Source organism: Acinetobacter sp. NIPH 2699 (genome assembly GCF_022549355.1).
GTDB lineage: Bacteria > Pseudomonadota > Gammaproteobacteria > Pseudomonadales > Moraxellaceae > Acinetobacter.
Map to the genome: position 1 here is coordinate 1 of NZ_JAKZGL010000003.1, position 115,343 is coordinate 115,343.

The 115,343-nt window shown below is 41.5% G+C and carries 114 protein-coding genes and 1 rRNA gene (1 of these 115 running past the window's edge); 62 read left to right on the plus strand and 53 right to left on the minus strand.

The genetic code is table 11. The annotated features are described in order from the left end of the window. The 4 genes from rrf to MMP72_RS03540 all read left to right on the plus strand — a co-directional run. Positions 1-88: ribosomal RNA gene (gene rrf / locus MMP72_RS03525) — 5S ribosomal RNA — on the plus strand; the annotation flags it as partial. A 225-nt stretch (positions 89-313) separates the two neighbouring features. Then, entirely contained in the window at positions 314-586 is a 273-nt protein-coding gene (locus MMP72_RS03530; RefSeq protein WP_241314596.1) for a hypothetical protein, read from the plus strand. Next, entirely contained in the window at positions 562-834 is a 273-nt protein-coding gene (locus MMP72_RS03535) for a DUF4375 domain-containing protein (protein ID WP_241314598.1), read from the plus strand. The genes MMP72_RS03530 and MMP72_RS03535 overlap by 25 nt, the downstream gene beginning before the upstream one ends. Before the next feature lie 163 nt (positions 835-997). After that, positions 998-1,309 (plus strand): ankyrin repeat domain-containing protein, encoded by a 312-nt coding sequence (locus MMP72_RS03540; RefSeq protein ID WP_241314600.1) that lies wholly within the window; start codon positions 998-1,000, stop codon positions 1,307-1,309. Between the two features lie 293 nt (positions 1,310-1,602). On the opposite strand, the gene MMP72_RS03545 is transcribed toward MMP72_RS03540, so the two are convergent. Further along, positions 1,603-2,379 (minus strand): TIGR04219 family outer membrane beta-barrel protein, encoded by a 777-nt coding sequence (locus tag MMP72_RS03545; RefSeq protein ID WP_241315139.1) that lies wholly within the window; start codon positions 2,377-2,379, stop codon positions 1,603-1,605. Between the two features lie 130 nt (positions 2,380-2,509). Here MMP72_RS03545 and MMP72_RS03550 point away from each other — a divergent pair, with 130 nt between their 5' ends. The 4 genes from MMP72_RS03550 (at position 2,510) to MMP72_RS03565 (ending at position 6,553) form a co-directional block, all read left to right on the plus strand. Continuing rightward, positions 2,510-3,955 (plus strand): aldehyde dehydrogenase family protein, encoded by a 1,446-nt coding sequence (locus MMP72_RS03550; protein WP_241314602.1) that lies wholly within the window; start codon positions 2,510-2,512, stop codon positions 3,953-3,955. A gap of 55 nt (positions 3,956-4,010) precedes the next feature. Next, positions 4,011-4,583, plus strand: coding sequence for a DUF1287 domain-containing protein (locus MMP72_RS03555; RefSeq protein ID WP_241314604.1), 573 nt, complete (start codon positions 4,011-4,013; stop codon positions 4,581-4,583). Positions 4,584-4,951: 368 nt separating this feature from the next. Next, entirely contained in the window at positions 4,952-6,436 is a 1,485-nt protein-coding gene (locus tag MMP72_RS03560) for a sodium-dependent transporter (RefSeq protein ID WP_241314606.1), read from the plus strand. Between the two features lie 3 nt (positions 6,437-6,439). Then, complete coding sequence (locus MMP72_RS03565; RefSeq protein WP_241314608.1) at positions 6,440-6,553, plus strand: methionine/alanine import family NSS transporter small subunit; 114 nt, start codon at positions 6,440-6,442, stop codon at positions 6,551-6,553. A 59-nt stretch (positions 6,554-6,612) separates the two neighbouring features. Here the strand turns inward: MMP72_RS03565 and rsmB are convergent, their stop codons facing one another. Beyond that, the gene (gene rsmB, locus MMP72_RS03570) at positions 6,613-7,917 is read right to left on the minus strand and encodes a 16S rRNA (cytosine(967)-C(5))-methyltransferase RsmB (RefSeq protein WP_241314610.1); all 1,305 of its coding nucleotides are present in this window, start codon (positions 7,915-7,917) and stop codon (positions 6,613-6,615) included. After that, positions 7,914-8,876 (minus strand): methionyl-tRNA formyltransferase, encoded by a 963-nt coding sequence (gene fmt / locus MMP72_RS03575; protein WP_241314612.1) that lies wholly within the window; start codon positions 8,874-8,876, stop codon positions 7,914-7,916. The genes rsmB and fmt overlap by 4 nt, the downstream gene beginning before the upstream one ends. 211 nt (positions 8,877-9,087) lie before the next feature. On the opposite strand from fmt, the gene ilvD reads away from it, so the two are divergent. From ilvD to MMP72_RS03590, 3 genes are all read left to right on the plus strand, one after another. After that, entirely contained in the window at positions 9,088-10,917 is a 1,830-nt protein-coding gene (gene ilvD / locus MMP72_RS03580) for a dihydroxy-acid dehydratase (protein WP_241314614.1), read from the plus strand. 143 nt (positions 10,918-11,060) lie between these two features. Beyond that, complete coding sequence (locus MMP72_RS03585; RefSeq protein WP_241314616.1) at positions 11,061-12,350, plus strand: hypothetical protein; 1,290 nt, start codon at positions 11,061-11,063, stop codon at positions 12,348-12,350. A gap of 141 nt (positions 12,351-12,491) precedes the next feature. Further along, positions 12,492-13,217, plus strand: coding sequence for a sulfite exporter TauE/SafE family protein (locus tag MMP72_RS03590; RefSeq protein WP_241314618.1), 726 nt, complete (start codon positions 12,492-12,494; stop codon positions 13,215-13,217). Here MMP72_RS03590 and MMP72_RS03595 read toward each other — a convergent pair. The 4 genes from MMP72_RS03595 to MMP72_RS03610 all read right to left on the minus strand — a co-directional run bounded on the left by MMP72_RS03595 (position 13,167) and on the right by MMP72_RS03610 (position 19,306). Further along, positions 13,167-14,123 carry a LysR family transcriptional regulator gene (locus MMP72_RS03595; protein ID WP_241314620.1) on the minus strand — a complete coding sequence of 319 codons (957 nt, stop codon included), beginning with the start codon at positions 14,121-14,123 and terminating at the stop codon, positions 13,167-13,169. The two genes, MMP72_RS03590 and MMP72_RS03595, sit on opposite strands and share 51 nt — an antisense overlap. Before the next feature lie 110 nt (positions 14,124-14,233). Then, on the minus strand, positions 14,234-15,529 hold the full coding sequence (locus tag MMP72_RS03600) for a solute carrier family 23 protein (RefSeq protein WP_241314622.1): 1,296 nt from the start codon (positions 15,527-15,529) through the stop codon (positions 14,234-14,236). Positions 15,530-15,838: 309 nt separating this feature from the next. Beyond that, a complete protein-coding gene (ppc, locus tag MMP72_RS03605; protein ID WP_241314624.1) occupies positions 15,839-18,520 on the minus strand; it encodes a phosphoenolpyruvate carboxylase in 2,682 nt (893 codons plus the stop codon). Positions 18,521-18,688: 168 nt separating this feature from the next. Next, positions 18,689-19,306 (minus strand): TetR/AcrR family transcriptional regulator, encoded by a 618-nt coding sequence (locus MMP72_RS03610; protein WP_241314626.1) that lies wholly within the window; start codon positions 19,304-19,306, stop codon positions 18,689-18,691. 164 nt (positions 19,307-19,470) lie between these two features. On the opposite strand from MMP72_RS03610, the gene MMP72_RS03615 reads away from it, so the two are divergent. The 6 genes from MMP72_RS03615 (at position 19,471) to MMP72_RS03640 (ending at position 27,162) form a co-directional block, all read left to right on the plus strand. Then, positions 19,471-20,571 (plus strand): efflux RND transporter periplasmic adaptor subunit, encoded by a 1,101-nt coding sequence (locus MMP72_RS03615; protein ID WP_241314628.1) that lies wholly within the window; start codon positions 19,471-19,473, stop codon positions 20,569-20,571. Positions 20,572-20,573: 2 nt separating this feature from the next. After that, the gene (locus MMP72_RS03620; RefSeq protein ID WP_241314630.1) at positions 20,574-23,702 is read left to right on the plus strand and encodes an efflux RND transporter permease subunit; all 3,129 of its coding nucleotides are present in this window, start codon (positions 20,574-20,576) and stop codon (positions 23,700-23,702) included. 132 nt (positions 23,703-23,834) lie between these two features. Continuing rightward, the gene (locus tag MMP72_RS03625; protein WP_241314632.1) at positions 23,835-24,212 is read left to right on the plus strand and encodes a hypothetical protein; all 378 of its coding nucleotides are present in this window, start codon (positions 23,835-23,837) and stop codon (positions 24,210-24,212) included. A gap of 143 nt (positions 24,213-24,355) precedes the next feature. Beyond that, positions 24,356-25,474, plus strand: a complete 1,119-nt coding sequence (gene dnaJ, locus MMP72_RS03630) for a molecular chaperone DnaJ (protein ID WP_241314634.1) — start codon at positions 24,356-24,358, stop codon at positions 25,472-25,474. A 115-nt stretch (positions 25,475-25,589) separates the two neighbouring features. Continuing rightward, entirely contained in the window at positions 25,590-26,411 is an 822-nt protein-coding gene (gene dapB / locus MMP72_RS03635) for a 4-hydroxy-tetrahydrodipicolinate reductase (RefSeq protein WP_241314636.1), read from the plus strand. Positions 26,412-26,511: 100 nt separating this feature from the next. Then, complete coding sequence (locus MMP72_RS03640; RefSeq protein WP_241314638.1) at positions 26,512-27,162, plus strand: START domain-containing protein; 651 nt, start codon at positions 26,512-26,514, stop codon at positions 27,160-27,162. A 40-nt stretch (positions 27,163-27,202) separates the two neighbouring features. Here the strand turns inward: MMP72_RS03640 and MMP72_RS03645 are convergent, their stop codons facing one another. Together MMP72_RS03645 and dkgB are read right to left on the minus strand one after the other, a co-directional pair. Continuing rightward, entirely contained in the window at positions 27,203-28,390 is a 1,188-nt protein-coding gene (locus MMP72_RS03645) for an MFS transporter (protein WP_241314640.1), read from the minus strand. 1 nt (position 28,391) lies between these two features. After that, positions 28,392-29,198 (minus strand): 2,5-didehydrogluconate reductase DkgB, encoded by an 807-nt coding sequence (gene dkgB, locus MMP72_RS03650; protein WP_241314642.1) that lies wholly within the window; start codon positions 29,196-29,198, stop codon positions 28,392-28,394. Positions 29,199-29,333: 135 nt separating this feature from the next. On the opposite strand from dkgB, the gene MMP72_RS03655 reads away from it, so the two are divergent. Beyond that, positions 29,334-30,236 (plus strand): LysR substrate-binding domain-containing protein, encoded by a 903-nt coding sequence (locus tag MMP72_RS03655; RefSeq protein ID WP_241314644.1) that lies wholly within the window; start codon positions 29,334-29,336, stop codon positions 30,234-30,236. On the opposite strand, the gene MMP72_RS03660 is transcribed toward MMP72_RS03655, so the two are convergent. Continuing rightward, positions 30,208-30,594: a hypothetical protein gene (locus MMP72_RS03660; protein ID WP_241315141.1), complete on the minus strand. Its 387-nt coding sequence runs from the start codon at positions 30,592-30,594 to the stop codon at positions 30,208-30,210. The two genes, MMP72_RS03655 and MMP72_RS03660, sit on opposite strands and share 29 nt — an antisense overlap. 90 nt (positions 30,595-30,684) lie before the next feature. Between MMP72_RS03660 and MMP72_RS03665 the strand changes: the two genes are divergently transcribed. Beyond that, entirely contained in the window at positions 30,685-32,100 is a 1,416-nt protein-coding gene (locus MMP72_RS03665) for a PLP-dependent aminotransferase family protein (RefSeq protein ID WP_241314646.1), read from the plus strand. A gap of 8 nt (positions 32,101-32,108) precedes the next feature. Here the strand turns inward: MMP72_RS03665 and MMP72_RS03670 are convergent, their stop codons facing one another. The 7 genes from MMP72_RS03670 to MMP72_RS03700 form a co-directional block, all read right to left on the minus strand. Further along, entirely contained in the window at positions 32,109-33,134 is a 1,026-nt protein-coding gene (locus MMP72_RS03670; protein WP_241314648.1) for an NAD(P)-dependent alcohol dehydrogenase, read from the minus strand. A 38-nt stretch (positions 33,135-33,172) separates the two neighbouring features. Further along, complete coding sequence (locus tag MMP72_RS03675) at positions 33,173-33,727, minus strand: DNA-3-methyladenine glycosylase I (RefSeq protein ID WP_241314650.1); 555 nt, start codon at positions 33,725-33,727, stop codon at positions 33,173-33,175. Between the two features lie 36 nt (positions 33,728-33,763). After that, a complete protein-coding gene (locus MMP72_RS03680) occupies positions 33,764-34,009 on the minus strand; it encodes a hypothetical protein (RefSeq protein ID WP_241314652.1) in 246 nt (81 codons plus the stop codon). A 9-nt stretch (positions 34,010-34,018) separates the two neighbouring features. Beyond that, entirely contained in the window at positions 34,019-34,555 is a 537-nt protein-coding gene (locus MMP72_RS03685; RefSeq protein WP_241314654.1) for a M23 family metallopeptidase, read from the minus strand. Between the two features lie 43 nt (positions 34,556-34,598). Then, positions 34,599-35,636 (minus strand): A/G-specific adenine glycosylase, encoded by a 1,038-nt coding sequence (gene mutY, locus MMP72_RS03690; RefSeq protein ID WP_241314656.1) that lies wholly within the window; start codon positions 35,634-35,636, stop codon positions 34,599-34,601. 468 nt (positions 35,637-36,104) lie between these two features. Then, on the minus strand, positions 36,105-36,842 hold the full coding sequence (locus tag MMP72_RS03695) for a dienelactone hydrolase family protein (RefSeq protein ID WP_241314658.1): 738 nt from the start codon (positions 36,840-36,842) through the stop codon (positions 36,105-36,107). A gap of 185 nt (positions 36,843-37,027) precedes the next feature. After that, positions 37,028-37,186 carry a DUF1328 domain-containing protein gene (locus MMP72_RS03700; RefSeq protein ID WP_004656956.1) on the minus strand — a complete coding sequence of 53 codons (159 nt, stop codon included), beginning with the start codon at positions 37,184-37,186 and terminating at the stop codon, positions 37,028-37,030. Positions 37,187-37,371: 185 nt separating this feature from the next. On the opposite strand from MMP72_RS03700, the gene MMP72_RS03705 reads away from it, so the two are divergent. The 5 genes from MMP72_RS03705 to yddG all read left to right on the plus strand — a co-directional run bounded on the left by MMP72_RS03705 (position 37,372) and on the right by yddG (position 42,673). Further along, positions 37,372-37,824, plus strand: a complete 453-nt coding sequence (locus MMP72_RS03705) for a YcgN family cysteine cluster protein (protein WP_241314660.1) — start codon at positions 37,372-37,374, stop codon at positions 37,822-37,824. Between the two features lie 115 nt (positions 37,825-37,939). Beyond that, the gene (locus MMP72_RS03710; RefSeq protein ID WP_241314662.1) at positions 37,940-39,103 is read left to right on the plus strand and encodes a PQQ-dependent sugar dehydrogenase; all 1,164 of its coding nucleotides are present in this window, start codon (positions 37,940-37,942) and stop codon (positions 39,101-39,103) included. A 25-nt stretch (positions 39,104-39,128) separates the two neighbouring features. Then, entirely contained in the window at positions 39,129-40,316 is a 1,188-nt protein-coding gene (gene ampC, locus MMP72_RS03715) for a class C beta-lactamase (RefSeq protein WP_241314664.1), read from the plus strand. Between the two features lie 83 nt (positions 40,317-40,399). Next, positions 40,400-41,680 carry a replication-associated recombination protein A gene (locus tag MMP72_RS03720; protein ID WP_241314666.1) on the plus strand — a complete coding sequence of 427 codons (1,281 nt, stop codon included), beginning with the start codon at positions 40,400-40,402 and terminating at the stop codon, positions 41,678-41,680. Positions 41,681-41,788: 108 nt separating this feature from the next. Beyond that, positions 41,789-42,673, plus strand: coding sequence for an aromatic amino acid DMT transporter YddG (yddG, locus tag MMP72_RS03725; RefSeq protein WP_241314668.1), 885 nt, complete (start codon positions 41,789-41,791; stop codon positions 42,671-42,673). Positions 42,674-42,735: 62 nt separating this feature from the next. Here the strand turns inward: yddG and purC are convergent, their stop codons facing one another. From purC to dapA, 3 genes are read right to left on the minus strand one after another with little or no spacing between them, the layout of a single operon-like run. Then, entirely contained in the window at positions 42,736-43,455 is a 720-nt protein-coding gene (gene purC, locus MMP72_RS03730) for a phosphoribosylaminoimidazolesuccinocarboxamide synthase (protein ID WP_005194140.1), read from the minus strand. A gap of 37 nt (positions 43,456-43,492) precedes the next feature. Continuing rightward, the gene (locus tag MMP72_RS03735; RefSeq protein ID WP_241315143.1) at positions 43,493-44,095 is read right to left on the minus strand and encodes a lipoprotein-34 precursor (NlpB); all 603 of its coding nucleotides are present in this window, start codon (positions 44,093-44,095) and stop codon (positions 43,493-43,495) included. A gap of 15 nt (positions 44,096-44,110) precedes the next feature. Next, entirely contained in the window at positions 44,111-45,004 is an 894-nt protein-coding gene (dapA, locus tag MMP72_RS03740) for a 4-hydroxy-tetrahydrodipicolinate synthase (protein ID WP_241314670.1), read from the minus strand. A 295-nt stretch (positions 45,005-45,299) separates the two neighbouring features. On the opposite strand from dapA, the gene pncA reads away from it, so the two are divergent. The 3 genes from pncA (at position 45,300) to MMP72_RS03755 (ending at position 47,321) form a co-directional block, all read left to right on the plus strand. Beyond that, positions 45,300-45,932, plus strand: a complete 633-nt coding sequence (gene pncA, locus MMP72_RS03745; protein WP_241314672.1) for a bifunctional nicotinamidase/pyrazinamidase — start codon at positions 45,300-45,302, stop codon at positions 45,930-45,932. Positions 45,933-46,024: 92 nt separating this feature from the next. Beyond that, entirely contained in the window at positions 46,025-46,489 is a 465-nt protein-coding gene (locus tag MMP72_RS03750) for an Lrp/AsnC family transcriptional regulator (protein ID WP_241314674.1), read from the plus strand. A 193-nt stretch (positions 46,490-46,682) separates the two neighbouring features. Continuing rightward, positions 46,683-47,321 (plus strand): YitT family protein, encoded by a 639-nt coding sequence (locus tag MMP72_RS03755; protein WP_241314676.1) that lies wholly within the window; start codon positions 46,683-46,685, stop codon positions 47,319-47,321. Positions 47,322-47,385: 64 nt separating this feature from the next. Here MMP72_RS03755 and glmS read toward each other — a convergent pair whose 3' ends face one another. From glmS to MMP72_RS03795, 8 genes are all read right to left on the minus strand, one after another. Beyond that, positions 47,386-49,224 (minus strand): glutamine--fructose-6-phosphate transaminase (isomerizing), encoded by a 1,839-nt coding sequence (gene glmS / locus MMP72_RS03760; protein WP_241314678.1) that lies wholly within the window; start codon positions 49,222-49,224, stop codon positions 47,386-47,388. Between the two features lie 12 nt (positions 49,225-49,236). Beyond that, positions 49,237-50,601 (minus strand): bifunctional UDP-N-acetylglucosamine diphosphorylase/glucosamine-1-phosphate N-acetyltransferase GlmU, encoded by a 1,365-nt coding sequence (glmU, locus tag MMP72_RS03765; RefSeq protein WP_241314680.1) that lies wholly within the window; start codon positions 50,599-50,601, stop codon positions 49,237-49,239. Between the two features lie 22 nt (positions 50,602-50,623). Further along, the gene (locus MMP72_RS03770; RefSeq protein ID WP_241314682.1) at positions 50,624-51,145 is read right to left on the minus strand and encodes a phosphatidylglycerophosphatase A; all 522 of its coding nucleotides are present in this window, start codon (positions 51,143-51,145) and stop codon (positions 50,624-50,626) included. Beyond that, a complete protein-coding gene (gene thiL / locus MMP72_RS03775) occupies positions 51,123-52,040 on the minus strand; it encodes a thiamine-phosphate kinase (protein WP_241314684.1) in 918 nt (305 codons plus the stop codon). Before thiL ends, MMP72_RS03770 begins: the two co-directional genes overlap by 23 nt. 15 nt (positions 52,041-52,055) lie before the next feature. Further along, positions 52,056-52,505, minus strand: a complete 450-nt coding sequence (gene nusB / locus MMP72_RS03780) for a transcription antitermination factor NusB (protein ID WP_130160701.1) — start codon at positions 52,503-52,505, stop codon at positions 52,056-52,058. A 3-nt stretch (positions 52,506-52,508) separates the two neighbouring features. Next, positions 52,509-52,979, minus strand: coding sequence for a 6,7-dimethyl-8-ribityllumazine synthase (ribE, locus tag MMP72_RS03785; RefSeq protein WP_004673571.1), 471 nt, complete (start codon positions 52,977-52,979; stop codon positions 52,509-52,511). Positions 52,980-52,990: 11 nt separating this feature from the next. Further along, on the minus strand, positions 52,991-54,112 hold the full coding sequence (gene ribBA, locus MMP72_RS03790; protein ID WP_241314686.1) for a bifunctional 3,4-dihydroxy-2-butanone-4-phosphate synthase/GTP cyclohydrolase II: 1,122 nt from the start codon (positions 54,110-54,112) through the stop codon (positions 52,991-52,993). Between the two features lie 223 nt (positions 54,113-54,335). Further along, positions 54,336-55,646 (minus strand): hypothetical protein, encoded by a 1,311-nt coding sequence (locus MMP72_RS03795; protein ID WP_241314688.1) that lies wholly within the window; start codon positions 55,644-55,646, stop codon positions 54,336-54,338. A 65-nt stretch (positions 55,647-55,711) separates the two neighbouring features. On the opposite strand from MMP72_RS03795, the gene serB reads away from it, so the two are divergent. The 3 genes from serB to MMP72_RS03810 all read left to right on the plus strand — a co-directional run bounded on the left by serB (position 55,712) and on the right by MMP72_RS03810 (position 58,299). Continuing rightward, the gene (serB, locus tag MMP72_RS03800; RefSeq protein ID WP_241314690.1) at positions 55,712-56,932 is read left to right on the plus strand and encodes a phosphoserine phosphatase SerB; all 1,221 of its coding nucleotides are present in this window, start codon (positions 55,712-55,714) and stop codon (positions 56,930-56,932) included. Positions 56,933-57,340: 408 nt separating this feature from the next. After that, positions 57,341-57,676, plus strand: a complete 336-nt coding sequence (gene aciT / locus MMP72_RS03805; protein ID WP_241314692.1) for a ciprofloxacin tolerance protein AciT — start codon at positions 57,341-57,343, stop codon at positions 57,674-57,676. A gap of 143 nt (positions 57,677-57,819) precedes the next feature. After that, positions 57,820-58,299, plus strand: coding sequence for an SCP-2 sterol transfer family protein (locus tag MMP72_RS03810; RefSeq protein ID WP_241314695.1), 480 nt, complete (start codon positions 57,820-57,822; stop codon positions 58,297-58,299). 51 nt (positions 58,300-58,350) lie between these two features. Here the strand turns inward: MMP72_RS03810 and dtd are convergent, their stop codons facing one another. Next, positions 58,351-58,791: a D-aminoacyl-tRNA deacylase gene (gene dtd, locus MMP72_RS03815; protein WP_241314697.1), complete on the minus strand. Its 441-nt coding sequence runs from the start codon at positions 58,789-58,791 to the stop codon at positions 58,351-58,353. Between the two features lie 151 nt (positions 58,792-58,942). On the opposite strand from dtd, the gene pncB reads away from it, so the two are divergent. The 4 genes from pncB (at position 58,943) to MMP72_RS03835 (ending at position 62,764) form a co-directional block, all read left to right on the plus strand. After that, positions 58,943-60,157, plus strand: coding sequence for a nicotinate phosphoribosyltransferase (gene pncB, locus MMP72_RS03820; RefSeq protein ID WP_241315145.1), 1,215 nt, complete (start codon positions 58,943-58,945; stop codon positions 60,155-60,157). A 325-nt stretch (positions 60,158-60,482) separates the two neighbouring features. Further along, complete coding sequence (locus MMP72_RS03825; RefSeq protein WP_241314699.1) at positions 60,483-61,331, plus strand: rhodanese-like domain-containing protein; 849 nt, start codon at positions 60,483-60,485, stop codon at positions 61,329-61,331. Continuing rightward, a complete protein-coding gene (gene asd / locus MMP72_RS03830) occupies positions 61,328-62,179 on the plus strand; it encodes an archaetidylserine decarboxylase (RefSeq protein ID WP_241314701.1) in 852 nt (283 codons plus the stop codon). The genes MMP72_RS03825 and asd overlap by 4 nt, the downstream gene beginning before the upstream one ends. Before the next feature lie 102 nt (positions 62,180-62,281). Next, a complete protein-coding gene (locus MMP72_RS03835; RefSeq protein WP_241314703.1) occupies positions 62,282-62,764 on the plus strand; it encodes a hypothetical protein in 483 nt (160 codons plus the stop codon). A gap of 355 nt (positions 62,765-63,119) precedes the next feature. Here the strand turns inward: MMP72_RS03835 and MMP72_RS03840 are convergent, their stop codons facing one another. Further along, on the minus strand, positions 63,120-64,013 hold the full coding sequence (locus MMP72_RS03840; RefSeq protein WP_241314704.1) for a LysR family transcriptional regulator: 894 nt from the start codon (positions 64,011-64,013) through the stop codon (positions 63,120-63,122). 94 nt (positions 64,014-64,107) lie between these two features. Here MMP72_RS03840 and MMP72_RS03845 point away from each other — a divergent pair, with 94 nt between their 5' ends. Continuing rightward, on the plus strand, positions 64,108-64,581 hold the full coding sequence (locus MMP72_RS03845) for a PACE efflux transporter (protein ID WP_241314706.1): 474 nt from the start codon (positions 64,108-64,110) through the stop codon (positions 64,579-64,581). 63 nt (positions 64,582-64,644) lie between these two features. Here MMP72_RS03845 and phoR read toward each other — a convergent pair whose 3' ends face one another. From phoR to MMP72_RS03860, 3 genes are all read right to left on the minus strand, one after another. Next, the gene (gene phoR / locus MMP72_RS03850) at positions 64,645-66,003 is read right to left on the minus strand and encodes a phosphate regulon sensor histidine kinase PhoR (protein WP_241314708.1); all 1,359 of its coding nucleotides are present in this window, start codon (positions 66,001-66,003) and stop codon (positions 64,645-64,647) included. An 8-nt stretch (positions 66,004-66,011) separates the two neighbouring features. After that, entirely contained in the window at positions 66,012-66,722 is a 711-nt protein-coding gene (gene phoB / locus MMP72_RS03855; protein ID WP_241314710.1) for a phosphate regulon transcriptional regulator PhoB, read from the minus strand. A gap of 256 nt (positions 66,723-66,978) precedes the next feature. Further along, complete coding sequence (locus MMP72_RS03860) at positions 66,979-67,656, minus strand: TetR/AcrR family transcriptional regulator (protein ID WP_241314713.1); 678 nt, start codon at positions 67,654-67,656, stop codon at positions 66,979-66,981. A 313-nt stretch (positions 67,657-67,969) separates the two neighbouring features. Here MMP72_RS03860 and MMP72_RS03865 point away from each other — a divergent pair, with 313 nt between their 5' ends. Next, positions 67,970-68,797: an SDR family oxidoreductase gene (locus MMP72_RS03865; RefSeq protein ID WP_241314714.1), complete on the plus strand. Its 828-nt coding sequence runs from the start codon at positions 67,970-67,972 to the stop codon at positions 68,795-68,797. A gap of 82 nt (positions 68,798-68,879) precedes the next feature. Here the strand turns inward: MMP72_RS03865 and MMP72_RS03870 are convergent, their stop codons facing one another. Further along, positions 68,880-70,247 (minus strand): MATE family efflux transporter, encoded by a 1,368-nt coding sequence (locus MMP72_RS03870; protein ID WP_241314717.1) that lies wholly within the window; start codon positions 70,245-70,247, stop codon positions 68,880-68,882. A gap of 95 nt (positions 70,248-70,342) precedes the next feature. Beyond that, positions 70,343-71,497: a pyridoxal phosphate-dependent aminotransferase gene (locus MMP72_RS03875; protein ID WP_241314718.1), complete on the minus strand. Its 1,155-nt coding sequence runs from the start codon at positions 71,495-71,497 to the stop codon at positions 70,343-70,345. Between the two features lie 320 nt (positions 71,498-71,817). Here MMP72_RS03875 and MMP72_RS03880 point away from each other — a divergent pair, with 320 nt between their 5' ends. After that, a complete protein-coding gene (locus tag MMP72_RS03880) occupies positions 71,818-72,264 on the plus strand; it encodes a hypothetical protein (protein WP_241314721.1) in 447 nt (148 codons plus the stop codon). Between the two features lie 193 nt (positions 72,265-72,457). On the opposite strand, the gene MMP72_RS03885 is transcribed toward MMP72_RS03880, so the two are convergent. From MMP72_RS03885 to MMP72_RS03895, 3 genes are read right to left on the minus strand one after another with little or no spacing between them, the layout of a single operon-like run. Beyond that, positions 72,458-73,768: a DUF445 domain-containing protein gene (locus MMP72_RS03885; protein ID WP_241314722.1), complete on the minus strand. Its 1,311-nt coding sequence runs from the start codon at positions 73,766-73,768 to the stop codon at positions 72,458-72,460. Between the two features lie 13 nt (positions 73,769-73,781). Beyond that, a complete protein-coding gene (locus MMP72_RS03890; protein ID WP_241314724.1) occupies positions 73,782-74,342 on the minus strand; it encodes a hypothetical protein in 561 nt (186 codons plus the stop codon). Between the two features lie 38 nt (positions 74,343-74,380). After that, complete coding sequence (locus MMP72_RS03895) at positions 74,381-74,920, minus strand: DUF924 family protein (protein ID WP_241314728.1); 540 nt, start codon at positions 74,918-74,920, stop codon at positions 74,381-74,383. Between the two features lie 237 nt (positions 74,921-75,157). Between MMP72_RS03895 and gshA the strand changes: the two genes are divergently transcribed. The 7 genes from gshA (at position 75,158) to MMP72_RS03930 (ending at position 85,201) form a co-directional block, all read left to right on the plus strand. After that, entirely contained in the window at positions 75,158-76,735 is a 1,578-nt protein-coding gene (gene gshA / locus MMP72_RS03900) for a glutamate--cysteine ligase (RefSeq protein WP_241314730.1), read from the plus strand. Between the two features lie 18 nt (positions 76,736-76,753). Next, the gene (locus tag MMP72_RS03905; RefSeq protein WP_241314732.1) at positions 76,754-77,260 is read left to right on the plus strand and encodes a disulfide bond formation protein B; all 507 of its coding nucleotides are present in this window, start codon (positions 76,754-76,756) and stop codon (positions 77,258-77,260) included. 171 nt (positions 77,261-77,431) lie between these two features. Beyond that, the gene (locus MMP72_RS03910) at positions 77,432-80,842 is read left to right on the plus strand and encodes a type VI secretion system Vgr family protein (RefSeq protein ID WP_241314734.1); all 3,411 of its coding nucleotides are present in this window, start codon (positions 77,432-77,434) and stop codon (positions 80,840-80,842) included. A gap of 3 nt (positions 80,843-80,845) precedes the next feature. Beyond that, positions 80,846-81,382 (plus strand): hypothetical protein, encoded by a 537-nt coding sequence (locus MMP72_RS03915; RefSeq protein WP_241314736.1) that lies wholly within the window; start codon positions 80,846-80,848, stop codon positions 81,380-81,382. Next, positions 81,382-83,766 carry a hypothetical protein gene (locus MMP72_RS03920; RefSeq protein ID WP_241314738.1) on the plus strand — a complete coding sequence of 795 codons (2,385 nt, stop codon included), beginning with the start codon at positions 81,382-81,384 and terminating at the stop codon, positions 83,764-83,766. The genes MMP72_RS03915 and MMP72_RS03920 overlap by 1 nt, the downstream gene beginning before the upstream one ends. Positions 83,767-83,775: 9 nt before the next feature. Beyond that, a complete protein-coding gene (locus MMP72_RS03925; protein ID WP_241314740.1) occupies positions 83,776-84,330 on the plus strand; it encodes a hypothetical protein in 555 nt (184 codons plus the stop codon). Between the two features lie 187 nt (positions 84,331-84,517). Beyond that, complete coding sequence (locus tag MMP72_RS03930) at positions 84,518-85,201, plus strand: hypothetical protein (RefSeq protein WP_241314742.1); 684 nt, start codon at positions 84,518-84,520, stop codon at positions 85,199-85,201. A gap of 80 nt (positions 85,202-85,281) precedes the next feature. On the opposite strand, the gene MMP72_RS03935 is transcribed toward MMP72_RS03930, so the two are convergent. Next, the gene (locus tag MMP72_RS03935; RefSeq protein WP_241314744.1) at positions 85,282-86,628 is read right to left on the minus strand and encodes a GPI inositol-deacylase; all 1,347 of its coding nucleotides are present in this window, start codon (positions 86,626-86,628) and stop codon (positions 85,282-85,284) included. A gap of 262 nt (positions 86,629-86,890) precedes the next feature. On the opposite strand from MMP72_RS03935, the gene MMP72_RS03940 reads away from it, so the two are divergent. The 7 genes from MMP72_RS03940 to urtE all read left to right on the plus strand — a co-directional run bounded on the left by MMP72_RS03940 (position 86,891) and on the right by urtE (position 95,244). Further along, positions 86,891-87,481, plus strand: coding sequence for a YqiA/YcfP family alpha/beta fold hydrolase (locus MMP72_RS03940; protein ID WP_241314746.1), 591 nt, complete (start codon positions 86,891-86,893; stop codon positions 87,479-87,481). A 14-nt stretch (positions 87,482-87,495) separates the two neighbouring features. After that, positions 87,496-89,379 carry a DNA topoisomerase IV subunit B gene (gene parE, locus MMP72_RS03945; RefSeq protein WP_241314748.1) on the plus strand — a complete coding sequence of 628 codons (1,884 nt, stop codon included), beginning with the start codon at positions 87,496-87,498 and terminating at the stop codon, positions 89,377-89,379. A gap of 251 nt (positions 89,380-89,630) precedes the next feature. Further along, positions 89,631-90,908, plus strand: a complete 1,278-nt coding sequence (gene urtA, locus MMP72_RS03950; RefSeq protein WP_241314750.1) for an urea ABC transporter substrate-binding protein — start codon at positions 89,631-89,633, stop codon at positions 90,906-90,908. Between the two features lie 89 nt (positions 90,909-90,997). Beyond that, positions 90,998-92,632, plus strand: coding sequence for an urea ABC transporter permease subunit UrtB (urtB, locus tag MMP72_RS03955; protein WP_241314752.1), 1,635 nt, complete (start codon positions 90,998-91,000; stop codon positions 92,630-92,632). Between the two features lie 4 nt (positions 92,633-92,636). After that, positions 92,637-93,707 carry an urea ABC transporter permease subunit UrtC gene (gene urtC, locus MMP72_RS03960; RefSeq protein ID WP_241314754.1) on the plus strand — a complete coding sequence of 357 codons (1,071 nt, stop codon included), beginning with the start codon at positions 92,637-92,639 and terminating at the stop codon, positions 93,705-93,707. Continuing rightward, on the plus strand, positions 93,708-94,535 hold the full coding sequence (urtD, locus tag MMP72_RS03965; protein ID WP_241314756.1) for an urea ABC transporter ATP-binding protein UrtD: 828 nt from the start codon (positions 93,708-93,710) through the stop codon (positions 94,533-94,535). Positions 94,536-94,545: 10 nt separating this feature from the next. Further along, the gene (gene urtE / locus MMP72_RS03970) at positions 94,546-95,244 is read left to right on the plus strand and encodes an urea ABC transporter ATP-binding subunit UrtE (protein WP_241314758.1); all 699 of its coding nucleotides are present in this window, start codon (positions 94,546-94,548) and stop codon (positions 95,242-95,244) included. A gap of 385 nt (positions 95,245-95,629) precedes the next feature. Here the strand turns inward: urtE and MMP72_RS03975 are convergent, their stop codons facing one another. The 3 genes from MMP72_RS03975 to MMP72_RS03985 form a co-directional block, all read right to left on the minus strand. Beyond that, the gene (locus tag MMP72_RS03975) at positions 95,630-96,367 is read right to left on the minus strand and encodes a hypothetical protein (RefSeq protein ID WP_241315147.1); all 738 of its coding nucleotides are present in this window, start codon (positions 96,365-96,367) and stop codon (positions 95,630-95,632) included. A gap of 77 nt (positions 96,368-96,444) precedes the next feature. Then, positions 96,445-96,999: a GNAT family N-acetyltransferase gene (locus MMP72_RS03980; RefSeq protein ID WP_241314760.1), complete on the minus strand. Its 555-nt coding sequence runs from the start codon at positions 96,997-96,999 to the stop codon at positions 96,445-96,447. Positions 97,000-97,129: 130 nt separating this feature from the next. Then, entirely contained in the window at positions 97,130-97,855 is a 726-nt protein-coding gene (locus tag MMP72_RS03985; RefSeq protein WP_241314762.1) for an outer membrane protein OmpK, read from the minus strand. A gap of 502 nt (positions 97,856-98,357) precedes the next feature. Between MMP72_RS03985 and MMP72_RS03990 the strand changes: the two genes are divergently transcribed. The 6 genes from MMP72_RS03990 to MMP72_RS04015 all read left to right on the plus strand — a co-directional run bounded on the left by MMP72_RS03990 (position 98,358) and on the right by MMP72_RS04015 (position 104,603). Beyond that, positions 98,358-98,729 (plus strand): HPF/RaiA family ribosome-associated protein, encoded by a 372-nt coding sequence (locus MMP72_RS03990; RefSeq protein ID WP_241314764.1) that lies wholly within the window; start codon positions 98,358-98,360, stop codon positions 98,727-98,729. A 144-nt stretch (positions 98,730-98,873) separates the two neighbouring features. Continuing rightward, complete coding sequence (locus MMP72_RS03995; RefSeq protein ID WP_241314766.1) at positions 98,874-99,419, plus strand: ankyrin repeat domain-containing protein; 546 nt, start codon at positions 98,874-98,876, stop codon at positions 99,417-99,419. Between the two features lie 30 nt (positions 99,420-99,449). Next, complete coding sequence (locus tag MMP72_RS04000; RefSeq protein ID WP_241314768.1) at positions 99,450-100,217, plus strand: transporter; 768 nt, start codon at positions 99,450-99,452, stop codon at positions 100,215-100,217. Between the two features lie 80 nt (positions 100,218-100,297). After that, positions 100,298-102,151: a protein-disulfide reductase DsbD gene (dsbD, locus tag MMP72_RS04005; protein ID WP_241314770.1), complete on the plus strand. Its 1,854-nt coding sequence runs from the start codon at positions 100,298-100,300 to the stop codon at positions 102,149-102,151. A 2-nt stretch (positions 102,152-102,153) separates the two neighbouring features. After that, positions 102,154-102,849: a glutathione S-transferase family protein gene (locus tag MMP72_RS04010; protein ID WP_241314773.1), complete on the plus strand. Its 696-nt coding sequence runs from the start codon at positions 102,154-102,156 to the stop codon at positions 102,847-102,849. A gap of 89 nt (positions 102,850-102,938) precedes the next feature. Beyond that, the gene (locus MMP72_RS04015; RefSeq protein ID WP_241314775.1) at positions 102,939-104,603 is read left to right on the plus strand and encodes an ABC transporter ATP-binding protein; all 1,665 of its coding nucleotides are present in this window, start codon (positions 102,939-102,941) and stop codon (positions 104,601-104,603) included. A gap of 34 nt (positions 104,604-104,637) precedes the next feature. Here MMP72_RS04015 and MMP72_RS04020 read toward each other — a convergent pair whose 3' ends face one another. Further along, complete coding sequence (locus MMP72_RS04020; RefSeq protein ID WP_241314777.1) at positions 104,638-105,825, minus strand: GGDEF domain-containing protein; 1,188 nt, start codon at positions 105,823-105,825, stop codon at positions 104,638-104,640. 282 nt (positions 105,826-106,107) lie between these two features. Then, positions 106,108-107,019, minus strand: a complete 912-nt coding sequence (locus tag MMP72_RS04025; RefSeq protein ID WP_241314779.1) for an alpha/beta hydrolase — start codon at positions 107,017-107,019, stop codon at positions 106,108-106,110. A 188-nt stretch (positions 107,020-107,207) separates the two neighbouring features. On the opposite strand from MMP72_RS04025, the gene MMP72_RS04030 reads away from it, so the two are divergent. Then, positions 107,208-107,645 carry a DUF2147 domain-containing protein gene (locus tag MMP72_RS04030; RefSeq protein WP_241314781.1) on the plus strand — a complete coding sequence of 146 codons (438 nt, stop codon included), beginning with the start codon at positions 107,208-107,210 and terminating at the stop codon, positions 107,643-107,645. A 61-nt stretch (positions 107,646-107,706) separates the two neighbouring features. On the opposite strand, the gene MMP72_RS04035 is transcribed toward MMP72_RS04030, so the two are convergent. Together MMP72_RS04035 and MMP72_RS04040 are read right to left on the minus strand one after the other, a co-directional pair. Further along, positions 107,707-108,057, minus strand: a complete 351-nt coding sequence (locus MMP72_RS04035) for an arsenate reductase (protein ID WP_241314783.1) — start codon at positions 108,055-108,057, stop codon at positions 107,707-107,709. A 441-nt stretch (positions 108,058-108,498) separates the two neighbouring features. Continuing rightward, positions 108,499-109,323, minus strand: a complete 825-nt coding sequence (locus tag MMP72_RS04040; protein WP_241314786.1) for an exodeoxyribonuclease III — start codon at positions 109,321-109,323, stop codon at positions 108,499-108,501. Positions 109,324-109,364: 41 nt separating this feature from the next. Between MMP72_RS04040 and pyrE the strand changes: the two genes are divergently transcribed. Further along, complete coding sequence (pyrE, locus tag MMP72_RS04045; protein WP_241314788.1) at positions 109,365-110,015, plus strand: orotate phosphoribosyltransferase; 651 nt, start codon at positions 109,365-109,367, stop codon at positions 110,013-110,015. Between the two features lie 57 nt (positions 110,016-110,072). Here pyrE and MMP72_RS04050 read toward each other — a convergent pair whose 3' ends face one another. From MMP72_RS04050 to MMP72_RS04065, 4 genes are all read right to left on the minus strand, one after another. Next, complete coding sequence (locus MMP72_RS04050; RefSeq protein ID WP_241314790.1) at positions 110,073-110,525, minus strand: ABZJ_00895 family protein; 453 nt, start codon at positions 110,523-110,525, stop codon at positions 110,073-110,075. A 125-nt stretch (positions 110,526-110,650) separates the two neighbouring features. After that, positions 110,651-111,046 carry a type II toxin-antitoxin system VapC family toxin gene (locus MMP72_RS04055; protein WP_241314792.1) on the minus strand — a complete coding sequence of 132 codons (396 nt, stop codon included), beginning with the start codon at positions 111,044-111,046 and terminating at the stop codon, positions 110,651-110,653. Further along, complete coding sequence (vapB, locus tag MMP72_RS04060; protein WP_241314793.1) at positions 111,043-111,273, minus strand: type II toxin-antitoxin system VapB family antitoxin; 231 nt, start codon at positions 111,271-111,273, stop codon at positions 111,043-111,045. Before vapB ends, MMP72_RS04055 begins: the two co-directional genes overlap by 4 nt. 173 nt (positions 111,274-111,446) lie before the next feature. After that, a complete protein-coding gene (locus MMP72_RS04065) occupies positions 111,447-112,166 on the minus strand; it encodes an SDR family NAD(P)-dependent oxidoreductase (RefSeq protein ID WP_241314795.1) in 720 nt (239 codons plus the stop codon). A 321-nt stretch (positions 112,167-112,487) separates the two neighbouring features. Between MMP72_RS04065 and MMP72_RS04070 the strand changes: the two genes are divergently transcribed. Beyond that, complete coding sequence (locus MMP72_RS04070; RefSeq protein ID WP_151776224.1) at positions 112,488-112,895, plus strand: GNAT family N-acetyltransferase; 408 nt, start codon at positions 112,488-112,490, stop codon at positions 112,893-112,895. 274 nt (positions 112,896-113,169) lie between these two features. On the opposite strand, the gene MMP72_RS04075 is transcribed toward MMP72_RS04070, so the two are convergent. The 3 genes from MMP72_RS04075 to MMP72_RS04085 are packed head-to-tail and all read right to left on the minus strand — an operon-like array spanning position 113,170 to position 114,358. After that, the gene (locus MMP72_RS04075; protein WP_241314797.1) at positions 113,170-113,667 is read right to left on the minus strand and encodes a GNAT family N-acetyltransferase; all 498 of its coding nucleotides are present in this window, start codon (positions 113,665-113,667) and stop codon (positions 113,170-113,172) included. A gap of 40 nt (positions 113,668-113,707) precedes the next feature. After that, positions 113,708-113,905 (minus strand): DUF3565 domain-containing protein, encoded by a 198-nt coding sequence (locus tag MMP72_RS04080; RefSeq protein ID WP_241314799.1) that lies wholly within the window; start codon positions 113,903-113,905, stop codon positions 113,708-113,710. Next, the gene (locus MMP72_RS04085) at positions 113,906-114,358 is read right to left on the minus strand and encodes a MarR family transcriptional regulator (RefSeq protein WP_241314801.1); all 453 of its coding nucleotides are present in this window, start codon (positions 114,356-114,358) and stop codon (positions 113,906-113,908) included. Positions 114,359-114,535: 177 nt separating this feature from the next. On the opposite strand from MMP72_RS04085, the gene MMP72_RS04090 reads away from it, so the two are divergent. After that, complete coding sequence (locus MMP72_RS04090; RefSeq protein ID WP_241314803.1) at positions 114,536-115,015, plus strand: glutathione peroxidase; 480 nt, start codon at positions 114,536-114,538, stop codon at positions 115,013-115,015. 223 nt (positions 115,016-115,238) lie between these two features. After that, on the plus strand, positions 115,239-115,343 hold the beginning of the coding sequence (gene gshB, locus MMP72_RS04095) for a glutathione synthase (RefSeq protein ID WP_241314805.1). 840 nt of this gene lie beyond the right edge of the window; only the first 105 of its 945 coding nucleotides appear in the window; the start codon lies at positions 115,239-115,241; the stop codon falls past the right edge of the window.

The following is a 115,343-nucleotide window of genomic DNA, read 5'->3' on the forward strand; positions in this document are numbered from 1 at the left end:
CCTGATCCCTTCCCGAACTCAGAAGTGAAACCTCTTCGCGCTGATGGTAGTGTGGCACTTGCCATGTGAGAGTAAGTCATCGCCAGCTTTTAAATTAAAAACACCCCTTAACTAACGTTGAGGGGTGTTTCTTTATTGGGGGAGACCTTCTAGTTTTCGTTAGACAATACGTAACGTATAAAAAATTCTCAGCGTATAATTGAAGTAAAATGGATAATGTGAATTAGAGATTAGAATGGTTGATCGTGTTTCATGTTCAGAATGTGGTGTTTAAATCTTAAAAGAGACATCAGAAAAAAATAATGGTTTATGTATGCCTTGTAAAAATGGCTATAGGAAAAGCATAGAAGTATCAAAAAAATTCTATGAAGAAGAGAGGCGATATAGAGAATCCCCGGAATGGAAGTATTGGCAATGGCTAGTAGATCAAGTTAATAAAACAGAAATGGGATTCAGTGAGCTTTCTTATAAAAGTAAATTATATTTTTCAATAAATTTATTACTTGGAGAGGTTTTTAATGGCGGATTTGATCAATATTTTTTAATAGTTCTGCCAACTATATGTCTTATGCAATCAATGGCTTAATAGAAATAAATGCTTTAGATAGTTTGAACTTATTGTCTGAAGAAAAAAAAGTAGTCTTTAATAATTTAGAGGTCCCAATTGATTGTGAGATACGTCGGGAATTTTTGAGAAATAGAGATAGTTTTCAACAAGAATACCAAGATAAAGAGCTTGATATTCTTGATCAAAAGTTTTGGGCTGAACCAGATCAGCTTAGTGAAAAACTTGTTAATTTTGCGAATAAACATGCTTTATACGAAAATTTTTAATTTCAAAATTAAGAGGTTCCTTATGATATTAAATATAAAGCCTCTAATTTTATTAGAAATCAGAGCTATTATAAGAAGATTCACTTTATAGATATGGGAACGTGAAAGAATCAGCAAAGTAATGTAAAAAAGTTTATCTTAAATAAAAAATTAGGTATCCATTATGCAAATTAACTCTTTCTCTCCACTACCCGAAGATGATGAAGAACTACATCTTCCTGAGCTTGTGTATTGGACATCCCTCGGTGATGTGGAACAAGTTGCACAATTATTAGAGGCTGGCACTGATCCAAACCAGACTGATGATGAAGGCTATAGTGCACTACAAGCAGCGGCTGAGAATGACAATTTAGCTGTAGTGAAGCTACTGGTGAGTAAAGGTGCAAACGTAGCGTATAAAGGCGAATATACAGCATTACAGCTTGCAGAAATGGCTGAGCATACCGAAGTGGTTGAGTACCTCAGAAGTCTTTAAATCACGCAAAGAAATGATAGATGAAAAGAAGCCCCATCATCCTGACGGGGCTTCTTCATATTTAGTTTATTGTCGTTTATTTCCTATAAACAACCACTTCCTGTGTGTCTTGTTATTCTGAATGAGACTTCCTGTCTCTCTATGATTTGTATGATAGGTGAAAAGTTTACGTTGGGATATTCGCTAATCGCTGCGATTGTTGTAGGTTTTAGCGTACATTGATGGGGCAAGCTTAAAGCATTAGGCATCAAAAAGTGGAATCTTGTGACTCCACTTTTTGCTTGATTGGATCTTTAGAAATGAATATCTATACCGATATAAGGACCTTTAAAGTTGAATTTAAGATCATTTTTTTCGTAGTCATCTAGCTTGATATCGAGGATACGGTAACCTGCTTTTAAACCAACATCGACCAAGAGATTATCAATAAAGTTGTATTGTAATTCTGCTTGGGCATCGGTGATCTTGGTGTCGTTAAAGTTGCTATACAACAATTCACCCTTCGCACTTAAGCCCGTGAATGGCAGTTTTACTCCTGCTGACCCATAAATCACAGGAATAGTTTTATCGATATCGACTTTCCCCATTTTATAAAAACTACTTGTTGGATCTGCTAGTAGTGTTTTGACATCACCATTTAAAGAGGTTGCACCGAATCCGACATCTGCATCAACGATATTGTCTAAAATCTCATAATATAAAATGAAGTCGGTATGAGCGATGTCTAGGTCATATATTGGTTGTCCTAGAACCTCATTTTCTGTTTGCGTCTTTAAATTCACGTGGCGAATTTTGGCATTTGGAATGAGAGGAATAGGATGTTCAAAAGCCAGTGAGAGTTGTGCTGAACCTTTACGGTCTAAGTCATATTCTCTCGAATCCATGTATGGATCTAATAAAAGATTGTCTTGACCTGTTTGGTTTGCGAGTGATGTCGATTTAGGTTTAACTTGAGCTTTACCATCATAAAACCAATAACTGACATCTGCTTTGATACCAATTACGTCTGCCTGTGCCAAACCACACAGGCTCGTTCCTAAAGCAAGCATTGATATTTTTAATATTTTCATTGTATTGTCCCAATAAATACCAGAAACAGTAATGAATTGTTGTAAATTCATCACCGATTGGGCGCATGATATAGTGAACAATTCAAATATGCAGTAGTCTAATTTTAAATTTTTGCAAAGAGAATAAATAATGTCAGATACACAAAGTGTTGTGGATTACCCGCTGTATGTGGCAGGCAAGGCAGTCACAACAGGTCAATGGTTAGACGTACAGAATAAATATCAAGGCACAATATTTGCGCGAGTAGCGTTGGCCGATGCAAAGGTATTAGAAAAAGCAATTGCAGCATCGGTTAAAGCAGAAGCTGAAATGGCAGCACTAAAGCCATTTCAAAAACAACACATTCTGCTGCACTGTGTAAAACGTTTTAATGAGTTGCATGATGAGCTGACAGAAATTTTAATCGCAGAAGGTGGCAAACCTCGTGTTGCGGCGAGTGCCGAAGTTGAGCGTTTAATTAATACCTTCCAACTGGCTGCGGATGCCGTGACTCAACTCGATGATGGTCGAATGTTGCCGTTGGCCGTCACGCCAGCCGCAGCGCGTTATCGAGGTATGGTGAAACAGGTACCGATTGGTGCCGTTTCATTGATTAGCCCTTTTAATTTCCCATTAAATTTGGTAGCGCATAAAATCGCCCCTGCGATTGCGGCAGGTTGCCCATTTGTTCTAAAACCTGCAAGTCTGACCCCGATTAGTGCATTAAAAATTGCTGAAGTTTTGGCAGAAACGGATTTGCCTAAAGGCTCGTGGTCGGTGTTGCCATGTGATCGTCAAGCAGCAGATATTTTAGTCACTGATGATCGTTTTAAATTGTTGAGTTTTACTGGTTCTGACCAAGTCGGTTGGGATATGAAAGCACGTGCAGGCCGTAAGAAAGTTACGTTAGAGCTTGGGGGCAATGCAGCGGTCATGATTGAAGCAGATGCAGTCGTCGACGATGCTTTGATTGATCGTTTGATTGCTGCTGCATATAGCCATGCTGGGCAAGTGTGTATTAGCGTACAACGGATTTTAATTCATGCTGATCTTTATGCTGACGTGAAAAAGAAATTGTTGGCAAAGCTGAAAAAAATCAAAGCTGACGACCCAGCATTAAGCACGACATTGGTTGGTCCTATGATAAAGGCAGCAGAAGCGCTTCGTCTGAAAAAGTGGATTGATAAAGCCGAGAAGAAAGGCGCGAAAATACTGATCGGTGGAACCCTACAAGGTGTTTTGCTTGAACCGACATTGCTGGAAAATGTCGATGCTAAGCTGGAAATTTATAAGGATGAGGCCTTTGGCCCAGTTGCAATTTTAGAGAAATATAAGGCTTTTGAGCAGGGCATTGCCACCATTAACCAAAGTCGTTTTGGTTTACAGGCTGGTGTCTATACACAGAGTCTTAATAAAATGCTGTACGCATGGGATCATTTGCATGTGGGTGGTGTGATTATCAATGATGTGCCCACTTTCCGTGTTGACAATATGCCGTATGGTGGCGTGAAGGATTCTGGTTTAGGTCGGGAAGGCATTCATTCTGCTATTCGTGATATGCAGGAAGAACGGTTATTGGTTATTAAGCAAACCTAAGCTTAATCAGCTTGGGGCGTAGTTTGCTCATGTGCAGTTGGAGAAAGGAAAGTTCATGCCTAGATTTTATCAATTAGTCTTGCTGTGCTTGAGCATGATGTGGACCTTGTCAGCATGGGCATTTTCTTCGCAACAGTTAGTTCAAGATGCACGAAAGCAAATTGGTATAACCCGTTATTATGATCCTGCTTATACCCGTCTGGATTATCCGATGGGTGATGTGCCGATGGTGAAGGGCGTGTGTACCGATGTGGTGGTTCGGGCGTTACGACAGCAAGGCATCGATTTACAGCAACGGATGTATGAGGATATGCGCAAGCATTTTAACGTGTATCCAAACAAATGGGGTCTCAAAGCACCTGATAAAAATATTGATCATCGGCGAGTACCTAATATTGCGACCTATTTCCAGCGAAAAGGTTATCAAACTCATGATCAGAACTATCGGGCTGGGGATATTGTGACGTGGGATTTAGGGAGAGGTTTGGTGCATATTGGGATTGTCTCGGATAAGAAAAGTTTCTTTCAGAAAACACCATTGATTTTGCATAATATTGGTCAGGGAGCTGAGGAGTCTGATATTTTATTTAAATATAAGATTACGGGGCATTATCGAATCAAAAATTAAAGGGATGAAAAGGATGTGTGCTAGTCATGATTTTTAATCAAATGATAAATTCAGGGTCGCTTAGTTGATTGAGTTGAAAAATAATCAATCGTGTTCGAAATAGTGATGAATGGCTTAAAATTTTGCATAATTTACAGTAAAAATAAATAAAAAAGAGTATTGTTCAATCATCAACAGGTAAAAATTAGTGAAAATTTTTTAAGGAAGAGTTTTCTAATTTTTGCTGGTTTGAATATAAGAAATGAAAACTCAAAAGGTTTTTTCTGGTTCAAACAATAATAGGATTTGCATTGGTACTTTTCTTGCTAGCAGTACAACAACCAGATAACAGCAGCATTGAAAAGTTGCCTTAGGAATAGGTTATTTTTATGACAGATACTCGTGAGCACTGGTCAGCACGATCAGGTTTTATTATAGCCGCCATTGGTTCGGCTGTTGGATTAGGTAATATTTGGCGGTTCCCTTATGTTGCCTATGAGAATGGTGGTGGTGCGTTTTTAATCCCTTATTTAGTTGCATTATTAACGGCAGGTTTACCTCTGTTATTCTTAGATTATGCGGTAGGACATCGTAGTCAAGGGGCAGCCCCTGCGGCTTATCGTAAATTGATTAAACGAGCGGAAACATTAGGCTGGTGGCAGGTCTGTGTATGTATCATTATTGGTTTGTACTATGCAGGTGTATTGACCTGGGCTGGTAGTTATATTTACTTCTCGTTTGGGCAAGCTTGGGGCAACGATCCCGAAAGTTTTTTCTTTAACAATTATTTGATGACCTCATCTTCTCAGACTTTTGATTTCACTTTTGTTGGGCATTTATTCTGGCCATTGGTTGGGATATGGACGCTAGTACTCATTATTTTATATGGTGGGGTCAAAAAGGGTGTTGAGCTTTCAAATCGTATTTTTATGCCGTTATTGGTGGTGTTATTTACCATTCTTGTGATTCAAGCACTCAGATTACCAGGTGCAGTGGATGGTTTAAATGCCTTCTTCACGCCGAACTGGACTGCCATGATGAACTATAAAGTCTGGTTGGCAGCCTACGGTCATATCTTCTTTTCATTGTCTGTGGGTTTCGGGATTATGGTGACCTATGCGTCTTACCTTAAACCAAAAACCAATTTAACAGGATCGGGATTAGTTGTTGGTTTCGCAAATTCATCTTTTGAAATCTTAGCTGGGATTGGCGTATTTGCGGCGTTAGGTTTTATGGCGCATACAGCTGGCTCATCGGTACAGGATGTGGTGAGTGGCGGAATCGGGCTTGCTTTTATCGCATTTCCTAAGTTGATTTCGAGTTTAGGTGCTGGTGCAGATCTGTTTGGAATCTTATTTTTCACTTCGTTATTTTTTGCAGGGATTACGTCATTAGTCAGCATCTTGGAAGTGCCAATTGCGGCGATGCAAGATAAGTTGCAATGGAGTCGAGTAAAGGCTGTGACGGTTATTGGTGCAGGAACGGGGCTTGTTTCGATTGCGTTGTTCTCAACAACCAATGCCATCAAACTGGTCGATATTATTGATCATTTTATTAATAATATCGGGATTATTTCAGGTGCCCTGATTTCGATTATTATGGTGTCATGGTTTAAGCGTTCTTTGATGAAAACGCTGGAGGAGCACATCAATCGTGTTTCTACTGTTCATCTTGGGCGCTTATGGGAGTTGACTTTAACGGTGGTTACACCTGTTGTATTACTGTCGACTTTAGGCTTGACCCTCAGTGCTTTATTACAAAAAGGTTATGGTGATTATGATCTGAGCCTACAGTTATGGTTTGGCTGGGGCAGTATCTTATTCTGTGTATTCGGTTCAATTTTATTGACTAAATTAAAAGGTCGAGGAGAGTAAGTAATGAATACATCAGCGATCATTATGATGGTGATTTCCATTGTACTTTTATGGGGTGGTCTGACGCTGGCTGTGCTGCATTTAATGCGACATCCAGAACAAGTAGATGACAAGTAAATTAGTTCTAGCCCACGAAGCCATGCAATGTAAATTGCATGGCTTTTTGTTTTATGGGCTTAAATTTTTTGAATCAAGCAATAATAGAAACCATCACCAGAGTGTGCAGAAGGAAGTAACTGACGACCATGGGTCTGTTCAATCCCCCAATCTGCATTGATTTTGATTTCTTCTGCATCAGCATGTTCTGCAAAGAATGCCACCATTTGCTGCTCATTTTCAGCTTTTAGAATTGAGCAGGTGATATACAGTAAAGTGCCGCCGACTTTAAGCTGTTGCCACATCTGCTGCAAAATCTGTTGTTGTAGCGCAGCCGTTTGCGCGATATCGGTCGACTGTCTGAGCAGACGAATATCGGGATGGCGACGAATCACGCCTGTCGCGGAACAGGGTGCGTCCAGCACGATACAATCGACAAGTTCCTGTGCCTGCCACGTGGTGGCATCAGCTGTAATAATCTCAACATTGTTCTGATCTAGGGCAAGACGTTCTAAATTTTCAGAAACACGTAGTAAACGTTTTGCATCATGATCAAGCGCAATCAATTTTTTAGGATTAAAGCGCTCAAGAATATGTGCTGTTTTACCTCCGGGTGCAGCACATGCATCGACAACAACTTGGTCATCTAAGTTCGGTAAAAGCGTCGCGCACAATTGTGCATGTTCATCTTGAACAGAAAAACCGCCTTCTTCGAAACCTGGTAAATGGGTAATATTGCCTGTTTGTTCCAAAACAATACCAACATTTGAAAGCAGGCAAGGACGAGCATCAATCTGTTCTTCATCCAAAATCTCTAAATATTCGTTACGACTGACTTGGCGTTCATTGACACGCAGGGTCAGTGGCGCGACTTGTTTTAAGGCTTGGCATAGAGACTCTGCTTGCTCAGGCCAATCTTTTTTGAGCCGTTTGAATAACCAACTTGGTAAACCATGGGTATTATTCAACGCGGTTTGAAAATCATCTGTTTCACGTGAAACACGGCGCAGAATCGCATTGACCAAACCACTCATTGGCTCGAAACCGAGTTGCTTAGCCGCATTTACCGTTTCTGAAATCGCAGCATGTACTGGAATACGCGTACATAAAATTTGATATAAACCAAGATATAAACAACTTTCTAGTGCTTCATTGTCTAATGGTTTTGTGAGCAATGGTAAGGTAATAGCTTTTAACGAATACCATTGGCGTAAACAACCTAAAGTAAGTTCGTGATATAAACCACGGTCACGTTCAGAAACGATATTGATATGTTGATTCAAAACGGAAGATAAAGATTGCCCATTTTGAACAGCCAAAAGTGTTTTGACCACTTGTGCACGCAGATTCAAATTTTTTGTAGATGATTGATTCGATTGGCTCATGGCAGGATTTGTCCAATATGTAATTTTTGGGTTTGGGCAATTTGAACTGGATTGAGGGCTTTAGCACCTGGCCATTGCAAACTGGTTAAGCACACTGCGCTATTGTCGCCACAGGCAACGTGTACGCCTTGTTTATCTATGGCAAGGATTTCACCGACTTGTGCATCGGTTTTGATGAGCTGTGAAAGTGTAGAACCCCAAACACGTAAGGCATTGTTTTCATCGAGCTGGATAAAGGCAACTGGCCATGGATTAAAGGCACGAATATTTCGATCAATTTGCACTGCATTTTGAGTCCAATCAATACGCGCTTCTGCTTTAACTAATTTGTGCGCATAAACGGTCAATGTTTCGTCTTGCACTTCGCGTTTGGCGATAAAGTCTTGTAGCGTTTGTTCTGACGCGAGTACAGTACAAATGGCTTCTGCACCTTGATCAGCCAATTTGTCATGTAAACTGGCCGAGGTATCTTCGGCTGTGATTGGACAAAAGGTTTTATACATCATATCGCCTGTATCTAAACCTGCTGCCATTTGCATGATAGTAATGCCTGTTTCGGCATCGCCTGTCGCAATGGCACGCTGAATTGGCGCAGCGCCACGCCAGCGTGGTAATAATGAACCGTGAATATTGAGACAAGCATATTTCGGTGTATCCAAAACCGCTTGCGGTAGGATCAAGCCATACGCTGCAACCACCATCACATCTGCGCCTAACTCAGCCAGTTGTTGCTGTGCCGCCAAGCCTTCTTCGGTAGAGGCTTTAAAATGTAAAGGTTGATAAACAGGCAAACCGTGTTCAAGTGCGAGTTGTTTCACAGGGGAAGGCGTTAATTTCTGCCCACGACCTGCTTTGCGGTCAGGTTGGGTATAAACCGCTACAATCCGGTGTGATGTTTTTAATAATGCCGCCAATGCAGTTGCTGCAAATTCAGGCGTACCCGCAAAAATGATGTTCACAAATGCAATCCGAAAAAAACTTACTGTAAATTATAAGCGAAAAAGCCAATAGCCCCTAATCAGAAGGTGTGAATCGCCTTTGAGCAAAAAAAGATAGGTTCAGTGGTCATCTGTTAAACGATAACTTGTAGTATGATGGGCTTAGCTCAGTATCATTTCGCCAGAGAGAATGTCCTATTCTTCTCGAGCACAAACTTGTTGGGAATACAAAATGCCTGATTATCGTTCGAAAACATCAACACATGGAAGAAATATGGCTGGCGCGCGTGGTTTATGGCGCGCGACGGGCATGAAAGATGAAGATTTTGGCAAACCTATTATTGCGGTAGTCAACTCATTTACCCAATTTGTTCCAGGTCATGTGCATCTTAAAGATTTAGGTCAACTGGTTGCGCGAGAAATTGAAGCTTCAGGTGGTGTCGCCAAAGAATTTAATACCATTGCGGTCGATGACGGCATTGCCATGGGGCATGATGGCATGCTGTATTCATTGCCATCGCGTGATTTGATTGCCGATTCTGTGGAATACATGGTCAATGCGCATTGTGCTGATGCGATGGTATGTATCTCGAACTGTGACAAGATCACTCCGGGAATGCTGATGGCAGCAATGCGCTTGAATATCCCTGTGATATTTGTGTCTGGCGGCCCAATGGAAGCAGGTAAAGTCAAGTTCCGTGGTGATGAAAAGGCGATCGATCTTGTTGATGCCATGGTGGTTGCAGCAGACGAAAGCTACACCGATGAAGAAGTGGCTGCATTTGAACGCTCAGCATGTCCAACCTGTGGTTCATGTTCAGGTATGTTTACTGCTAACTCAATGAACTGTTTAACCGAAGCTTTAGGTTTATCTTTACCGGGCAATGGTTCAATTGTTGCAACACATGCCAATCGTGAAAAACTGTTTTTAAGAGCAGGGCGCTTGGTTGTCGAATTGGCAAAACGCTATTATGAACAAAATGATGACAGTATTTTGCCACGTTCAATCGCAACCAAAGATGCCTTTGAAAATGCCATGACGCTTGATATTGCCATGGGTGGTTCAACCAATACCGTATTACATTTATTGGCTGCTGCACATGAAGCAGAAGTTGATTTCACCATGGATGATATCGACCGCCTCTCTCGTCAAGTGCCCGTGTTATCTAAAGTTGCACCCGCAAAACAAGACGTGCATATGGAAGATGTACACCGTGCCGGTGGCATCATGGCGATCTTAGGTGAGCTTGATCGTGCCAATTTGTTAAAGACGGCATGTCCAACCGTACATGAACCAACATTGAAAGATGCTTTAGACAAGTGGGATATTATCCGCACTGAAGATGCTGATGTGTATGAGTTCTATCGTTCATCTCCGGGGGGTATTCCAACGCAAGTGGCATTCTCACAAAACCGTTATTACTCAACGTTGGACGGGGATCGTGAAAATGGCGTAATTCGTAATGCTGAGCATGCATTCTCTAAGGATGGTGGTTTGGCAGTACTTTACGGCAACATTGCATTGGATGGTTGTATCGTTAAAACAGCAGGTGTGGATGACTCAATCCTGAAATTTACGGGAACAGCACGCGTATTTGAAAGCCAGGATTCAGCAGTAGAAGCCATTTTAGAGCATAAAATTGTGGCGGGTGATATTGTGGTGATTCGCTACGAAGGCCCACGTGGTGGACCGGGTATGCAAGAAATGCTGTATCCAACCAGCTATTTAAAATCAAAAGGTTTAGGTAAAGATTGTGCCTTGATTACCGATGGTCGCTTCTCTGGTGGTTCTTCGGGTTTATCGATTGGTCACGTTTCTCCAGAAGCGGCGGAAGGTGGTGCCATTGGTTTGGTTGAAGATGGCGATACCATTGAAATCGATATTCCGAATCGTACCATCCACCTTGATGTGGATGATGCAACCATGGCGCATCGTCGTACCGTTCAAGAAGCCAAAGGTTGGCATCCAGTTGAAGAGCGTAAACGTAAGGTGTCTAAATCATTGAAAATTTACGCAATGCATTCAACCAGTGCAGCGAAAGGCGCAGTACGCGTTTTGTAAGCCCATTCAGTCCCTCTTGCAATTAAGGGGGACTTTTTTCTCATTTTATAAGATACTGAACAGACTTATTTGCTCTCTTGTTAAAACACAAGTTAGAGAAGATTGACCAATTCATACATTTATAACCATTAGAGGCTATCGACATGTCTTTGTTACGTCGTTGGTTTGACCCCATTCGATCGAGTTGGTTCTATCAGAAACCTTCTCGTCAGGCGGTGTTACCCACGGAACAGGGTTTAAGTATTTACCTACGTCTAGACGATGTTTATAGTTATCTTGCGGTGCAACAATTGGCTCAGCTTAATGAGATCTTGAGTGATGAACTCAAACCGTTAAAAGTTATTATTTCAAAACAAGATGCTGAACCACCAAATGGCATGTCCGCACAAGATTGGCAGCGATACTGTCTCAATGATGCAAAGATATTAGCCAAACAACACCGTTTTGGTTTTGATGATACGCCCGAAATTCCAAGTGCAGAAGCATTACAACAAGCTGAAACCATTCTCAGAAATACCCCATTAAGAGATCAAAACTTCTTACATTTACTTGAGGATGTCTTTCATATGTTGTGGCAACAACAATATGGAAAATTACGCACCTTATATGCGATGGCCAGTCAGCATCAAACACCACAAGATTATCCTGAACGAATGTTTAAGGATGTACCTGTAGCAGCCAGTTATTTTGAGTTGAGTGAGCGCAAGTACCATGCGGTAGATGATTTATTGCGTTTGACTCGTCGTTTAAAACAACAAAAATTGCTGACAGATAATCCCATTTTTTTGATCAATCACATCGAATGGCGTGAGCATTTAATCAATGATGGTGAAGCATTGGCTGAAGTCCAAGCATTACATCCAGAGTTGGATTTATATATTGCACTTGAAGACCCGATGAGTTGGTTGTTGTTGGACTACATCAAAGAAGAACTTGCTGATTATTATAATATCCAGCTTAAAGTCTATCCTTTGAGCTACCAAGGGCGAGATTGGTTTGACTGGGGCTTAGCAACGCGTGTTTCAAAACGGACTGAAGTGGTATTTACGCCGTTTTGTCGTCCGACCCAAGAAGCCACCTATGAAATGGCCAAGCTGTTTTATAGTGTCCCAGAAGAGCAGCAGGTGGACTGTATCCATCAGATTTTGGAAGGGGTCTGGACACGTGGTAAGGACCTGTCTTTTAAAGCGCATTTTCAGCGCATGCAAAAACGTTTGGAGATCGAACAGATCACTGAACAGGATGTTGAAGAGCTGTTAAAGCAAAATGATGAGTTATGCCAGCAAAAGCATCAGCCTGATTTTCCTGTCTTAGAATTGCGTATTGATGGGCAAAGCTATGTGTTTAATAGCTTGTATCGGGTATGGATGATTGAAAGTATTATCAGTAATGTGTTGGAAGAAAAATATAAGAATGACAGCCTAGAAGGCTAGGATACTCAGCGTCTAAAACGATGAGGTGGAGTACTCCTCGTCTTTGGTCTCAACTTTTCATTGAGTCATACTCCTAAAAACAAGAATACGCAATTTCAATTATTTCCGTAGCATAGCTTTATATGAATGCGGAGATGGAACGTGACTTTTTTGATCATTGTAATGGTGGTATTTGCTTTCGCTGGCATGATAAAAGGCATGATCGGTTTAGGTTTGCCTGCGGTGTCTATGGGACTACTCACCATCGCAATGAGTCCTTTTCAAGCTGCCTCGCTTTTGATCGTACCGTCTATGGTGACCAATGTTTGGCAACTTTTTGCTGAAGGTCATGTCTGGTCTTTTATCTGTCGTTTTTGGTCTTTGCTATTGGGAGTTATCCTTGGCTCTATTTGGGGTTTTTTGCCCAGCTTGAGTCAAGGTCAGGGCAGTGAGATTTTATTGGGGAGTATGCTGGCTTTATATGGACTTTATGGTTTATGTGCCAAAAAACTACCGTATTTGGCAGCGCATGAGCGTTGGCTCTCTCCAATCATGGGTTATATCGGTGGTGCAGTCACGATCGCGACAGGGGTAATTATTATTCCCATCGTGCCTTATTTACAGTCCTTACACTTAAAACGTGATGAACTGGTGCAGGCTTTGGGACTAACGTTTACCGTTTCAACGATTTGTTTGGCGATTTTTTTACACGATCAGCCGACGACAGGCGGTGCTTTAGACTACCGCTGGTCCTCTGTTGCATTGGTCGCAGCCTTGATCGGGATGTGGTTCGGGAAAAAAGTGCGTTACCACTTAAACGAGCAAAAATTCCGTCAGCTATTTTTTATCGGTTTGCTGACACTGGGGAGTTATATGATCGTGCATTAAGATGCTTGATTCATCTTGTGGTTTTCGTTCTAAAAGAAATCTTGAAAAATCTTGATAGCTTTGTGGGAGTTGCTCAAAGTCTAGGCTGGCGAGGAGGAGCTTACGATTGGCCCATGCGCCTAGTAGTTGAATAGATTGAAAATGATAAATATGTTGTAAACGTTGCGCCGCACGTGCAGGCATAATTGCAATGCCTACACCTTTCGCGACCACTTCCGCAATCGCGGCAAAATTAGGTAAGCGCAAGCGATAGTGGATGTTGAAGCCTAACAGTTTGGCTTGAGTCTCAATGGACTGTTGTAGTGAGTGATGTGGCAAGAGACCGATAAAATCATAGGCTAATGTGTCGATCAGATTGATTTGTGCCTGTTGGGTCAGCATATGTGAGTCTGGGCAGATCAAGACCAATGGATCGCTAGCAAAATCTTGCGTGTGTAAATGATGTGTGTCAAAGAAACTGGACACCAGCCCTAATCGAGCAATCCCTTTGGTCAGCGCTTCTACTATCTCAGAACTTTCCGCTTCGTGTAAGTCAATGTTGATATTGGGATAATGCATCAAGTATTGAGGCAACAAGGCTGGAAGATATTCACTCTGCGCAGAGGAGTTACACCAAAGGATTAGTGACTCGGAGGTTTTCTGACGAAACCGTTGCATGTCCTGCTCAAGTTTATTTTTTTGTGCACTGAGTTTTTTTGCATGCTCAACCAAAGCGTGACCTGCGGTAGTCAGTTCTACACCAGCGTTATGTCTGATAAATAATGGTGTTTCGAAGTATTGTTCTAGTTTTTTAATCCGTTCACTGGCTGCTTGTAAAGAAATAGCGGCACGGTCTGCCCCTTGGGTCAGGCTACCTGTTGCTACAATATGAAGAATCAGTTGTAAATCAAAAAAATCAAAACGCATGATCTGAACGCATTGAAGTGCAAACAGTCATCATACTAAAAATACGGCGAGAAAGGATACGGCAGCGCAATATCGTCATAAAAAAGGCAGCTTGCGCTGCCTTCAAGGTTTTAATTTTTATCTTTTAAACTAAATAATAAATTTAATAAAATCGCAGCAAAGGTTGCCGTTCCGATACCACCTAAATTGAAATTTCCAAACAGCAGTTCAAAGTTACCCGCGCCTAGAATAATGGTCACAGATGCCACAATCAGATTTTTATTATTGGAAAAGTCGACCTTATTTTCAATCCAGATTTTCGCCCCTGCAATGGTAATCAAACCAAACACCACAATTGAAGCCCCAGTCAGCACAGCGGTTGGGATGGTGCTGATCACAGCGCCAAACTTAGGCGAAAGCCCCAAGAAAATCGCAAATACGCCTGCAATCACAAATACAATGGTTGAATACACCCGCGTGACAGCCATCACCCCGATATTTTCCCCATAGGTGGTCATACCCGGTGCACCGACACTGCCCGATAGGGTTGTGGCAACACCATCGGCAACAAAGGCTTTACCTAAATATGGTGTCAGGTTTTCACCTGTCATTGCACCGACGGCTTTGATATGTCCGAGGTTCTCTGCGACTAAAATCAAGGCAACAGGAGCAATGATCAACATGGCATTGAGGTCAAAAGTCGGATTTGAAAAGCTTGGAATACCAAACCAAGGTGCGGCTGCAATTTGAGAAAAATCAATGGCTTTCCCGAGTCCTAAGCCATTGGTTGCAATCGCATAAATAGCATAGGCAATCAATAAACCAACGAGTAGCAATAACCGCTGTAATAAACCTTTGGTGAAAACAGCGATGAGGCCCATACACAGAACGGTAATCAGTGCCATCCACATCTCAAAAGGCTGACCTGCAACACTTTTAATGGTGATTGGGGCAAGGTTTAAACCAATAATCATCACCACAGCACCTGTGACGACAGGTGGCATCAGTTTTTCGATCCAGCGTGTTCCCGTCAACATGACGGCTAGACCAATCAATGTATAGAGTACGCCACAGGCGATGATACCGCCTAAGGCAACAGATAAATTAGGGTTTGCACCTGAACCTGTGATATGTCCAGTTGCGGCCGCAACAACACCAATAAAGGCAAAACTAGAACCCAAATAACTTGGAACACGACCACCAGTCATTAGGAAGAACAGGATGGTACAAATCCCTGACATTAAAATGGCAAGGTTAGGACTAAAGCCCATTAACAGTGGTGCTAATACCGTTGCACCAAACATTGCAAATGCATGCTGTATCCCTAATACCGCGCTTTGTAAGGGCGGTAAATATTCGTTGGTCGCAACAGGGCGATGATCAATCTTGCCCTGATACGGTTGCCATTTGGGGAACCAACTTGACATAAATGAGACTCATGATGTGATATCAGTGCGTATGATACTCTGTCTTAAATCGTGCTTTCACCTATATTGCTTTGAGAATATTGGGGGACAACGCTTTAGATGTTGATGTTTTTACCTTTTGGTAAAATATGTGTCAAAATAACTCGTCGGATTTATTATTTATTTTGCTTAGATTGTTTGAAAAGTTAAATAACTTATTTTTAAAATAATATTTTAAATATTTTCTCATTTTTTTCAAAATATGGAATATTTTGCCAATCCTGCCATCAACAGGCGTGATTGCTGTTGATGGCAGTGCTGAACAAACACTTAACCTGTATTACGTAAACCCGCCGCAATCCCTGCAATACTGACCATTAAGGCATGATCAACAGGACTGTGCTCGGATTGATGCTCTGCCAAATATAAACGACGACGCTTCATCAATTCTGCCTGTAATAAATGCAGAGGTAATAAATAGGGTTTACGCACCTGCATAGATTGATTCAGTACTTCGTTGTTACTGAGCAGTTTGGATTCACCTTTAAGGCTGAGCAAGGTATTGACCGCGTTTTGTAGTCGTTGGCGTAACTCAGCTCCCAATACTTTTAAATCCTGATCTTGGGTGAGATGCGATTCATAGTACAGTGCAATATCGGCATCAGATTTTGACAAGACCATTTCCAACATATCAATTAAGGTTTGGAAATAAGGCCACTGTTCCAGCATCTCATCCAGTGTATTTTTATGTTGCTCATGCACTTGGTTAATCGCAGTTCCTGTTCCGAGCCAAGCTGGTAGCATGAGACGAATTTGCGTCCATGCAAATACCCACGGGATCGCACGAAGGGATTCAATGCCACCACTGACTTTGCGTTTTGCTGGGCGAGAACCGAGCGGTAGCATTTGTAGCTCAAGTTCTGGTGTGACCGTACGCAGATAACGGACGAAATTTGGATTTTCACGCACAGTTTGACGGTAGACTTGTACTGATAAATCGGTCATCTGATTCATCAAGGCGCGCCATTCTTGCTTTGGTTCAGGCGGTGGCAGTAAGGTCGCTTCCAATGTGGCAGCGGTATAGATTTCTAGGTTTTGTAGCGCGATCCCTTCTAAACCGAATTTAAAGCGGATCATTTCACCTTGTTCAGTGACACGAATCGCTCCTGAGATCGACCCCGGTGGTTGAGAAAATAACGCTTGTTGGGTCGGCGCGCCACCACGGCTGATCGAGCCGCCACGACCATGAAACAGGGTCAGTTGCACGTCATGTTTTCTGGCTATCGCGGTGAGTTCTTCTTGAGCGCGATATTGTGCCCAATTGGCCGACATAAATCCTGCATCTTTGGCAGAATCTGAATAGCCAATCATCACTTCATGTTTGCCTTGAATATGCTGTTTGTACCAATCCATATTGAATAGGGTATTCATGGTTTTGGCTGCGCCGTCTAGGTCTTTGAGTGTTTCAAATAAAGGTACGACCCGTAATGATTGCTGAATCCCTGCTTCTTTTTGCAAGAGTAAAACCGCAAGCACATCACTTGGATATTCCGCCATTGAAATGATATACGCTCCCAAACTTTCACTGGGTTGTTCTGCCAACGTGCGCATGGTCGCGAAGACTTCCAGCACATCGGGGTGCTGAATTAAGCTACCTTCGGGTTCATTTAAGTATTTCGGCAGTAATGGGCGTTTACTTTGCAATTCCTGAATCAGAAAATTCTGCCGTGCTTGTTCTGTCCAAGATTCAAAATTGCCTAAACCTAAATATTCAGTAATCGCTGAAATGGCTTGGCGATGTCGTCCTGATTCTTGGCGAATATCCAGTTTTAATAATTCAATACCAAAGCAATTGACTCGATAGATGAAATCTAGCAATTGCCCATTGGCGATTTCGGCTAAATTACTCTCCATCAAAGAGCGATAACACAGCAGTAAAGGTGCCAATAGTTCATCTGAGGTCTTGATGATATTGCTATCGTCGGCTTCTAAACCTTGTAAACGCTGTGCCAACCAATAACGAGTTGCTTTTAGGCGTTCTCGTGTTGAACGTAAATATTCACGATACGGTTCTGGATGGTCATAACCCAAAGCTTGGCTCAGCTCAGCGGAGCAGTTCTGAATCGAGAGTTCCCAGCGTAGATTTTCAATATCACGTAGGTATAAATCAGCAGCTTGCCAACGGGATAACCACAGTACTTCCTGTGTGACTTGATATGTGACATTGGGATTACCATCGCGGTCGCCCCCCATCCATGACGCAAAACGGACTGGTGCAATGGTGATTGGTAAAGACTGTTCGCAATGCTGTTGTGCCAATTCATTCAGTTCACGTACAAATTTAGGTACAGCATTCCATAAGCTTTGTTCAATGGTGGCAAAGCCCCACTTCGCTTCATCCACAGGCGTTGGGCGGTGTTGACGAATTTCATCGGTTTGCCAAGCGGAACTTACCAGTTGTTTCAGTGTGGCAATGCTGTGTTGGCGTTCTCTCGGGGTCAGTTTCTGTTGATCCAGTTGGGATAAACAATCGGTAATATCATCATATTTTTGAATCAAGGTACGGCGGCTGACTTCAGTTGGATGTGCAGTCAGCACCAATTCAATTTTTAAATCACAAATTTGTTGGAATAGTTGTTGTTCACTGATCTGCTGGGTTTTAAATTTTTCAAATAAATGCGAAAGTGGGTTTGGATTCGGTGCATGCTCATCAGATTCAGCCTGACGACGGCTGCGCACCACATGATATTGTTCAGCGATATTGGCGAAATTGAGAAAGTGGGAAAATGCGCGCGTCAGTGGCAGAATTTCTTCATCTTTTAAGTTGCGGAACAGTTGTTCGAGTTGTTTTTCTGCTTCGATTTGACCATCACGTGCCCCTTTGGCCAAGGTACGGATTTGCTCAATTTGATTAAACAATTCTTGCCCAGCATGTTGCTTTAACGTTTCACCAAGCAAATTACCTAATAATCGGACATCTTCACGTAATGGAGCAGTGATTTGCTGAACCATTGTATTTCTCCCTCAACCATCGCTTGTTATTGTCTAAAAAATTTTGCGCCTTAGCTGGCTCATGTTGCAAGGATCTATGAAGTATCGACAGACCCTATTCTTCGACTATAACGTGATTGAGAAACAATCCAAGTGCAGAATGCAAAGAAATGTGAAATTTCTTGAAAATTATGATTGATATTTAAGCAAAAAAAGCGCAATTGCGTGTTGAATCATCTGATCGATTTCAGTGATTGTGGGAACTGGGGTCAAGCCCAATAAAACTCTATGGTGACGTGTACCTAACATCAGGGACAAGATTAATTCTGTTTGTATCAGCGGCTCATCTGCTTGAATAAATTTAAGCGCGATGGCTTGCTGAAAAAAGTCACACCAAACATTGCACATGCGAGTGTGCGAGGCATCAAAAAATTGTTGTGTTAATGGACTCTGTTCAGCAGCAAGCTCGAACAGGACGCGATCAAGTTTTAGCGCTTCTGGTAAATAAATAATACTTAATGCGCGGTGACACATTAGATAGAGTGCTTGTTCAAAGTTGGTTTCAGCGGTTAATACAAATTCTTTGGCGCAAATAGATTCTTCACAGGTTTCCTCAATCGCACAAAGAAACAAGTTGGCTTTATCTTGGAAGTGATTATAGACCGTGAGTTTGGTCACGCCAGCTTCTTTGGCGATTTGATTCATATTGGCTGCGTGATAGCCCAATTTTAAAAAAATAGATTTTGCAGCCTGTAAAATTTTGGCTCTTTTTTCTAAATCTTTGGGACGGCCACTGCTAATTTGCACGTTATCGTTCTCTTTTAATTTAATTCAAAATCAATCTGCTAGATTTAATTTTTAATTAGTGTACTCATGGGTATATTAATTAAAAATTAAACAATTTATGATGGTTACTGTCAACAGACTTTATTGTGCCTTAAAAAATCAATTTGAATAAGAGCGAAACAGAGATGAATCTGCTAAATCATGTAATTGTGGGGTTGCTCGTACTCAGCAGTGTCACTTTATCAGCATGCCAAAAAGAAGTTCCTAAGACGGAGGAAGTTCCTTATGTCATGGTGACGCAACCGAGTCGTAATCACACCGATCAAAAAAGCTATGCAGGTGATGTGCAGGCCAAACAACAAACTGCGTTGGCGTTCCGTGTTGGGGGACAAGTGACGGAGCGTTATGTTGATGTGGGTGATCGGGTCAAGGTTGGGCAAGTCTTAGCAAAACTCGATGTAAAAGATGCGCAATTGCAAATGAATGCAGCAAAGGCACAATTGGAAAGTGCACAGGCAGCAGCCAAAATTGCCACTGAAGAATATCAGCGTTATCAGCAACTGTTACCTGTCAATGCAGTCAGTCGCTCACAATTTGATGCCGTAAAAAATCAATACGAATCGGCACAAGCAAATTTGCAACAAGCACGATCGAACTACCAAGTTTCTGCGAATCAAACGGGATACAACCAGCTCATCTCCAATAAAAATGGGGTGATTACTGAGCGTCAAATTGAAACTGGACAAGTGGTCGCCGCAGGGCAGGCGGCTTATCAACTCGCGATTGACGGTGAGCGAGAGGTGGTTTTTGGCGTGCCGGAACAAGCGGTGAGTGGCATCAAAGTCGGTCAATCTGCATGGGTGACCTTATGGTCTCAACCAGAGGCACGTTTTGCGGCAAGTGTTCGTGAAGTTTCACCCGCAGCAGGTCAATCAAGAACATTTACCGTCAAAGTTTCGCTACTTGAGGGGCAGTCCAGTATTCAGCTTGGACAAAGTGCCCGAGTCTTTTTTGTCAGTCAGGACAGCAATGTTTTGAGTGTACCGTTGTCGAGTGTCACTGCGACCGATCAGCAAGCTTATCTATGGGTGGTCAATGCCGATCAAACCCTACGCAAAGTTCCTGTCACGTTGGGCACCTATGGGCGCGACAGTGTGCCGATTTTGTCGGGTTTAAAAGCAACAGATTGGGTTGTAGTCGGGGGCGTACATTTGTTGCGTGATCAGCAAAAAATTCATCCGATTGATCGTGAAAATCGTGAAGTTACGATAAAAACTGGGGGTTAATCATGAAATTTAACCTTTCAGAATGGGCACTCAAAAATAAGGGTATTGTGCTGTACTTTATGCTGCTATTGGGCATTGTCGGCGTGATGTCTTATTCCAAGCTAGCGCAAAGTGAAGACCCACCGTTTACCTTTAAAGTGATGGTGGTACAAACGTTTTGGCCAGGTGCAACTGCCAAAGAAGTTTCAACACTGGTCACTGATCGTATTGAAAAAGAGTTGATGACCACGGGACAGTATGATCGCATCATGGCTTATTCACGTCCTGGAGAGTCCTTGGTGACCTTTGTGGCGAAGGATAGTTTGCCATCCAGCCAAATTCCTGATGTTTGGTATAACGTGCGTAAGAAGGTTAATGACATCCGTTCGGAACTGCCAAGTGGTGTGCAAGGTCCTTTTTTCAATGATGAGTTTGGCGATACCTTCGGCAATATCTATGTGCTGACAGGCAAAGATTTTGATTATGCGGTCATGAAAGAATATGCCGACCGTTTGCAACTGCAATTGCAACGGGTCAAGGATGTCAGCAAGGTCAATTTAGTTGGCTTACAAGATCAACGAATCTGGATTGAACTCTCAAATACCAAAGCGGTGCAACTCGGTGTTCCTGTGACTGCGATTCAGGAAGCCATTCAAAAACAAAATGACATGGCCAGCGCGGGTTTCTTTGAAACTGGCACAGACCGTATCCAACTTCGAGTCAGTGGACATTTACACAGCGTCGAAGATTTGAAAAAAATGCCACTCTTGGTGGGTGATAAAACCATTCAATTGGGCGATGTGGCAGACGTTTATCGAGGGTTCAGTGAACCCGCTCAGCCGCGAATGCGCTTCATGGGCGAAAATGGCATTGGGATTGCGGTCTCTATGCGTAAAGGTGGCGATATTATCGCGCTGGGTAAAAACCTAGAAACCGAATTTACCCAGCTACAAAAGAGCCTGCCATTGGGTATGAAACTGCAAAAAGTCTCCGACCAACCTGTGGCGGTACAACGCAGTATTCAAGAGTTCTTAAAAGTGTTGGCTGAAGCGGTGATTATCGTTTTATTGGTCAGCTTCTTTTCCTTAGGTTTCCGTACAGGCTTAGTGGTTGCACTGTCGATTCCTTTGGTCCTTGCGATGACCTTTGCAGGGATGTCGTTATTTGATGTCGGGTTGCACAAGATTTCTTTAGGCGCCTTGATTCTGGCATTGGGGCTGTTGGTCGATGATGCCATTATCGCGGTTGAAATGATGGCGATTAAAATGGAGCAGGGCTACAGTCGGCTAAAAGCCGCAGGCTTTGCATGGCAAAGCACCGCCTTTCCGATGCTGACCGGAACACTGATTACCGCAGCAGGTTTCTTACCGATTGCCACAGCACAATCAGGCACAGGCGAATACACCCGCTCTATTTTCCAAGTGGTGACCATTGCCTTGGTGGTGTCGTGGATTGCAGCGGTTTTATTTGTGCCTTATCTCGGTGAGAAATTATTGCCTGATTTTAGCAAGCAACAGCAAAAAGCGGCATGGTATCTACGGCTATGGGCGAGATTACGCAAACAACCTGCGCCAGTGGTGCAGGCACATACAGCGCATCATGATCCTTATCAGACCAAGTTCTATCAATCTTTCCGCCATGTGGTGGAAGTTTGTATCACTTATCGTAAAACAGTGATCGCCATTACCGTTGGGATTTTTGTATTGTCGGTGATGACATTTAAACTGGTACCACAACAATTCTTCCCACCGTCAAATCGTGCGGAAATTTTGGTGGATTTAAAACTGGAAGAAGGTGCTTCATTGACAGCAACGGAGCAGGCCGTACATAAAGTGGAACAGTTCCTCTCCAAACAAGACGGGATTGATAATTATGTGGCTTATGTCGGCACAGGTTCACCTCGTTTTTATTTGCCACTTGATCAACAGTTGCCACAAGCCAGCTTTGCCCAATTTGTGGTACTGGCTTCCTCTTTAGAGGATCGGGATGAGATTCGCCGTTCTTTAGACACCCAAATTAAGGCGTTATTACCGCAGGTACGTACCCGAGTCTCTTTACTGGAAAATGGTCCGCCTGTAGGCTATCCATTGCAATACCGTATTTCTGGTGAGGATTTGGGTACGGTGCGTCAGTGGGCACAAAAAGTTTCTAAAGTGCTCAGTGAAGATCCAAATACCACCAATGTGCATTTGGATTGGGGCGAGCCAAGCAAAATCATTGCAATTGAAATTGACCAAGATCGTGCCCGTCAAATGGGGGTTTCCAGTGTTGATTTAGCCAACTTCTTGAATGCCTCTGTCACAGGCATTGCCATGAATCAATACCGTGAAAAACGGGAGTTGATTGAGATCCGTTTGCGTGGTGATCAAACCGAGCGTGCGGAAGTGGCGTCACTGGCAAGCTTGTCTGTTCCGACCAGCAAAGGTACGACTGTTCCTCTGGCACAAATTGCGCAAATTGAATCACGGTTTGAAGAAGGTTTAATTTGGCATCGTAACCGCTTGCCAACCATTACGGTACGGGCTGATATTCGAACGCAGTTACAACCTGCAACTGTGGTTCAACAATTGGCTGATCCGATGCAGGCGCTACGTGCAGAGTTGCCAAGTGGCTATCTCCTCGAAGTTGGAGGAACAATAGAAGAATCCGCACGAGGTCAAAGCTCAGTCAATGCCGGGATGCCATTATTCTTGGCAGTGGTGATGACACTATTGATGATTCAGTTACGCAGTATGTCTCGGGCCACCATGGTATTACTGACCGCACCGTTGGGTCTGATTGGGGTGGTTGCATTCCTATTATTGTTCAATAAACCGTTCGGGTTCGTTGCAATGTTGGGAACGATTGCCTTATCGGGAATGATCATGCGAAATTCGCTGATTTTGATTGATCAAATTGAGCAAGACATTCATGCTGGGCATGCCGCGTGGGATGCCATCATTGGCGCCACCATGCGTCGTTTCCGTCCTATTGTCCTCACCGCAATGGCCGCAGTCCTAGCGATGATTCCGTTATCCCGTAGTATTTTCTTTGGTCCAATGGCCGTTGCGATTATGGGCGGATTGATTGTTGCGACCTTACTGACCTTATTTTTCTTACCTGCACTGTACGCAGCGTGGTTTAAGGTCAAGAAAACAGCACATCTAACATAATTATTTTGCGAATAGAGGTGCGAAATATTGAAAATTTCAATATAGTAGCACCTATATTGAAGATCAAAAAAATAATGGAATTCTATCGCATGGCTGATTTGGCAAAATGTGATGAATGAGGTGATATAGCGCATGGGCCAAGGTAATATTGAGCAGCATCGCCGTTACGTGGCGATTTCTTACGTGTTCATGTTTCTTGCATTATTTACAATCGTGTTTGCCGCATTTGCGTACCTGTTAGCGCGAAAAGTTGCAGTTGTGGATAATGCTGAGGTGTGGATACATGCGCACGCACTTTGGATTATGCGTAATGTTTTGTTATTTATCCTAATGGCTTTCTTTGCCGCGCTGTGGTTTATTCCATTGTTCTTTTTGGCGTGGGATAGCACACTGTGGATCACAGCGATGACGGTCACTGGTGTAGTGTTTAGTGCAATTGCATGGTTATTTCTGTTGAATGCTTGGTTTAAAGGCATTGCTAAGTACTTTAAAAATAAAGCTGTTTTCTAATTTTATCTTTTTTTATTGCGATAGACCTTGTAAAGATATCCTATAGCCCCTATTAAGGCTCTGTTGGCTTTTATAAATAAAATGTCAGCAGAGCCTATTTGTTTGTAGAAATTGAATTAATTCCGTGAGGAGCACCGCCAACCATGGCTAAACGTGATTATTATGAGGTTTTAGGCGTTTCGAAAACCGCAGGTGATGATGAGATCAAAAAAGCCTATCGTAAGTTGGCGATGAAGTATCACCCAGACCGTAATCCAGACAACGCTGAAGCTGAAGACAAATTTAAAGAAGCCTCTGAAGCTTATGAAGTACTTTCTGATAGTGAAAAGCGCAGCATGTATGATCGCGCTGGACACAGCGCTTTTGAAGGTGGTTTCGGCGGTGGCGGTGGTGGTTTTGGTGGATTTAGCGCAGAAGATATTTTTAGCCAATTCGGTGATATCTTTGGCGGTGCGTTTGGTGGTGGCGGTGGTCGTCAACAACAGCGTCAACGTCGTGGTTCAGACCTTCGCTATGTCATGGAACTTACTCTTGAGGAAGCGGTTAAAGGGATCAAAAAAACCATTACCTTTACTGCACCAGCACCTTGTGATGTTTGTGATGGCAAAGGGTCTAAAAATCCGAAGGATGTAGAAACCTGTCGTACCTGTCACGGTGCGGGTCAGGTGCGTATGCAGCAGGGTTTCTTCTCTGTTCAGCAAACCTGTAGCACGTGTCGTGGTCAAGGTAAAATCATTAAGAATCCGTGTCATGCATGTCATGGTTCAGGTGTTGCTGATCGTCAGCAAACCCTTGAAGTGACGATTCCTGCTGGGGTAGATAACGGTGATCGCGTACGCCTAACCGGTAAAGGCGAAGCGATTCGTGATGGTCAGTCAGGTGATTTATACGTTGAAGTCGTGGTTCGTGAACACGAAATCTTCCAACGTGATGGTGCTGATCTTTATATGGATGTTCCTGTCAGCATTGCGGATGCCGCTTTGGGTAAAGAGCTTGAGATCCCAACACTTGATGGTCGTGTCAGCCTAAAAGTTCCTGAAGGTACACAAACAGGTAAAATGTTCCGTTTACGTGGTAAAGGTGTTCGTCCTGTGCGTAGTAGTATGCAAGGTGATTTACTGTGCCGTATTGTGATCGAAACGCCTGTGAACTTAACCAGCCGTCAGCGTGAGTTGTTAAAAGAATTACAAATTTCTTTTGATGGTGAAGACAGTACATCTTCTCCAAAGAAAAAATCATTCTTTGATCGTCTATTTGATTAATCGACATCAACAGAAAAAACCTGCTTCAGCAGGTTTTTTTGTGGGAATTTTTTAGCGGAACGATAGAGTTTTGCTATAGTAGCGACATTGTTTAAATAAAAGACTGGGAAAAATTATGTCAACTTCTCCACGCATAGGAATCTTGGGTGCAGGCGGACGCATGGGGCGTATTCTGATTCAAGCTGTGCAACAAGCAGGCTACCAACTTGCAGCCGCAGTTGAGCGCCCTGAAAGCAGCTTGGTCGGTGCGGATGCTGGTGAGCTTGCGGGTGTGGGCAGCATCGGTGTTAAGGTGGTGGGAAGTTTGAGTGAAGTATTAAAAGATTGTGATGTGGTGATTGATTTTACTGCACCTGTGGCAACCGAGCAGCATCTAAAATTATGTCGTGAAGCGGGTGTGGCGATGGTGATTGGTACCACTGGTATGTCTGATGAGCAAAAGGCATTTTTAGACGAATCAGCAACACAAACACCTGTTGTGTACGCAGCCAATTACTCAGTTGGGGTCAATGTTTCAATTAAGTTATTGGAACTGGCTGCAAAAGTATTTGGTGATACGGTGGATATTGAAATCATCGAAGCACACCACCGTCATAAAGTGGATGCACCCTCTGGTACGGCATTTATGATGGGTGAGGCGATTGCAGATACGCTAGGTCGTAACTTAAAAGAAGTTGCGGTCTATGGTCGTGAAGGCTATACCGGACCACGTGATCGTCAAACCATTGGTTTTGAAACCATTCGTGGGGGAGATATCGTTGGTGAGCATACCGTGATGTTTATTGGTGAAGGTGAACGTGTTGAAGTGACACACAAAGCCACCAATCGCATGAACTTTGCTTCAGGTGCTGTACGTGCTGCTGCGTGGGTGGTTGGTCGTGAAGCACGTAAATATGATATGAAAGATGTTTTAGGTTTTAACGATATTCAAGTATAAAATCTTGGTTTTTTGCACTATAAAAAAGAGCTTGTCGAGCTTTTCGCTTAGATCAAAGTGAAGCAAGCTCTCGCTATCATTAAAAGAATTGGGCATTGCCATGAATAAAAAAACGATTGTTCTTGCTGCGCTACTGAGTGCCACCAGCTTGGTTGCAACTGCGACAACAGAAACTGCAAAGCTTAGCCTACATCGCAATGATATTAAGGTTTGGACCTATCAAACAGAAAATAATCCTGTTTTTCAGTATAAAGCTGAAACAACTTTTGATGTGCCGCTAGAGCGGGCGGTGGCGGTGGTATTGGATGTGGAGCGTACACCGAAATGGGTACCTTATGTCGGTAAAGTACAATTGTTGTCTCGTGATGAGAAAAAAGGCGAATTTACGCTTTATATGGTGCTGGATTTTCCTTTTCCGCTTAAAGATCGTGATGTGGTGATTAAAGGCAAAATGAGCAAAAATGCGGATGGCAGCATTAGTATTAAGAATCAGGCGATTAAGTATGATTATCCTGAACAGCCTGACATTATCCGTCTGAGTCGTTATGAGGGGGATTGGACCTTTCAGAAAGTCGCGGAAAATAAGGTCAAAGTCTCCACCAGTGGTTATGCTGATCCAGCAGGGGCGATTCCTTTGAGTTTTGTGAATATGTTTGTACAGCAACAGCCTTATCAAATGCTGATGAAAATGAAAAAAGAAGTGCATAATCCAGCATATAAACAACCGAAATTACCTGATTTGTTGAAATAAAGAATGCCTGATTTATGTGTAAATCAGGCATTCTTTTAATTTAAGCTTGGGGGCATTGTTGATACTGAGCGTTTTGTTTGCGTGAGAGTTTTATTTGGATCAATACCAAGATTAAACCGACAACTGCCAATACCGCTCCAATCATGGAAACTGCCGCATAATTTAAGCCAAGACTGAGTACCATCCCACCTGCGGCCGCACCAATGGCATTGCCCAAGTTAAATGCGCCAATATTGACAGAGGATGCGAGCCCTGATGCTTCATGGGCCACTGACATCACTCGCATTTGTAAGGGCGGTACGATTGCAAATGCGGCAGCGCCCCAGATGACTAAACCGATGGCTGCGCCAAGCTGGGTTTGAGCCAGAATGGGGAAAATCACCATCAATGCAATCAATAACAGCAAAGAACCAATTAAGGTCTTATCAATGGATACGTCTGCAAATTTACCCCCGAAGTGGTTACCAACAGAGAAACCTATCCCAATCAACACCAGCATCATGGTGATAAAGGTCGGTGAGGCATGGGTAAACTCAACCAAGCTTGGTGCGATATAGGTATATAGGGTAAACATCGCGGAAGCCCCGAAGACCGTCGTGAGTAATGCCAATACCACGGGGAGGCGAGTAAGAACACTCAGCTCCATTTTTACATTCGGTTTCTGTCCGACAGATCCAACAGGCAGAGCTTTCCAGAGTGACAACATGGTGATGACACCGAGGGCTGAGATTGCAAGGAAAGACATTCTCCAACCAATATTTTGCCCAACCCAAGTCGCCAGTGGCACGCCACCGATATTGGCAATGGTCAGTCCCATAAACATGGTTGCAACCGCACTGGCTTGTTTATGGGTTGGAACGACACTGGCGGCAACCACAGAGCCAATTCCGAAGAATGCACCGTGGTTCAAACTGGTAATCAAGCGAGCGCCCATGAGACTCATATAGTTGGGTGCGAATGCGGCAATCAGGTTGCCAATGGTAAAAATTGCCATCAAGAGAATAAGTGCATTCCGACGAGCAAAACCACCGAACCATAAGGTCATGATCGGTGCACCCAGCATCACACCCAGTGCATAACCTGTAATCAACATCCCCGCGCTTGGGATAGAGACACCAAGATCACTGGCAATATTGGGCAACAGTCCCATTGGAGAGAACTCGGTTGTTCCAATTGCAAATGCACCAATGGCCAATGCCAGCAATGGAAGATTAACGCGGCTGCTCATGTTATTTGTCCCATTCAGGCGCAAAAGGTTCAGGGCTGACTTCACGACCATTACGTTCAAGTTGAGCAATCATCCGCATCTCTTCCACACTCAGTTGTAGCTGCTGTGCTTGTAAGTTGCTGATCAGGTTTTCACGTTTGGTTGACGATGGGATCACCGTATAGCCCTTTTGTAATGCCCAAGCCAATGCCACTTGTGCTGTTGTCGCTTGATGCTGTGCTGCGATTTCAAGCAGTGTTGGGTCATTGAGGACTTTACCGTAGGCAAGGGTCATGTAGGAGGTCACATCAATATTTTGTTTACCTAAATAGTTCACCAGATTTTGGTTCTGCAAATACGGGCTTAATTCAATTTGATTGGTGGCAATCTGTTCTACACCAATGCTATCAATTGCTTGTTGCGTCAAGGCGATATTAAAATTTGAAATCCCAATCTGTTGGGTCAAACCTTGTTGCTTGGCCTCCAACAGCAATTGCATCACAGTTGGAATAGACACGCCCAATTGAGGTGCTGGCCAGTGAATCAACGTGAGGTCAACCGCATCAGTACCAAGCTTTTGCAGGCTTTCTTTTAAACTTGGAATTAGTTTATCTTCAGCAAAGTGATCTACCCAGATTTTTGTGGTTAAGAACAGCTCTTGGCGAGCAATGCCACTTTCCGCAATTGCTTGCCCAACGGCTGCTTCATTTCCATAAATTTGTGCTGTATCAATGGCACGATAGCCAACGTCTAAGGCTGTTTTGACTGAATCAATAACGACTTGATCCTTAAGACGGAAAGTACCTAAACCAAATTGAGGGATACGCATATTATTCACCTAATCTTTTGCATGCTTCAAAGAGCTTGTTTTGTTGATGGTGCAATTGTGCGATGATTATTGTTGCTAAAAAATAGATGAATTTGCAAAATATAGTTGACTAAATATCAATAATTGAGTGATGCAATGAAATCAACAATTGAAGAATTACTCGCTTTTATGACCATCGTCGATACTGGCTCTTTTATTGCTGCTGCTGAAAGATTAGGACAGACTGCATCAGGGCTGAGCCGTTCACTCAGTCGCTTAGAATTAAAGCTTGAAGTGACCTTGCTGGAGCGAACAACGCGTAAATTAAAACTCACCCAAGAAGGACAGCAGTTCCTCAATCATGCCCGTAAAATTTTAAGCGATTTAAATGCAGCGGAAGAGGCGTTACAGAAATCAGATCAGGATACCTCGGGCCTTATTCGCATTGATTCGGCGACACCTTTTATTTTGCATGTCATCACACCCTTGGTCGATCAGTTTAGGCAGAATTATCCAAATATTGAAATTGAGCTGAATAGTAGTGATCTGGTGATTGATTTACTTGAACATAAAACCGATGTGGCCTTCCGTTTTGGAGAACTACATGATTCCAGTTTACATGCCAAACTGGTCTGCAAAAGTCGAATTTATATTGTTGCTAGCCCCGACTATCTCAAACGTAAGGGAATGCCACAACAGCCCAAGGCATTATTGGATCATGATTTAATTGGTTTTACCCGTCCTGCCTATATCAATAAATGGCCCATTAAAGTCGATAATGAGTATTTCTTAGCACAAGCTAAAATTAAGGCATCGAGTGGCGAGACCGTGCGGCAACTGTGCTTGCGTGGGCAGGGCATTGCACGACTCTCTGAGTATGAAATCTGGCAAGACTTAAAAGAAGGTCGTTTAGTGGCACTGTTTGAAGACCACATTGAGCATTCTTACCAAAGCATCCATGCTGTTTATTATCAACAAGAGCACTTGCCGAAACGTGTCCGTTTATTTATTGAGTTTTTGTCTGAACAACTCAGCCAGGGTTTCTCGGTTTGCCAATAGCCTCATTTTGAAGCTGTACATTCAGGACTGGAATGGACGGACCTGTTTTGGGTATGACAGAAACGACAATATGTTGCTGCTGTAGCTTGCACTCAAGTTCTACTGTTGGCAGAAAGGTGCTCGAGAGTATCAGACCATTTTCATTGGGCTTCTTATAGGTCAGTTTGATGATACGGGTTTGCTCTGATGCTTCACGTTTTTCCATCTTCCATAATTCATAGGTTGGTTGGTTTTGAATTTGCAAATATCCCTCTGAGAGAGATTTACAGACTTGTTGCTGCTGGTAGGTGGCTTGGTCAGTGAGGTGGCATCCCGTAAATAAAACGGCGCTTAATATAAATAAGATATTATTTTTCATGCTCTTATCCTGTTGCTGTTGATTTTTATAGCTTAACGGTGTTGTATAAACCAATACAGATACAGAAATTTCTAAAAAAGCAGTACAGAGATGACATTCCACTATCAGCGCTTAGCAGAACAGCTTGCTCATAAAATTTATCAGCATGAATTACAGCCACAACAGAAACTCAGTTCTTTACGTGAGTTTGCGCGTCAGCAAGCGATCAGTTTAAGTACCGCGCAACAATGCTATGAACTCTTAGAAGCCAAAGGGCTAATTTATGTAAAAGCGAAGTCGGGCTATTTTGTCAGTTCACGGCAATATCAAAGCCCTGCTCCTGAGAGTCCTCAATTTGAGTCGATGCCAAGGCAAGTTTCAAATTTAGATTTGCAAAACCAAATTCAAACGGCCTCAATTCAGAGTCATTTAACGCCGTTGGGTGCAATTCAACTTTCTCCGCATTTGATTCCTGTCGATGGTCTGCGCCGTTCCTTACAACGTGCGCTTAAACACTGTCAGCCAGAAGACTTTTTGTACTGTAATAAACAGGGGCATCAGCAACTTCGTCAGGCACTCTCAGATCATTGGCGAGAGGATGGAATTTATGTGGCAACAGAGGACATTTTCATCACCAATGGCTGTATGCCAGCTTTATCCTTCCTGATTCAACAGATCAGTCTGGAGGGCGATAGTATTATGGTGCCTACGCCAACATTTAATGGTCAGTTGCAAATGTTGGCCAGTTTAAAACGCAACATTATTGAGATTCCTGCGGATCATCGTGGCATTGATTTAGAACGTTTAGAGTTCTTTATGAAAGAGGGCAGTGCCAAACTATGTTTGCTCACAGCTAACTATCAAAACCCATTGGGCTATTGTCTGAGTCATGAGCAAAAACAGCATATTGCGAAGTTAGCACAGCAATATCAATGTTTTGTTTTAGAAGATGATATTTATGGCGAGTGTAGTTTCCAAAAAGAACGACCTTTGCCGATTCGTTATTGGGATCAAGAGGGTTATGTCATCTGGTGTAGTTCGGTGTCGAAATCATTATCGACAGCGTATCGGGTCGGTTGGTTTTGCTTGGGACGGCAGTTGCAACATTTACGGCCACAGCTCTTGGCCAATAATGTTGGTGTCAATACACCCTTACAGCTTGGCCTAGCGGATTTTATTTATAGTCGGGGTTATCGGGAACATCTCGATCGTTTACGACCTGAGTTAATGCAACAGGTGGAACAATATCGAGCCTATATTTTAGAGGTTTTTCATGGCATCCCAATTGCATTAAGCCAATCGCAAGGAGGCTATGCATTATGGATGCAATTGCCTGAGAGTATCACAGGTCTAGAGTTGTATTATTTGGCGCAAGGGCAAGGGATTAATATTGTGCCTGGTGAGGTGTTTGGAGAAGACCAACGCTATCAACATTTTCTGCGTTTAAATGCAGGACATGCCTTAACCAAAGAAATCCGCCAAGCGATTCAACAGTTGGCGGATTGGGTCAGACAAAGTTTGAATTGATCTTTGAGCTAGTCAAAGTCTGCTTTGAGCACGATACGATAACGTGCTTGCCCTGAATGAAGACGTTCAATGGCTTCATTGAGCTGTGACATGGGAAATAACTCAATTTGTGGTGCAATCTGTTTACGTGCCGCAAATTGTAGCAGTTGACGCAGTGCCAAAGGCGAACCGGTTGGAGAACCCGTCACAGATTTGGCACCATCAATCAGGGAACCCACCGAAACAGGCACAGGTTCCAAGGTGAGACCGAGGAAATGTAAGCTGCCATTCGGTGCGAGAGTGCTTAAATAGGCTTGCCAATTCAGGGTCACATTGACCGTGCTAAGCAATAAATCAAATTTACCACGTTGTGTTTTGATCGCCTGAGCATCGCGGCTATTCACCACATGATCTGCGCCCATGGCTTTCAATTCTTCAGTTTTTTCTGGATTTGAACTGAAGGCTGTAATTTCACAGCCCCATGCTTTTAGTACTTTGATGGCAATATGTCCCAAGCCACCAATGCCAATTACACCGACATGATGGGTGGCTTGAATCTTATGTTTCAGTAAGGGATCAAAAACAGTAATACCGCCACAGAGCAGAGGTCCAGCACTTTCAGGATCTAAATCATCAGGCAGAGGAATCACCCATTGCCAACCTGCACGGACTTTATCGGCAAAGCCACCTGCATGCCCAACAATGGTGGCAATGCTTCCACCTGTACAGAGTACTTGATTTCCACCCATACATGGGTCACATGCTTGACAGCTTTCGGCGGTCCAGCCAATACCGACACGTTGACCAAGTTTGAGTCCTTTGGCCTCAGAGCCAAGTGCAACAATGGTGCCGATAATTTCATGTCCTGCCACAGCAGGATAGATAGAGGAGCGCCATTCATTATTAATCACAGAAAGATCGGAATGGCATAAACCGCAATATTCTACTTTGACTTCAATCTGATGTGCTTGTAATTCACCTGCATCAAATTGGTAAGGCACCAGTTGTTCACCTGCTTGCATCGCAGCATAGGCACGAATGAGGTTGTTGCTCATAGCTAACTCCTATAGAAAGGAAAATTTATTGATATACATTATTTAAAATGGCAGTGATTTTCATGGTCATTGACCATGCCAACCGCTTGCATAAAAGCATAACAGGTGGTGGGGCCAACAAATTTAAAACCATGCTTTTTGAGTGTTTTAGAAAGTCTTTGGCTGATTTCTGTTTGGGCAGGCGCTTCACGATAATTCGCCACATCATTATCCAAAGTCTGCTGATTTACAAAGCTCCATAGCCAAGCGGGGACATTGTTGACTTCATCTTTGAGCTTGAGCCATGCAATCGCATTATCACGGATGGCTCTGAGTTTACCTAAATGACGAATTAAACCAGCATCGCTGAGTTTGTTTTCAAGCTGATCATCGCTAAGCGCAGCGACCTGTGTGATGGGATATTGAAAGAAATGCGAACGATAGTGTTCACGTTTTTTTAAAACCGTAATCCAAGATAAACCTGCTTGTTGTCCTTCAAGGCAGAGCATCTCAAATAAGCGCGCTTCATCATGCTCAGCTTTGCCCCATTCCTGATCGTGGTAAGCAATATAGAGCGGATCATTGGAGCACCAACCACAGCGTTGAATCGTCATATTTGATGCTCCTTGTTGTTATTTGAATAGCGCAATTTAGAGTTTGAATGCTACCCATTCATCTACATGATTATCCCAATAATACAATTCAGCTGTAGTTAAATCAGTAAAGTTAAGCCAAAAGTCTTTACCTGATTTATCTGCAAAACCTGTACTAATCAGCAACGCATCTTCAGTAATTTCCATGATCCAGCCTTGATAGCTGGTTCCATTGATGATGATTTTTTGTTGATTTCCAGATTCTGCAAATTCAACCAGACGTTCAATCAATGCTTCTGACATTGTGTGTTCCTAACGTAAATAGGGGTATGGATTGACTGCACCACGCCCTTTGCCATTTAAATAAATACCATAGTGTAAATGGGGGGCTGTATGGCGGGCATTGCCTGTATTCCCCACATAACCAATCAGGTCACCTTTACGGACATAATCTCCAACATTGAGACCACGTTTGTGACCATCCAAATGTGCATAGTAGTGCCAAGAGCCTGATGGTCCAAGAATCCAAATGACCTTGCCACCTAAATTATTATTGCGTAAATCAGCGACGAGCCCTTCGGTAGCACTATACACTTTCGTTCCACGTGCTGCCATGATATCAATGCCTTCATGGCTGCGTCCCTGACTGCGTGCAGCGCCCCATGTATCGCGCAATTCACTCCGACTAACCCCTTTCACTGGAATTGGCAAGCGGCTATCTAAACGCATGTTTTGAAGTTTGCCCACTTGTGCGTTTGGTAGGGGTGTCGGTTTCTTTGGGGCTGTGGTACATGCTGACAGTAAAATCATTACCACAGCAAGAATCGTATAGGAAATCGAATGACGCACACAAACTCCTTACATTACGTTTTGATCTACAGCGTTCAGGCGACTAAGCTTTTTGTTTTGCTGTAATCAATTTTTTCATGGCTGTTGGAATGCCTTTGGCAATCGCTGCTTCTGGACTCAGCCATACACCATTTAATTCAATACTGAGTTGCTCTTTTTGGTCATGTTCCACGTGGAACAACTTTTCATGCAGCAACCACGTAAAATGGGTAAAACTATGGCTAATCTGCAAAGATGATACTTGAGCTTGTAGTTTGGCGTGTTGCTCAATCTGTTGTAATTCGGTTGCTTGTTCAATGATGGGGAGGCAATACAATCCACCCCATAAGCCATGTGATCCACGTTGTTGCCATAACCATTCATCACCCGACTGGATGATGAGTACATCGGCTGTTTTTATAGGGACAGGTTTCTTGGCTTTTTTGAACGGAAGTTCTTGTTCCAAGCCTTGTTGGTAGGCCTGACAATGTTGTTGCATTGGGCAATATAAACATAAAGGTTTCTTCGGTGTGCAGACGGTTGCCCCTAAGTCCATGATGGCTTGGGTGTAATCATGATTACGTTGCTGAGGGCATAGGTCTTTAGCAATTTGCCATAACGCGCGTTCATGTTGTGGCTTGGAGAGGTCATCTTCTATAGCAAGAAAACGAGCTAAAACACGTTTCACGTTGCCATCCATAATCACGCCATATTGACGTAAACCGAGGGACATGAGCGCACCTGCGGTTGAGGGTCCGATGCCTGGAAGTTCGATCCATTGTTCGAGTGTTTCTGGAAATTTGCCTTGTTGGCTGACGATACCTGCCGCCTTATGCAAGTTGCGTGCACGGGCATAGTAGCCTAGTCCTGCCCAGTATGGCGCGACATCATCCCAACTGGCACGCCCCAAATCCTGAACAGTTGGGAAGCGTTCTATAAAACGATCAAAATATTGTAGAACGGTTTTAACTTGTGTCTGTTGTAGCATGATTTCTGATACCCAGACCTTGTACGGGTCATCGGCGACTTGCCAAGGTAAGTCATGGCGACCGTGTTGGTCGAACCATGTAAGCAATGCATCAGAAAATGAAAAATCAGGCATGAATTAAAACAATAAAAAGCAGAGGAATAGTATAACGGAAAAGGAGAGAGGAGTTGGTGCATACAAACAAATTCGTTATTAAATCCTCATTAATATTTGCTGTTGGTCAGGGGTTACATGGATGTACCCTCTGATCAAAAAGGATTTTTGCTTACTTTTCATCCCTGAAAAGTAAGGCGAGCCGCAGGCTGATGAATAAATTGGATTAAAACTCGGCAAGACTCCGTTAAGATATTATTCTTGATAACATACGTCGCCTGCACAGCCTCTAAAATTATACAAAATCAAATATTAGTTGTGTAGGCAATGCCTTACTTTTGACTGGGCAAAAGTAACAAAACCCCTTTGTTGAGCTGATGGTACTTCTCTGATACCACAGCTCAACGGGCGGCATCCATGCCGCCTTTGCACGAGCAAATATTTTTGAGAGTTTTGGGAAGTTTTATCAAATTCTTTATTTGATAAAAATCACTTCAAATGTTTATCCAGCAGCTCATACATCGCTTCAAGACCTTGGCGTTCTGCTTCAGCGTTATAGCCTAAGTCAACATTATTGGCTTTCGCACGTTCATCAGCGAGTGGATTACTAAAGCCATGTTTGGCATCTTCAAAGATAATCACCTCATGATCGACTTCAGCATCGTGCATTTCCTGACGGAAGTTAGCTACATCGTCTAAAGTCACCATGCTGTCAAGTTCACCATGTAGCACGAGAATCTCAGCTTTCACTTTGCCTTTCTCGGCAGGCGCTTTAGGGCTTAATACCGCATGGAAGGTTGCAACAGTTTTTACATCTGCCCCCGAACGCGCTAAATCCAGTACTACTTTACCGCCATAACAAAAACCAATGGCTGCCAGTTTCTCCGCATTGACCTCTGGTTGAGCAGCTAACGTCGCTAAACCCGCTTGAGCACGATTCACGATGGTATCGGCATGTTCAAAAGTCTGATTCATCCATTCCGATGCTTGTGGTACAGCAGTGGTGACTTTTTTATCACCATACATATCGATCGCTAAAGCCGCGTAACCATGCTCAGCAAGCTCACGGGCACGTTGCTCTGTATATTCATTACGGCCCCACCATTCAGGTGCAACAATGACACCCGCAATAGGCGTATTAATCTCTGGGGCTGCAAAATAACCAATCAAACGTTGACCATCGGCAGCGGTGTATTCAATTTCACGTGTGGTAATCGGGAAGCTCATTTTACAATCCTAATCTGTATTTTTAGAATGTATCGATTAAAGCATAAAATCGGAAAATTGAAGACCTTGCCAAGGTACAAATTTTGAGGTCTTGGGTCGCTAAGAGGGAAATAATAATGAAGTATAAAAAAAGAAGAATACGGAGATTCTTCTTTTTATTATTCAGTGCTACTCAATATCAATATCTAGACTTTACCTCTAGATAAGAAACCAACGATTGCCAAAATCACAGCAACGACAAGTAAAATAACAGCAAAATCTTTTGATAAGCCAGCAACACCACCAAAACCTAATAAACTGGCAATCAGTGCGATTACGGCAAAAATAATGGCCCAACGGAACATAATGTTTCCTCCTAATTTATCGTTATGTTTCCACTATAGCGTGTGTTTTTTGAGCTAAATGTGGTGTTTCTGTGGTTGAAATGTTGAATAGATTAAGAAATGTTAATCGGATAATCTGTTTGAAAACCAAGTTAGAGATGGATGGATGCTATAATAAAAAGCTCGCTTAAACTGAAATCATCGGTATGTCCATCGAACTCCGTCCAAATTTTTGGAAACAATATGCACTTGATCAGCTAACGCATGCTGAATGGGAGGCATTGTGCGATGGCTGTGGTTTATGTTGTTTGATTAAGCTTGAAGATGAAGAAACGGCTGAGGTCGCTTATACCAAAGTGGCGTGCAAGTTATTGGATTGTAAAACGGCCAGTTGTTCGGACTATGCACAACGTCAACAGCATGTCCCTGATTGTATCCAACTTACACTTGAGCAACTGCAGACGATTACATGGTTGCCACCGAGTTGTGCTTATCGACGTTTAAGTGAGGGGAAAAACCTGCCCTCATGGCACTATCTCAATACGGGTTCACGGCAAAGCGTTATTCAGGCAAAGAAATCGGCAGCAGGGCGATGTATTTCAGAAAATGATGTCGATGAAGAGCAGATCGAAGATTATATTGTCCGTTGGGTGCGTTAACCTGAGTTTAAATCCCACGCTGAAATGATCTCGCATAATAAATACAACACTTTTATCGTAGTTTTCTGCCCCAATCTCCGTACGCTTAGAGAAGATAATAAAGGGGAGACATGGGATGATTAAGCTGTTAGCGACGCCACTCGTATGTGGGAGTTTTTTATTTTTACTCGCCTGTGGTTCAAATAATACCAATTCAAAAACGCCAGAACAAAGCACCGCACAGCAGACCTCAAAAACAGCGATTAAACAAACTTATCGTGTAGAGACGATTGCCCAATTGAACGAACCGTGGGCTATAACAACATTGCCAGATCAACGCTTATTGATTACAGAGCGAAAAGGACAATTAAAAATATTTGATCCTCAAAGCAAACAAAGCGTCAATGTACAAGGTGTGCCCGCGGTGAGTTATGGCGGTCAGGGTGGTTTAGGTGATGTGGTTTTACATCCAAAATTTCAGCAAAATCATTGGATATATTTGAGTTACGCGAGCAAAGGCCAAGGTGGCTACGGTGCTGTGATTTCACGAGCAAAACTAGATTTATCAAATCCAGCACAACCGCAACTTACGGATGTAAAAACCATTTGGCAGCAAGTGCCTAAGGTCTCGGGACAGGGGCATTATGGTCATCGTATGCTGTTTGGTTCTGATGGTAAGTTGTGGGTCAGTTCTGGAGAACGCCAAAAATTTGATCCAGCACAAGACATGAAAAGTAATTTGGGCAAGATTTTACGTCTGAATGAGGATGGTACAGCCGCATCAGATAACCCCTTTAGCCAGCAAGGTGGGGTGACTGCTGAAATATGGTCACTTGGGCATCGTAATCCACTCGGTATTGCACTTGATGCAAAAGAGCAGCTCTGGGTGGTTGAAATGGGGCCTGAAGGTGGCGATGAGCTGAACCTCATTGTCAAAGGCGAAAATTATGGTTATCCCATTGTCTCGAATGGCGATCACTATTCAGGTTTGAAGATTCCAGATCATCACACTCGCCCGGAATTTAAAGCGCCTGAAATGGATTGGACACCTGTGATCTCACCGTCCAGTATGATCATTTATTCAGGTCAACAATTTCCTTTATGGCAGCAAAAAGCTTTAATCGGTGGTTTATCTTCTAAAGCCATTGTGGTGGTGGATTTAAACACTCAGCCTGTACACGAGGTACAACGACTGGATATGAAACAACGGATTCGAGGCTTGCAGCAAGCTAAGGATGGTTCGATTTGGGTGATTGAGGATGGTCCACAAGCCAAATTACTTAAACTCAGTGCCAATTAATTTTTAACTCAAAGTGAAATGATGAATGACTAAGCGAAACAACTTTTCTATGCCTTCGAAAAAACTATGGTTGATAGCAGGACTTTTATCTTGCAATTCGATGCTTTGGGCACAAGAACTGACTGAACAACAGGTCAAGCAAGTGCTTGATCAACAATTTAAACCATTGTTGGAACAGTATAAAATTCCGGGCATGACCGTGGCAGTGACCTTGAATGGCCAACATTATTTCATCAATTATGGTGTTGCTTCAAAGCAAAGTAAGCAAGCTGTCAGCAGCGCGACTTTGTTTGAATTGGGTTCAGTCAGTAAAATCTTTAATGCCACCTTGGCGGGCTATGCACAGGCGCAAGGACAGTTATCTTTCTCTGACCATCCTAGCAAGTATTTACCTGAATTAAAAAATACTGCGGTCAACCGCGCCACCATACTCGACCTTGGTACTTATAGTGCCGGGGGTTTCCCACTCCAGTTCCCTGATTCGGTCGTGCAACAGCAGGATATGCTGAAGTATTACCAAACATGGCAGCCGAAAAGCCAAGTCGGAACCACACGGCAATATTCCAATCCGAGTATTGGTCTGATGGGTTACGTCACCGCTTTGGCGATGAAAAAACCATATGCTGAATTACTTGAGCAAACGCTGTTCCCTCAATTAGGTTTGACACAGAGTTTTATTCAGGTGCCTGAACAGCACATGCCGCAATATGCATGGGGATATAAAGCTGATCAAGCCATGCGTGTTTCTGCGGGCATGTTAGACGCAGAAGCCTACGGTGTGAAAAGTAGCAGTGCTGATATGTTGAAATTCTTGGATGCACAGATCAATGTCCAGCAATTGAAACAACCTATCCGTAAAGCCATTGAAAATACCCACGTGGGTTATTTTAAAGTCGGTGCGATGACTCAGGGCTTAGGTTGGGAACAGTATGCCTATCCTGTGAAATTAGAGGCTTTGTTGGATGGGAATTCCAGCAAAATGGCATTTGAAAGTCATACTGTCACGCCGATCAAACAGCCGAAGCTTGCTTCCCCAGCAACATTCTTTAATAAAACGGGTGCGACCAATGGTTTTGGTGCTTATGCTGCGTTTATACCACAACAAAAGATTGGGATTGTGATGCTCGCCAATACCAATTTTCCGAATGAAGCACGCATTACCGCAAGCTATCGAAGCATCGAACAGCTGATTCAACTGCAACAAGTTCGATAGAATGATCAGCTGATCGCAGATTCAAATTGTAGATTTGAGTCAGACACAATAGACTACGGTAAAACAGCATAAAGCCATTGATAATGTCCGATACGCATATTCCTCTACCTGAACGTTTACGTCCTCGTGATTTGTCCGAAATTATCGGACAAGATCATTTGCTCGGTGAAAATGCACCGTTACGTCAAATGATTGATCAGGGGCATCTACCTTCGATTATCTTCTGGGGACCACCCGGCGTGGGGAAAACCACGATCGCATTATTACTGGCTCAAGCGGTAGATCGTCCTTTTATTAGCCTATCTGCGCTGAATACTGGCGTGAAAGAGTTACGTGAAGTGATTGCTGAAAGTGGTGATCTACTCAACCTGACACCTGTCGTCTTTATTGATGAGATTCATCGTTTCAATAAGTCGCAACAAGATGCCTTACTCAATGCAGTTGAGAAAGGCAAGATCACCTTAATTGGTGCCACCACTGAGAACCCCTCGTTTGAGGTTAACAGTGCGCTACTATCTCGTTGTCAGGTCTATACCCTGAATAGTCTGGACGCGGAGGCGATTCAAACGCTACTGAATAAAGCCATTCAAAGTGATCAATTCTTAAAAGAACGTTTTATTCAAATTGAAGAATATGATGCGCTTATTCAATTTGCTGCGGGTGACGCACGTAAGGCACTGAACCTAATTGATTTAATTGCCAGTACCTTTGAAGCTGATATCGAAAATATCGTCAGCAATGCGATTGTGGTCAAAGTGGCGCAGCAAAATATTGCCCGTTATGACAAATCGGGTGAGCAGCATTACGATGTGGTTTCGGCATTTATTAAATCCATTCGTGGTAGTGATCCAGATGCAACCTTGTACTGGATGGCACGCATGCTCAAAGGTGGAGAAGATCCTGTTTTTATCGCGCGTCGGATGTTAATCGCCGCCTCAGAAGATATTGGCAACTCCAATCCGAATGCGTTATTACTGGCAGGTGAATGCTTTCGCTCAGTACAAGCGGTGGGGATGCCTGAGGCGCGTATTATTCTAGGACAAACTGCGGTTTATTTGGCCACCAGTCCGAAGAGTAATAGCACCTATTTGGCCATTAACCGTGCTTTAGAGCTGGCTGAAAAAACTGCAAATCTACCTGTACCTTTGCATTTACGTAATGCACCAACCAAGTTAATGAAACAACAGGGTTATGGTGTGGACTATCATTATCCACATAATTTTCCAGAACATTTTGTGTTGCAGGAATACTTGCCACCTGAGTTGAAAGGTACAAAACTGTATGAATCAGCGCGGAATAAACGTGAGGTTGAAGCTGAGCGTTTACAACAACGCCGTTGGCAGCAAGAACAACAGCAACAGTAATCCAATAGGCTTGAGCCTAAGCCTATTCTTTTAAATCCTAGAAGCAAAAGTTCACTCTCTCAATGGGTGGGCTTTCAGCTTTGATCTAAAGATTTTACCTGTATACATATGAATTCAAAAAAAGCCACGTTGATTGGATTGGTTGCGATCTTCTTATGGAGCTTGATCGTTGCCTTGATCAAGGATGTCAGTAGTCATTTTGGCGCAGTGGGCGGTGCAGCACTGATCTATACCTTCGCTTCAATCTTTCTATTTTTCTCGGTCGGCTGGAGCAGTCTGAGAAGCTTTCCCAGAACATATTTAATTTGGGGCAGTGCTTTATTTGTGGCCTATGAAATTTGTCTTTCACTTTCGATTGGTTATAGCAACAATAATCGAGAAGCTATCGAAGTTGGAATGGTGAACTATCTATGGCCCACTTTTACCATGGTGGCGGCCATTTTGTTTAACCAGCAAAAAGCCAATTTTCTGATTATTCCTGGCTTTGTCATCTCATTATTGGGAATTTGTTGGGTCTTGGGGGGTGAGCAAGGCTTTGATTTAGCAGGTATGTGGCAGAATATTCAAAATAATCCACTCAGTTATGGGCTGGCATTTATTGGAACATTGCTATGGGCTGCTTACTGTACGCTTACCGCAAAAATTGCCAATGGCAGCAATGGAATAACCTTGTTTTTCATCCTCGTTGCGATTGTGCTTTGGATTAAATATCTTCTCATGGGTGGCGGGGCGTTTCAGTTTGAATGGCAATCTTCGATTACGTTGCTGATTGCAGCCGCAGCTATGGGCTTTGGTTATGCTGCATGGAATATCGGAATCTTGCATGGCAATGTGACATTATTGGCAGGCGCATCTTATTTTATTCCAGTGTTTTCTGCATTTTTTGCCGCGATCTTGTTACATACCCCATTGGGCTTATCTTTTTGGTATGGGGCGTTCATGGTCTGTATCGGGTCAATTCTGTGCTGGATTTCGACAAAAACATCGCATTAGCTTGATGTTCCAGCAGCCATAAAAAAACCAGCCGAAGCTGGTTTTTTGCACTTCAGAGAGGCTTAAAGATCATCTAAGTTAATACCTAAACGCGTCGCTACTTCTTCATATGCTTCAACCACACCACCTAAACCTTGGCGGAAACGGTCTTTATCTAATTTTTTCTTGGTGTCTTTATCCCACAAACGGCAACCATCTGGAGAGAACTCATCGCCAAGTACGATACGGTCGTGGAATACACCAAATTCAAGTTTGAAATCAACCAGAATCATATTGCCCGCATCAAATAATGCTTTTAGGACATCATTGACTTGGTAAGTCAATTCTTTCATTTTTTCAAGTTGATCGGCAGTCGCCCAACCTAATGCAATTGCTTGAGATTCGTTGACCATTGGATCGCCAAGCGCATCATCTTTGAAGAACAATTCAAAGGTCGGTGGTGTCAACACTTTGCCTTCTTCAACGCCTAAACGACGGCACAATGAACCAGCCGCATAGTTACGAATGACACACTCAACTGGGATCATTTCAAGTTTTTTCACCAGTACTTCTGTTGGTGAAAGTAACTTCTCAAAATGTGTTTCGATACCCGCTTCAGCCAATTTTTCCATGATGAAGGCGTTAAAACGGTTGTTGACCTTGCCTTTACGATCTAGTTGCTCGATTTTTTCGCCATTGAATGCAGAAGCATCATCACGAAAGACTAAAATCAGGTGGTCGGCATTGTCTGTTTCATATACAGATTTTGCTTTACCAGTATAGAGCAAGGTTTGTTTTAACATGGGGGAACCTTTTTGAAAAAATATGCCTAATAAACGACTAGGCTGGCCAATTTTGGTAAATCTGGTTTAACACTTCTGTTGCAATGGCTTGTTCTGCAAAGGTTGTGTCAAGTTTGAATAAGGCAACGGTATTGCTTGAGCCAACAGCGGAAAGCTTCAATAAATAGCTTTGATTATCGACTTGAATGGTGGCTTCATAACCATTGTTGGATTGCGAAATCACCTTGTAGTTAAGACTATTCAAGGTTGCAAAGGTATATTGCCATGCTGTTGCCGTTGGGCCTTCCACTTTCAGTAATGGGTTTCTATTTCCATCCATCACTAACTGAGGGCGACCGAGCGCAGTAATGGTATCTTCTACATTACTGGCTTGTGTTTGTATCGCATCTGGGCGAGGAAGCGCGTAACGCTTACCACTTTTGTTTTCAAAAGTAGGCGCATGTTCAATCGCCAATGGATCAACTGTCGGAGCAGGATACAAAGGTGTAAATGGTCTGACCGTTGCGCCCTCAGGGAATTTAAGTGGTTCAAGTGCTTCTGCCTTCTTATAATCCAAAGAATGGTTATTGAGGGCAAAACGGCCACAACCAGCTAAACTTAACGCTGAAATGACTAGGACAACACCAACACGTAATTGCATCATAAATTGCTCGTATTAAATAATTCCCGCAGCTTTTAAATCTGTGCGGAGCGGTTCACGATATTGTTCTGCAAGCGGGGTGAGTGGCAGGCGAATACCTGTACTCATATAGCCCATCTCATGCAATGCCCATTTCACAGGAATTGGGTTTGATTCGCAAAACAAAATATTGTGTAGATTTGCAATTTGTTGATTCAAACTTTGTGCTTTTGCTTTATCTCCAGCCAATGCTGCTTCACAAACCTCGCTCATTTGTTTAGGTGCAACATTTGCAGTGACCGAAATATTGCCTTTCGCACCCAGTAAAATCAGCTCCCAAGCGGTTGCATCATCACCTGAATACACTGCGATTTTACCCTGTAAACCTTCAATCAGGGCTTGTCCACGAGGAAGGTCGCCAGTGGCATCTTTGATACCCACAATATTTTGCACATCTGCCAGACGAATCACGGTCTCATTTTGCAAATCCACCCCAGTACGGCCTGGAACATTGTAGAGAATCTGTGGAATATCAGCAGCTTCAGCAATGGCTTTATAGTGTTGATATAAGCCTTCTTGGGTCGGTTTATTATAATATGGGGTCACCAACAGCGCGGCATCCGCACCGAGTTCTTTAGCGGCTTTAGTCAGTTCAATCGCTTCACGGGTCGAATTCGCACCAGTACCTGCGATAATTGGAATACGTTTATTGGCCACACGAACCACTTCTTTGATGACTTGCGTGTGTTCTTCCATGCTTAATGTAGACGCTTCGCCTGTTGTTCCAACAGCAACAATACTATGTGTGCCTTGTTGGATGTGCCACTCAACAAGCTTCTCAAGACTCTTCCAATCTACACCGCCATGTTCAAGCATTGGGGTAACGATTGCGACAATTGAGCCTTGTATATTCTGTGCTAGCTGAGTCATTTTAAAAAAATATCCTATTTTCCCATCCGAGATTGAAGTAATTAAAAACGAAATATTGGATGGATGCAGTATTTTGATTGGTCGTTCAACAATTAAGCCACGTTGAATGACAATTATGCAAATTATGACTGATCGGAGACATAAGAACAATATGCTTTCGTTAAACTGTAAGAAACTTTAATTCATCTTTCGCTTGAATGCTTTTCATCTTATAAAATAATCACCGCTGTAGTCAGATGCTCAAGGGCAGCGTATGGTACAAAGGGAGGGTTGAGCTGGAATGTTGGGTGATCAAATGCAAAAACAAATGAAAGGTACCGCACTGATCGTGGTGGATGTACAAAATGGATTTACACCTGGTGGCAATCTGGCGGTTGCAGAGGCAGATCAAATTATCCCACTGATTAATCAACTTGCGCCAAGATTTGAACATGTGGTGCTGACCCAAGACTGGCATCCTGAGCAACATATTTCTTTTGCAGAAAATCACCACAATAAAGTGCCATTCGAAACCATTGAGTTGGCTTATGGAACGCAAGTGTTGTGGCCTAAACATTGTGTACAAGGCTCACATGATGCGGCATTCCATCCTGAGCTTGATATTCCAACGGCACAGTTAATTATCCGTAAAGGATGTCATCAGGATATTGATAGTTATTCGGCTTTTATGGAAGCAGATCGCAAGACGCCAACAGGACTGAATGGCTATCTAAAAGAACATCAAATTGACACTGTTTATATTGTCGGCATTGCCACGGATTTTTGTGTGGCGTGGACGGCTTTAGATGCCGTACATTTCGGTTTTAAAACCTATGTGGTTGAAGATGCATGTAAAGCAATAGACTTAAATGGTTCATTGCAACAGGCTTGGCACGAGATGCGAGTGCAAGGCATTCAGCGCATTCAATCTGCCGCAATTTTGTCATGAGCTTGTGAGGCTAGATCTAAAAACGTTAAACTGCACATAACCATGTATTTGCATTGTTTAAATGACTAAGTAAAACGATAACTGAGAGTTTCATGACTGAACAACTTGATGAGTTTGATCAAAAAATTATCCATCATTTACAACTAAATGGCCGTTTAGCCAATCAAGAATTAGCTGAATTGGTGGGACTATCTACTTCTCAATGTTCACGTCGTCGAATTTATCTTGAGCAGAAAAAAATCATCACAGGCTATTATGCTCAGGTTGCCTTGTGTGCTGATCCAACACCGATCGTTGGTATTATTGAAGTGAAGTTGCAAAATTATAATGATGCAACCCATGACCGTTTTGTTGAATTCCTTTTGCATGAATCGGCAGTGAAAGATATTTATAAATTGACAGGGAGTTATGATTTTGCACTCAAGGTTGCGGTTAGAAATTTAGATGAAATGGTGAAGTTGATTGGAATTTTATCATCGAGTGATTTTGGTGTAAGCAACTTAAATACTTCAATTGTTTTAGAAAAACTCAAAGAGAACGGCATTGCAACGAAATAAAAAAGCAGAACAATAATGTCTTTGCATTGAAACAGGGCATAACATGCAAAATCTATGATTCTGAATATAAATTGCATTTATGGTAAAAATATAAGAATAAATTGCGAAAACATAATAAAAATGATCAAATATGCCATGTCTTTCCTTGAAAGATACCTCTCCCTGTGTTGTTCTCCTATTGAGTTATACCGTTATGAATACCGAGCAAAATGTATCTTTGGTAAGTCCAGTCACGCCTGTGATTGAGCAACACTCAAAGATTGAAGATGCATTGGCGATGTTGATTGGAACATTTATCCTGTCTTTTGCCATGGTGTTATTGCAACAAGCAGGGATTATGACGGGTGGAACAGCGGGTTTATCTTTGTTGGTTCATTACATTACCGACATTCAGTTTGGTGTTTTATTCTTTCTGATTAATATTCCATTTTATTATTTTGCGTATAAGAAAATGGGACTTGCCTTGGTGCTCAAGACTTTTATTGCAGTGGCATTATTGGCGGGTTTTACTGAAACCATTCCTCATTTTGTCCAGCTCTCAACCGTGCACCCGATTTATGCAACAGTTTTTGCTAATGTGCTGATGGGGGTGAGTTTTCTGATTTTGTTTCGCCATCGTTCAAGTTTGGGAGGCATTAATCTGTTGGTTCTTTATTTGCAAGAACGTTTTAATATTCCAGCAGGAAAAGTGCAGATGGGGATTGATGTGGCGATCTTGCTGGTGTCATTATTTTTTGTGGATTGGAAATTAATTTTGATTTCAATTTTTGGTGCGGTGATTCTAAATTCGATTATTTTACTGAATCATAAAACCAGTCGCTATGTGGCTTAGTATAAGTTTTTTTGAGGCTTGATAATGATAGAAGGAGGTTTGAAACCTCCTTCTACCTATTTGATTATTCTACAGTTACACTCTTGGCGAGATTGCGTGGTTGATCGACATCGGTACCACGTAATACTGCAACATGGTAAGACAGTAATTGCACAGGAATACTGTAAACAATTGGCGCTAACCATTCATTGATCGTGGGAATATGCACGACATGTTGACGCTCTTTGCCTTTAATGCCGCTATTTTCATCTGCAAACACGAACAACTCACCGCCACGCGCTTGAACTTCTTCCATGTTCGATTTTAATTTATCGAGCATTTCATCCTTTGGTGCCAAAATCACGATCGGCATTTCATTGTCCACTAACGCAAGAGGACCATGTTTCAGTTCACCAGCAGCATAACCTTCAGCATGAATATATGAAATTTCTTTCAGCTTCAACGCACCTTCAAGCGCGATTGGGAAATTCGTGCCACGGCCTAAGAATAAGCAGTGGTTTTTCTCAACAAATAGTGTCGATAAACGTAGAATTTCGGTATCACATTGCAAGGTATCTAAAATGACTTTAGGACAGTGCCACAATGCTTCTATGATTTCTGTGCGTTGCGTAGCAGAAAGCTGTTGCTTGACGTCGCCAACTTTGAGAATCAATAACATCAAGGCAGCCAACTGTGTGGTGAAGGCTTTGGTTGATGCAACCCCGATTTCAGGACCTGCGAGTGTCAACAAATGGTGATCAGTCTCTCGAACCATTGATGAGGTCGCAACGTTACAAATCGTCATGGTGCTAATATCAATATTTTGCGCCTTGGCACGCTTTTGAGTTTCACGTAATGCCGCTAAGGTATCCGCAGTTTCACCTGATTGAGAAATGCAGACATACAGGGTATTTGCAACAATCACAGGGGTGCGATAGCGGAACTCGCTGGCAATCTCAATTTGGCAAGATACCCCAATCAACTGCTCAAACCAGTATTTCGCAATCATACCTGCATGATAACTGGTCCCACAGGCAATGATTTGCACTTGTTGAATTTTACTAAAATCAGCATTGGCGTGGCTGAGGAAGTCGTCACGTAAGCTATTGCCATTCAGCGCTTGAGAAATGGTTTGTTGAATCGCTTCAGGCTGTTCATAAATCTCTTTCAGCATGAAGTGCTTATATGCGCCTTTGGATACATTGCTTACCGTTGCATCCAATTCTTTTACAGGGCGTTCAACTGCTTCACCATTAACAAAAACTTCAATACTGCTGCGTGTTAAACGGGCAATATCACCTTCTTCTAAATAAACGAAGCGATTGGTGACAGGGAGTAATGCCAGTTGGTCTGAACTGATAAAATTCTCACCAATTCCCACACCAATGACGAGGGGTGAACCTTCACGTACGGTAATGAGTTCATCAGGATGTTCAGTGTGGATAATACCTAAAGCATAAGCGCCTTTAAGCTGAGGCGTCACCTTTTGTACTGCTTCTAATAAGCTATCGGTTTGCTTCAGTGCATCATTCACAAGGTGCGCAACCACTTCGGTATCGGTCTGAGAGCTAAACACATAGCCTTGTGCTTGTAATGTATCTTTGAGTTCTTGGTAGTTTTCAATAATCCCGTTGTGAACCACCGCAACATTACCTGAAATGTGAGGGTGGGCATTATTTTCAGTCGGTTTACCATGTGTAGCCCAACGTGTGTGGGCAATCCCGATATTACCTGTTAATTTTTGTTCTGATACCGCCTCATCTAAATTGGCGACTTTACCGACACGACGTTCGCGTAAGATTTTTTGATTGTTCAATAATGCTAAACCTGCCGAATCGTAACCACGATATTCGAGACGTTTAAGACCTTCGATAAGAATATCGGTTACACAACGTTCAGCAACGCCACCAACAATACCACACATAATTTTATCCTCTTATTTTTTCAATTTCTGGGGACGTTGATAATTCGCTTTTTCAAACTGTTTAGATCGTTCGACCGCTAAACTATGCCCAGTCACATTTCGGGTTAGGGTTGAACCAGCGCCAGTGGTGGCACCTTGACCAATTTTAATCGGTGCAACCAACGAGTTATTGGTGCCAATAAAAACCTGATCTTCAATAATGGTTCTGTGCTTATTTGCACCATCATAATTACAGGTAATCGTACCTGCCCCAATATTACAGTCTGCGCCGATATCGGCATCACCTAAATAGGTAAAGTGGTTGGCTTTAGAGCCCTGACCAATATTCGAGTTTTTAACCTCAACGAAGTTGCCAATATGTACATCATTGGCTAATTTTGCACCTGGACGTAGTCGAGCAAAAGGCCCGATTTGCACATTTTCACCGACAACTGCATTTTCAAACACACTATAGGCTTGAACCTGAGTGCCAGCAGCAATACGTGTATTCTTTAAAATACATCCTGCGCCGAGCTGTACGTTATCGCCAAGCTCACAGTCACCTTCAATGATGACATTGACATCAATCAGCACATCTTGACCGCATATTAAGCGACCACGAAGATCAAAACGACTTGGATCAATTAAATGCACGCCTTGCTGCATCAACTCTTTGGCTTGTTGCTGTTGGAATTGGCGTTCAAGCGTTGCAAGTTGTAAACGATCATTCACGCCTTCAACTTCAAAGACCAGTTCAGGTTGAATCGAGGCAATTTCTAAACCATCCGCAACAGCCATGGCCACGATATCGGTCAGATAATATTCACCTTGAGAATTATTGTTGGATAATTCAGGTAACCATTGATGCAGTTTGGCATTACTGACACAGTAAATGCCCGTATTGATTTCCTGAATTTGACGCTGTTCTTCATTCGCGTCTTTATGTTCAACAATCGCTTGAATTTTTCCAGCTTGACGAACGATACGCCCATAGCCCGTTGGATTTTCAACATTTAGCGTGATCATGCCAATACCAGACTGGCTAGAGGCATCAAGTAGTTGTTCAAGGGTGCTTTGACGAACCAAAGGTACATCACCGTAGAGAATCAATGAAACGCCATCTTGAGGTAAAACGGGCAAGGTCACTTGAACCGCATGACCTGTTCCAAGCTGTTCCGCTTGTTCAACCCATTCAATTTGTTCTTCAGCAAAGCTTTGTTTAACCAGTTCTCCACCATGCCCATAAATGGTAATAATATTTTCAGCCTGTAGCTTTTTAGCTGTTTGAATCACATGACCGAGCAGTGGACGACCCGCGAGTGGTTGTAATACTTTTGGTCGTTGTGAACGCATTCGCGTCCCTTTCCCTGCTGCAAGAATAATAACTGTTGTTGACATGTTTAACTCTAATATCAATAGCTTAAGTTAGAAAATAAAAGTGAATAATAAAGATACAAAGTGCCGCCCAAACGCCTGCAATGATGTCATCCAACATAATGCCTAGGCCACCAGACACTTTTTGGTCCGCCCAATTGATTGGGAAGGGTTTCCAAATATCGAATATGCGGAATAAGATGAATCCGATGAGGACCCATAGCGCATTGAGTTGTTGTAAATACAGTAAAGGAAGCAAGGTGATGGATTGTCCAGCAAACTCATCCCAAACAATACGACCATCATCATGGACATTGAGTACTTTGGCGGTATGTCCACAGATATAAATGCCAACCAGCGACATCAGTAGAACAACCACAATACTGGCAGATAATCCGAGATATAACCAAAGTGGGACGAAGAGCAAGGCGAAGGCTGAGCCAAAAGTACCTGGTGCTTTAGGACTGAGACCTGAACCAAAACCAACACCACAGAACACGATGAAACGGTTATACCAAGTCATTTGATTGAAGCGAATCGGTGGTTTATGCAAAGTGTTGGTATCCATGAACATCCAATGGGCAAATCTCGCCCTTATACTCAAATAACAATCCAGTGTGTTGGGTAATTTCGCCGATTATTGTAAGCGCAACATCTAAGGGTTGTCGCAACAGTTTCTCATAGTTTTGCGGTGATATTGTAAAGCATAATTCGTAATCATCACCCCCTGCCAGTGCATAATGCCAAGCTTGCCGCAAATTTATGTTTTTTAGTGATTTATCTATCGGTAGCTGATCGAGCAATATTTTTGCACCGATATTCGATGCTTTCAGAATATGACCGAGGTCTTGTGCAAGTCCGTCTGAAATATCAATCATACTGGATGCCAAGCCTTTGAGCTGTTGTCCTAAATGACAACGCGGTGTTGGATAGTCTAGGCGTTGTTGTAAAGGATGGCTTAAATGCTGTAATCCATAGGCAGCATCACCGATTTGCCCACTGACACAAATATAATTGCCCACTTGTGCGCCAGATCGAGTAATGGCTTGGCCATGTTCAATCCAGCCGAGCGCAGTCACACTGATGGTGAGTTGTGTACTTTGAGTGGTGTCACCGCCAATCAAGGCAACCTCAAATTGGTCGCAGCAGTCGAATAGCCCACGACTAAATTCGGCTAACCAATCGTGGTCGACCGTCGGGAGGCTTAAAGCAAGTAAAATGCTATGTGGTTTTGCACCCATTGCGGCCAAGTCAGATAAGTTGACTGCCACACTTTTCCAGCCAATGGCATGGGCTGAGGTGTCTAAAGGGAAGTGACGACCCGCAACAAGAGTGTCTGCACAGATCACCAATTGTTGTGACGGTGGTGGAGTCACAATGGCTGAGTCATCACCAATACCTAAACTGACATCAGTTTTTGATGGGCGTTTAAAGTATTGATCAATGATAGAAAACTCAGCCATAGAGCATCAAGCCTATTATTTAGCTTGCTGTTTTTCAGCTTCACGTAGTTTTGATGATAAACGGTCTAATACACCATTGATGTATTTATGACTATCAGCACCACCAAAGTGTTTCGCTAACTCAATTGCTTCATCAAGCACCACGCGATATGGAACTTCAAGATGATCGCGTAGTTCATACGCACCGAGGCGTAAAGTTGCAAGTTCGACACCATCCAGTGCGCTTAACTCACGGTCAAGTACTGGAATAAGTAACTCATCTAAAGCGTCATGTTGAGCAACCACTTGAGTGAGCAATTCATGGTAATAGTTAAGGTCAACTTTGTGCATGGCATTTTCTACACGGGTACGTGCTTCAATTTCATGAACAGGATTATGACTCATTTGCCATTCATAAATCCCTTGTACAGCAAAACGACGTGCTTTGCGTTTCGCTGCATAAGCGGCCTGAAGTGTTTGCGACATGCTTTAAATTGCCTTTAATAAGTTAACCATTTCGATCGCAGTAAGTGCAGCTTCGCTACCTTTATTACCTGCTTTCGTACCAGAGCGTTCAATTGCTTGTTCAATGCTATCGGTTGTCAAGACACCATTGATCACAGGCATTGTGCTTTCAAGTGCAACCACACCTAAACCTTTGGCACATTCACCTGCAACAAAGTCAAAGTGTGGTGTACTACCACGGATCACCGCACCTAATGCAATAATGGCATCAAAGTTTTTTGATGCAGCGAGTTTTTTTGCAACAATCGGCAGTTCCCATGCACCCGGTGCATGAATCACGGTGATGGCTTCTTCTGAAACGCCATGGCGTTTTAAAGTGTCGATAGCACCTTCAAGTAAATGTTCAACCACAAAACTGTTGAAACGACCCACTAAGATCGCATAGCGACCTTCGCTTGCGAGATGTAATAAACCTTCAATTCGGCGAATTGCCATAGCAACCTCGATTATTTTGCTGTGATTTGATCGGCAGTGATGTATTCCACGACCTCTAAATTAAATCCGGATAAGGCATTGAAACGAAGTGGGGAACTCAACAACTTCATTTTCTCAACACCTAAATCACGTAAAATCTGTGCGCCAACACCAATGGTTTGATATTGATGTGATAGGGCAGCGTTGGATTTGAGCGGTTTCGGCTGATTTAACAGGTCGAAAGCATGGCCTAAATCTTGTAAATGATCTTGACCGATCCAGACTAAAACACCGCGTTCGCTTGCTGCAATGGTTTTAAGCGCAAGATCTAAATTCCAAGCAGAAGAACCATCTGCTTTATTCAGCTTTAACAAGTCACGAATTGGACTGAAACCATGTACGCGGACAGTGGTCACTCCTTGTTTTGGTTCGCCTTTGACTAAAGCTAAATGAATATCTGGATTACCAAGCTCACGGTATTTATATAGCTCAAATGTACCATATTCTGTTTGTATGCTTTCTTGCGACAAACGTTCTACGGTTTGTTCATTGGTCATACGGTAGTGGATCAGATCTGCAATGGTTCCAATTTTTAAACCATGTTTTTCAGCAAAAATTTCCAAATCCGCACGACGTGCCATGGTGCCATCTTCATTAATGATTTCACAAATGACGGAAGCAGGTTCTAAGCCAGCAAGCCGAGCGAGATCACAGCCCGCTTCGGTATGACCTGCACGATGTAGTACACCACCGGGTTGTGCCATTAATGGAAAAATATGACCCGGTTGAACAATATCACTTGGTTTGGCATGTGCAGCAACTGCCGCGTGAATGGTATGGGCACGTTCAGCCGCAGAAATCCCTGTACTAATGCCTTCCGCTGCTTCAATTGAAAGCGTAAAGTTGGTTGCATGCTGTGCGCCGTTTTGATCAACCATCAGTGGAAGGTTGAGTTGTTTACAGCGTTCGCGACTCAGGGTCAGGCAGACCAAACCACGGGCATGGGTGATCATGAAGTTAATATCTTCAGGACGAACATGTGTCGCAGCGATGACTAAATCACCTTCATTTTCACGATCTTCATCATCCATCAGGATGACCATTTTGCCTGCACGAATATCTGCGACAAGCTCTTCAACACAACTTAGCGGCATTCGTTTTCACCTTTTTGCTGCCTTTTAGGGCACTAGTATTCGATAAATCTGGCATAGTTTAACGCATTTTAAAAAATTTCGCCTGTGCTTCTTAGACGCTGTTGGTATTTTATCTATGTTTAAGATGAAGCACATTTATAAACCACACACAGTCCCCTGAATTAAAAAACCCAGTTCTTGTGCGGAAGAACTAGGTTCATTTGGTCATGTAACTGACTCTAAATTAGAGTGATGAAATGTCCGTAGTCTCAGTTGAGGCTTTGGCTTTTTTACCCATCAGAATCTCAGTACGCAGCATTTGTGCTACGGTTGCACATTGCTCATTCATACCATTAATCATAAAAGCGTGACGTGTCATGATATTGCTTGGATTCGGCATGGCGACCAGTTCATAACTATGTTGAACGGCTTTTAATTGGTCATGGTTGAGGTGTAAAGCGGCTTCTTTGGCATGTAAATGCTGCGTTAAACGTTTTGCTGCTTCGATGGCATCTAGTTGCATGGCATCAACAGCACTGGCCACTGCACCGCGAGTTTGTAGCGCAAAGCGTTTATCTTCACGGTAGCGTTTATAAAGCACTTCGGCCAATAACTGGAACACAGCACCGACCATCATCAAACATTCAAGTGCATGTGGCTGTTCAGCCGTGGTCGATAAGGTCGCACCTTCAGCATTAAACTCTTGTGCTACACGAATGTGTGCTGCATCAATTTGATAATGTTTGGCGCAGAGATAGATGCTTTTATCTAAGAAAAGTTGGCACAATTTGAAATAAGGCACAGAAACAGACTGGTTGACACTATTCAAAAGCTGTTTTGGATCATAAAACTGGATATTGAGCGCTAAAGCTTGATCATTCACTTGAGATTGATCTATTGGATTTTTCTCAACACGCGGTTTGGCTTGTTCTTTGGTTTGTTGTTGCGCTTGAGCGACTAAAGTGATGGTATTTTGCTTTTCGAGCGCGAGTGCTTGGGTTAAACGCTGAATTTCATGTTTAAGATGATTTTCTTGATTGATACGTGCCAAGTATTCACTGCGTGTTGGGCGAGCAATGACACGATAAGCCAGCCATATCAGGAAGTGAATAAAGAGTGATGCAAAAATAGCCAGCCATTGGGTGCGTAAGATTTCACCAATACTGGGTTGAATTAAGGTAATTTCAACTGTCCCAACTTTCTTTTCATTTTGCAATGCATCACGGACGAACACTTCGCCTTGACGTGTTTTGGACATACCACTGGTCGCAAGCACTTGCTGATTTGCATTCAAAATACGAATCGATGCAACGCTAGGATTGGTGGCATAGCGATTGGCAACCAATGCCAATGAAACGGTGTTGGCGGGTTCCAGTTCTGCAAGACTATCTGCCACCAGCTGACTGGTCATCAGTTGTCCTTGGCTAGCGCGATTTTCATTGAGTTGATGTGTCGTTGCAATCACCAATAAAAAGGTATGCAATGCAAAACTTACGATCAGTAGGCTAGCAAATAGCCCTTGGCGAGGCGCATTCAAGTTAAAATTCCAAGGCAAATAGATTCATGGGTTATGCTATGATTCTTACATACAATAGTTGTCGCTCAAACACGAGTCAATTCATGCGAGAAATCATTCTTATATCCTTTTTAGGACCAGATCAACCGAATCAGTTTACTCGATTAATGCAAGTACTATCCGTACATTCTTTGCAAATACTCGATGTTGGTCAGGCTGTTATCCATAACCAACTCACCCTTGGGATTGTTGTTGCTTCGGATAATGAGACTGCAACTGCATTAGCAATGAAAGAGATTTTGATTTTAGCACATGATATTGGCTTAACAGTTCGATTTAAACCAATCTCCAACGCAGAATATGAGCAGTGGGTGAGTGAAGGCGGCCGAACGCGTTATATTGTGACAGCACTGGCGCCAGAATTAACCGCTGAACATCTGCAAGCCGTCACAAACATTGTTTCGAGTCAGGGTTTTAATATTGAAACAGTCACCCGTTTGTCAGGTCGTTTGGCATTAGCAGAAGAAAGCCATTTTCCACGTCGTGCTTGTGTGCAGTTTGGTTTAAGTGGACAAATGCTGGATGCGCAAGCCATGCGTGCAGCCTGTTTAAGTTTATCGGGTGAGTTGAATATTGATGTTGCGGTGCAAGAAGACAATGCCTATCGCCGTAATCGACGTTTAGTTTGTTTCGATATGGATTCAACCTTAATTGAACAAGAAGTCATTGATGAAATCGCCTTAGAAGCGGGTGTGGGCGAACAAGTTGCTGAAATTACAGAACGTGCGATGCAAGGCGAGCTGGACTTTCAACAAAGTTTTCGTGCGCGTGTTGCCTTATTAAAAGGCTTAGATGCGTCTGTGCTACCCAAGATTGCAGAGCGTTTGACCATTACCGAGGGTGCTGAACGCCTGATTTCAACATTAAAATCACTTGGTTATAAAACGGCTATTTTATCTGGTGGTTTTCAGTATTTCGCTGAATACTTACAAGAAAAACTTGGGATTGATGAAGTTCACGCCAATATCTTAGATGTTCAAGATGGCGTCGTTACGGGTGAAGTCCAAGGGGCAATCGTTGATGGTGCGCGTAAGGCAGAGTTATTGCGCCAATTGGCCGAACGGATGGGGATTTCACTTGAACAAGCCATGGCGGTGGGGGATGGGGCCAATGATTTACCGATGTTGTCTATCGCAGGTTTAGGTGTCGCATTCCGTGCTAAACCGTTGGTGCGTCAAAATGCCAATCAGGCCATTTCAAGTGTTGGTTTAGATGGGGTGTTATATCTGTTAGGTATGCATGATAAGGATTTAAACCGCGCTTAGGTCAACGTTTATTGCGTTTAAATAAGGTCGCTTTTACTGCGGCCTTATTCATTTTTTATACGTCACTTATTCGTCATAATTATGTCTAAATGTATAGAAAATCAACAATAAAAAAATTAAGAAAAAAGTTTTTATACGTCCAAATTGCACTATGTTTTTTTGTAATGACACGCGGCAATTGATGCTATATGGAAATTCAGGGCTTTTGTAATTTAAAAAAATGTAATGACAAAAGCATATTGCGACAGCTTGTGTCGTATGGTTAATTTCAGGCTCTTTTTTTCTAAAAAAAACACTCCATAATGCTTAAAGACGCAAATGCAATACGAAGTACTGTTAGAGATACAGAACAATTATGATGAGGTCTGAACAAGAATACAGACCATCTTTTTTAAGACGGAGGTTCCTATGGAAGCAGCGAATTTCACCATGTGGGTTGGATTTGGCTTAATCGCTGTCGCAGTTATTGCTGTTTTCTTTTCTCCTTATCGTCGTTGGTTAGGTTTTATGTTGGCAGGTATGCTCTGTTGGGGACTGTTAGAAGTGGTACGCTTTGGTGTGCAAACCACCTTCGACATATCAGTCGCTTATAGTTATCTGACGGCCCTGAGCCTCGCGATGGTGACGGTTACATTTATCCTTTTACGTGAAGACAAACAAGCACAAAAACAGTTAGCAAATCGTCAGTATATTGAACATACACCAGTATATAAGGATGACCAGCAACAATGTTCTAGCAGATAATCTATAATAATTTGAACAACAACAAAGGCATGCTCAGCATGCCTTTGTTGTATTCTGTGACAAAGCTTTTACCGCCTTTTCTACAATTGTGCTAGGATACGGATTGTCTTAATTTCCACCATTATACTGTAGGCATAAATGTCATGAAGCTTCCTTCTTTACCTGTGGTTAAGTTACCTATTGTTGATGTAAGTACTGATCCACTTGATTTGTTAGTGGCAGGTTTGGCGTTACGTATGAAGCAATTAGCACGTACTAGCCCGAAGTTTATTGAGTTGGTACATGATCGTGAGTTTCGTATTCAAATCGGTACAGATTTAGGTATGGCGCGTCAAATTCTTGTGAATCGTGGCAAGATTGAGACCGTTGCAGGTAGCCCAGAAAAGGCCGACTTTATTTTACAGTTTGCTGATAGTGAGCAAGGTGTAAAAACTTTGGTGAAAGGCGATCCAACTGCATTCATGACTGGTATGCAAGATGGCAGTATTAAAATGGAAGGTGATTTTAGTTTGTTGGTTTGGTTTAACCAAGCTGCAAAATTAATTCCACCGAAGGTGCCAAAACCTGTAAAAGAAAAGTTTCGCCAAGCTCGTGCGTTTATCAAAGAAAAAACAGGCAGATAAAAAGCCATAAAAAAAAGCTCCCGAATTCGGGAGCTTTTTGATTCTCTAGGATTATTCAACTTCTAGGTTAAAGGTCACTGGACCATCATTGACTAGGTGCACTTTCATATCCGCAGCAAAAACACCTGTTTGCACATGTGCAAATTGTTGGCAGGTATATGTCACCAATTGTTCATATAGTGCTTTGGCTTCAACTGGTGGCATTGCTGGCCCAAAGTCTGGACGTAAGCCTTTTTGGGTTTGCGCCATCAGGGTAAATTGCGATACCAATAAAATTCCGCCATTGGCTTGGCTGATATTCCAGCCCATTTTGCCTTGCTCATCATCGAAGATCCGATATTTTAGAATCTTATCAATTAGCTTTTGACCTTTTTCTAAAGTATCTGCTTTACCGAGGCCTAAAAATACCAATAAACCGTGTTGAATCTCGCCTGTGGTTTGGCCCTCAACGACAACTTTAGCTTCGAGGACGCGTTGAATGACTGCACGCATAACATTGAAAGATAGCTGAAAAAGACAGGCGATTTTAGCAGAGAACTTTGCTTAAAAAGTAGCTGAGCAGCAAAAGTCTACTATTCAACATGAGCGATTTGGTTGTATAACAAGAGATATTATGCAAAAGAATGGGTTAAAACCAGCACCTATGTCTGCCATTATTCGATCATTATTGGACACCGACTTATATAAATTCACCATGTTGCAAGTGGTGTTACATCAGTTTCCACAAACCCATAGTGTTTATTTATTCCGTTGTCGAAATTTACAAGATACGGCTTATCCTTTGGTCGAAATTTTAGCTGATTTAAATCATCAGCTTGATTTGTTATGTGATTTAAAATTTGCAGAAGATGAGCTGCAATATTTACGTTCATTGCGCTTTATCAAAAGTGATTTCGTTGATTATTTAGAATTATTCCAACTGAAGCGTCGTTTTATTCAAGCCAGTGTTGATGATGCAGGTCGTTTGGATATTCGAATCGAAGGACCTATGGTTCAGGCGATGATGTTCGAGATTTTTGTCTTGGCAATTGTCAATGAACTCTATTTCCGCCGTATTCGTCATGATGATGTCTGGGTTGAAGGTGAACGTCGCTTACAGCAAAAATTGGTTCAACTACAACAATATGCCCTAGAGCAACAAGACAGTGATCCACCTTTTCTCGTGTCTGATTTTGGGACACGTCGCCGTTATAGTTTTGAATGGCAAAAACATGTGGTACAGGCTTTTCACACTGCCGCACCCAAGGTATTTCGTGGAACCAGTAATGTGTTATTGGCAAAAGAATTGGGTATTAGCCCAATTGGAACAATGGCACATGAATTTTTACAAGCGTTTCAGGCGTTGGATGTACGCTTACGTAATTTTCAAAAGGCAGCACTGGAGGCATGGGTACAAGAATATCGTGGTGATCTTGGGATTGCCTTGACCGATGTGGTCGGTATGGATGCATTCTTACGTGATTTTGATTTGTATTTCGCCAAGTTGTTTGATGGCTTGCGCCATGATAGTGGTGATCCGTATGAATGGGGCGACAAAGCCTATGCACATTATCGTCAATTAAAAATTGATACCAAGACTAAGATGCTCACCTTTAGTGATGGTTTGAACTTGGAAAAAGCATGGTTATTACATCAGTATTTTAAAGACCGTTTTCAAGTCAGTTTTGGGATTGGCACCAATCTCACCAATGATATGGGACAAACGCCGCTGAATATTGTTTTAAAATTGGTGGAATGTAATGGGCAATCGGTCGCGAAAATCTCGGATAGCTCAGGTAAAACCATGAGTGATAATGAGACTTTCCTCGCCTATTTAAGACAGGTGTTTGAGATTGAGGAAACAACCGAGACTTTATAATTTTAATTCGATACGCGTAAACGTCATCCACAACCTGCGTGATATAAGCAAGAAGTCTTTTTTGCGATACAGTTAAATAGATGAAAGAAGTGAACAGGTTTTGTGGATGACAATGGTTTTGCCTACTTTTGTCGAAACAAAAGTAGGTCGAGCCGAAGGCTTATCCCGAAATAGGATGAGAACACAGTAAGACTCTGTAATGGAAATTCAATTATTTAACTTCTCTATATCTTCTTTTCTGCTAAATGAATGCAAAAAATCAGACAAAGATAAAAAGTGAGCTATGCTAAAATCAGCTTAATGCGAACGACAAGACACCATAACCATGACGGATGTAGATTTTAAACTGGGCTTACTGATTGAACCTGAACAACTTGCTCCCTATTTGGGACATGAGTTGATCCGTGTTATTGATTTAAGCCGTGCATCGGTTTATGAGCAATTGCATATTCCTCATGCGGTTCATTTACAACCTAAATATTTGGTTGCACAACAAGAACAAGCCAATGGGGTATTGCCTGATTTACAAGGTTTACAAGCCTTCATTGAGAAATTAAATATTTCTCCTCAACATCATGTGGTGGTGTATGACGATGAAGGTGGTGCTTGGGCGGGGCGCTTGATCTGGAATTTACATTGCCTTGGTTTTAACCGCACCAGTCTAATTAATGGCGGCATTCATGGTTGGCTTGGTGCAGGTTTACCGACCACGGCTGAAGTGGACCAAGTCACACCGGTTGCAGGTCTTTTCCAGATTGATTTGGAGACCGTACAGCAGCATCGAATAGAATATCAGGAATTGTTACAACACGTCGAACAGCAAAATATTCAGCTCTGGGATTGCCGTACTACTGAAGAATATACAGGCTTGCGTCTAGCTGCGCGACGCGGCGGTCACATCCCAAATGCACTGCATTTTGAATGGAGTACTGCCCTAAACCGTGAAAATCATCTAAAATTACATCCGCTTGAACGCACTCAACAACGTTTGGAGCAATTAGGCTTTGATTTACAACAACCTGTAGTGGTGTATTGCCAGTCGCATCACCGTTCTGGCTTGGCGTATATTTTGGCGAGATTGCTCAACTGGCAAGTTAGAGCCTACGATGGTGCGTGGAGTGAATGGGGCAATCGCCTCGATAGTCCTATTATTTCAGGGGAGTCACCGTCTTGAGTTTTGCAGTAGATTTAAAAAAACAATTCTTTATCAAAGCGCAGAATCTTGTGCCACAACATCAGCTTAGTCGTGTTATTGGCAAGGTTGCCGCAAGTGAAAATCTTTTGGTAAAAACTGCTGTGATTCAAGCGTTCAAAGCAAAATATGGCATTGATATGAGCATTGCCGAACAAGCTAATCCGAATCAATATAAATCATTTAATGAATTTTTTACCCGCGCTTTAAAAGAAGGCGTACGTGGGATTGATGAACAAGCAGATAGTATTGTTTGCCCTGCGGATGGTGCGATTTCTCAGTTGGGCAAAATTGAAGCGGGTGATATTTTCCAAGCCAAAGGTCAAAGTTTTTCTGTTGAGAAACTGATTGGTGATCCGCAATTGGCAAAGCCATTCCAAAATGGTCAATTTGCCACGGTTTATTTGTCACCTAAAGATTATCATCGTGTGCATATGCCATTGGCAGGTACATTGACGGAAACTTTATATATTCCTGGTGAATTGTTTTCAGTGAATCAAGTGACTGCGGAAAACATTCCCGGTTTGTTTGCGCGTAATGAACGTATGGTGTGTTTGTTTGACACTGAATTGGGACGTATGGCTGTGGTGTTGGTCGGTGCGATGATTGTCGCAGGCATTGAAACGGTTGCGACGGGTAAAGTAAAACCAACAGGTCGGGTTGAATTACAGCATCATCAAATGAAACTTGAGAAAGGCGCAGAACTTGGTCGTTTCTATTTAGGTTCAACCGCAGTGGTGGTGTTTGAAAAAGATAAAATGGTGTGGGAAGAGCAGTTTAAAGCCAATTCGGCTGTGGTGATGGGTGAGCGGTTGGGGCATTCAGTTTAATTTATAAGTAATTTTTAAAAGCCCCTTGATGAGTTTGAGGGGCTTTTTTTACGTATTTCGCATAAGGCGTATTATGTTAATTTTAGGAAAAGTGAACAATAAATGAATGACATAGAAAAATTTCAGTTCAAATTAGAATTAATATTAAATCTAAAATCGGCTAAAGATATTCAAGATTGGGCTACAAATAGAATAGAGCAAAATATGACAGATTCGGAAGCTTTGGAAATCTGTTTCTTTTCTAAAGAAAAACAAGTTTTAGATTATTTTTACAACATTAAATTTGAATGGTTGAACTTACCCCCTACTTTAAAGAAAATTTTTTTTAGGGAAGCGTTAAGAAAATATATTGAACCACCACCAACTATTGAATATTCAGAAGAATTAATCAGAAGTATCTTTGGAATGTTGCTTGAGCTTTCAAAAATTGCTGAAGATGAAGATTTATACGACTTGATAGATCATTATGACGATGAACTTTGTTTAATTTTAGATGGTATTTATAATTCAGCACCAGAAGAGGTATGGCCTTCATTCCTTAATGATCTTAGGAATAGGCTTTCCATAAAATCACTGTCCATTTAACATAATGGCCGTTATGTGAAGCAAATACAGATTAATTAATAAAAAAATCAAATATTTAAAGTTTTTGAGTAATATCAAAAACGATCAGAAAGACCAGTTTGAAACAAATCACTTTTTTGTGAGCAATTCTGATATTTTTCCAAGCGTTAACCCTGTACGCTTTTTCTTACAAACATTAAGGGCAATGTCCCATATTCAGACCCAATCAAATTGCCTAATATGAACTCATCAGGAACAGGAAGTTCCAAAACATAAAACAAGAATGATAAGTTTTAGCATCAGGATGTGAGGTATGACAGGAATTGTACCTAGTGAAAGGAATATGGAAAAAGCTCGACAGGATGTCGGGCTTTTTTTATTTAATTTCAATTTGTTTAGCCCAAAGTTCAATCAGCATTTGTACGGTCTTACTCAACGGTTTATAACTCGGCCAAATCGCATGAATCGGCATATCCAGACCATTGGTGGTATCGCTAAACTCTAATCGGACTAAACTTTGTTTGGCAAAATGCTCATTGACTACTGAAAGTGGAAAATTACCCCAACCCATGCCTTGTTCCACCATATTAATCGCCATGGACAAATTATCGGTATACCAACACGCATCAGAAACCAGTACGCGAGGATCAGGTAGCGGATGATTTTTACTGGCAATAATGATTTGTCTTAACTCAGAAAGCATGGTGAGCTCATTTTTATGATTGTCTTTCAATTGCTGGGCATCTTTCGGTGAAACCGCTGCGACAAATTTTTCAACACCCAATAATCTAAAACGCTCGTTGATGTCGATAGCCGATGAGCTATATGCGATATAAAGATCAATTTCATTATTTTGCAAACGCGTTTTTAACTCTTGTTGCGGTGCACAGACCATTTCAATATTTAACAGTGGATAACGCTGAATCAGATGCTCAATACCGACCAATAAAAATTTCTGATTGATATCCGCAGCGACACCGATTGAGAGACTGGTTTCCAGCCCTGTTGAAAGCTCGGTCAGATGCAATTCTAATTGGCGCATTTTGGTAACGATCAATCGTGCATGGGGTTCGATCGAAAGCGCGACCTCGGTCGGTGCAAGATGATTCTTACTACGGTCAAATAATTTTAAATTCAATTCCGCTTCTAAATGGGCAATCGCCATACTGACTGCGGAGGGAACACGATTTAGCGCACGTGCGGCGGCTGAAAAATTACCGCGATCAATAATCTCAAGGATTAACTCAAGCTGTTCACTACTTAGTTTCATACCTGTTTCCTTGTCAGTAAATCTGATCACGATTGACTTTTTTTATCAGAGTGAGGGCGTAAAATCCACTCATTATTGATTTGAAGGTGTTGTGATGCAAGGAACCAAAAGAAGAGTAACCTATGTATTGTTCTATGAAGTGTTTAGCTTTTTGATCTGCGCTATGATTTTGGCGGTGCTTTCGGGGACCACCATTAGCCATACTGGTCCGTTATCCATTCTCATCGCAGTGATCGCTGTCACGGTCAATTTCTTTTATAACTATGTTTTTGAGATGTGGGAAAAAACACAAATATCAAAAACACGGACAGTACGGAGACGGATTGCACATGCGATTGGGTTCCAAATCATATTGGTGATGATTTTGATTCCGTTAATTGCATGGTGGATGCAGATCAGTTTAGTGAAAGCCTTTTTATTGGATTTTAGTTTGATGGTGATCATCCCGTGTTATACCTTTGTTTATAATTATTTCTTTGATCACATTTTCGGGTTGCCTAGCCATTTGCTTGAAGAAAACGAACTGGGTTCAAAAGTAAGCAGCTCATTTTCAAAAATCCAAAACTAAACCAGCTAATCTGTTCGGATCGGCTGGTTTGTATTTTATGTTGACTGCTGCTGTGCAGAGTATTCAGATCATTCGATATAAACGTTCTTTGGGGAAAACAGCAGTAAAGGTCGAGCCTTCATTCTCTTTAGATGTAATTTCTAAATATGCTCCGTGCTGCATTAAGACATGTTTGACAATAGCCAGTCCTAAACCTGTGCCGCCTGTTTGACGGCTTCGTGCGCTGTCTACGCGATAAAAACGTTCAGTTAAGCGTGGTAAATGTTTCGGGTCAATGCCGATCCCATTATCCTGCACGGTAAAATAAGCTTGATCATTATCTTCGTGCCAGCCAATGGTAATAATGCCACCTTTGGGGGTGTATTTGATTGCATTGGTAATCAAATTACTGAAAGCGCTGGCAATTTCCATATCTGAGCCAATCAGATCACAATGACTGTCGATATCTAAGTTGAGGGTATGACCATAATCCAAGTTATAGGCGCGGGCATCATCAAAGATTTGATTCATTAAATTTGCCATATCAATGATCTGTTTTTTTGCGACTTTTTTATTATTTTCCAAATTAGAGAGTAACAGTAAATCATTGACCAATGCATTCATTCGCTTGGTTTGCGATTGCATTTGCGTGAAGGCACGTTTCCAACGTGGGGTAATATCATCTTGATCGGTAAAGGTTTCGATATAACCACTGAGCACGGTGAGAGGGGTGCGTAGTTCATGTGAAATATTATCGACAAAATCTTTACGCATCTGTTCAAGGTTATGCACACGTGTGGTGTCATAGGCCACAAGAAGTCGACTTTCTCCACCAAAACGTGTCAGTTTGACCTGCACATAGTGTTCTTCATCCATTTGGATTTGTAGGCGAATCCCATCGGGCGCTTGATCGCTATGCTTAAAATATTCAATAAAACTTGGTTGGCGTAAAATTGTCAACAAGTTACGTCCACGATCTAAAGGTTCAATCCCGAGTAACTTCTCGGCTGCTGGATTCCACCATTCGATTTGGTGTTGATCATCAATCAATACCACAGCTTCGGCTAAAGCGAACAGCGACGATTGTGCACGGTCAATTAAGCCTACCATTTCTGCTTGGACAATGCGTTCTTGGCGTTGGGCACGATAGACATTGAACAGTAATGCACCCCAAATCCCATTCAAATTCGGTGGTACATCATAAGGACGGTTGGAAATCCATTCATTGACCAAGTAGAGCGAGCGGAGCTGTAGGGCGAAAAACACCACAAATGCGATGAAAATACAGCTCCAAAAATAGCCTACTCCAAATCCGATTAAGCTCGCAATCAATAAGAAAAACAGCAACAGTCTTAAATCTTGTTTTGCAAAATCCCATAAACTGCTATAGCGAAAACGTTGGTGTTCACGTGCCAGTTCAGGGACGGGATAAGGTTCGTACATAAAGGGCTTTAACCTGCTGCCAAATCAGCTCGTGTAGAAAAACGATAACCTGTGCCACGTACCGTTTGTACAAAACGATCGACACCATAAGGTTCTAACACTTTGCGTAAACGACGAATATGCACATCAATGGTACGATCTTCGATATAGACATTACCACCCCACACTTGGTCAAGTAATTGAGCGCGCGTATAAGCACGTTCAGGATGGGTCATAAAGAAGGCGAGTAAACGATATTCGGTTGGTCCCATCTCCAAAATGTTGTCGCCGAAGCTGACACGTTGGCTGACAGGATCAAGCATGAGACCATTGGCATCAATGACCTTTTCGCCACTGAGTGCATTGGCGCGACGTAATACTGCTTTGATTCGCGAAACCAGTTCACGGGTAGAAAAAGGTTTGGTCATGTAGTCATCGGCACCCGCATCTAAGCCTTGTACCTTGTGATCTTCTTCACCACGTGCTGTCAGCATAATCACTGGGATTTCAGCCAAGTTCTCATCACGTTTGAGGCGACGGCACAAATCCACACCACTGACACCGCCTGGTAGCATCCAATCTAACAAGATAAGAGCAGGACGCTGATCAACGATAATTTGATGTGCTTGTTTGGCATCCTCAGCTTGTAAACATTGGAAGCCTGCCATATCCAAAGAGGTATGGATCATTTCACGAATCGGTAGCTCATCGTCGACAATTAAAATATAGTCATCTTTCACAGCGCAATACCCTCAAAATTTATAACGGTAATGGTGAACCGTTTTGTTGTTATGACAGGCTTATTACAAAGATTAATTATGACAATATCATTGCAAAAGAGTGAATAAAGTCGAATTTAGCAATAAATTGTGACAATTGTGAGGCAGCGTAGTGACCAAATGATGACATGTGATTGATCAATAAAACAAATGAATTCATTTGGTTAATATCATCTTAGTTTACCAGTTTTATTTGTCACAAAACTGTAAAATGATTTTAATTTTTTTGTGATGTTGTTGCGATAAAGGACAGAAATACCGCACAACATGCTGCTAATACATCATCTAGTGGTTGTTTGAAGCCCTCAGAGACCCACCGAATAATAATGTGTGTGACATAACCATTTAAGCCTGTCGCCATCAAAGATACTTCCTCAGTGCTTTGTGGAACATTTGGCATGGTGATCATGACAAAGCCTTGAATGATACGATCGAACTGGGTCAAGGTCTCTTGGATCGTGGCTTGATTGTGTAAGTCTTGCACCAACATGGCATCAATATAAATAATTCGTGCCATACGTGGATCATTTCTAATGGTGTTGAGTAAAGCCGATAACCCCGCAGTAACCATGTTTTTCGGTTCGGGTGCCGCCAGTAACACCGCCTGCGTTAAACAACTTTGCATTTCACCGATCATTCTCAAGAAAACGGTTTGGAATAATTCCTCACTTTTTTTAAATGATTCATAGAAATAGCGTTCAGTCAGTTTGGCTTCATTGCAGACATCTTTGACGGTAACCGAGAAAAAGCCCTGTGTACCGTAAGTGGCGATCCCAGCTTCAATGAGTTTTTCACGACGAGCTTCTTTACGTTCAGTTAAAGAAAGACCCTTGAATTGACGCTCTTTGGTTTCGCTATTGTTTTTCTTCGCTTTGGCTTGCTTTGGGGTTGTCATTGAAAGAACCGTTTCCTAAAAAGTCTTTATATCGTATGTCTAGCTCAGTTTACATCATGCAACGATGCCTTGTATCGCCTAAAAATTTTGTGCCATTCAAGGTAAAGAGTAAATAGACCTAATATGACAAGTAATGTGCGTGTTATTGCCATTTGTCTTAAAAGCATAGTGTATTATATTGACAACCTGTATTGTCAAAATTATATTGGTTACAGCTTAATCTGCACATGACAACGCATGATTGGGGCGAATATGTGCATCTCATTCATAGGGTTTGTTGGCATTCCACAGACCTTTATACAAAGGATAGGCAATGAAAAATTTTAAAAATAAAGTCGCAGCGATCACAGGGGCAGGTTCTGGGATTGGACAACAACTGGCTATTTTATTGGCTCAACAAGGCTGCCATTTGTCATTGAGTGATATCAATGAAAAAGGCTTGGCGCAAACTGTTGAGTTGTTAAAAGCATCTCCTGTTACTGTAACAACCAGAGTGCTTGATGTATCTAATCGTGATGCAGTGAAACAATGGGCACAAGATACCGTTCAAGATCATGGTTCAGTGAATCTCATCTTTAATAACGCAGGTGTGGCACTCGGCTCAACGGTGGAAGGTGCCAGCTATGAAGATTTAGAGTGGATTGTGGGAATTAACTTCTGGGGTGTGGTCTATGGCACCAAAGAATTCCTGCCATTTATTAAACAAAGCAAAGATGGGCATATTATCAACATTTCAAGTATCTTTGGTTTAACCTCTCAGCCAACGCAATCAGCATACAATGCAACAAAATTTGCGGTGCGTGGTTTTACAGAATCTTTACGCCAAGAACTTGATATTGAAAAGAGTGGTGTGAGTTCACTTTGTGTACATCCAGGCGGTATCCGTACCAATATTGCAAAAGCTGCGAAAATGAATGACAGCATGAAGAACCTCGGTATGGACCCGCAGAAATCAGCCAAGCAATTTGATAAGTTCTTGCGTACCCCACCTGAAGAAGCAGCACGTCAAATTCTAAATGCGGTGTTGAAAGATAAACGTCGTTTATTGATCGGTGTAGATGCACGTATTGTCGACTCTTTCCAACGTTTGTTCCCAACGGGATATCAACGTATTGCAGCACTTGCAACGAAAATGATGTAAGTTCTACTCTCGTGATTAAAAAGCCATTCTTGTGAGAATGGCTTTTTATTGGGTGCTGAAAATAATGCTGAATCTGTGATGCTTAAATCAGAATCTTAATCTCACGTTTTTTCCAGACAAATTGATAATAGCTGGCTTGGAACACACATAAACAGACAAAAGCCAGTGCGTACGCAATCCAAATCCCTCTGAGCCCCCAAAGCGTGTTAAACCAATAGGCACAAGGAACTTCGATTAAAATAATGGTAAAAATATTAATCAGCATGGGCACGTTGACGGTTCCGCTGGCACGCATGATCGAGGCAAAAATTGCACTTGCCCCAAAAAACAGCAGAGACCACAGCACAATAAACAATAATTGTTGTCCTAGCTCGATGACTTCAGGATCAGTAATAAACAATGCCATTAGATATTTTGAGAATAAATACGCCAGTACAATCAGACTACCTGTAAATAAAAAATTCATACTCAATGCCGTACGCGTCACTTTGGCCAGCAGGTCAGGTTTGCCTGCACCGATAGCTTGCGCTGCAAAGATTGACGCTGCAATGGCAATCGACAATGCAGGAAACTGAATATAGTTGAGCACTTGATTAACTGCGCCGTAAGCCGCAGTGGCGTGTGCACCGTAACGGTTAATCAAGCCGATAATCACCAATCCCGCTAAAGAAGTGGTGACCATCTGGATGCCAGTTGGAATACCCAACTTCAGGATCAGTTGACTTAATTCAGCATCATGACGAATATATTTGACCAGTTGACGATCGATCTTAAGTGGATGATTTTTATGGTTGAGATAAAATGCTAAAAAGATCAGTACCGCAGCATAACCTAAGATGGTGGCGATGGCGGGGGCAACAATACCTAAGGCTGGGAAACCAAAATAGCCTTTCAGTAACACAGGGGTGACTGCTAAGCCAATGAGGCTGGTTAAGCTCAAGGCGATCAAAGGGGTCACACTATCACCAACACCTCGTAAAATAGAGGTGTAAATAATATACACAAATAGCAAGGGGCTACCTGCTAGCATCCACTGCACATAAGGCAGGGAGAGGTGCATGACCTTGGGATCAGTTCCTAAAAGATTGAGAATATGCTCAGCAAAAACAAATCCTAAAACTGCAATGATACTACCGCCAATTAAGGTGATAAACAGGGTAGATCCGATCACGCTACGGACTTTTTCTAGATTTTGTGCGCCCCACGCTTGACCAATTAAAACCGTTGTACCTGCTGAAATTCCAATGGTAAATGCCAGCAAAAAGAACAAGATGGGAAAGAAGACTGATACCGCTGCAATCGCGTCTACGCCCATCATTTGCCCAACAAAAATGGTGTTAATCGTCCCCGACAAATTTTGCAAAATGTTGGTGGCGATGAGCGGGACAAGAAAAACAAAAAAAGTTTTCCATAGATTTGGTTGCATCACCAAAGTCTGGTGTGGGGTCATTCAAATTCCTTAACGCTTCACGATGAAACGTAAATATTTTTTCAAGATAACATACGCAGTATTGAAGTGATTGTTGTTCAGTTTATTTTTGTTGATCAACACTGAAGCAAGATTTCACCAGCACGTTGTAGTGTTTGATCGGTTTTTGCAAAGCAGAATCGAATGAGCCGCAGTGATTCAGGCGCTTGCTGATAAAATGCAGAAATCGGAATGGCGACAATCTTATGTTGTTGCGCAAGAAATTGGCACATGTCGATGTCATTTAAATCAGGACGAATGGCACTGTAATCCAAATTTTGAAAATAAGTCCCTTGAGAGGGAATGAATTTAAAACGAGCGTTTTGAATCTGAGTATTAAATAAATCACGCTTAGCTTGGTAGAAATCTGGCAGCTCTTGAATATGCTCAGGATGCTGCTGCATATAATTGGCTAAAGCAATCTGGCACGGTGTGGTACCACAGAAATTAGCAAATTGATAAATCTGGCGGAATAAGCGCATTAAATTGGGCGCAGCCACACAATAACCTGTTTTCCAGCCTGTGACATGATAGGTCTTGCCAAAAGAGCCAATCACATAGCTACGTTCACGTAATTCTGGAAAGTGCAGTGCGCTATAGTGTTTTTGTCCATCAAAGACTAAATGCTCATAAACTTCATCGGATAAAACCACAATATTTTTATCTTGAATGAGTTCAATGAGTTGTCGCCAGTCTTGTTCTGACCAGATTGCACCTGTTGGGTTATGTGGCGTATTGACGATAATCATGCGAGTTTTGGCTGTGATGCTGTCTTTTACTTTTTGCCAATTGACCTGAAATGTCGGTGCTTCTAAATGGATATGAATGGATTTCCCACCTGCAAGTTGTACCGCAGGTGCATAGCTGTCATAGCTTGGGTCGAAGATAATGACTTCATCTCCAGCATGGATACAGGCTTGAATGGCACAGAAAATCGCAATGGTTGCACCAGGCGTAATGGTGATTTCAGAGATTGGGTCGAGTCGGAGTTGATCACGTTGCAAAAATTGCTTTGCCATTTGCTCACGTAATGCCAGCACTCCATCGCCCGCAGGATATTGGTTATAACCATTTAATGTTGCTTGGCAGAGGGCATCGAGTAGAGCAGGTGGTGCAGGGAAGTCAGGAAAGCCTTGTGAAAGGTTAAGCGCATTGAGTCGTTGGGCGAGTTCAGTCATCACACTAAAAATGGTCACACCTTGACTTGGAAGTTTTGACTGAAGCTGCAACATGGTTTTTAACCTGATTTACGTTTTAGTTTGGACAGATTGTATCGCTAAAGGTGATGGCTGACTACGTCATTGCTGTCAACGTAAAACGTGATATTCACCCTTGATACCCTGAAAATTGTGTCTCACATCAAGCAAACTACAGCAATTGTGTCTTAATAAAAACAATAGTGACACAACGGGTCATTTTTTATTGAAAAATGTCTTAAAAATTTGTTATTTTTCATCATGATACGCTATTTTAGTTAAAACTATAAAGTTGTATAATTTATATCGAGGGGTTTAACGTAAATACCAATTATCGTGAAATGGGACATAGAATAATGGACAGTTTCGATCTAAAAATACGCTATCCGCATCATATTGACCTAAATGATGTGGAGCAGCTCGGGACACTCAACACCATTGGGGTATTAACCAGATTTGATAAAATGGGCTGGAAACAGCAGTTGAGTCGCTGGTTGCAGCTCGATGGTGCAAGCCCGACTTTTACCATTACAGATGAAAAGACAGAACAGACGATAGAAATCGTATTGAATACTTATGGATCATTTCAAGAACTTAACTTTATCGTAAAGACGGATATTCCCGTCGTTGTTGCTCAGAAAGAAATATTTGGATTAATTACGCGTCAGAAAAAAGAGACGATTCATTTTAATCAACTTTCATTGGTACAAGTTAAAGCCTACCTCACCGCGTTTTTGAAGCAGGACACCGATGCGTTGGTTCGATATTATCAACAAAGCAAACAACTGGCGCAATCTGCATAAAGCGAAAAGGCGCAAACCTTCTAGGTGAATATCATCCTGTTATCGGTCATATTTAAGTTTGCCCCTCACCAAGAGCTATGCGAAAGAGAAAACAGAACTCATTGTTGAATTCTGCTTTTCGTGAAGTACGGTTAATCTATATTTAAGACAAGACAAATCGGCATAAGTGCGCTACTGGCGATGATGAGGTCATTTACAACAAATTCTCAACCACAGCACGAATGATACCCAAGATTAGACCAATAAAGGCCCCGACAATGACCCCATTGACACGGATCATATGTAAATCACCGCCAACTTCACTCTCGATTTTGGCAATCATTTCACGTGAATCCCATTCATGGATGCGTTCACTGATATAGCGAATAATTTTATCGCTGTATTGCTCACTAAAATTGGTGGCCAAACCGACCATTTTGGTATTCAGGACTTGGCGAACATTCTCATTTTGGATCAGACTAACGCCAAGTTGTTGGATGGCTGCTTGTAAATTGGTTGCAATGCCTGAGTTGGGTTGCATCAAATCAGTTTTGATTGCATCACATAAAATCGCAATCGCGCCACTAATAAAGTTCAACACTTGTGGGCTATCCAGTAAGGCATCTTTGCCGCTATTCAAACGTTGGCTGGCTTCGCTATCGGTATCAGCAAGTTGCAACATGAGGGCATGCGTCGTTGCCTCAATGTCTTGTCGCCAAGGATGTTCGGGGTTTGCCAACATCGATTCCACTCTTTCAATCAGTGAATCAATGGTACGTTGTTGTACATCAATACCAATCCAGCTTGCACCTTTGGCCAGTTTCCAGACCCCTAGCTCTTTAAATAATGTTCGAGACAACTCACGGGCTTCTTCTGGATGCGAGACCATCCATTGATGAGCCAGATCGAGTCCACGCTGTAACACATCTTGATGGAAGTCATTTTCTAAAACCGCACGTAACATTTCACTGGCAAGGGTATTGATCTTGGTGCTACGGACCCATTGCACACTGTTATTTTGTACAAAGTTGGCAATTTGATCCTGACTGACGAACTCAAAAATTTTCGGAACCGTTTGCTGGATGATTTGAACCACGTGTCCATTATTTTTTGGATTGGCTAACCATTCGCCAACAGCCAAACTGAGGTCGGTATTTTGCAAACTACGTTGCACGATTTGGGGCGATAAAAAGTTTTCTTGAACAAAACGGCCCATGGATTCAGCAATACGTGCCTTATTCCGCGGAATAATCTCAGTATGGTCACGTAATAGTTTGGGTAATGGTATTTTTCCAAATGGATTGCGGAATAACACGGTTACCGCATACCAATCAGCCAAACCACCCACCACACCTGCTTCGGCACTTAACATGAAAATATGGATCAGCCATCTGTATTCAGGCAGAAAATGTGCCACGGCCATTAAACAAATCCACGTCATCACTGCAATCACTAAGGCTACAGTGGCGAAGTATTTACTTCTTTGCAGGCTCGGTACTTTGTGGATTTCTTCGGCTGAATTCATTGAGTCATCCTATTCATTCATTTTTGTTTTGAGGTGGTGCAGGCGGTTGCAACACTTCTCCTGATGGACTCAATCCGTATTTTTGTCCTAGGGATCGCAAAATCAACTGCGCATCAAATGCATCAGGTGATTGTTCTTGAGTCTGAAAGCATTCAATAGTATACGACACTTGGATGGGATCAATATTGACCACTTGTGGTACATCATAGAATGGATCCGGCCAAAAGGCAGGGTGACGACGATAATAACCATACGGATAATACGATCGACTCGGATAAATCACGGCTTGGCGTTGTTCCTTAAATCGAGCATTGCTTGGATCATCAACCACTGTAAAAAAACGGAAACCGTGCTGGAGCGTAGTTTGCGCTGCTTTTACTAAGGTGATTTCTTCCGCTGTACCATAACTCAGATTATTTCCTGCTTGGAAGCCAATACGGAAGCTTTTGTTATTTAATGGATAAGCGGTAAATTGACCCAACTGATCAAAAGTCTTGGGTTGCGTCGGGATGCTTGCACATCCTGTAAATGCCAATGTGACCAATAACGGGGCACAGATGAATAACGATTTCATATGCAATTCCTCTTTTTGACGTCTAGGAGAAGATCGACTTAAAAACTGCTGTTTGGTTGTGTTAAGAACTCAAGTTCCTCGGCACTTGATGTGCGTCCTAAGATCGCATTACGGTGAGGATAGCGTCCGAAGCGATCAATAATGACTTTATGCTTTTTCTCAAAATTTAAATTGATTTCATTGCCTAAGCGTTGAAAGAGTTTTAAGGCAAATTCATGGATGAGCTTGGATTCACTATGCATAAACGGCATATATAAAAAGGAACGTTGTTCTGGGCTTAACTGGGCATCTAATTGTAGGCTAATCGCTTCTTGAGCCAGCATCAATGCCATGCTGTCATAGGCAAAAGCGTGTGCTTGATCTCGGTATAAATTACGTGAGAACTGATCTAAAACAATAATTTCAGCCAAACGACCTTCAGGTGTTTGACGCCATGACCAAAGTTCTGCTTGGACTGCCTGATCATGAATGTTTTGAAAAAGCTCACGAATTTTTGTATCAAATTCATCGCTTTTGGCAAACCAAAGTGAGCGGTGATCAGGAGAAAACCAGAAATCAAGAATGTCTTGCGCTTGCATCGGTGAGTATCCATCGGAAGATTTATTTTTAATAAAATCACAATTTCAACATGTCTTATAGAGCAAGATTGTGATAAAAATTGCCAAGCTAAACCAAGACAATCAGATGACTAGATCGTAATTGTCGTTATAATTGGCAGAGTCGAGGGCGTTGGCATGTTGTGCATGCGAATATACGCGACGAAGTCGCCACCCGAATTTGGTTGGCTGAGTCTTGAATAACCGAGCATATAAATTATGAACCAACCCTGCACACTTTCGTCCGCTATCGTACCGACTTGGGTAAATGCCTCACAATTAGACGGTATGTTACGCGGTATTGAGCGTGAAAGTTTGCGTATGCAAAGCAATGGATTTTTATCACAAAAAAACCATCCAAAAGCTTTGGGTTCAGCGCTAACGCATCCCCATATTACGACTGATTATTCAGAAGCATTGATGGAGTTCATTACCACACCACATACCACCATTGCCGCAGCATTAAATGAGTTAAGCGATATTCATCAGGTGGTGCATCAGCAATTGGAAGATGGTGAAAAATTGTGGCCACTTTCAATGCCCTGCATGTTGGATGACAATGAAGAAAATATTAAACTTGCACAGTATGGCACGTCTAATATCGGGCGTTTTAAGACCTTATATCGTCATGGTTTAGGGGTGCGCTATGGTCGCCGAATGCAGACCATTTCAGGTGTCCATTATAATTTATCTTTTCCTGATCAGTTGTTTGCAACCTTGCAGCAGCATGAAAAAAATCAAGCATTAAAACAACTCAGTTTACAAGATTATCGCAGCCATCGTTATTTTGCCTTGATTCGAAATTTTATTCGCATGACCCCATTGGTGATGTATTTGCTTGGCGCGAGCCCATCAGTCTGCCGTTGCTTTTTAACGGGACGTAACCACCATTTGCAACCTTTAGTCAAAGGGACTTTGTATTTACCAGAAGCGACCGCTTTGCGTATGGGGCGTTTGGGCTACCAAAATTCGGCACAAAAACAGCTAGGGATTTATTATAACGATTTGCATGATTATTTAGAGGGATTGCAAAAGGCCGTACATACCCCTTATCCCGCATTTACCGATTTGGGTTTGGATGATGAGACTGGTGAAGCGATTCAAATCAATGATCATGTTTTACAGATTGAAAATGAATACTATAGCCTCGTGCGTCCAAAACAGGTGCCACAAGCAGGTGAAACCCCTTCGCAAGCATTGAAAAATCGTGGTGTGGGTTATGTAGAACTGCGTGCAGTGGATGTGAATCCTTATAGTGCGATTGGGATTGATGAAACCACGGCAGGTTTCCTCGAAAGTCTGGCATTGTATTGTTTATTACGGGAAAGTCCTGATCTCTGGTCTGAAGAACAAGATCAGATTGATCAAAACCAAACTGAAGTGGTTAATCGGGGACGTGCAGCAGATGCCCAAATCCAAGAAGGGCATTTGACTGTTCCATTTCAAGAGTGGGCACAGCAGCATTTAAATGAAATCCATGCCTGTGCACGTGTACTCGATCAAATGGATGGTACAGCGCTTTATCAAGATGCGGTGCATGTGATGCAACAGCGTTTAAAAGATGTAGAAAATACACTTTCAGCGCAGGTGGTGAAAGACACGTTACAACATGGCGGAACATGGAACTTTGGCAGTGTCATGGCTCAACAGCATGTAGATTGTTATGACCAACATCAGCTCAGTGCAGAAAGACAACAATATTTTGAACATTTAGCGCAAACTTCGTTGCAAAAACAGTGGCAACTTGAACAAGAAAATGACACGAGTTTTGAACAATATCTTGCACAATACCGTTAAATATTTTGAGGACTTCCCATGCGATGGAATTACCGTTTGGTCAGTGCCGTATTGGTGCTGGCCAGTATTATCGGACTCTCGTTCGCGTTGTATTTAGAACATGTGCAAGGTTTGGAGCCTTGTCCATTGTGTGTGTTTCAACGAGTCGGTTTAATTGGAATGGGGGTGATTGCACTGGTTGCATTTATTCATAACCCGATTTCAAATGCATTTAAACGTTTCTATGCATTTTTAGCAACTTTAGCGATTGGTTGGTCAGTGGGTGTTGCAGCACGTCATGTTTGGTTGCAAAACTTGCCTGCCGATCAGGTTCCAAGTTGTGGTCCAGGTCTAGATTATTTGGTTGATGTATTACCTATGAAAACGGTATTGCAACAAGTGCTTTCGGGTTCTGGTGAGTGCGCTTTAGTCGATTGGACTTTCTTAGGTCAATCATTACCCGTATGGTCATTGGTTTATTTCAGCCTAATATTATTGATTTGTTTATGGCAGCTTTTTAGAAATTATAGTACAGCTAAACAATAATCATAGCGTTTTTAGATTAACTAAAAAGCCCCTAAATATGAGTCAATATTTAGGGGCTTTTTCTTTTAAATCAGTTAGATATAATTTTAGATAAAAACCATTATTTTTGATGTACAGAACGGTATTTTTCTTATAAAGTTCAACCGATTCTTAAAATTATGATCATAAAAAATGCTTTTAAATATATTTAATGTATTAGAAAAACTGGGGCTCAATGCACAGAAACGCGCGATTCACATCCAATTTGCAGATCCGATGTTAACAGCTCAGGTTTTCTTGCAGCGTATATCTGGAAAACATATTTTAAATCAGGGGCTAACATCAGAACTCATTTGCTTGTCTACCAATGCGAGCATTCCGCTTAAAAAATTTATCGGATGTACTGTTGCGGTTGATCAAGTCACCGATACTGGGCAATTGGCACGCAGTACAGGGATAATTACTGCGGCAGCTCAAGGTCAAAGTGATGGGGCGCTTACGCTTTACCGCCTTACCATGCAAGATGCGACGTCGTTATGGGCGAAACGCCGTAATAGTCGGGTTTTTATGAATCAATCAGTGGTTGAGATTGTCCAGACTTTATTCAAAGAGTGGCAGGAACGCAGCCCATTGTTTGCAGCGAGTTTGACATTAGATCTCAGTGGACTCAGCAAAGACTATGATGTTCGTCCCTTTACAATGCAACACAACGAACTTGATTCAATGTTCATTCAACGATTGTTAGCATCAGAATCGATCAATAGCTTGATTGATGAAGCACAACATCTTGTTCCATTCAGTGCGACCCCGATCCAAGCGCAGAAACTCCGATTGATTGATGACAATAACCACTACCAAGCGCTTGAGCGTCGAAATATTCGTTACCATCGCAGCAGCGCCACCGAGCAATACGACAGCATGACCAGTTTGGTTGCAGAACGTAGCTTACAACCTACAACAGTACATATTCAACGCTGGCAAGCGGATGCGCTTGATCAAGAAGATGGCGCTGGCAGCGTCCAAAGTACGCACGGTCACAGTGATCACTATGACAATGCCAGTCTAGGGCTAGAGGATGCATGGCACTTCACCCCTGCATGGATACAAGACCTCAATGGTGAAGATGGTGCAAGCACCTCAGGAAACCATCAAATCGAACGTATGAATGAACACCTGAGCAATTACCACAGCGCACAGGCAAAACAATTCATTGCAAATACGACGGTTCGTGACGCACATGTGGGGTACTGGTTTGAACTCAAACAACATCCAGAAATCGACCAGCATGCCAGTGCAGATAGAAACTTCCTGATTACAGCGAAGCAGTTCTATAACCAAAATAACCTGCCCAAAGAGTTGAACCAACAAGTTAAGCAACTGCTACAACACAGCCATTGGCAGCCTCATCTGCTGAGTTACCCAGCCGCAGAAGAACGTCAAGGCAATCAACTCACATTGCAACGTCGTCATATTCCGACCGTTCCTGACTATCTTTCGCTACAACAGCGCCCCATTGCATATCCTCAACGGGCAAAAGTGGTAGGCCCAGCAGGTGAAACCATTCATGTGGATGAGTGGGGACGGATCAAAGTCCGCTTTTTATTTACCCGAGCCGATGATCATGGTCATGATGGTGGTGCTGGCAGCAATGACAATGATACGGACTCCGCTTGGGTGGATGTTCTGACACCATGGGCGGGTGAAGGTTATGGTGCACGATTCTTACCAAGAATAGGCGAGATCGTTGTGATTGATTTCTTTGATGGCAACATTGATCGCCCCTTTGTGACGGGACGCATCCATGAAGCGCAGCGTTCCCCCACCAAATTTGATATCAAAGGGCAACTTCCTGATACCAAAAAGCTTAGCGGTATTCGCAGTCAAGAAGTTGATGGGCGCGGATTTAACCAACTCAGATTTGACGATACAACGGGACAGATTAGCACCCAACTACAAAGCAGTCATGCCGCGACTCAACTCAACTTAGGGCATTTAAGCCATCCAAAAGAACAAGCACAGAGTGCAGCACGTGGTGAGGGTTTTGAACTTAGAACGGATGCTTGGGGCGCAGTACGCGCAGGTAAAGGCATGCTGATCAGTACCTATGCCCAAGAACAGGCGATTGCAGATCACTTGGAAGCAGCTCAAGCGCAATCATTGCTGACACAAGGTTTTGAGAGCATGAAAATGCTGAGTGACATTGCGCTCAAACAACAAGCCGATGCCCTCAATGTTATTGAGCGTTTACCCAAGTTTATCCAGTCGTTAGAGTTAAAAACCAAAGGACAGGCGTTAAACAATACCGTAAATCTTTTTAAAAATGAGATGCAAAATAACCCACTGAATGCTTTAAAAGATTGTGGTGGTTTTATTGGGGATATCGGTGCACTAGGCGGAAATAGCACAGCCATTGTTGATGAATTCAATGCATTTTTTGCAGATGCAAAAGATGCGCTAGAGAACCTGAAAACGTTTATCGAAAACGTGGAAGAACATGGCGCAGATATTGTTAAAGGACAACTGGCAAATCTGAAAGACAAGATTCAACACAACCCATTTGAAAGTCTAAAAGAAGTTGGACAAGTCCTCGCTAACGTCGATATAAAAGATTTTGATTTGATGAGTAGCTGCGGCACTTTTAGTAAAGGCAGCAGTTTAAAGGTCAGTCCATTACAGGCATTGGGTTCTTTGCAAGGCTTTATGGAAAATTATACCCAAGACTTGGAACAGAGTCAGGACAGCAAACAACAAGTACAAGGCAAAATCTTTAGACAAGCATTAATGCTATTGGCCTCACCGAATGGGATCGCGCTGACCACACCTGAGAATATTATTTTACAAGCTTCACAAGACATTGCAGAAAGTGCCAGTGGTTCCATCAATTTAAGTGCCCAGAAAAATATTATTGGCCATGCGCAAGACAAAATCAGCTTGTTTGCAGCCCAAAAAGGAATACGGGCATATGCAGCCAAAGGAAAAGTGGAGTTACAGGCACAGGATGACATGATTGAGGCAATCGCTCGTCGGGTGGTCAAGATTATATCGACAGAGGAAAAGATCGAGATCACCAGTCCCGTCGAAATTGACCTAAAAGCAGGTGGCTCGCAGCTTAAGATCAATAAGGATGGGGTATTTGTAAATACTGGCGGAAATTTTAAGGTTAAAGCAGGGCAGCATGTCTTTGAGAGTGGTGCAGTTGTCAATACAGAACTGCCTAAAATGCCTGAGAGTGGGATTTATAGCCGCCGCTTTGATTTTAGTGGTTTGGTTTCACCTGAACTTATACAAGAAGGTTTTCTTTATAAAGTGATTAATCGCGCCAAGAAAACAGAATATGTCGGGGTGCTTGATGAGGGGGCGAGAACGCAAAGAATCTTTAGCGATAACCCGGATCAAATCGAAGTTGTTTTACTCGGAAAAGACAAAGAAAGTGCAGATAAGTTGTTATTGGTAGAAGAGCCTGTGCTCGAAAATCACAGTTCAGATGAGGCTTGTTGCGGTGGCGATGAACATCATCATGATGATTGTGAACATGTTCAAGAAGATGCTACAGATGAGTCGAACTTAGAGCAGGATTTTAAGAAATTTGGGTGTGGGGATTAAGAAATGAAAATAGTGCAAGTATTTATAGGCTCATTGCTTCTATCGCAAAGCGTGAGCTTATATGCAGAGAGTTCTAAACAATGTTTAAAATATTGGAATGAGCCAGTAGTTCAATTTGAGTTGCTAAAAGATACTCAATGTCCGCATGTATGGGAGGATAACTTTAATCCGCATGGTAAAAAAGTGGTGGAGAATATAGGTTTTAATCTTAAAAATAATAATTGGATGTCTGCAGGGATATGTAGTCATATTAAATATAAGAATAATAATTATTACATTTACTGGGCGGATATGAAGCATAATAAAACGGATCTTATTATGGTTTTTAATGATAATGCTGCATTTTTATACTCTAGAGAAATAGATAGAACTAAAATTAGTGATAGTGGATATACAGATAAAGATGTTCTCGATGTAAATTTATCATGTGCGAAGGCGGGGAGTGATTCTGATCTCATATCCGTCTTAAATAGCTATATCTTAAAAGAAACGAATATTAAAAATATTTATAAGTATCAGATTGCTGATTGGTTTAAATAATGAAAAAGACAATTAAATTTTCAGATAATGATATTATTGAGTTTGATTTTAATCGAGCTGGGTTTATTCAGGCTGTAAGTTATAAAGAATCATCTTCCGATTTAAGGCAGCCTTTGAATGCTAGGAGAAATGTATTTTCTGCAGCAAAGAAGAATGATAAAGGATATATTGGGTTATTCCAGTTCGGTGAAGCTGCATTGATAGACTTGGGCTATTATAAGCATTGGGATAATAATACAGATAAAACAAAAGCCAATGATTGGACTGGAGCGTGGACGGGTAAAGCTGGGGTCAATAACTTATCTCAATTTTTAAATTCTCCAGATAAGCAACTTCAGGCTATTCATGAATGGATCGATCTTTTGTGTAATCGATTACGCAATCGTAATTTTAACGAATTCTATGGAAAAACTATTAACGGCGTAGAAATTACTGAGTCTGGTGCTATTGCAGGTGCGCATTTAGTTGGAGACGGTGGGTTAGGTTCATTTTTTGGTGTAAACGGTTTTAAAGGTAAATACAAAGAATCTGATGGAAATGGTGTCCATATCAGTAAATATATCGAAATGTTTAATCATTTTGATTTAGAAAACTGTTGCAAAAGAAAGATTTATATAAGCTTAACTGACTCAGAGAAAAATGCTTTAGCGAATAAAGAAGTTGTATTGGTTTCGCGTTATGATGGGAAATATGTATCTGGTGAAACGAGAGTAAGGGTAAAAAGTGATGAGCAGGGCAATCTCCCTGTGACTGTGCGTCATCCAAATACTGAAATCAAAATCGTTGCTGATGGAAAAACATCAAATAGCATTATCCAAAAAGCAAATGAGAAGCAGAAAGCGACCTTAAGTGATTTCAGCATTTCAAGTTATCCAGCGACTTTAGAAGCAGAAAGTACGCCTCAACCAAAACCACAAACCAATAAGACTCCGCAAGAAGTGAGGAATGAGCAAGTTCCACCATCTTCAGCGGTGGATTCAACGCCCGTATTAAAAGATATTCATTTCAACGTTCAAATCGTGGAAGGTGACTCAGGTAAACCTATTCCGAATATGAATTTTTTCCTTACCTATAAAGGAAATATTAAAAAACATACCGCAGACAACAATGGTATAAGAAAAGGCGTTGTTGCGGAAGAGGGACAAGATATTGAAGTCTCTGTAGATGGTGATGGGCAGAAACAGGTGATTCATCATTTTAAAGTGAGTTCAGCGTTAAACAACCAAACTGTTAAAGTGAAATTGCCAGTACATAGTTTTAATATTACGGTTACACAAGAGGGTAAGAACGTAGCCAATACACTATTTAGTATTTTTTATAGAGGGCGAGAAATTCCAAAAAGAACCAATGCATCAGGCGTGATCAATGTACGAATGCTCACAGGTTTTGTTTTCGGTTTTGGAATAAAAGGTAAAAGTCTGATTTTAAGCAGAGTTGAAAAGACCGTGGCGATGAAAGGGTTTACGGTAAATGCAAGTGCTGTAAAAGCTTCAAAATTGTATGAAACTGCGGATGAACAACGTAAAAAAGAACAACAAGCTGAAAGTGCCCGATTACAACAACAGCAAAAAGAAGCACAAGCAAAGAGTGAGCAAAAAGCCAAAGAAGAAGCGGAGAAAGCTAAGACGGAAGCCGATAGAAAAAAACAGGCCAAACAAGATAATAGCTATACCCAAAATGGGGGGAAACCATTAACGACAGTGGGCAACCAAGCTCCTGTGACCAGTGATACTACTCGATATCATATTTATCATAATGGAAAGATTAGAAGAGAGAATAAAGCAGCAACAGGCTTTGCTGAGTTTATTTACTATGATCAGAAGGGTGGTGCTCATAATTTGGGGAAGTCGGAATTTATTAAGGCTCCTATGAGAAAATCGGGTAATTCGATTATTGCAGGAAATTGTTATTTAATAGATTTTACTAAGCATGGATATTATAAAAAAGATGGGATTGGATATAAATGGTATGTTTCTAGTGATGTTAGATATTATCTCAATGGGGTCACTTTAGCAGCAATACTTGGTACATTTATGAGTTTAGGTTATCAGGAATACCCAAGTACAGGGGGAAGCCTTCGAGATGGAAGCTCTAAGCTCCCAAGTAAAACTCATCGGAATGGTGAGGCCTGTGATTTTAGATATTTAGCTAAAAATAATGCTCATAGGAATGGAGCAATTTGGACTACATATTCTTCATTTGATATGCAAGCTAACACAATGTTGACTGAAAGATTTAGAATATTTGGTTTTAGAACATTTTATACTCAAGACTCAATGGACAATAAACGTAAAGTAGCTATGATAGCTGGTACATCATTTGCTCCAAATCATTATCATCATTTACATATTGGTGAACATAATTATTTGGTTGAAGATATTTGAGGGGTGGATATGAGAAGTTTTAAATATATTTTTGTTCTTTGTTTTGTGGTTTTTTTATTTTCTTGTGATAATGCTGTTCAGCAAGTTAATTCTATTAAGATAAGTGAGGGTGAAATACAGCCTATAGTCTTTAAAGAAAAAAGTTGGGGGAGTGTTGAGCTTGGTTCAAATATTAAAAATAATCCATATTTAATAAGAATTGAAGAAAGCTATGTTCCAGATGAGAGTTGTTATTATGTTTCTAAAACTGGTGAGTGGTCGGAAAGTGAACCTGATGTAAAAGTTGTAAATAATAAGGTTGCAGCTATAGAGTCAACAATTCCATTTACGACTGATTATTATGGTATTTCTGTAGGAGATAATGAAAAAGTTATTTATGAAAAAATAGATGGAAATTTTTTTGATAAAATAGAGAATGATGATCCAGATGTGTCAAATCAATATTTTGTTGTGGTCTGGAGTTCTTTAAAAAAAGAGTATGGTGTTAAGTATAATATTGTTAATAATTTAATCGTGGAAATAAGTATTGGGACTTCTGAGGTTGTATATTCAGGTTGTGTTTGATTGTATATGTTTTCACTGGTTAATATATTGAAAATATTTCACTATATGCGTAGTAGGAAATAAAAATATCAGGTATTACTATATTTAATAAGCCAGCATAAGCATAGTGTTCATCAAAATAATAATAGACATCATCACCATCATGTTCATTTACAGGGCTTTTCTCCCCAAACAGAGGATATATGAAATGTTAAAATTTATTTTGATGATGATTAGCTTTATATTTTTACTAGGTTGTAGTGATAATGATGTATTTAATCAAACGAAAGATGTATGTAAAATAAATTTCTCTGAAGATAAGAAAGATCTCGAAAATATACCTTGCTTAAAACCACCAATTTCAAGTCAGGACTTTTCAAGTTTATCTAAGCTTAAGAATGGTTGGTATGATTTAGATAATTTAAATTTTGTTATTGATAATAAAGAGTATTTAGCTCCAGAGTCACATTCTTTTGCAAGGATTATAGGTTATTTCCCTGTTAACCAAGACTATGTATATATATTGATGCTACAAAATATGGATATGGAGGGGGATGGTTTTGCACAAACAATGACCTTACTTAAGGCGAAGATAGAAGATGGAGTGTATAAGAGTATTGATAGAGGGTATTATGTGGGTACACATCGGTTTAATTTTTCAGAATTAATTGACTATGATTCCGAAATGGAAATGATTGACTTTAGAAAAATTTCAGATATTCCATATCATGGAGAGTGTAAACAAGATTTTGTAATACATGAGGATTTTTCATTAAACACTCGAAAGGTTTGTACAAATAAAATTGATCTTGATAAAAATTATATTGAAGAAAAACAATATAAATTGGATTCTGAGACAATGAATTTTGTTGAAGTAGGTAGCGATAAATAAAACTTATAAGATCAGATATATTTATTAATTTAAAAAAATAAATGATCGGCAATTAGTAAATTAATAGCCGATCATTTTATTTAGGTCTCAACAATTCCTTCTAAATCATCAAAGGTATAGTTATTTGGTACATTAATGAGATGTGTTTGAACCCCTTGTTCAACTTTATCACTGACATCAGGATAGAGCCAACGGGTGATTTGTTCCGCTACACTAGAGTGATATTGAATCTCAAAATGGTTCAACCCATAGAACACCGCTTTATGCGTATCGGGTAATTTAAGCTGAAAACGAGGGTTTGGATGTTCGCCTAACGCACTCTTTACACTGACCAAATAATCACCGATCACAGTGAGTGCTTTGGTTCGTAATTTTTCAAACTCTAACGTCCCTGCAATTAAGAAGGTATTGATATGTGAGGGTAAAGGCGCAGGTTTACGATTGTCATCTGCAAAACCAATACGTGCATCATTATGTTCCCAATCATCATCACGAACACTGCCATGACGAAGGTCTAAAATACCGTTACTGCGAATATTGACCAATTGGCCGATAAGGTTAATGAAGGGGAATGCACCAAGTTTGTCTTGTAAAATAAAACCAAAGCGTTCCAGTGCTGCACCATGATGCGGAGAACCAATACATACCAAGTTTTCAACCATGTGTACCCATTGACAGAGATCTTGTTTGCCGTAGAACAAAGCACTACGAGAAACCAACCCCCCCATACTATGGCCAATCAAATCAATACTGGTAATGCGTGGATTACGTTGGATTAAATCTTCGAGTACGCTGGCAAAACTACGACCATTAGCGGAAATACGACGTCCAGTATTGTAGTTGAGATACAACATGGTGTTATTATCACGCTGCGCCAGTAATCGTTCCCCAATACCGCCATAACGCTGGTTTGACCACGTTAAATGGTTCATGCATAAACCATGCGCCAAAATCACCACACGACCTGTGAGTTCACCTTGTTGTAATGATCCATAGTGATCATAAAGCACCATTGGCAAAGCCATTGGATTATGTTGCTTCAAGAAAAAATCGCCAAAGATCCCATTCAGTGCACCCACTGCAAAATGTAGAGATGGGCTGAGAGGCTTATCATGTAGAGCAGGAAATTTCTCAACCACTTTGCGCAAGTTTGGTGCAAGAAAACTACGGCCATATTTTTGAATGGCGACATAAGAAAATTGGTAGAGTTTCTGCAACTGTGGATTTTTTTGTAAATTTTTGGCTTTTTGTGCACTTAAACCGAGCGTTGTCCGTAACACTTCAGTTTGTACCAATTGCATCAATTCGTGTACCCCACTCAAACTGGTACTGACGAGCTGTGCCAAACCTTCCAAAGCATCTGCCTGACTGGGAGGGGTACTGTCCCACTTACAGTAGGTTTCATGCAGAGGTGTTAAACTTGGCATATTGATTTCCTCATCCTTGATATATACCGAAGGGTTGAATTTATTAACCTTACACTGTTTAGATAAACTACAACAAACGCTTATATCTTTTGTTGTTTCATCCGTATTTTTTTTAGAATACTGATGAACGGCGCGGAGAATCGTTTTTTGTGTCGGACAATTTCAGGGTTATCTGCAAATTATATTGTTATTTGTTTATCAATTATGATTAATAATGTGATTTATTTAACTATCTGTCAAGCTGGTGTCTATTTGGGTGCATATGCAAATTATCTATTTACATGGTTTTCGTAGTGGCCCCATGTCAAAAAAGGGGCAACAATTGAGACAATACTGTGCAAGTTACGATCATATTCAAGTACATTTGCCAGATTTGAACCAGTCTCCTGAGCAAGTCCTTCAGCAGGTTTCTCAGCTCATTGAAACTCAACCACGTGAACAAGTGGTTTTGGTCGGAAGTAGTCTGGGTGGGTTTTATGCGACGTATTTTGTCGCCAAGTATGCTTGTCCTGCTGTATTGATCAATCCGGCTATGCAACCATGGCAGCTATTTCAAACGTTATTCGGTATTGATCAAATCCCCCTCAAAATCACCGAGTCATGGACACTCAATGCTGAACACTTGCAACAATTACAATCCATTGCTGAAGTAGAGCTAAAAAATGCCGACAAAATTTTAGTGCTATTGCAACAAGGCGATGAAGTCTTGGATTATCATCAGGCACAACGTTATTATAGTGCAGCACAACCATCCGCTTTGATTTTCACTGATACTGGTGGCAGTCATGCAATGGATGATTTTGAAGAAAGATTAGCGTTAGTAATCGAATTTCTATCGGCAGCGATTCAATAAGGAAGTCAGACCAAGTGACACAATACACCGCACAATCTCTTGAAGTTCTTTCTGGTTTAGATCCTGTTCGTCGTCGTCCAGGCATGTATACCGACACCACACGGCCTAACCATTTGGCACAAGAGGTGATTGATAATGCTGTCGATGAAGCACTTGCAGGACATGCCAATCAAGTTTATGTCACGGTTTATGAAGATGGGTCGCTGTCTGTCGAGGATAATGGACGGGGTATGCCTGTCGATATTCATCCCGAATATGGTCAAAGTGGTATTGAAATTATTTTAACCAAGCTACACGCAGGCGGTAAGTTCAGCACAGATAACTATCAATTTTCAGGTGGTTTACACGGTGTTGGGATTTCAGTGGTAAATGCCTTGTCAACACGCGTTGAGGTTGCGGTACAACGCCATGGAAATTTGTATCAAATGGCGTTTGAGCAGGGCGAGCCTGTGGCGCCATTATCTGTATTAGAGGGCAAGGTTGCAAAACGTGCCACAGGAACCACCGTTCGTTTCTGGCCTGAAGCAAAATATTTTGATAGTCCGAAGTTTGCATTAAAAGCGTTAAAACATAATTTAAAAGCCAAGGCTGTTTTAGCGGCAGGCTTAAAAATCATTTACGACGATAAAATTAATAACGAACGTATTGAATGGCAGTTTGAAAATGGCTTAGTCGATTATTTGATGGATGAATTGCAAGATCGTGAGATTTTGCCTGAGCCTGCATTTGTGAGTAGTGGAAAAGCAGATCGTGCAGCATGTGAGTTGGCGATTTGTTGGAATGTAGATGGTGGCGAACAAATTCAAGAAAGTTATGTCAACTTGATTCCAACTGCGCAAGGTGGAACACATGTTAATGGTTTGCGTTCGGGTGTGACCGAGGCATTGCGTGAGTTCTGTGAGTTACGCAATTTATTGCCACGCAATGTAAAACTCTCTGCCGAAGATGTTTGGGATGGGGTGAATTTCATTTTATCGTTGAAATTCCAAGAACCACAATTTTCAGGACAGACCAAGGAACGTTTATCCAGCCGTGAAGCTTCTAATATCGTTTTGAATATTGCCAAAGATGCATTTTCGTTATGGCTCAATCAACATGCTGAGATTGCAACGCAATTGGCAGAGATGGCGATTGCGAAAGCTGGACGTCGTTTAAAAGCAGCAAAAAAGGTTGAGCGTAAGAAGATTGTTGCAGGTCCTGCATTGCCGGGGAAATTAGCAGATTGTGTTGGGTTGACCCGTGAAGATAGTGAACTGTTTATTGTCGAAGGGGATTCTGCTGGTGGAAGTGCCAAGCAAGCGCGGGATAAAAACTTTCAGGCGATTATGCCGATTCGAGGAAAAATCTTAAATACTTGGGAAGTGTCTTCGGATGAGGTGTTAGCCTCGCAAGAAGTGCATGATATTGCCATAGCGATTGGGGTTGATCCGGGTAGCGATGATCTGTCAGAACTGCGCTATGGCAAAGTTTGTATTTTGGCCGATGCAGACTCGGATGGTTTACATATTGCGACCTTATTGTGTGCATTATTTGTGAAACATTTTCCAACTTTGGTGGAAGAGGGTCATTTGTTTGTTGCGATGCCACCTTTATATCGTATTGATATTGGAAAAGATGTGCATTATGCCCTCGATGATGAGGAGCTTGAAGCGATCTTAAATAAGGTCAAGGGCAATAAAAATCCACAAATTACCCGATTTAAAGGGTTGGGTGAGATGAATGCCAGCCAGCTTCGTGAAACCACCATGGATCCTGATACGCGTCGTTTAGTACAGTTAGATTTGGATGATGCTCATTTCACTGCAAGTTTGTTGGATAAATTGCTGGCGAAAAAACGTTCAGCCGATCGTAAACATTGGTTAGAGCAAAAGGGCAACTTAGCGGATATTGTAGTTTAAGATTTCAGCTCAAATTGAGCAATCAGAGATTCATTGAGGCCAAGCATTATGCTTGGCTTTTTATATACAGCATAAAAATGCATCATTTTAGGTCGCAGCGTATTTTTTGTATGCAATGTTGTATACAAGATGGAAGTTTTATTGAGCTGTATAATAAAAAATATATAAAAAACAAATAATTGTTGTGTTGGCATAAAAATTGAATAACTCCACTCAGTCAATATCACAAGACCAAAATGTGGAGAAAAAAGATGCAACAAAAATTAATGCCGATTTCTATGCTTATGGCTGCCATGATGGGGATGGGTTTGGTTGGCTGTTCAAAGCCAGCGGAAAAAACAGAACAAACCAAAACTGAAACCAAAGCCGCACCTGCCGATGGTGAAACCATTAAAGTCGGTATTTTGCATTCACTCTCAGGCACGATGGCGATTTCTGAAACTTCGCTGAAAGATACGGCATTGATGACCATTAATGAAATCAATGCCAATGGTGGGGTATTGGGTAAAAAGTTAGAACCTGTGGTGGTTGATCCTGCATCAGATTGGCCGTTGTTCGCTGAACGTGCTCGTCAGTTGATTACCCAAGACAAGGTTGCTGTGATTTTTGGAAGCTGGACCTCAGTATCACGTAAGTCGGTTCTCCCTGTGGTGGAAGAATTGAATGGTTTAATGTTCTACCCTGTGCAATATGAAGGGCAGGAACAATCTAAGAATATTTTTTATACGGGTGCAGCACCGAACCAGCAAGCCATTCCTGCGGTGGAATATTTAATGAGTGATGAGGGCGGTAAGGCTGAACGCTTTGTCTTACTCGGTACGGACTATGTCTACCCACGTACCACCAATAAAATTCTACGTGCGTTCTTGAAGTCGAAAGGTATTGCTGATGCAGACATCATGGAAGAGTACACTCCATTTGGTCACAGCAATTATCAAACCATTGTTTCCAATATTAAACGATTCTCGGCAGGTAAAAAAACGGCTGTGATCTCTACCATTAATGGTGATTCAAACGTTCCGTTCTATCGGGAGTTGGGCAACCAAGGCATCAAGGCATCCGATCTTCCTGTGATGGCTTTCTCTGTGGGTGAGGAAGAATTGCGTGGGATTGACACCAAACCATTGGTGGGGCATTTGGCGGCTTGGAATTATTTCATGTCGGTGAAAAATCCGAAAAATACTGAATTCGTAAATAAATTCAAACAATTCGCTGTGGAATATAAATTGCCAAATGCGGATAAAGTCGTGACCAATGATCCAATGGAAGCCACTTATGTGGGCATCAATATGTGGAAACAAGCCGTTGAAAAAGCGGGTTCTACCGACGTAGATAAAGTCCGCGAGGCCATGGCAGGTCAGACCTTTGCAGCACCATCGGGCTATACCTTAAAAATGGATGCCAGTAATCACCATTTACATAAACCCGTCATGATTGGCGAAATTCGTGCCGATGGACAATTTGATGTGGTCTATAAAACGCCTGAAACCATCCAAGCTGAGCCTTGGAGTCCGTATATCCCGAAATAATCATTTTTTAGAGCCTGCTGTCTTCGACAGTAGGCCTTTTCATTTTTTGCTTCAATCATCTAACTCGAGATTTAATCAAGGGGGGTCATATGGCGAAACACTATGTTTTAGCAATGCTCTGCGTCATGGCACAGTTTTTTTGCGGCGTTGCTTGGGCAGAGCAAAATACGTCGGCAACAGTAGCTCCGATCGTAACACCTACCACTGCTCAAGATGCTATTCAACGCTTTGTAAAAGCAGATTTTGCCACACGTCGCGCCATGTTAAATCAGTGGCCAGCCAGTATTGAGCAGCTTGATCAGTTAGTTGCGTATATTGACCAAAATGAGTTGTATACCGATGGTGCAGGACAGACTTACATTCTACAAAATGATGAGACTTTACTGAGTTACCCTGCCAAACAGGTATTGGAAGATTGGCCTGCCGATTTATCTCAAGTTACTTTGGTCAATACTTTACGCAAGGCGCTCAATTTTGGGCAAGCAAAAGTCAAACTCGATTCTGAAGATGCGTCACAACGCTTGGTTGCGGTTGATATTCTGGAAAATAATCTGGCTGAAATTGATTTGAGCATGGTCAAACAACTGTATTTGGCTGAACAGAATAATAAAGTGAAAGCCAGATTAGCGCAGTTAAAAGCACGATTAGAGTTTAATGATCCTGACGTGTTTGTACAAATTGCAGCGGTCAGTGTATTGGCTGCATCGAATCGTCCTGATGTATTGGCTTCGATTGAACAACGTCTAACACAACCTATCAATAATCAAGAATTGCATATTGCTTTGGTTGATGCCAAGAGCAAGATTAAAACACGCATTCAGGCCAGTGAGTGGTCAGGGCATGTATTTTCAGGGTTGAGTACCGCCAGCATTTTACTGCTCGCGGCATTAGGATTGGCAATTACTTATGGTCTGCTCGGTGTGATTAATATGGCACATGGTGAGCTGATCATGATCGGCGCTTATACCACCTATGTGGTGCAAAGTTTCTTTAAAACCCATTTTGTGGGTTTAGTCGATTGGTATTTATTGGCAGCGATCCCTGCTGCTTTTGTGGTCAGTGCCTTAATCGGTATGTTGATTGAACGTACTGTGATTCGTCCTTTGTATGGTCGTCAACTTGAAACGTTGCTGGCGACTTTTGGTGTGAGTTTGATCTTGATGCAACTGGTTCGCATGATCTTTGGGGCACAAAATGTTGAAGTCTCTAATGTCGCATGGCTGAGTGGTGGTATTGCACTGACGCCCAGTTTGATGCTGCCGTATAACCGTATCGCGATTATCGCATTTACCATTGCAGTCTTGCTGCTTCTGGTTTTCTTACTTAATAAAACCCGTTTTGGTTTGTTCGTGCGTGCCGTGACGCAAAACCGTCAAATGGCGCGTGCCGTGGGTATTCGTTCAGCTCGTATTGACATGATGGCATTTGGTCTGGGTTCTGGTTTGGCTGGACTTGCAGGTTGCGCATTGGCACAAGTCGGCAATGTTGGACCTGATCTTGGACAAAACTACATTATTGATGCCTTCCTTGTGGTGGTGGTGGGTGGTGTTGGACAAGTGTGGGGCGCTGTCTTGGCGGCACTGGGTCTAGGTATCAGCGGTACGATGCTGGAAATTGGCATGGGTGCTGTATTGGCAAAAATTATTCTACTGGTACTTGTGATTTTGTTTATCCAAAAACGTCCACAAGGTTTATTTGCCATCAAAGGCCGTTTTGTGGAGTAAGCCAATGAAAATCACTTCTTTATTTGCAGATAAACCCTATAGCGCAGTCGCTATTGGCTTATGTTTTGGCATCTTATTGACGCTACCTTGGTTGCATCTATTGCCATCAGATTCTGCATTTTACCTATCTGCTTATTGGATTACCTTGATTGGTAAGATTATGTGTTTGGCTTTGGTGGCATTGGCACTGGATTTGGTATGGGGTTATGCAGGTATTTTAAGCTTGGGGCATGGTCTGTACTTTGCGTTGGGGGGGTATGCCTTTGGTATGTATCTTATGCGTCAATCGGCAGGAGATGGTCTGCCTGATTTCATGCGCTTCCTCAGTTGGACAGAATTACCGTGGTATTGGGCAGGAACCGACTATTTTATCTGGGCAATGGCCTTGGTGATCCTGATCCCAGGTCTTGTGGCCTTTATTTTTGGTTTCTTTGCATTCCGTTCCAAGATCAAAGGCGTGTATTTTTCGATTATTACCCAAGCCATGACCTTTGCTGCGGCCTTGCTATTTTTCCGCAATGAAACAGGTTTTGGCGGTAACAACGGTTTTACAGGTTTTAAAACACTCCTTGGTTTTGACATTACTTCTGCACCGATGCGCGCGACGCTTTGTTTTACCACAGCATTGGTGTTGATGTTGTGCTTTCTCGGTTTACGTCAACTGATGAACCGTCCTTATGGTCGAGTTCTTGGTGCGATTCGTGACAGTGAAAATCGGTTGCAGTATTTGGGCTATCGAACCTTGTGGTACAAGCTCTCGGCATGGGTACTTTCGGCAGTAATTGCAGGCATTGCAGGTGCACTCTATGTACCGCAAGTCGGCATTATTAACCCAAGTGAAATGAATCCTGTCAATTCGATTGAAATGGCAGTGTGGGTCGCCGCAGGTGGGCGAGGTACCTTGATTGGTCCAATTTTGGGTGCAGGTCTCATCAATGCGGTAAAAACTTATTTTACTGTGGCTGCACCTGAAGCATGGTTATTGATCTTAGGCGCATTGTTCATTGTGGTGACTTTGTTCTTACCCAAAGGGGTGATTGGTTTATTTGACCGCTTTAAAAAGGAGCGCAACTAAATGAATGATGTTAGCACCAATTCAGCGCAACATGACGGTCAGCTTGGCGAAGGCTATGGACGTACCAAAACACAGGGTGCAGATTTTAGTCATGGTATTGCGCTGTACTTAGAAAATGTCAGTGTTTGGTTTGATTCCTTCCGCGCATTGAATGATTTATCGCTTTATATTGCTGAGGGAGAATTGCGTTGCATCATTGGGCCAAATGGAGCGGGAAAAACCACTTTGATGGATGTGATTACGGGAAAAACCAGACCGACCACAGGTACAGCCTTTTTTGGACAGAACTATGATTTAGCCAAAATGGGTACAGAACAGATTGCAGAAGCGGGGATTGGACGCAAATTCCAAAAGCCCACTGTATTTGAAAATTTTACTGTGCTGGAAAATTTACTGTTAGCTGCACCACGCGATAAGCGGGTGAAGAAAAGTTTGTTTAGTCGTTTAGATCCTGAAGCACAACTGGCATTAGAGGAAACACTGGAGCAAATCCGTCTTCAAGAATTTATCCATAAGCCAGCAGGTTTATTGTCACATGGACAAAAGCAGTGGCTAGAAATTGGTATGTTGCTGATGCAGCGCCCAAAACTGATCTTGCTGGATGAACCTGTAGCTGGCATGACCGATGCAGAAACTGAGCGCACGGCAGAACTGTGTCTGGAACTGAAGAAAAACCATACGTTGGTGGTGGTGGAACATGACATGAGTTTCATTGACACCATCAGTGAAAAAGTCACAGTGTTGGCGCAAGGAGCGATCTTAGCTGAGGGAACCTTGGCTGAGGTTCAGTCTAATGAAGATGTGATTGAAAAGTATTTGGGACGCTAGGGAGACACTGATGTTAGAAGTGAAAGAAATTAACCAGTTCTATGGTGGTAGTCATATTCTGCGTGATGTGTCGTTTCAAGCACCTGTCGGTGAGTGTAGCGTGGTGTTGGGGCGCAATGGTGTGGGCAAAACCACCCTATTGAAATGTCTGATGGGGATTCTGCCGATTAAATCAGGACAAATTCTGTTAGATGGCAAAGATATTGCCAAGATGTCTCCTGAACAACGGGTTCGTGCTGGTTTGGCCTATGTACCACAAGGTCGTGATATTTTTTCGACCTTAACGGTTGAGGAAAATATCTTGATTGGCATGGCAAAGTTTTCAGGGGCAAAGACCCGAAAAGTGCCCAGTCATTTATATGAGATTTTTCCTGTGCTGGATGAGATGAAATATCGTCGTGGTGGAGACTTATCGGGTGGTCAGCAACAGCAATTGGCGATTGCCAGAGCCTTGGCATCTGAACCTCGGGTCTTGATCTTGGATGAGCCAACCGAAGGCATTCAACCCTCGATTATTAAAGATATTGGTCGAGTGATCCGTAAATTGGCTGATCAAGGTGAAATGGCAATTGTGTTGGTGGAGCAGTTTTATGATTTTGCTGAGGAGCTTGCCGATAATTATACAGTGATGGCACGTGGGCAGGTGATTGCACAAGGGCGAGGTGAGGATATGCCTGAGAAGGGGATTCGAGAGTTGGTCGCGATTTGATGAAAGCCTCGAAAGAGGCTTTTTACTTCGCCTGAGTTCAACTTAAATGTCTCTCTAACTTATTGATAAATATTTTGGTGGAATCTTATCGAGTTCTCATCCAATTTCAGGATAAGCCACTTCGTCTTGTGCCTCGCCAAAGCTTTAATCGCTTTGGCTTGCTCAGGCTCGACCTACTTTTGTTTTGGCATGAGGAGCGAAGCTCCGCAAGGGCAACCATCTTGCGCAGCTATCGCTGCTCACCGCAAAACTCGTTGACTACCATCAACTAACTTAACGAATCGCAGAAACAATACTTTATTAACGGAGTCCTGCCTCAAACAGTTGCGGATGACTTTTCTGAGTATCATATTTCATCGAGAATTTTATATCGAACTCAGGTTACTTATTTATTCTCAACTTTATAAAACGTACCCCCTGCATAGACATTATGTCCAAAACCACATGATGAGCCAGCATTGTTCTGTTCGACCTTAATTTTCTGACCATGCTTGGGATCATTTGAAAATTGAAGTTGAATCAAACAATCCTCATAACGATAGTTCGCTTGTTTTGCAGTGATCGGCATCGTGGTATCGAATGACCCTAGATTTGGACCATAAATCAGCCCTCGAAGTCCGAAATAGTAGCCTTCAAAGTCAATCAGATACCGATTCTGTTGTTTTTTGACGGTGATGTAGTCCCATTGTCCAAAGCCATTGGCCCGTACATAGCTCCCTTGTAGGTCTTTGGAGATTTGCGGTTTAGGCAGTTGTTTTAAATTATATTGGCTGGTTTTAGTATCTTTATTACGCAAGAACCAAACGCTTGCCCATTGCGGTTTGCCGAGTTTAGCGTAGCTAAGACCAACATTATTATTGGCGATTTCAATGTCTCGATCCGTCATTCGAATGCCACTTTCTTCTGCATTCAGTTGACAGAAATGCGCCCATGCCGCTTGATCTTCAAATTGTTTCACAGCTTTTGCGTATTGCTTCTGATCGTAGAACTTTTTGCCCGCTTGGGCATATTGTTTTACTTTGGCACAGCCTTGTTGTAGCTCTTGTTCAAAAGAGGATGCAGCGAAACTTGTTGTCGCTGCGAAAATACTGGCAATCGCTACATATACTGGTGATGTTTTCATCATATTTTGTCTTTATTTAAAAATCTCATTCTTTTGATTTTAACGAGCAATACATCATGATGGCAGTGATGAAATTGTTATGCTGGCTGCTGATGAAGTTGCAATTGCATTAAAACCAAATCTCGCCATTGTCCAAACTTTTGTCCGACTTGGGGCATATAGCCTGTTTGCACAAATCCGAGTTGTTCGTGTAGCACGATTGAGCCTGTATTTTCGCTATCAATTGCTGCAACCATAATATGCATGTGTTGTTGCGTAGCCAGATGAATCAGTTGCAACATTAATGCTTTACCAAGACCTTGACGTGCATAACTTGGGTCAATAAAGACTGAGTGTTCAATGCTTTGGCGGTAACCACTGATACTGCGAAATTCGGCATAATAGGCATAGCCTGCCACTTTTTGATGGTGTAGATCCTGTACCACAATCATGGGAAATTGCTGTTGTTGCATGGTTTGAAAGCGTTGTTGATATTCAGATAGCGAAACGGCTTGGTCATTCCAATTGGCAGTTCCACTGAGTATCTCCGCATTATAGATCGCAAGAATCTCTTCAAGATCATTTTCAGTCGCCAAACGAATCTGAAAATGTGGGGCGAGTGTGTTGGCTACAAGTGGAACATTTACGGACATGGGCGAAAGTCATCAAATAACAAAAGAAGATGTGATGATGCTAAAAAAACAAATATCAACCCAAACGAATATGAGCGATAGCCATAAAAACAGCAAGGAAATCCTTGCTGTTTTTTAACACATCTAAACTTTAGAAATGGTATTTAATCAAAGCACTGACGTTATTTTCGTCGCTGCCTTTGATACCAAATTTGTTATTCCAAACCGAGTGTTCAACACCGAGATATAAACGTGTGTCTGGTGAAATGTGTTTACCAACATTCCATTTATATTGTGTGGTCCAGTTGAGTTCGCTGGCATGATCTTTTTCAGCCGTTGACCAGTCGAGGAAACCATCTACCAAAAAATCTTCGTTCGATACTTTAAATGGCAATGCATACACGATTGTCATTTGATAGTCATCAGTGGTGTTTTCATTGTTGGCACGGTAGAAGTTGATGTTCGCATATTGAAAATATGGAAGATCTAGGTCAAAACCGACACCATATAAGAAGTTGTCAAAACTAGAAAAGTCATCACTATTGCTTTCCCATGTTGTCGAGATCAACACATCTTTAATTGGGCCAAGTGCAAGTTTTTGACCTGAAATTTCACCCAAGCTTAAACGTGGAGAAAGTTCGAAATAGGTGCTTTTATGGTCGTCGCTACCACGCATACGATCCATAAAGAAAAACACATCGGCATATTTTACTTTTGCCGCATATTCAACCGTTAAGGTTGTTTGCTTTTCATCCACAACTTCGTAGTTCTCACCGTATAAACCTGTGAGGCTAAAATCTTGCCAAATCGGTTTTGCTTGAGTAAACGCTGCTGTAGATACCAATAAACATGTCGCCGCAAGTTGCTTAAATTGCATTAAAAAGATCCCCCTAAAAAGGCGTGTAAAGCATACAAGGAAATAAGCAAAAATAAAGCCAAATTTGACCAAATGCTCAAAAGAATTGTATAGAGCAGCGCAATCTGAAATGGTGGTTTATTAACGTATTTGTTTATCGCCTTGCCATTCTGTTTAAAGACATATTGTTACTTAATATTCGCAGTCACTGAGTTCTACTCAATCGCCCTGATATTGTTTAATTTTTTTTGTAGCACGTATATTCATGCTGCAATCATCTGTGAAGTGCGAGCGAACCTGAATAAAAAATGTAAAAAATCAGCTTGCATATTTTTAATTATGGACGGATATTGGGAATATAGAAGATCTTCTTACATACTGAAAAACGACAGATGCAAAGCAAGGGGACTACAGGTATTTACACAATCAGAATATACAACTGCACTGAATGACGGCATGCTCAAAATGCGTCTAGATAATAAGTTTAGTCAAAACGTCTCATAGAAAAGAGAGGAAGATATTTATGAATATTGAAATCCGTACAGATAAAAACATTCAAGGTAGTGAACGTTTAATTGGTTATGTCCGTGCAGAGCTAATGCAAGAATTCCAACGCTATAGTGAGCGTATTACACATTTTTCGGTTCATCTTAGTGATGAAAATGGGGACAAAACGGGAGATCATGATAAACGCTGTATGATCGAAGCTCGCCCAGCAGGTCTGAAACCTGTCGCAGTGACGCATAAAGCTGCAAATATTGATTTTTCTATCCATGGTGCGATTGATAAGTTAAAACGTAGTTTGGAGCATTTATATGAGAAAAAAGACCATCATCGTGGTGGCTTACCTGAATATGTAGATGATGACCTCGACCTAGATGTAAAAGAAGCATAATCATCTACGCATAAAAAAAGCCCAATTTCGGGCTTTTTTTATGCGTGTATCAAATTTATACATGATTTTTAGATCGTTTTATAAAAAGCTGTCGGGATATTCGGCATAATAGAAACATTAAATATTATATTGTGAGAATTGGTCATGTTAAGCAATCAGCAACAGGCCTTGGTGCAAGCCATACAACAACTCGATTTAGCCCAAGTGCAATCTTTACTTGCTGAAGGGCTTGACCCAAATTTTATTGATCCTGAGCAAGGTCCGCCAGTTTCAGTCATTTGTGATGGTTTATTCGTATGGTGGGAAAGAATTTGTGAGGCTTATGAAGCCAATCAACCCATCACTGAAACTGAAAAACAACAACAGCTTAAAGTTTATTTAGATATTTTAGATGCACTCATTCAGGCAAAAGCGAATTTGCATTTGTGGGATGCGGAAGAGTTCTATGGTCCACTTTGGGATGCAGCAAGTTCAGCTTGTGCGCCAGTCGTACAACGGTTATTGGATGAAAAAGTGGACCCAAACACACGTGATGAAGAAGGCTTAACGATTTTATCGTCAATCAGCCAACTATTCTTTGACTGTGATTTTGATGAAATTGACTGGTCGGAGTCATTATCCGAAGAGCGTGAAACACTTGAGTTACTGCGTAAGAATGGCGCAAAAATGTCAAAAGAACTGACCGCCTAAGCGTAGTCAAAGAATAGAAAGGGGATAATGATGAATAAACGTCAAACATTGAGTTTTATTGCTGTATCGATGCTGGCGAGCACTGCTTTTGCGGCCGATTTCTCTTTTGATCGTCCTGGCGCTGGCATGGGTACAGGAATTACACCTGTCGGTCAGCTCGCGTGGGAACAAGGTTTACCTACCGTCAGCTATCAACAACAAACCGTAGATGGTGAAAAAGAGAAAACGCTCACCCTCAATGGTGACATGTTGTTGCGTACAGGTTTGGCCAAAGGGCTCGAATTACAACTCGGCTGGCAAGGTCCAGTTTGGCAGCAACATAAACGTGCAGGCATGACCAAAGAGCACAATGGTCTAGGTGATGTCAGCATTGGTTTGAAAAAAGCCATTAATCTACACGATGATCGTCTCACCATGGCTTTGTTGGCTGAAGCAATTCTTGCAACAGGAAATGATGAGTTCACTGCGCATGATGATATCTATAGTTTAACCTCGGCTGTGGCCTATGAGTTTAGTGACCTGATCGGCACCTCGATTACCATGCGTTATGAAGCGCAAAACAGTAATTGGGCCGTGACTGCGATTCCAACCATTGATTATAAAATCGCGGGTAAATTATCTGGATACTCAGAATTTATTTACCGTAAAGCAGAAAGCCAAGATTACGAATATGGTTTAGGCACAGGTTTGGTCTATGCCGTGAATAACCGTATGCAGCTCGATGCCAGTGTTGGGGTTGATTTAAATGGTGATGCAAGAAGCTACAATGGTGGCTTAGGCGTATCGGTTTTATTTTAAGCAAAAGTATCTTCTCATGATCTCCCGTGAATTCCTGTATATCTCATCGGGAGCATTGGGCTGACTGAAGAGAAATCATCATGAAAAAATGTACTCAGGGTGGCTACAGTTCCGAACTGATGTGTTACTTCCTTGGTAGTTTATTGTTGTTGTGTGGGTCGATGACCTATGCCCAAGAGAACGTATCCACGCAGTTGTTAAGCCCTGAAGATGCATTTGCCTTTTCGGTTGAATCGACCGAGCGCAATCAGGCGCGTCTACATTGGAATATTCAACCAAACTATTATTTGTATCAACACAAATTTGAAGTACAACAAGGCAATCAGCCAGTACCATTAACTTTGCCTAAAGCGGTTGATCAATATGATGAGAACTATGGACATAGCCAAGTTTATTATCAGCAAGCCGAATTTGAAATCTCAACACAAGCATCTCAACATTATCGTGTGACTTGGCAAGGCTGTGCCAAAGATCGGATTTGTTATCCACCGCAAAATATTGAATTTCAGACCGATGCTGATGGTCTGGTCAGTGTCCAAAATACAGGTTCACATTCACAAAAACGTTTTTTAGATGTTGCCCGTTCTGCCAATGCCTTAAATACTCAGACCACAGCATTTGATACGGTCTCAGATGAGGCATTATCTCCTGTAGATCCCGCTACGACTGATTCAGCAGGTCTGGCACAAGACCAAAAGTGGTCCACGACCTTGGCGCAACACTCACTGGCATATAGTGTCTTGTTATTTCTGGGTTTAGGGATCTTACTGGCCTTTACGCCTTGTTCTTTACCCATGTTACCAATTCTCACCTCATTGATTGTCCGTGACAATAAAGGAGTGAAAGCATGGGCGATTGCCTTTACCTTTGTGGTCAGTATGGCCATGGTTTATGCCGTATTAGGCTTGATTGCTTCGGCGGCTGGACTCAACTTTCAACGTTGGTTGCAACAACCTGCAACTTTGATTGCATTTAGCCTGTTATTTATTGTATTTGCTTTAAACCTGTTTGGTTTGTATGAACTTAAACTGCCACAAAAATGGGTCAATCAACTAGATCGCATGCAGTCGATGCAACAAGGCGGCACTTTAATTGGTGCCAGTGTCATGGGCATGATTTCAGCGTTATTGGTTGGACCTTGCATGACTGCACCATTGGCTGGGATCTTATTGTTTATTTCACAAAACCAAAATCAATGGCAAGGTGCTTTACTGCTGTTCACACTGGGTTTCGGGATGGGACTGCCCCTATTGCTTGCGAGTATTTTAGGTGCGAAAGCCTTACCTAAAGCAGGCGAGTGGATGCATCAGATTAAAGTGATTTTTGCCTTTTTAATGCTGGCATTAAGCCTTTATTTTGTCCGTCCGTTATTGCCAGAGTTAGCGATGCAACTGCTTAGCCTTATTTTAGGTTTAGCTTTTATTCTTTATGCAATTTATCGATTATTCGCCCAAAAGGGTAAGTTGCAATGGCTGTATATTCTGTTGTTAATCCTCACGATCCCATTTCTTGCTTATACTCAATATCAACATATTCAGAATCTTGGTTCGGTTCAGGCTGAAAAATTAGCGACATGGCATGTGGCAAAGACCGCTGATCAATTCCAACAAGTGTTAGCCAATGCACCAAGAGGTCGAGGCATTATTATTGATGTGTATGCAGATTGGTGTGTGGCATGTCAGCCAATCGAGCACCGTATTTTAAAAGATGCAGAAGTGCAGCAGGCGTTGTCGCCGTATTATTTAATTAAGCTGGATCTCAGTCAGTATGACGCTTCTCATCAAGCTTTGCTCAAGCAATGGGATATTTTAGGACCACCGACCTATTTGTTTTTAGATCAGCAACGACAAGAAATTCGTTCGCTGCGTTTGACTGGCGCTTTCAAAAAGGCAGATTTATTACAACAACTGACTTTATTTAAAGGAAAATCATAAGTATGTATACTTTATCTATTGGCAATAAAAATTACTCAACTTGGTCAATGCGCCCGTGGATCTTATTAAAACAAGCGGGAATTCCATTTCAGGAGCATTTAATTCAATTTGATAGCTTTGAACCTGAGAGCCAGTTTAAGACCGAAATATTAAAACTAAACCCAACGGGTAAAGTACCTTTGCTGTTGGATAGTGATGTGGTGGTCTGGGACAGCTTGGCGATTTGTGAATATGTGGCTGAGCAATATCCTGAAAAAGGTTTGCTGCCACAAGATAAAAAGTTACGAGCCAGAGCACGATGTATCAGTGCAGAAATGCACAGCAGTTTTCAAAGTCTACGTAATCTTTGTCCAATGAATGTCGAAGCGGATTTGGCTCATATTGGTCAGCAACTTTGGGCTGAGCATGATCAGCTTCGTGCTGATGTGGCACGTATTGAACAAATCTGGGCTGAACGCCCAAGTGAAGATAGCTTTTTATGTGGCGAGTTTAGTGTTGCTGATGCTTTTTATGCGCCTGTGGTGATGCGTTTTGTGTGTTTCCGGCTTCCTGTATCTGCTTCAAGCCAAGCTTATATGAGAAAAATCTTGTCTTTGCCATCGGTTCAGCAGTGGATCACCGAAGCTAAACAAGAACAGATGTTTGTACCTTTTGATGAGCCGTATCGTCAAAATCGTGAAGAGTATTTGACGAATTAGACAAAATCCAAACAAAGAACTCCCCCTCATAATGAAAACATGAGTGATATTATGGCTTGAAACATAGCCATAATAGGAGAAACTGTTCGGTGTCTTTAAAAACTTATAAAGCAATGTGGCGTGTTTCCAATAAATTTTATAAAAATGAGAAGCAACATTTAATTGTTCTTATTGGCTTGGTTATTGCCACAAGTCTTATTACAACGATTCTTCCTTACTTTATTAAGCTTATTATTGATAACACACATCAAAATGAAAGTATTAATTATATTTATATTCTAGTGCTTTCATATTGCCTAGCTTGGTTTTTATCCCAGATTATTGAATGGGTTAAAAATGCGCTAAGTGGCTTGATTAGTGCAAAACAAGAGACTTCCGTACTCATTGCGAGTTTGGAAAACTATCTTAGAATAGAAAAGTCTAGGCAAGATAAAGTCGATATTGGAGTATTTAATGCAGAGGCAGTACGAGCAAGTCATGCTTTTTCTATGATCACTTTTGCATTCTTGCTTGCTTTCTTCCCTGTGGTATTACAGCTTGTTTTTATTACTTATATTCTTAGTGTAAACATTAGTGTGATTTTTGCTCTAGGTTTCCTTGGGACAGCATTTGGGCTGTTCTTGATTTCTGTTTTTATCAACAGGAAGAGTAAAAAATATTATGAACCACTCTATTCAATCAAAAATATTTTAGACAGTAAGTTCCTTGAAAAGATAAATAATGCTTATGAGATCAAAATGAATAATGCTGTTGATTTTGAAGTTGATTATTTCAAGAGGAATGTGAAAAAATTTATTGATCAAAGTTTTAATAGCCATTTAAAAATTGCTTGTTTAATGATCTTTCAAATCGCTTTTATATTTCTATTCTTGCTTGGATTTTTACTTCTTTCAACCAAATTGTTTTCTATAGGAAAAATAACGACAGGTGATATGGTGATGATCAGCTCTTATATCATGATGCTCACCATGCCATCGCTTATGATTTCTCAACAAATAAACTTACTTGCAGGTAATGTTGTAGCAGTAGAAAAGTTTTATAGTTACTTTGAATTTGAAAAAGACAAGTTAAATAATAGGATGTATCAGAATGATCATTTATTATTTTCATTTAAGAATGCATTGTTAGACGTCGGTGGTAAGTTAAGTGCTGAAGTAAACTTGGATTTATATAAGAATAAGATGTACGCAATTATTGGAAAAACTGGGGCTGGAAAATCAACTTTAATTAACTATATGCTAGGTGCTTATAAATTAAAGGGAGGGCAGTTATTTTATAAAGATCTAGATATTACTCAACAGTACTCTACTAAAATTTTTGATGAAGTGGCTTTTGTTGGGCAAAACTATTCTATTTTTACTGGCTCTTTAAGAGAAAACCTAATTTATAATACTCAGTATGCTTATACCGATGATGAGATCTCACAACTGCTTAGAATTTTTGATCTACAACATCTTCTTTCAGATAAAAATCTTTCATTAGATGATGATATCAATGAATATCTAAAGAGTTTTTCAGGCGGTGAGAAGCAACGTTTAAATATATTACGTGCAGTGCTAAAGAAACCTAAAGTGCTCATTTTAGATGAACCAACCTCAGCACTGGATTCACATACAAGCATCAGAATTTTAAATTTCCTCAATGAAAATATTGAAACATTAATCGTGATTACACATTCCCAAGAATGTAAAGATCTTGCAGATGAAATTATTGATGTTGAGCAATTATTCAGAGTTACAACATCTTTAACCTAGTCTTATTTTCAATGGTTATTCTATCTTTGGACATTTAACGACTCATCAAATCTTCAAAAATCTGGACTTGATTCCGTCCAGTTGCCTTAACAGCATAAAGCGCTTGATCCGCCTGACTAATAATAAGATGTGGCTCATCGGCACTGAGGGAACTACTGATCCCAAAGCTGGCACTGACAGAAAACTCTTGCTGATCTTCTGTCATGAAACGTAGATTTGCAATCGCTAAACGACAACGTTCGGCGATATTTTGTGCTTGGGTGGTCGTGGTATGTGGCAATAATAAAATAAACTCTTCGCCACCAAAACGGCCGATTATATCTTGATCCCGCAAATGCTTGGTTAAGCATTCCGCGACTTGAATCAGAACCTGATCTCCCATGCTGTGTCCAAAATGGTCATTAATATTTTTAAAGTGATCCAGATCAAGCAATACAAGTGAATATAATGCGTTGGGTTGTTGATGTAATTTTTCTAAATAAGCACTAATACTCCGTCGATTTAATACATCGGTTAGTGGGTCGAGACGGCTCAGATGCTGAATTGCCAACTCTCGTGAACGCCACTGAGTCAGTAAAATTTCAAACAGAAATAAACAAGCAATCAGAATAGGTAACAGGAAGAACAACATGCTCCCTACCCAAAAGGGATGCATTTTTGCCTGACTCATAATCTCTGGATTAAACAAAGGGGCGTACTGGAGTACGCCATACATACTCAGAACATTGCAAAACAGCAAAGCAATCGTTGCTGGAATAAGTGCGCAATAAATCATTTTGCGATTAAATAAAATTAAACCAACCGCGACGACGCTGACATACACCACCATGGTGGCAGGACTAAAACTTCCGATCAAATAACTGGTATGACAGAGCAGTACAGTAAAAAGCTGTACACTTAAAATCGGAATGATTTCATGTGCCCATGCTTTGTCTTTGTAGCGATAACAAGGCACGATTAGGCTTAAAAAAACAAACAGCATAATCACGTTGGTCCATAGTTTAGAATAAACCAACGGTACATTTACCCACTGCCATGTGATGGGATTAAGTAAGATAAGGCTGTCCCAAATAATTCCAAAAATGGTCATAAATGCAGCAAGTATGAGCAGTAGAATAGATTTCTTTAACATGTTCCAGTTAATGAGTGGTTCATGTTCCCAGAATTGCGAGAAATTCCATTTCTCTCTATTTACCAAACGCTTAAAATGAATCTTCATCATTGGCATGCATCCTTATATGCAATGAGATTCCTAAGAAACTTTATAAATGTAAATTCGTCATCAGAACGAGCAAGAAACGATTATTAAAGTAACAATAGCATCTTTAAAACGAGAAAAAAGTTTAGTTTTAGGCTTTTGAGTGCAAATCAGAACGGGAAATTTTTTTGAAAAATAGACTATGATCTGAATATTCGATCAATTTAATTTTATGATGACAAAAATAAATGAGGAATGACAATGGTCAGCCATAGCTGACCATTTTTTACACAAAATGAAAAATGCTTAGTCACGATCAATTCGCTGTGCAAATTGAGCAATATCTGCCAAGGCTTGTTTGGCTTCAGGGAACCATGCATTGAACATTTGGAAGTTATGCCACATCCCTGTATAGAGTTTAAAGATCACTTTGACATCCGCTTGCTGCGCTTTTTCGCGGAAGCGTTTTGAGTCATCCAACAGAATCTCCTTTGATCCTACCTGAACCAGTGTTGGCGGTAGACCCGTCAAATCATCAAACAGTGGCGATACTCGAGGATCATCCGCTTGGATTTCCTCAGTTAAATAATGATTGATCCCTGCTTGTAAGGCTTCAATTGAAAGTAAGGCATCGTGCTTTTGATTGAAACGCAATGATTCGCTGGTGAGGGTCAAATCTAAATAAGGCGACATTAAAATTAAGCCACTTGGCATCAACTCAGGTTGCTGTTTTAAACGTAAGCAGAGTGCTAATGCGAGGTTTGCACCGCAGGAATCACCAGAAACAATGATGTCTTTGGGTTTAATCCCTTGAACAAGGAGTGTTTGATAGACATCAAAGATTGCATCGATTGCATCAGGGAATGGATGTTCAGGTGCGAGTGGATAGTCAATATGGATGACTTGCATTTGTGTACATGCTGCAATATCGGTCATTAAAGCACGATGAGTATTTAGACTACCTAAGAAAAAAGCGCCGCCATGAATATGAAAAATGAGTTGAGTTGCAGCGGCTTGGGTTTTGATTTCTTCACCGCGGATACCTGCCAAACGTAAAGGACGGATTCGTACTGTCGGGTTGTGTGGAAATAAGCGACATAATTGGTCCAATACGGGACGCAAAGCATTCGGTGCGACATTGAATTGACTTGGTGTACGGATCGTCGCTTTGAGTAGCGATTCAGTAAAATAATATTTCCAAACAGTACCAAATTTCATAATTTTTCCATATTGTTAGAGCAGTATACAACTAAGAGAGCACTTGATTTTAGTCCACATTTCTTGTGATTAGAGCAGGGTTTTGCAGCTGTTCAGATTGTACCTAATAGTCACAATCAAGAATTGCAAAATTGATGGAAGTTCTCAATACTCTTAGTCTTAAAAGACCCATTAAGGATATTACAAAAATGAAGAAAATTGCTTTAGCACTAGGATTGTTTAGTTTGACTGCTTTTGCCAATGCGGCAGATGCATTACACGGTAGTGTTTGGCAAACCATTGATGATGAAACCAAGCAACCAAAAGCAATCGTCAAGTTTACTGAACAAAAGGACGGTTCATTATCTGCATCGATTCAGAAGTATTTAGTTCCAGGCCAAGAAAGCGTTTGTACGAAATGTGAAGGCCCATTTCGTAATAAATCACTGAATGGTGTGGTCATTGTTCGCAATCTGAAAAATGCGGGCGGTGTAAATTATGATGGTGGTTCGATCGTTGATCCAAAAAATGGTAAAACCTATAAACTCAAAGCTGAACTCACTGACGGTGGTCAAAAGCTGAAATTACGCGGTTATATCGGTGTTGCGGCACTAGGTCGCAACCAAACGTGGGTACGTTCTAACTAAGTTATCCTGATAAATAAAAAAACCGAGTCAGATGACTCGGTTTTTTTATGTGATGCCTGCTTTAAGCCGATAAGTTTTGATAAGTAGCCTCATCAAAGCCAATGATAAAACCTTGTGGCGTTTGCAGTACTGGACGTTTAATTAAACTTGGCTGCGCGATTAAAGCCTCAATCAGATTTTGTTCATTGCTGGTTGCGTGTGCCTGTTCATCCGCTGTTAATTTACGCCATGTGGTGCCTTTTTTATTTAGCACCTTATCTACGCCAATATCTTTAAGCCAGATTTCTAGCGTTGCAGCATCAATACCTTGTTTCTTGTAATCATGAAATTGGTAATCGATTCCTTTTGCCTGTAATGCATCAAAGGCTTTTTTCATCGAATTACAGTTTTTAATACCATAAATTTTAAACATGCTGAAAACCATAGAAAAGAGTGAACGATATGATTAAAAGCCTAACGCATAAAGGTCGTGCTTTGCCAGCCTAGATTGTTGATAAAGTTTATAAATGGCAGCGATGTTGCGTAACAATGGGATGATCCAATCCATTCGATATTTGGATAAAAAATATTGAAGTGAAAGCTGAGAAAAAATATCTAATATCTAAAAAGAGAAAACCCGCATTTAATCATCCTGATCATGCGGGTCTCATTTCAACGTCCAATGTCTCATCCTTGCAAATAAACTTAAACTAAGTTTATTTTGTCTTCCTACGGCGTCCTATCCTTTTGTGGTCATCCTGACCGCTTCCCTGTGCCGTGCAGCTATAATGCCGATACAGCCGCTAAATAAAAATACACAAAAAACGACATGGTGTGTAAGTCAAAGAAGTGGCCAAAGTGAACAACTGTTCACTTAATCGTGTATTTTATAGTCAATAATCACAGGTGCATGATCACTAAACCATTGTTCTTTATAGACCCATGCGTTTGCAGTGCGTGTTTTCCAGTCTGGAGAACATGCTTGGTAGTCGATACGCCAACCGACATTTTTTGCACGGGCTTGCCCACGATTTGACCACCATGAGTACAATTCTGCTTCGGGACGGACTTCACGGAAAGTATCCACATAACCCAACTCATCATAGATATGATCAAGCCATGCACGTTCATGGGGCAAGACGCCTGATGATTTCTGGTTGCCTGACCAGTTCTTAATATCAATGCGTTTATGCACGATATTGTAATCACCACACACGATGATCGATTTATTTTCATCTCGCCATTGTTTTAGTATTTGGGCATATTCTTGTAGAAATAAATCTTTACGTGCTTGCGCTTCGTCACCACTTGATCCTGATGGCAAGTATAACGAGGCAATATGAACAGGATGTGACAGCCCTAAATCAAATTCAGCCGCGATAAAACGACCTTGTGAATCCGCTAATTCAAAGCCTAAACCATTTTTTACTGAGACAAACGGTAGACGGCTATAAATCGCCGTGCCTGCATAGCCTGCACGTTCAGCAGGGAACAGGTGGGTATACCAACCTTCAGGTTTAAATTTATCGGTCCATTGTTCATGGGTAATGCGACTTTCTTGCATGCACACCACATCAGCATCGGACTGTTCTAACCATTCCAATAGTCCTTTGGTTACGGATGCGCGCAGTCCATTCACGTTAATTGAAACGACTCGAAGAATTTTTACATCACTTGGATAGCTATCCTTTGGTATCATACGTCTGTTTAACCTCAATTGAAGAATTTGGAGCACCTTATATGACAACGCCTGTGTCATTTCATCCGCAAGCTTTTATCGAACTCGCATTATCACGTGGTGTGCTTAAATTTGGTGAGTTTACCTTAAAATCAGGTCGTGTCAGTCCTTATTTCTTTAACGCAGGTTTGCTCAATGATGGTGAAGCACTGTCACTTTTAGCGCAAGGCTATGCGGATAAATTGTTACAGTGTGATAATGTAGGCGTGATTTTTGGCCCAGCGTATAAAGGGATTCCATTTGTTGCAGCGACAGCCGTGGCATTGTCTCAAGTGCATGGCAAGAGTGTGCCTTGGGGCTTTAATCGTAAAGAAGCCAAAGATCATGGCGAAGGCGGTATGTTGGTCGGTGCATCGGTTGCAGGTCAAAAGGTCTGGATCATTGATGATGTCATCACTGCGGGAACTGCGATTCGTGAAGTTGTAACGATTTTAAAAAATGCAGGTGCGACGATTGCCGGTGTATTGGTCGCGTTAGACCGTCAAGAACGTGGTCAGGGGGAGCTTTCTGCGATTCAGGAAGTTCAAAAAGAACTCGAAATCCCTGTGCATGCACTCATTACTATGAAAGATTTGATGGATTATTTGGATGCGAAAGGTGAGAAAGAAGCTTTGGCAAATATGCAGGCTTATCGTGAAAAATATGGCATCTAAGTTTTAGGTGGTAGGAAAGGAAGCGAAGGCTTCCTTTTTTGTTACAAAACAAAGGGACTAAAATTGGCTTTTTAGTTGGTCTTTTCTCATTTTCCCCAATCTTTTCTGTGCAACGTGACCAAAACTATAATTTAGAATCCAATACTGAACCAGTAATGAAATCGTAAGGCTGATCATTAATATCCAAAGTGGAACTTCGCTTAAAATGGATTGAATAACTTCAATAAATGAATCAAAACCTCTATCTACAATTGAATAAGCCAATATTAATATAGTACTGAGGGCGATTGATGAGAAGAAACACCACCAAACGAGTTTTCTTTTTTCAGAATGATCAGGAATACGATTTTGGTCAGTTACAAATTTTGCTGATGTGTAAGCTGCTGCTGCCAGAAGAATGATAACAGAACTAATCGCTCCAGAAATATCAATAAAAATAGAAATAATGCCCAATAAGATAATCATGAATAGATAACTAGCAGTAAAATTAAGCACATATTTTTTAATCATAATACCTCTCTAATCGTTTAAAAATATAGTAGATTCATTTCTTTTTAAGGTACAGTTTTTTTTAAACTAGTGATCCAACTTTAATTTTTTTATGTGAATGCTAACCTTTCAGAGGGGGCATAAAATTAGACCCAATTCTCTAACTTTAGACCATCAATGCGTTCAAATTCTTTGGTATTGTTCGTGACTAAGACGACATCCAACGCTAAAGCATGGGCAGCTATCAACATATCTAAGTTACCAATAGGTTTACCTGCCGATTGAAGGTCATAGCGTAATTTAGCGTAATGCCAAATAGCATGCTCATCATAAGCTAAGATGTCTAAAGGTGATAAAAATTTGTTTAATGCCTGCTTATTGCGTTCAGATCCAGACTTTTCTACACCAAAAGCAAGTTCAGATGCAGTGATACTCGAAATTGCAAGCTGCCCAAGTTGGTACTGTTTAAAGCGTTCAAAGACGTGCTGAGGTTTGTGATTGATCACATAGATACAAATATTTGTGTCTAAGAGGTAAATCATCTGAACTCCTCACGCTCTTGTTCCCCTTGATCTGCTCGCTCTAACTGGAACCCAACCTCAAATTCGTTGACAGCTTCTAACATTACATCCCAAGGATTGTCGATGGGCATGAGTAACACGCCACGACCAAAGCTTTTGATCGCTACCTCAGTACCATTAAAACGAAAGGCTTTAGGCAAGCGAATTGCCTGACTGCGACCTGTTTTAAACACTTTCGCAATTTCCATATTTACCTCCTAATACTTCGGTATGTATCATTAATATATATCATATCATCAAGGGACATTCTTTTAAAGCGAGGTTGGGATAACGAGAAAAGAAAAACGATACGCTGGTGGAGGATGTATTTGACGCTTAAGCATGAAAGATCATTTATATAATTACAACCGAAGCGAAAAAACTACACATTCTGATCCTGCATCGCAGGCATCAAGATTTCTTTGACACAGCTTGCCTTACTGGTTGAAATAATAAAATTAATCGCATGAATCACATCTGCCAAAGGAATTAAGGAATATTCAGTTTCCTCTAGGACTTCTTCAACATGATTGTCGATTTCATATTCACTGGCAAGGTAGCCTAGGTTAAGCACACCTACCCCAATTAAGTGTTCACGTAAGATTTCTCTGAGGGAGTGAGCAATGCCCCTTAAAGCAAACTTGGTTGCTGAGAAAACAAATTCTTTACCGTTATGATTATCAACACCCCAAGTTGAACCGACCAGAATGATTTTGGCTTTGTCAGAGCGTTTTAGATTTTCAATGAGTGATTGAATAGATTGGATGCAAGTGGTGATATTGATGTTAATGATTTGGTTGATTTCAGTAGCAGAAACATCTGCAAAATTATAGTTTTCACTAAATGCCTGTTGTTCCCAGATACCCACATTGTAAATCAGTACATCAAGTTTTTGCTGTCCAATTGCTGTTTTTACCTTACTTACAGCCTGATCTGGTTTAGATAGATCAGCACGAATCCAGTTTAAATTCGGCATTTCTTGTGGTTGGGTGCGAGATACGCCATAGACGGTATCTGTTGGCTTTGGTACAGCTTGAACAATGGCTTTGCCTAGACCTTTACTGACGCCGTATATGAGAAATGTTTTATTCGAATTGCTCATCAATTTTTTCAAGTATCTAAGATTAAAAGGCAACTATAAAAGCTCAACTTAGCTTGAGGTCAAGGACTAAATTTAGTTATTAGGCAAAATATGTGAGAGTTTCGTGTTTAGCTTAACTAATCGATTATTGGAAATAATGATTGAAAACTAAGCGTGGAACGTGAAAAATCACAAAAAAGCCGTTCCAATGTGCTGAACTCTAGAACGGCTTAATTTAAGATATTGATGCGAAAAGGAAAAATTTAAGTATTTCGCATAAGGCGTATTATGTTAATTTTAGAAAAAATAAAAATACCATAGAGTTGTTTTAAGAGGATTGAAATGGAAATATTAATATCAATGAACGATCAAATAAATACAGAGGAAGTATTAGAACTATATTTGGCAAACAATTGGTCATCAGCAAAGAAGCCTGAGCAGCTTTTATCTGCCTTAAGAAACTCTCATAGTTTGGTTACTGCTAGATATGATGGCAGATTGGTTGGACTAGGTAATGCTATTTCAGATGGCTATTTAGTTGTTTATTTTCCACACATGTTAGTCCACTCTGATTTTCAACGATTAGGAATTGGTAAGTTAATGATGAAAGAAATGTTAGATAGGTATAAGGACTTTCATCAAAAAATGCTTACAGCTGATGGTAATGCTATTTCATTCTATGAATCACTGGGATTCTGTAGAGCAGGTAAAACAGAGCCTATGTGGATCTATTCTGGAACAGAACATTAAAAATGTAAAACTCACCTCATTTTCGATCCATTTAACATAATGGGCGTTATACGTAACCATAGCCATCTAATTTGTCTAAATCAGGCACTTAATAATTTTACATAACGCCGGAAACTGTCAAAAAAGCTGACTTTGTAATTAAGTCGGCTGTTTATTAATCAGCTTTGACACTTTATTACCAATAAAATTGCTTGAGAAATAAATAAAATCACACTTTTCCTGATTTCTAAAGGAGCAAAATGTTGAAATGATCCACAGCTTCAGAAGGTAGGCTCTAGATTAAGAAAAGCTTCATCATCAGTTCATCACTATATTCCATATTATCTTTCAATGCCTTGGGCTCTACTCCATATGTTTGAAAACCAAATTTCTTATAAAGATGAATGGCAGAATGATTGTCATCAGCGACTGTTAGTAAAATTTGTTCGACATGTTTATTGCTATATTCTATGACTGCTTGAAGTAGTTCATTTGCGATACCTTTGTTTTGAAATTTAGGCTGAACAAACACACTTGATAGATAGGCTTTATGGGAAATTTTGGCGACTGTTTCTTGTGTTAAAGTCGCTAAAGCGACGATTTCTTTTCCGTGATAGGCACCAAATACAATTGAGTTTGATAAACAGTTCTGAAAAAAATCTAATGGCTTGTTTACTTCTATTGAATAACTAGAACCAAACATTTTGGGGGCGTTTAATAATGCTGCAAGTCGAATATTTCTAAAATCGTTAACATCACTTACATTTAAAGTTTTAATCTCAATATTCATCATTTTTTTCTTTTGCAAAAAATTTAACTTAACACAAAATCTCTTATCCAGATTTTATCTCCTCACACTTCTTACATTCCAACATCACACCTAACTTTCCATTTCGCCCTTGTTCAGTCAAAACCCAAGGGCGATTTTGCCACGGTGGATCATGGCGCACATGTTGACTATGACCGCAAGCCAAATTAGCAACCCAGTGTTCTTCTTCATCGAGATGAAATCCAACAATTGCCTGTTGCATTTAGTCACTCATACTTTCGAGTTTAGAATGCTCTAAACCCTTTAAAAAGCGATGACATAAATTATGGATCGCCACTAAATCATTCGGGTCTATACCCAACGAACAGGCGAGCTTAAATGGAATGAGGGTAATTTCATCTTTTGCAGCGAGTGCTTTTTCCAGCAAGATCACTTTTTTCATCCGTTCATCTTCTTTCACTGCAATACGCTTTAAAAACCGTTTTTCTTCGAGTTTTTTAATAATCGGTGTGAGCGTTCCTGAATCAAAAAAAGTCTTTTGCCCAATCTCAGACAAGGTCACATTGTCTTTCTCATACAAAGCCAATAACACGATAAATTGCGGATAAGTCAGGTCGTATTCCTGAAGTAAAGGACGATATTGGCGGATCATTGCATTGGTCGCGGAATACATGGCAAAACACACTTGGTTATCCAAAAAAGAAATTTCAGCCATGTTTTACTCCTCAACATCATCATTGCTAGAAAACAGTATAGTTTGAAAAGTCGGGGAAGTATATTGCGCATAATTAACTTGTGCACAAGATAATTGTGTGCAATATTGTTTGCCATGTAGCTGAATTACCAAAACAGCGACGTTGGAAATTGCACATTTATTGAAGAGAGAACTGTTATGACCACGATTTATGATTTTCAGGCTGAACTTTTAGAAGGCGAGCAAAAAAACCTTGCAGACTACCAAGACAAAGTTTTATTGGTGGTGAATACCGCAAGCCAATGTGGATTAACCCCACAATTTGAAGGGCTGGAAAAGCTATATCAGGATTATCAACAACAAGGTTTGGTAATTTTAGGTTTCCCTTGCAATCAATTTGCCAACCAAGATCCATCCAGCAATGAAGAAATTGGTAGCTTCTGTCAACGCAACTATGGCGTGTCATTTCCGATGTTTGCCAAAGTTGACGTGAATGGGCCAACTGCACATCCTTTGTATCAATACTTAACTTCGGAAGCCAAAGGTCTGTTGGGTAAAAGTATTAAATGGAATTTCACCAAGTTTTTGATCAATCAAAAAGGTGAAGTTGTGAAACGATATTCTCCAATCACAAAGCCAGAAAAAATTGCGAAAGATATTCAGAAACTTTTGGCATAAGTTGCATAAAGCCTTGATGATTTGGAAATTACTGGTATTGAAATCATCGACCAGTAATTTTCTCATTTTTAATCCATGATCAATTTAGACGTTATATGGAGATTAGTGTAGAAGACTGAATCAAATAGATTTTTTTATACTTAAGAATTACATAACTTGTTTAAACATCATCATCAAACTTCGCTATACTTTTTGCCAAGATTAAAAATACGAGCGTCAGATTATGCGTGTACTTGTAGTGATGGACCCGATTGAAACTGTGAATCTTAAAAAAGATTCCACCATGGCGATGTTATGGGCGGCCAGTCGTCGTGGACATGAGTTGGGT

Coding starts and splice junctions, on each gene's coding strand:
- MMP72_RS03565 (WP_241314608.1), top strand. CDS start 6,440: ATGAATACATCAGCGATCATTATGATGGTGATTTCCATTGTACTTTTA.
- ampC (WP_241314664.1), top strand. CDS start 39,129: ATGACTAAGCGAAACAACTTTTCTATGCCTTCGAAAAAACTATGGTTG.
- MMP72_RS03905 (WP_241314732.1), top strand. CDS start 76,754: ATGCGATGGAATTACCGTTTGGTCAGTGCCGTATTGGTGCTGGCCAGT.
- phoR (WP_241314708.1), bottom strand. CDS start 66,003: ATGTACGAACCTTATCCCGTCCCTGAACTGGCACGTGAACACCAACGT.
- MMP72_RS03660 (WP_241315141.1), bottom strand. CDS start 30,594: ATGAAAAATAATATCTTATTTATATTAAGCGCCGTTTTATTTACGGGA.
- MMP72_RS03535 (WP_241314598.1), top strand. CDS start 562: ATGTCTTATGCAATCAATGGCTTAATAGAAATAAATGCTTTAGATAGT.
- MMP72_RS03985 (WP_241314762.1), bottom strand. CDS start 97,855: ATGCAATTTAAGCAACTTGCGGCGACATGTTTATTGGTATCTACAGCA.
- MMP72_RS03860 (WP_241314713.1), bottom strand. CDS start 67,656: ATGACAACCCCAAAGCAAGCCAAAGCGAAGAAAAACAATAGCGAAACC.
- MMP72_RS03615 (WP_241314628.1), top strand. CDS start 19,471: ATGAATCTGCTAAATCATGTAATTGTGGGGTTGCTCGTACTCAGCAGT.
- MMP72_RS03595 (WP_241314620.1), bottom strand. CDS start 14,123: ATGCGTTTTGATTTTTTTGATTTACAACTGATTCTTCATATTGTAGCA.
- MMP72_RS03750 (WP_241314674.1), top strand. CDS start 46,025: ATGACTGAACAACTTGATGAGTTTGATCAAAAAATTATCCATCATTTA.
- MMP72_RS03770 (WP_241314682.1), bottom strand. CDS start 51,145: ATGGATACCAACACTTTGCATAAACCACCGATTCGCTTCAATCAAATG.
- MMP72_RS03920 (WP_241314738.1), top strand. CDS start 81,382: ATGAAAAAGACAATTAAATTTTCAGATAATGATATTATTGAGTTTGAT.
- urtE (WP_241314758.1), top strand. CDS start 94,546: ATGTTAGAAGTGAAAGAAATTAACCAGTTCTATGGTGGTAGTCATATT.
- ribE (WP_004673571.1), bottom strand. CDS start 52,979: ATGGCAATTCGCCGAATTGAAGGTTTATTACATCTCGCAAGCGAAGGT.
- MMP72_RS04065 (WP_241314795.1), bottom strand. CDS start 112,166: ATGAGCAATTCGAATAAAACATTTCTCATATACGGCGTCAGTAAAGGT.
- aciT (WP_241314692.1), top strand. CDS start 57,341: ATGGAAGCAGCGAATTTCACCATGTGGGTTGGATTTGGCTTAATCGCT.
- glmS (WP_241314678.1), bottom strand. CDS start 49,224: ATGTGTGGTATTGTTGGTGGCGTTGCTGAACGTTGTGTAACCGATATT.
- MMP72_RS03825 (WP_241314699.1), top strand. CDS start 60,483: ATGACGGATGTAGATTTTAAACTGGGCTTACTGATTGAACCTGAACAA.
- MMP72_RS03530 (WP_241314596.1), top strand. CDS start 314: ATGCCTTGTAAAAATGGCTATAGGAAAAGCATAGAAGTATCAAAAAAA.
- dapA (WP_241314670.1), bottom strand. CDS start 45,004: ATGACTCAGCTAGCACAGAATATACAAGGCTCAATTGTCGCAATCGTT.
- mutY (WP_241314656.1), bottom strand. CDS start 35,636: ATGCCTGATTTTTCATTTTCTGATGCATTGCTTACATGGTTCGACCAA.
- dapB (WP_241314636.1), top strand. CDS start 25,590: ATGTCAACTTCTCCACGCATAGGAATCTTGGGTGCAGGCGGACGCATG.
- MMP72_RS04050 (WP_241314790.1), bottom strand. CDS start 110,525: ATGATTAAAAAATATGTGCTTAATTTTACTGCTAGTTATCTATTCATG.
- purC (WP_005194140.1), bottom strand. CDS start 43,455: ATGTTAAAACAAACCTTGCTCTATACTGGTAAAGCAAAATCTGTATAT.
- MMP72_RS04085 (WP_241314801.1), bottom strand. CDS start 114,358: ATGGCTGAAATTTCTTTTTTGGATAACCAAGTGTGTTTTGCCATGTAT.
- MMP72_RS03865 (WP_241314714.1), top strand. CDS start 67,970: ATGAAAAATTTTAAAAATAAAGTCGCAGCGATCACAGGGGCAGGTTCT.
- MMP72_RS04090 (WP_241314803.1), top strand. CDS start 114,536: ATGACCACGATTTATGATTTTCAGGCTGAACTTTTAGAAGGCGAGCAA.
- vapB (WP_241314793.1), bottom strand. CDS start 111,273: ATGGAAATTGCGAAAGTGTTTAAAACAGGTCGCAGTCAGGCAATTCGC.
- MMP72_RS04020 (WP_241314777.1), bottom strand. CDS start 105,825: ATGATGAAGATTCATTTTAAGCGTTTGGTAAATAGAGAGAAATGGAAT.
- MMP72_RS03680 (WP_241314652.1), bottom strand. CDS start 34,009: ATGTCAGAAGCATTGATTGAACGTCTGGTTGAATTTGCAGAATCTGGA.
- serB (WP_241314690.1), top strand. CDS start 55,712: ATGCGAGAAATCATTCTTATATCCTTTTTAGGACCAGATCAACCGAAT.
- MMP72_RS03915 (WP_241314736.1), top strand. CDS start 80,846: ATGAAAATAGTGCAAGTATTTATAGGCTCATTGCTTCTATCGCAAAGC.
- MMP72_RS03890 (WP_241314724.1), bottom strand. CDS start 74,342: ATGAAATCGTTATTCATCTGTGCCCCGTTATTGGTCACATTGGCATTT.
- MMP72_RS03925 (WP_241314740.1), top strand. CDS start 83,776: ATGAGAAGTTTTAAATATATTTTTGTTCTTTGTTTTGTGGTTTTTTTA.
- MMP72_RS03840 (WP_241314704.1), bottom strand. CDS start 64,013: ATGAAACTAAGTAGTGAACAGCTTGAGTTAATCCTTGAGATTATTGAT.
- MMP72_RS03995 (WP_241314766.1), top strand. CDS start 98,874: ATGTTAAGCAATCAGCAACAGGCCTTGGTGCAAGCCATACAACAACTC.
- MMP72_RS03880 (WP_241314721.1), top strand. CDS start 71,818: ATGGACAGTTTCGATCTAAAAATACGCTATCCGCATCATATTGACCTA.
- MMP72_RS03940 (WP_241314746.1), top strand. CDS start 86,891: ATGCAAATTATCTATTTACATGGTTTTCGTAGTGGCCCCATGTCAAAA.
- MMP72_RS03625 (WP_241314632.1), top strand. CDS start 23,835: ATGGGCCAAGGTAATATTGAGCAGCATCGCCGTTACGTGGCGATTTCT.
- glmU (WP_241314680.1), bottom strand. CDS start 50,601: ATGTCAACAACAGTTATTATTCTTGCAGCAGGGAAAGGGACGCGAATG.
- urtC (WP_241314754.1), top strand. CDS start 92,637: ATGAAAATCACTTCTTTATTTGCAGATAAACCCTATAGCGCAGTCGCT.
- MMP72_RS03540 (WP_241314600.1), top strand. CDS start 998: ATGCAAATTAACTCTTTCTCTCCACTACCCGAAGATGATGAAGAACTA.
- MMP72_RS03735 (WP_241315143.1), bottom strand. CDS start 44,095: ATGCAATTACGTGTTGGTGTTGTCCTAGTCATTTCAGCGTTAAGTTTA.
- ilvD (WP_241314614.1), top strand. CDS start 9,088: ATGCCTGATTATCGTTCGAAAACATCAACACATGGAAGAAATATGGCT.
- MMP72_RS03980 (WP_241314760.1), bottom strand. CDS start 96,999: ATGTCCGTAAATGTTCCACTTGTAGCCAACACACTCGCCCCACATTTT.
- MMP72_RS03645 (WP_241314640.1), bottom strand. CDS start 28,390: ATGAGCAGCCGCGTTAATCTTCCATTGCTGGCATTGGCCATTGGTGCA.
- MMP72_RS04025 (WP_241314779.1), bottom strand. CDS start 107,019: ATGAAATTTGGTACTGTTTGGAAATATTATTTTACTGAATCGCTACTC.
- MMP72_RS03700 (WP_004656956.1), bottom strand. CDS start 37,186: ATGTTCCGTTGGGCCATTATTTTTGCCGTAATCGCACTGATTGCCAGT.
- MMP72_RS03810 (WP_241314695.1), top strand. CDS start 57,820: ATGAAGCTTCCTTCTTTACCTGTGGTTAAGTTACCTATTGTTGATGTA.
- MMP72_RS03935 (WP_241314744.1), bottom strand. CDS start 86,628: ATGCCAAGTTTAACACCTCTGCATGAAACCTACTGTAAGTGGGACAGT.
- MMP72_RS03665 (WP_241314646.1), top strand. CDS start 30,685: ATGACATTCCACTATCAGCGCTTAGCAGAACAGCTTGCTCATAAAATT.
- urtD (WP_241314756.1), top strand. CDS start 93,708: ATGAATGATGTTAGCACCAATTCAGCGCAACATGACGGTCAGCTTGGC.
- MMP72_RS04010 (WP_241314773.1), top strand. CDS start 102,154: ATGTATACTTTATCTATTGGCAATAAAAATTACTCAACTTGGTCAATG.
- MMP72_RS03870 (WP_241314717.1), bottom strand. CDS start 70,247: ATGACCCCACACCAGACTTTGGTGATGCAACCAAATCTATGGAAAACT.
- MMP72_RS04070 (WP_151776224.1), top strand. CDS start 112,488: ATGGAAATATTAATATCAATGAACGATCAAATAAATACAGAGGAAGTA.
- urtA (WP_241314750.1), top strand. CDS start 89,631: ATGCAACAAAAATTAATGCCGATTTCTATGCTTATGGCTGCCATGATG.
- MMP72_RS03555 (WP_241314604.1), top strand. CDS start 4,011: ATGCCTAGATTTTATCAATTAGTCTTGCTGTGCTTGAGCATGATGTGG.
- dkgB (WP_241314642.1), bottom strand. CDS start 29,198: ATGCGTATCCCTCAATTTGGTTTAGGTACTTTCCGTCTTAAGGATCAA.
- thiL (WP_241314684.1), bottom strand. CDS start 52,040: ATGGCTGAGTTTTCTATCATTGATCAATACTTTAAACGCCCATCAAAA.
- nusB (WP_130160701.1), bottom strand. CDS start 52,505: ATGTCGCAAACACTTCAGGCCGCTTATGCAGCGAAACGCAAAGCACGT.
- MMP72_RS04035 (WP_241314783.1), bottom strand. CDS start 108,057: ATGTTTAAAATTTATGGTATTAAAAACTGTAATTCGATGAAAAAAGCC.
- dtd (WP_241314697.1), bottom strand. CDS start 58,791: ATGCGTGCAGTCATTCAACGCGTCCTCGAAGCTAAAGTTGTCGTTGAG.
- pyrE (WP_241314788.1), top strand. CDS start 109,365: ATGACAACGCCTGTGTCATTTCATCCGCAAGCTTTTATCGAACTCGCA.
- MMP72_RS04000 (WP_241314768.1), top strand. CDS start 99,450: ATGAATAAACGTCAAACATTGAGTTTTATTGCTGTATCGATGCTGGCG.
- MMP72_RS03975 (WP_241315147.1), bottom strand. CDS start 96,367: ATGAAAACATCACCAGTATATGTAGCGATTGCCAGTATTTTCGCAGCG.
- MMP72_RS04080 (WP_241314799.1), bottom strand. CDS start 113,905: ATGCAACAGGCAATTGTTGGATTTCATCTCGATGAAGAAGAACACTGG.
- MMP72_RS04040 (WP_241314786.1), bottom strand. CDS start 109,323: ATGATACCAAAGGATAGCTATCCAAGTGATGTAAAAATTCTTCGAGTC.
- rsmB (WP_241314610.1), bottom strand. CDS start 7,917: ATGAGCCAATCGAATCAATCATCTACAAAAAATTTGAATCTGCGTGCA.
- MMP72_RS03885 (WP_241314722.1), bottom strand. CDS start 73,768: ATGAATTCAGCCGAAGAAATCCACAAAGTACCGAGCCTGCAAAGAAGT.
- MMP72_RS03545 (WP_241315139.1), bottom strand. CDS start 2,379: ATGAAAATATTAAAAATATCAATGCTTGCTTTAGGAACGAGCCTGTGT.
- MMP72_RS03755 (WP_241314676.1), top strand. CDS start 46,683: ATGAATACCGAGCAAAATGTATCTTTGGTAAGTCCAGTCACGCCTGTG.
- ribBA (WP_241314686.1), bottom strand. CDS start 54,112: ATGCCGCTAAGTTGTGTTGAAGAGCTTGTCGCAGATATTCGTGCAGGC.
- MMP72_RS04030 (WP_241314781.1), top strand. CDS start 107,208: ATGAAGAAAATTGCTTTAGCACTAGGATTGTTTAGTTTGACTGCTTTT.
- MMP72_RS03930 (WP_241314742.1), top strand. CDS start 84,518: ATGTTAAAATTTATTTTGATGATGATTAGCTTTATATTTTTACTAGGT.
- pncA (WP_241314672.1), top strand. CDS start 45,300: ATGCAAAAACAAATGAAAGGTACCGCACTGATCGTGGTGGATGTACAA.
- MMP72_RS03560 (WP_241314606.1), top strand. CDS start 4,952: ATGACAGATACTCGTGAGCACTGGTCAGCACGATCAGGTTTTATTATA.
- gshA (WP_241314730.1), top strand. CDS start 75,158: ATGAACCAACCCTGCACACTTTCGTCCGCTATCGTACCGACTTGGGTA.
- ppc (WP_241314624.1), bottom strand. CDS start 18,520: ATGGTTCAGCAAATCACTGCTCCATTACGTGAAGATGTCCGATTATTA.
- MMP72_RS03710 (WP_241314662.1), top strand. CDS start 37,940: ATGATTAAGCTGTTAGCGACGCCACTCGTATGTGGGAGTTTTTTATTT.
- MMP72_RS03655 (WP_241314644.1), top strand. CDS start 29,334: ATGAAATCAACAATTGAAGAATTACTCGCTTTTATGACCATCGTCGAT.
- MMP72_RS03675 (WP_241314650.1), bottom strand. CDS start 33,727: ATGACGATTCAACGCTGTGGTTGGTGCTCCAATGATCCGCTCTATATT.
- MMP72_RS03620 (WP_241314630.1), top strand. CDS start 20,574: ATGAAATTTAACCTTTCAGAATGGGCACTCAAAAATAAGGGTATTGTG.
- MMP72_RS03600 (WP_241314622.1), bottom strand. CDS start 15,529: ATGTCAAGTTGGTTCCCCAAATGGCAACCGTATCAGGGCAAGATTGAT.
- urtB (WP_241314752.1), top strand. CDS start 90,998: ATGGCGAAACACTATGTTTTAGCAATGCTCTGCGTCATGGCACAGTTT.
- MMP72_RS03845 (WP_241314706.1), top strand. CDS start 64,108: ATGCAAGGAACCAAAAGAAGAGTAACCTATGTATTGTTCTATGAAGTG.
- dnaJ (WP_241314634.1), top strand. CDS start 24,356: ATGGCTAAACGTGATTATTATGAGGTTTTAGGCGTTTCGAAAACCGCA.
- MMP72_RS03895 (WP_241314728.1), bottom strand. CDS start 74,920: ATGCAAGCGCAAGACATTCTTGATTTCTGGTTTTCTCCTGATCACCGC.
- MMP72_RS03670 (WP_241314648.1), bottom strand. CDS start 33,134: ATGAGCAACAACCTCATTCGTGCCTATGCTGCGATGCAAGCAGGTGAA.
- MMP72_RS04075 (WP_241314797.1), bottom strand. CDS start 113,667: ATGATGAATATTGAGATTAAAACTTTAAATGTAAGTGATGTTAACGAT.
- MMP72_RS04055 (WP_241314792.1), bottom strand. CDS start 111,046: ATGATTTACCTCTTAGACACAAATATTTGTATCTATGTGATCAATCAC.
- MMP72_RS03875 (WP_241314718.1), bottom strand. CDS start 71,497: ATGTTGCAGCTTCAGTCAAAACTTCCAAGTCAAGGTGTGACCATTTTT.
- MMP72_RS03550 (WP_241314602.1), top strand. CDS start 2,510: ATGTCAGATACACAAAGTGTTGTGGATTACCCGCTGTATGTGGCAGGC.
- MMP72_RS03585 (WP_241314616.1), top strand. CDS start 11,061: ATGTCTTTGTTACGTCGTTGGTTTGACCCCATTCGATCGAGTTGGTTC.
- MMP72_RS03695 (WP_241314658.1), bottom strand. CDS start 36,842: ATGAGCTTCCCGATTACCACACGTGAAATTGAATACACCGCTGCCGAT.
- MMP72_RS03910 (WP_241314734.1), top strand. CDS start 77,432: ATGCTTTTAAATATATTTAATGTATTAGAAAAACTGGGGCTCAATGCA.
- dsbD (WP_241314770.1), top strand. CDS start 100,298: ATGAAAAAATGTACTCAGGGTGGCTACAGTTCCGAACTGATGTGTTAC.
- MMP72_RS03835 (WP_241314703.1), top strand. CDS start 62,282: ATGAATGACATAGAAAAATTTCAGTTCAAATTAGAATTAATATTAAAT.
- yddG (WP_241314668.1), top strand. CDS start 41,789: ATGAATTCAAAAAAAGCCACGTTGATTGGATTGGTTGCGATCTTCTTA.
- MMP72_RS03640 (WP_241314638.1), top strand. CDS start 26,512: ATGAATAAAAAAACGATTGTTCTTGCTGCGCTACTGAGTGCCACCAGC.
- MMP72_RS03990 (WP_241314764.1), top strand. CDS start 98,358: ATGAATATTGAAATCCGTACAGATAAAAACATTCAAGGTAGTGAACGT.
- pncB (WP_241315145.1), top strand. CDS start 58,943: ATGTCTGCCATTATTCGATCATTATTGGACACCGACTTATATAAATTC.
- MMP72_RS03705 (WP_241314660.1), top strand. CDS start 37,372: ATGTCCATCGAACTCCGTCCAAATTTTTGGAAACAATATGCACTTGAT.
- MMP72_RS03720 (WP_241314666.1), top strand. CDS start 40,400: ATGTCCGATACGCATATTCCTCTACCTGAACGTTTACGTCCTCGTGAT.